Source organism: Streptomyces sp. NPDC001599, assembly GCF_042893535.1.
Lineage (GTDB): Bacteria > Actinomycetota > Actinomycetes > Streptomycetales > Streptomycetaceae > Streptomyces.
Genome location: NZ_JBIAVA010000001.1, coordinates 735,409 through 850,751 on the forward strand (window position 1 = coordinate 735,409; position 115,343 = coordinate 850,751).

General features: G+C 71.7%; 95 protein-coding genes, 1 tRNA gene and 3 pseudogenes (1 of these 99 running past the window's edge). 56 read left to right on the plus strand and 43 right to left on the minus strand.

The window, feature by feature from the left end:
* Positions 1 to 205: 205 nt before the first annotated feature.
* Positions 206 to 1,189, minus strand: a pseudogene (locus tag ACFYZ3_RS03355) (ADP-ribosylglycohydrolase family protein); the annotation flags it as partial.
* Positions 1,190 to 1,423: 234 nt separating this feature from the next.
* Here ACFYZ3_RS03355 and ACFYZ3_RS03360 point away from each other — a divergent pair.
* The 3 genes from ACFYZ3_RS03360 (at position 1,424) to ACFYZ3_RS03370 (ending at position 8,597) form a co-directional block, all read left to right on the plus strand.
* Positions 1,424 to 2,155 (plus strand): VIT1/CCC1 transporter family protein, encoded by a 732-nt coding sequence (locus ACFYZ3_RS03360; protein ID WP_388513677.1) that lies wholly within the window; start codon positions 1,424 to 1,426, stop codon positions 2,153 to 2,155.
* 384 nt (positions 2,156 to 2,539) lie between these two features.
* Complete coding sequence (gene gltB / locus ACFYZ3_RS03365) at positions 2,540 to 7,141, plus strand: glutamate synthase large subunit (protein ID WP_388513679.1); 4,602 nt, start codon at positions 2,540 to 2,542, stop codon at positions 7,139 to 7,141.
* Positions 7,134 to 8,597: a glutamate synthase subunit beta gene (locus ACFYZ3_RS03370; RefSeq protein WP_388513680.1), complete on the plus strand. Its 1,464-nt coding sequence runs from the start codon at positions 7,134 to 7,136 to the stop codon at positions 8,595 to 8,597. The genes gltB and ACFYZ3_RS03370 overlap by 8 nt, the downstream gene beginning before the upstream one ends.
* Before the next feature lie 183 nt (positions 8,598 to 8,780).
* On the opposite strand, the gene ACFYZ3_RS03375 is transcribed toward ACFYZ3_RS03370, so the two are convergent.
* Both ACFYZ3_RS03375 and ACFYZ3_RS03380 read right to left on the minus strand, forming a co-directional pair.
* A complete protein-coding gene (locus ACFYZ3_RS03375; protein WP_388513681.1) occupies positions 8,781 to 9,701 on the minus strand; it encodes a chitosanase in 921 nt (306 codons plus the stop codon).
* Between the two features lie 14 nt (positions 9,702 to 9,715).
* Positions 9,716 to 10,651, minus strand: a complete 936-nt coding sequence (locus tag ACFYZ3_RS03380) for a rhomboid family intramembrane serine protease (protein ID WP_388513682.1) — start codon at positions 10,649 to 10,651, stop codon at positions 9,716 to 9,718.
* A gap of 156 nt (positions 10,652 to 10,807) precedes the next feature.
* Here ACFYZ3_RS03380 and ACFYZ3_RS03385 point away from each other — a divergent pair, with 156 nt between their 5' ends.
* On the plus strand, positions 10,808 to 11,533 hold the full coding sequence (locus tag ACFYZ3_RS03385) for a vWA domain-containing protein (RefSeq protein ID WP_388513683.1): 726 nt from the start codon (positions 10,808 to 10,810) through the stop codon (positions 11,531 to 11,533).
* 19 nt (positions 11,534 to 11,552) lie between these two features.
* Here the strand turns inward: ACFYZ3_RS03385 and ACFYZ3_RS03390 are convergent, their stop codons facing one another.
* A complete protein-coding gene (locus tag ACFYZ3_RS03390; protein ID WP_388513684.1) occupies positions 11,553 to 12,182 on the minus strand; it encodes an SIMPL domain-containing protein in 630 nt (209 codons plus the stop codon).
* Between the two features lie 40 nt (positions 12,183 to 12,222).
* Positions 12,223 to 13,122 carry a hypothetical protein gene (locus tag ACFYZ3_RS03395; protein ID WP_388513685.1) on the minus strand — a complete coding sequence of 300 codons (900 nt, stop codon included), beginning with the start codon at positions 13,120 to 13,122 and terminating at the stop codon, positions 12,223 to 12,225.
* Positions 13,123 to 13,256: 134 nt separating this feature from the next.
* On the opposite strand from ACFYZ3_RS03395, the gene ACFYZ3_RS03400 reads away from it, so the two are divergent.
* The 5 genes and pseudogenes from ACFYZ3_RS03400 (at position 13,257) to ACFYZ3_RS03420 (ending at position 19,363) form a co-directional block, all read left to right on the plus strand.
* A complete protein-coding gene (locus ACFYZ3_RS03400; RefSeq protein WP_388513687.1) occupies positions 13,257 to 13,607 on the plus strand; it encodes a chorismate mutase in 351 nt (116 codons plus the stop codon).
* Positions 13,608 to 13,750: 143 nt separating this feature from the next.
* The gene (gene pepN, locus ACFYZ3_RS03405) at positions 13,751 to 16,249 is read left to right on the plus strand and encodes an aminopeptidase N (RefSeq protein WP_388513688.1); all 2,499 of its coding nucleotides are present in this window, start codon (positions 13,751 to 13,753) and stop codon (positions 16,247 to 16,249) included.
* Between the two features lie 171 nt (positions 16,250 to 16,420).
* Positions 16,421 to 17,377 (plus strand): annotated as a pseudogene (locus ACFYZ3_RS03410) (pyridoxal phosphate-dependent decarboxylase family protein); the annotation flags it as partial.
* A gap of 187 nt (positions 17,378 to 17,564) precedes the next feature.
* A pseudogene (locus tag ACFYZ3_RS03415) lies at positions 17,565 to 17,954 on the plus strand (aspartate aminotransferase family protein); the annotation flags it as partial.
* On the plus strand, positions 17,951 to 19,363 hold the full coding sequence (locus ACFYZ3_RS03420; protein WP_388513983.1) for a lysine N(6)-hydroxylase/L-ornithine N(5)-oxygenase family protein: 1,413 nt from the start codon (positions 17,951 to 17,953) through the stop codon (positions 19,361 to 19,363). The pseudogene ACFYZ3_RS03415 and the gene ACFYZ3_RS03420, both read left to right, overlap by 4 nt.
* A 29-nt stretch (positions 19,364 to 19,392) precedes the next feature.
* Here ACFYZ3_RS03420 and ACFYZ3_RS03425 read toward each other — a convergent pair whose 3' ends face one another.
* Complete coding sequence (locus ACFYZ3_RS03425; protein ID WP_388513690.1) at positions 19,393 to 21,201, minus strand: bifunctional metallophosphatase/5'-nucleotidase; 1,809 nt, start codon at positions 21,199 to 21,201, stop codon at positions 19,393 to 19,395.
* Between the two features lie 214 nt (positions 21,202 to 21,415).
* On the opposite strand from ACFYZ3_RS03425, the gene pyk reads away from it, so the two are divergent.
* Complete coding sequence (pyk, locus tag ACFYZ3_RS03430) at positions 21,416 to 22,846, plus strand: pyruvate kinase (RefSeq protein WP_388513691.1); 1,431 nt, start codon at positions 21,416 to 21,418, stop codon at positions 22,844 to 22,846.
* A gap of 49 nt (positions 22,847 to 22,895) precedes the next feature.
* On the opposite strand, the gene ACFYZ3_RS03435 is transcribed toward pyk, so the two are convergent.
* A tRNA-Leu gene (locus ACFYZ3_RS03435) sits at positions 22,896 to 22,969 on the minus strand.
* A gap of 101 nt (positions 22,970 to 23,070) precedes the next feature.
* Here ACFYZ3_RS03435 and ACFYZ3_RS03440 point away from each other — a divergent pair.
* Positions 23,071 to 23,727: an ANTAR domain-containing response regulator gene (locus ACFYZ3_RS03440; RefSeq protein ID WP_104635570.1), complete on the plus strand. Its 657-nt coding sequence runs from the start codon at positions 23,071 to 23,073 to the stop codon at positions 23,725 to 23,727.
* Between the two features lie 79 nt (positions 23,728 to 23,806).
* On the opposite strand, the gene ACFYZ3_RS03445 is transcribed toward ACFYZ3_RS03440, so the two are convergent.
* The 9 genes from ACFYZ3_RS03445 to ACFYZ3_RS03485 form a co-directional block, all read right to left on the minus strand.
* Positions 23,807 to 24,523: an ABC transporter ATP-binding protein gene (locus tag ACFYZ3_RS03445; protein WP_328559893.1), complete on the minus strand. Its 717-nt coding sequence runs from the start codon at positions 24,521 to 24,523 to the stop codon at positions 23,807 to 23,809.
* Positions 24,520 to 25,449, minus strand: a complete 930-nt coding sequence (locus ACFYZ3_RS03450) for an ABC transporter ATP-binding protein (RefSeq protein WP_361007599.1) — start codon at positions 25,447 to 25,449, stop codon at positions 24,520 to 24,522. The genes ACFYZ3_RS03445 and ACFYZ3_RS03450 overlap by 4 nt, the downstream gene beginning before the upstream one ends.
* Before the next feature lie 5 nt (positions 25,450 to 25,454).
* On the minus strand, positions 25,455 to 27,281 hold the full coding sequence (locus ACFYZ3_RS03455; RefSeq protein ID WP_388513694.1) for a branched-chain amino acid ABC transporter permease: 1,827 nt from the start codon (positions 27,279 to 27,281) through the stop codon (positions 25,455 to 25,457).
* 5 nt (positions 27,282 to 27,286) lie between these two features.
* Positions 27,287 to 28,219 carry a branched-chain amino acid ABC transporter permease gene (locus tag ACFYZ3_RS03460; RefSeq protein WP_003976808.1) on the minus strand — a complete coding sequence of 311 codons (933 nt, stop codon included), beginning with the start codon at positions 28,217 to 28,219 and terminating at the stop codon, positions 27,287 to 27,289.
* A gap of 114 nt (positions 28,220 to 28,333) precedes the next feature.
* Entirely contained in the window at positions 28,334 to 29,569 is a 1,236-nt protein-coding gene (locus tag ACFYZ3_RS03465; protein WP_388513696.1) for a branched-chain amino acid ABC transporter substrate-binding protein, read from the minus strand.
* A gap of 287 nt (positions 29,570 to 29,856) precedes the next feature.
* Positions 29,857 to 30,453: a Tat pathway signal sequence domain protein gene (locus ACFYZ3_RS03470; RefSeq protein WP_388513984.1), complete on the minus strand. Its 597-nt coding sequence runs from the start codon at positions 30,451 to 30,453 to the stop codon at positions 29,857 to 29,859.
* On the minus strand, positions 30,450 to 30,926 hold the full coding sequence (locus ACFYZ3_RS03475; protein WP_388513698.1) for a hypothetical protein: 477 nt from the start codon (positions 30,924 to 30,926) through the stop codon (positions 30,450 to 30,452). The genes ACFYZ3_RS03470 and ACFYZ3_RS03475 overlap by 4 nt, the downstream gene beginning before the upstream one ends.
* Before the next feature lie 197 nt (positions 30,927 to 31,123).
* On the minus strand, positions 31,124 to 31,612 hold the full coding sequence (locus ACFYZ3_RS03480; RefSeq protein ID WP_388513699.1) for a PaaI family thioesterase: 489 nt from the start codon (positions 31,610 to 31,612) through the stop codon (positions 31,124 to 31,126).
* A gap of 95 nt (positions 31,613 to 31,707) precedes the next feature.
* The gene (locus tag ACFYZ3_RS03485) at positions 31,708 to 33,987 is read right to left on the minus strand and encodes an FdhF/YdeP family oxidoreductase (protein WP_388513700.1); all 2,280 of its coding nucleotides are present in this window, start codon (positions 33,985 to 33,987) and stop codon (positions 31,708 to 31,710) included.
* A 211-nt stretch (positions 33,988 to 34,198) separates the two neighbouring features.
* On the opposite strand from ACFYZ3_RS03485, the gene polA reads away from it, so the two are divergent.
* The 3 genes from polA to ACFYZ3_RS03500 all read left to right on the plus strand — a co-directional run bounded on the left by polA (position 34,199) and on the right by ACFYZ3_RS03500 (position 39,702).
* On the plus strand, positions 34,199 to 36,922 hold the full coding sequence (gene polA / locus ACFYZ3_RS03490) for a DNA polymerase I (RefSeq protein WP_388513702.1): 2,724 nt from the start codon (positions 34,199 to 34,201) through the stop codon (positions 36,920 to 36,922).
* 303 nt (positions 36,923 to 37,225) lie between these two features.
* The gene (locus ACFYZ3_RS03495) at positions 37,226 to 37,594 is read left to right on the plus strand and encodes a hypothetical protein (RefSeq protein ID WP_388513703.1); all 369 of its coding nucleotides are present in this window, start codon (positions 37,226 to 37,228) and stop codon (positions 37,592 to 37,594) included.
* Positions 37,595 to 37,896: 302 nt separating this feature from the next.
* Positions 37,897 to 39,702, plus strand: coding sequence for a lytic transglycosylase domain-containing protein (locus ACFYZ3_RS03500; protein WP_388513704.1), 1,806 nt, complete (start codon positions 37,897 to 37,899; stop codon positions 39,700 to 39,702).
* 51 nt (positions 39,703 to 39,753) lie between these two features.
* Here the strand turns inward: ACFYZ3_RS03500 and ACFYZ3_RS03505 are convergent, their stop codons facing one another.
* Positions 39,754 to 42,771: an ATP-dependent helicase C-terminal domain-containing protein gene (locus ACFYZ3_RS03505; protein WP_388513705.1), complete on the minus strand. Its 3,018-nt coding sequence runs from the start codon at positions 42,769 to 42,771 to the stop codon at positions 39,754 to 39,756.
* A gap of 66 nt (positions 42,772 to 42,837) precedes the next feature.
* The gene (locus tag ACFYZ3_RS03510) at positions 42,838 to 43,650 is read right to left on the minus strand and encodes a class I SAM-dependent methyltransferase (protein WP_388513985.1); all 813 of its coding nucleotides are present in this window, start codon (positions 43,648 to 43,650) and stop codon (positions 42,838 to 42,840) included.
* 375 nt (positions 43,651 to 44,025) lie between these two features.
* Here ACFYZ3_RS03510 and rpsA point away from each other — a divergent pair, with 375 nt between their 5' ends.
* From rpsA to ACFYZ3_RS03530, 4 genes are all read left to right on the plus strand, one after another.
* Positions 44,026 to 45,537, plus strand: coding sequence for a 30S ribosomal protein S1 (rpsA, locus tag ACFYZ3_RS03515; RefSeq protein WP_109031901.1), 1,512 nt, complete (start codon positions 44,026 to 44,028; stop codon positions 45,535 to 45,537).
* 160 nt (positions 45,538 to 45,697) lie between these two features.
* Entirely contained in the window at positions 45,698 to 46,636 is a 939-nt protein-coding gene (locus ACFYZ3_RS03520) for a PAC2 family protein (RefSeq protein WP_388513706.1), read from the plus strand.
* A gap of 32 nt (positions 46,637 to 46,668) precedes the next feature.
* Positions 46,669 to 47,271, plus strand: a complete 603-nt coding sequence (gene coaE / locus ACFYZ3_RS03525; protein WP_388513708.1) for a dephospho-CoA kinase — start codon at positions 46,669 to 46,671, stop codon at positions 47,269 to 47,271.
* Positions 47,272 to 47,320: 49 nt separating this feature from the next.
* Positions 47,321 to 47,701, plus strand: coding sequence for a tetratricopeptide repeat protein (locus tag ACFYZ3_RS03530; RefSeq protein WP_388513709.1), 381 nt, complete (start codon positions 47,321 to 47,323; stop codon positions 47,699 to 47,701).
* A 56-nt stretch (positions 47,702 to 47,757) separates the two neighbouring features.
* On the opposite strand, the gene ACFYZ3_RS03535 is transcribed toward ACFYZ3_RS03530, so the two are convergent.
* A complete protein-coding gene (locus ACFYZ3_RS03535) occupies positions 47,758 to 48,015 on the minus strand; it encodes a DUF6343 family protein (RefSeq protein WP_388513710.1) in 258 nt (85 codons plus the stop codon).
* A 171-nt stretch (positions 48,016 to 48,186) separates the two neighbouring features.
* Between ACFYZ3_RS03535 and ACFYZ3_RS03540 the strand changes: the two genes are divergently transcribed.
* Positions 48,187 to 48,873: a class I SAM-dependent methyltransferase gene (locus tag ACFYZ3_RS03540; RefSeq protein ID WP_388513712.1), complete on the plus strand. Its 687-nt coding sequence runs from the start codon at positions 48,187 to 48,189 to the stop codon at positions 48,871 to 48,873.
* Between the two features lie 139 nt (positions 48,874 to 49,012).
* Positions 49,013 to 49,456 (plus strand): DoxX family protein, encoded by a 444-nt coding sequence (locus ACFYZ3_RS03545; protein WP_388513713.1) that lies wholly within the window; start codon positions 49,013 to 49,015, stop codon positions 49,454 to 49,456.
* Positions 49,457 to 49,505: 49 nt separating this feature from the next.
* Here the strand turns inward: ACFYZ3_RS03545 and ACFYZ3_RS03550 are convergent, their stop codons facing one another.
* Positions 49,506 to 50,045: an RNA-binding S4 domain-containing protein gene (locus ACFYZ3_RS03550; RefSeq protein WP_388513714.1), complete on the minus strand. Its 540-nt coding sequence runs from the start codon at positions 50,043 to 50,045 to the stop codon at positions 49,506 to 49,508.
* 133 nt (positions 50,046 to 50,178) lie between these two features.
* Here ACFYZ3_RS03550 and ACFYZ3_RS03555 point away from each other — a divergent pair, with 133 nt between their 5' ends.
* Positions 50,179 to 50,892, plus strand: coding sequence for a uracil-DNA glycosylase (locus ACFYZ3_RS03555; protein WP_388513716.1), 714 nt, complete (start codon positions 50,179 to 50,181; stop codon positions 50,890 to 50,892).
* Between the two features lie 56 nt (positions 50,893 to 50,948).
* Positions 50,949 to 51,920, plus strand: coding sequence for a prolyl aminopeptidase (pip, locus tag ACFYZ3_RS03560; protein WP_388513717.1), 972 nt, complete (start codon positions 50,949 to 50,951; stop codon positions 51,918 to 51,920).
* Positions 51,921 to 51,929: 9 nt separating this feature from the next.
* Here the strand turns inward: pip and ACFYZ3_RS03565 are convergent, their stop codons facing one another.
* Together ACFYZ3_RS03565 and ACFYZ3_RS03570 are read right to left on the minus strand one after the other, a co-directional pair.
* The gene (locus ACFYZ3_RS03565; protein ID WP_388513718.1) at positions 51,930 to 52,442 is read right to left on the minus strand and encodes a GNAT family N-acetyltransferase; all 513 of its coding nucleotides are present in this window, start codon (positions 52,440 to 52,442) and stop codon (positions 51,930 to 51,932) included.
* A complete protein-coding gene (locus tag ACFYZ3_RS03570; protein ID WP_109031910.1) occupies positions 52,439 to 52,852 on the minus strand; it encodes a RidA family protein in 414 nt (137 codons plus the stop codon). The genes ACFYZ3_RS03565 and ACFYZ3_RS03570 overlap by 4 nt, the downstream gene beginning before the upstream one ends.
* A gap of 154 nt (positions 52,853 to 53,006) precedes the next feature.
* Between ACFYZ3_RS03570 and ACFYZ3_RS03575 the strand changes: the two genes are divergently transcribed.
* The 5 genes from ACFYZ3_RS03575 (at position 53,007) to ACFYZ3_RS03595 (ending at position 58,441) form a co-directional block, all read left to right on the plus strand.
* Entirely contained in the window at positions 53,007 to 53,789 is a 783-nt protein-coding gene (locus tag ACFYZ3_RS03575; RefSeq protein WP_388513719.1) for a nucleotidyltransferase domain-containing protein, read from the plus strand.
* A gap of 180 nt (positions 53,790 to 53,969) precedes the next feature.
* Positions 53,970 to 55,826: an FUSC family protein gene (locus ACFYZ3_RS03580; RefSeq protein ID WP_388513720.1), complete on the plus strand. Its 1,857-nt coding sequence runs from the start codon at positions 53,970 to 53,972 to the stop codon at positions 55,824 to 55,826.
* A complete protein-coding gene (locus ACFYZ3_RS03585; RefSeq protein WP_388513722.1) occupies positions 55,826 to 57,232 on the plus strand; it encodes an amidohydrolase in 1,407 nt (468 codons plus the stop codon). The genes ACFYZ3_RS03580 and ACFYZ3_RS03585 overlap by 1 nt, the downstream gene beginning before the upstream one ends.
* Before the next feature lie 181 nt (positions 57,233 to 57,413).
* Positions 57,414 to 58,103 carry a DUF899 domain-containing protein gene (locus tag ACFYZ3_RS03590; RefSeq protein ID WP_388513723.1) on the plus strand — a complete coding sequence of 230 codons (690 nt, stop codon included), beginning with the start codon at positions 57,414 to 57,416 and terminating at the stop codon, positions 58,101 to 58,103.
* A 155-nt stretch (positions 58,104 to 58,258) separates the two neighbouring features.
* Entirely contained in the window at positions 58,259 to 58,441 is a 183-nt protein-coding gene (locus tag ACFYZ3_RS03595) for a hypothetical protein (RefSeq protein WP_388513724.1), read from the plus strand.
* An 18-nt stretch (positions 58,442 to 58,459) separates the two neighbouring features.
* Here ACFYZ3_RS03595 and ACFYZ3_RS03600 read toward each other — a convergent pair whose 3' ends face one another.
* Both ACFYZ3_RS03600 and ACFYZ3_RS03605 read right to left on the minus strand, forming a co-directional pair.
* Positions 58,460 to 58,900 (minus strand): hypothetical protein, encoded by a 441-nt coding sequence (locus tag ACFYZ3_RS03600; RefSeq protein ID WP_388513725.1) that lies wholly within the window; start codon positions 58,898 to 58,900, stop codon positions 58,460 to 58,462.
* Entirely contained in the window at positions 58,891 to 59,586 is a 696-nt protein-coding gene (locus ACFYZ3_RS03605; protein ID WP_388513726.1) for an ATP-binding protein, read from the minus strand. The genes ACFYZ3_RS03600 and ACFYZ3_RS03605 overlap by 10 nt, the downstream gene beginning before the upstream one ends.
* 282 nt (positions 59,587 to 59,868) lie before the next feature.
* On the opposite strand from ACFYZ3_RS03605, the gene ACFYZ3_RS03610 reads away from it, so the two are divergent.
* Positions 59,869 to 60,729, plus strand: a complete 861-nt coding sequence (locus tag ACFYZ3_RS03610; RefSeq protein ID WP_356362879.1) for a helix-turn-helix transcriptional regulator — start codon at positions 59,869 to 59,871, stop codon at positions 60,727 to 60,729.
* Positions 60,730 to 61,005 carry a DUF397 domain-containing protein gene (locus ACFYZ3_RS03615; RefSeq protein ID WP_361007647.1) on the plus strand — a complete coding sequence of 92 codons (276 nt, stop codon included), beginning with the start codon at positions 60,730 to 60,732 and terminating at the stop codon, positions 61,003 to 61,005.
* Positions 61,006 to 61,096: 91 nt separating this feature from the next.
* On the opposite strand, the gene ACFYZ3_RS03620 is transcribed toward ACFYZ3_RS03615, so the two are convergent.
* Positions 61,097 to 62,587, minus strand: a complete 1,491-nt coding sequence (locus ACFYZ3_RS03620; protein ID WP_388513728.1) for a glutamate synthase subunit beta — start codon at positions 62,585 to 62,587, stop codon at positions 61,097 to 61,099.
* Between the two features lie 159 nt (positions 62,588 to 62,746).
* Positions 62,747 to 63,223, minus strand: coding sequence for a DUF1772 domain-containing protein (locus tag ACFYZ3_RS03625; protein WP_388513729.1), 477 nt, complete (start codon positions 63,221 to 63,223; stop codon positions 62,747 to 62,749).
* A gap of 214 nt (positions 63,224 to 63,437) precedes the next feature.
* Between ACFYZ3_RS03625 and ACFYZ3_RS03630 the strand changes: the two genes are divergently transcribed.
* Positions 63,438 to 64,070 carry a uridine kinase gene (locus tag ACFYZ3_RS03630; RefSeq protein WP_388513730.1) on the plus strand — a complete coding sequence of 211 codons (633 nt, stop codon included), beginning with the start codon at positions 63,438 to 63,440 and terminating at the stop codon, positions 64,068 to 64,070.
* 18 nt (positions 64,071 to 64,088) lie between these two features.
* Here ACFYZ3_RS03630 and ACFYZ3_RS03635 read toward each other — a convergent pair whose 3' ends face one another.
* Complete coding sequence (locus tag ACFYZ3_RS03635) at positions 64,089 to 65,216, minus strand: magnesium and cobalt transport protein CorA (protein WP_388513732.1); 1,128 nt, start codon at positions 65,214 to 65,216, stop codon at positions 64,089 to 64,091.
* 242 nt (positions 65,217 to 65,458) lie between these two features.
* Between ACFYZ3_RS03635 and ACFYZ3_RS03640 the strand changes: the two genes are divergently transcribed.
* On the plus strand, positions 65,459 to 66,253 hold the full coding sequence (locus ACFYZ3_RS03640; protein ID WP_388513733.1) for a methyltransferase: 795 nt from the start codon (positions 65,459 to 65,461) through the stop codon (positions 66,251 to 66,253).
* 13 nt (positions 66,254 to 66,266) lie between these two features.
* On the opposite strand, the gene ACFYZ3_RS03645 is transcribed toward ACFYZ3_RS03640, so the two are convergent.
* Positions 66,267 to 67,202, minus strand: coding sequence for a carbohydrate kinase family protein (locus ACFYZ3_RS03645; protein ID WP_388513734.1), 936 nt, complete (start codon positions 67,200 to 67,202; stop codon positions 66,267 to 66,269).
* On the minus strand, positions 67,199 to 68,107 hold the full coding sequence (locus ACFYZ3_RS03650) for a pseudouridine-5'-phosphate glycosidase (RefSeq protein WP_388513735.1): 909 nt from the start codon (positions 68,105 to 68,107) through the stop codon (positions 67,199 to 67,201). Before ACFYZ3_RS03650 ends, ACFYZ3_RS03645 begins: the two co-directional genes overlap by 4 nt.
* Positions 68,108 to 68,244: 137 nt before the next feature.
* Here ACFYZ3_RS03650 and ACFYZ3_RS03655 point away from each other — a divergent pair, with 137 nt between their 5' ends.
* A complete protein-coding gene (locus ACFYZ3_RS03655) occupies positions 68,245 to 68,673 on the plus strand; it encodes a VOC family protein (protein ID WP_388513737.1) in 429 nt (142 codons plus the stop codon).
* A 24-nt stretch (positions 68,674 to 68,697) separates the two neighbouring features.
* Here ACFYZ3_RS03655 and ACFYZ3_RS03660 read toward each other — a convergent pair whose 3' ends face one another.
* Both ACFYZ3_RS03660 and ACFYZ3_RS03665 read right to left on the minus strand, forming a co-directional pair.
* Positions 68,698 to 69,252 carry a methylated-DNA--[protein]-cysteine S-methyltransferase gene (locus ACFYZ3_RS03660; protein WP_388513738.1) on the minus strand — a complete coding sequence of 185 codons (555 nt, stop codon included), beginning with the start codon at positions 69,250 to 69,252 and terminating at the stop codon, positions 68,698 to 68,700.
* 37 nt (positions 69,253 to 69,289) lie between these two features.
* On the minus strand, positions 69,290 to 70,159 hold the full coding sequence (locus tag ACFYZ3_RS03665) for a glycerophosphodiester phosphodiesterase (protein WP_388513740.1): 870 nt from the start codon (positions 70,157 to 70,159) through the stop codon (positions 69,290 to 69,292).
* Between the two features lie 290 nt (positions 70,160 to 70,449).
* On the opposite strand from ACFYZ3_RS03665, the gene ACFYZ3_RS03670 reads away from it, so the two are divergent.
* The 7 genes from ACFYZ3_RS03670 (at position 70,450) to aroQ (ending at position 79,416) form a co-directional block, all read left to right on the plus strand.
* Positions 70,450 to 71,328 carry an MHYT domain-containing protein gene (locus ACFYZ3_RS03670; protein ID WP_388513741.1) on the plus strand — a complete coding sequence of 293 codons (879 nt, stop codon included), beginning with the start codon at positions 70,450 to 70,452 and terminating at the stop codon, positions 71,326 to 71,328.
* 40 nt (positions 71,329 to 71,368) lie between these two features.
* Positions 71,369 to 73,507 (plus strand): excinuclease ABC subunit UvrB, encoded by a 2,139-nt coding sequence (gene uvrB / locus ACFYZ3_RS03675; RefSeq protein ID WP_388513742.1) that lies wholly within the window; start codon positions 71,369 to 71,371, stop codon positions 73,505 to 73,507.
* Positions 73,508 to 73,648: 141 nt separating this feature from the next.
* Positions 73,649 to 74,227, plus strand: a complete 579-nt coding sequence (locus tag ACFYZ3_RS03680; protein WP_388513743.1) for a TerD family protein — start codon at positions 73,649 to 73,651, stop codon at positions 74,225 to 74,227.
* A gap of 124 nt (positions 74,228 to 74,351) precedes the next feature.
* On the plus strand, positions 74,352 to 76,364 hold the full coding sequence (locus ACFYZ3_RS03685; protein ID WP_388513745.1) for a TerD family protein: 2,013 nt from the start codon (positions 74,352 to 74,354) through the stop codon (positions 76,362 to 76,364).
* A 252-nt stretch (positions 76,365 to 76,616) separates the two neighbouring features.
* Positions 76,617 to 77,618 (plus strand): TerC/Alx family metal homeostasis membrane protein, encoded by a 1,002-nt coding sequence (locus ACFYZ3_RS03690; protein WP_388513746.1) that lies wholly within the window; start codon positions 76,617 to 76,619, stop codon positions 77,616 to 77,618.
* A 134-nt stretch (positions 77,619 to 77,752) separates the two neighbouring features.
* Complete coding sequence (locus tag ACFYZ3_RS03695) at positions 77,753 to 78,853, plus strand: ionic transporter y4hA (protein ID WP_361007676.1); 1,101 nt, start codon at positions 77,753 to 77,755, stop codon at positions 78,851 to 78,853.
* An 89-nt stretch (positions 78,854 to 78,942) separates the two neighbouring features.
* Positions 78,943 to 79,416, plus strand: coding sequence for a type II 3-dehydroquinate dehydratase (gene aroQ, locus ACFYZ3_RS03700; RefSeq protein ID WP_003976858.1), 474 nt, complete (start codon positions 78,943 to 78,945; stop codon positions 79,414 to 79,416).
* Positions 79,417 to 79,626: 210 nt separating this feature from the next.
* Here aroQ and ACFYZ3_RS03705 read toward each other — a convergent pair whose 3' ends face one another.
* Both ACFYZ3_RS03705 and ACFYZ3_RS03710 read right to left on the minus strand, forming a co-directional pair.
* Positions 79,627 to 80,283: an MBL fold metallo-hydrolase gene (locus tag ACFYZ3_RS03705; protein ID WP_388513747.1), complete on the minus strand. Its 657-nt coding sequence runs from the start codon at positions 80,281 to 80,283 to the stop codon at positions 79,627 to 79,629.
* 60 nt (positions 80,284 to 80,343) lie between these two features.
* A complete protein-coding gene (locus tag ACFYZ3_RS03710; protein ID WP_388513749.1) occupies positions 80,344 to 81,030 on the minus strand; it encodes a maleylpyruvate isomerase family mycothiol-dependent enzyme in 687 nt (228 codons plus the stop codon).
* Positions 81,031 to 81,253: 223 nt separating this feature from the next.
* Here ACFYZ3_RS03710 and uvrA point away from each other — a divergent pair, with 223 nt between their 5' ends.
* Positions 81,254 to 84,310, plus strand: coding sequence for an excinuclease ABC subunit UvrA (gene uvrA / locus ACFYZ3_RS03715; RefSeq protein WP_361007683.1), 3,057 nt, complete (start codon positions 81,254 to 81,256; stop codon positions 84,308 to 84,310).
* Between the two features lie 62 nt (positions 84,311 to 84,372).
* On the opposite strand, the gene ACFYZ3_RS03720 is transcribed toward uvrA, so the two are convergent.
* Complete coding sequence (locus tag ACFYZ3_RS03720; RefSeq protein ID WP_361007685.1) at positions 84,373 to 85,281, minus strand: carbohydrate kinase; 909 nt, start codon at positions 85,279 to 85,281, stop codon at positions 84,373 to 84,375.
* Positions 85,262 to 86,383, minus strand: coding sequence for a LacI family DNA-binding transcriptional regulator (locus ACFYZ3_RS03725; protein ID WP_388513752.1), 1,122 nt, complete (start codon positions 86,381 to 86,383; stop codon positions 85,262 to 85,264). Before ACFYZ3_RS03725 ends, ACFYZ3_RS03720 begins: the two co-directional genes overlap by 20 nt.
* 239 nt (positions 86,384 to 86,622) lie before the next feature.
* On the opposite strand from ACFYZ3_RS03725, the gene ACFYZ3_RS03730 reads away from it, so the two are divergent.
* Positions 86,623 to 87,048, plus strand: coding sequence for a Rieske (2Fe-2S) protein (locus ACFYZ3_RS03730; RefSeq protein ID WP_361007689.1), 426 nt, complete (start codon positions 86,623 to 86,625; stop codon positions 87,046 to 87,048).
* A 17-nt stretch (positions 87,049 to 87,065) separates the two neighbouring features.
* Here the strand turns inward: ACFYZ3_RS03730 and ACFYZ3_RS03735 are convergent, their stop codons facing one another.
* A complete protein-coding gene (locus tag ACFYZ3_RS03735) occupies positions 87,066 to 88,016 on the minus strand; it encodes a hypothetical protein (RefSeq protein ID WP_361007691.1) in 951 nt (316 codons plus the stop codon).
* Between the two features lie 352 nt (positions 88,017 to 88,368).
* On the opposite strand from ACFYZ3_RS03735, the gene uvrC reads away from it, so the two are divergent.
* From uvrC to pgi, 11 genes are all read left to right on the plus strand, one after another.
* The gene (gene uvrC / locus ACFYZ3_RS03740; protein WP_388513754.1) at positions 88,369 to 90,498 is read left to right on the plus strand and encodes an excinuclease ABC subunit UvrC; all 2,130 of its coding nucleotides are present in this window, start codon (positions 88,369 to 88,371) and stop codon (positions 90,496 to 90,498) included.
* Positions 90,495 to 91,457 (plus strand): RNase adapter RapZ, encoded by a 963-nt coding sequence (rapZ, locus tag ACFYZ3_RS03745; protein WP_388513756.1) that lies wholly within the window; start codon positions 90,495 to 90,497, stop codon positions 91,455 to 91,457. Before uvrC ends, rapZ begins: the two co-directional genes overlap by 4 nt.
* 7 nt (positions 91,458 to 91,464) lie before the next feature.
* Positions 91,465 to 92,556 carry a uridine diphosphate-N-acetylglucosamine-binding protein YvcK gene (gene yvcK, locus ACFYZ3_RS03750; protein WP_388513757.1) on the plus strand — a complete coding sequence of 364 codons (1,092 nt, stop codon included), beginning with the start codon at positions 91,465 to 91,467 and terminating at the stop codon, positions 92,554 to 92,556.
* On the plus strand, positions 92,547 to 93,539 hold the full coding sequence (gene whiA, locus ACFYZ3_RS03755) for a DNA-binding protein WhiA (protein WP_059300230.1): 993 nt from the start codon (positions 92,547 to 92,549) through the stop codon (positions 93,537 to 93,539). Before yvcK ends, whiA begins: the two co-directional genes overlap by 10 nt.
* Before the next feature lie 196 nt (positions 93,540 to 93,735).
* Positions 93,736 to 96,717, plus strand: a complete 2,982-nt coding sequence (locus ACFYZ3_RS03760; RefSeq protein WP_388513759.1) for a M14 family zinc carboxypeptidase — start codon at positions 93,736 to 93,738, stop codon at positions 96,715 to 96,717.
* A gap of 227 nt (positions 96,718 to 96,944) precedes the next feature.
* On the plus strand, positions 96,945 to 97,955 hold the full coding sequence (gene gap, locus ACFYZ3_RS03765) for a type I glyceraldehyde-3-phosphate dehydrogenase (RefSeq protein ID WP_388513760.1): 1,011 nt from the start codon (positions 96,945 to 96,947) through the stop codon (positions 97,953 to 97,955).
* A gap of 134 nt (positions 97,956 to 98,089) precedes the next feature.
* The gene (locus tag ACFYZ3_RS03770) at positions 98,090 to 99,301 is read left to right on the plus strand and encodes a phosphoglycerate kinase (protein WP_388513761.1); all 1,212 of its coding nucleotides are present in this window, start codon (positions 98,090 to 98,092) and stop codon (positions 99,299 to 99,301) included.
* A 5-nt stretch (positions 99,302 to 99,306) separates the two neighbouring features.
* Positions 99,307 to 100,083, plus strand: coding sequence for a triose-phosphate isomerase (gene tpiA, locus ACFYZ3_RS03775; RefSeq protein WP_388513762.1), 777 nt, complete (start codon positions 99,307 to 99,309; stop codon positions 100,081 to 100,083).
* Positions 100,084 to 100,218: 135 nt separating this feature from the next.
* Positions 100,219 to 100,455 (plus strand): preprotein translocase subunit SecG, encoded by a 237-nt coding sequence (gene secG, locus ACFYZ3_RS03780; protein ID WP_388513763.1) that lies wholly within the window; start codon positions 100,219 to 100,221, stop codon positions 100,453 to 100,455.
* A gap of 213 nt (positions 100,456 to 100,668) precedes the next feature.
* Positions 100,669 to 101,004 (plus strand): RNA polymerase-binding protein RbpA, encoded by a 336-nt coding sequence (locus ACFYZ3_RS03785; RefSeq protein WP_003976875.1) that lies wholly within the window; start codon positions 100,669 to 100,671, stop codon positions 101,002 to 101,004.
* A gap of 340 nt (positions 101,005 to 101,344) precedes the next feature.
* On the plus strand, positions 101,345 to 103,000 hold the full coding sequence (gene pgi, locus ACFYZ3_RS03790; protein ID WP_388513764.1) for a glucose-6-phosphate isomerase: 1,656 nt from the start codon (positions 101,345 to 101,347) through the stop codon (positions 102,998 to 103,000).
* 127 nt (positions 103,001 to 103,127) lie between these two features.
* Here pgi and pgl read toward each other — a convergent pair whose 3' ends face one another.
* From pgl to tkt, 5 genes are read right to left on the minus strand one after another with little or no spacing between them, the layout of a single operon-like run.
* Positions 103,128 to 103,913 (minus strand): 6-phosphogluconolactonase, encoded by a 786-nt coding sequence (pgl, locus tag ACFYZ3_RS03795; RefSeq protein WP_388513766.1) that lies wholly within the window; start codon positions 103,911 to 103,913, stop codon positions 103,128 to 103,130.
* Positions 103,910 to 104,965, minus strand: coding sequence for a glucose-6-phosphate dehydrogenase assembly protein OpcA (gene opcA / locus ACFYZ3_RS03800; protein WP_388513767.1), 1,056 nt, complete (start codon positions 104,963 to 104,965; stop codon positions 103,910 to 103,912). The genes pgl and opcA overlap by 4 nt, the downstream gene beginning before the upstream one ends.
* A complete protein-coding gene (gene zwf, locus ACFYZ3_RS03805) occupies positions 104,962 to 106,485 on the minus strand; it encodes a glucose-6-phosphate dehydrogenase (RefSeq protein ID WP_361007708.1) in 1,524 nt (507 codons plus the stop codon). The genes opcA and zwf overlap by 4 nt, the downstream gene beginning before the upstream one ends.
* 3 nt (positions 106,486 to 106,488) lie before the next feature.
* Entirely contained in the window at positions 106,489 to 107,607 is a 1,119-nt protein-coding gene (gene tal / locus ACFYZ3_RS03810) for a transaldolase (protein ID WP_388513769.1), read from the minus strand.
* Positions 107,608 to 107,640: 33 nt separating this feature from the next.
* Positions 107,641 to 109,728 (minus strand): transketolase, encoded by a 2,088-nt coding sequence (gene tkt, locus ACFYZ3_RS03815; protein ID WP_388513770.1) that lies wholly within the window; start codon positions 109,726 to 109,728, stop codon positions 107,641 to 107,643.
* 368 nt (positions 109,729 to 110,096) lie between these two features.
* Here tkt and ACFYZ3_RS03820 point away from each other — a divergent pair, with 368 nt between their 5' ends.
* From ACFYZ3_RS03820 to ACFYZ3_RS03835, 4 genes are all read left to right on the plus strand, one after another.
* A complete protein-coding gene (locus ACFYZ3_RS03820) occupies positions 110,097 to 111,050 on the plus strand; it encodes a heme o synthase (RefSeq protein WP_361007714.1) in 954 nt (317 codons plus the stop codon).
* 97 nt (positions 111,051 to 111,147) lie between these two features.
* The gene (locus ACFYZ3_RS03825; RefSeq protein WP_388513772.1) at positions 111,148 to 111,516 is read left to right on the plus strand and encodes a hypothetical protein; all 369 of its coding nucleotides are present in this window, start codon (positions 111,148 to 111,150) and stop codon (positions 111,514 to 111,516) included.
* A gap of 82 nt (positions 111,517 to 111,598) precedes the next feature.
* A complete protein-coding gene (locus ACFYZ3_RS03830; RefSeq protein WP_388513773.1) occupies positions 111,599 to 112,705 on the plus strand; it encodes an amidohydrolase family protein in 1,107 nt (368 codons plus the stop codon).
* Between the two features lie 108 nt (positions 112,706 to 112,813).
* Positions 112,814 to 113,557 carry a nucleotidyltransferase gene (locus tag ACFYZ3_RS03835; protein ID WP_388513775.1) on the plus strand — a complete coding sequence of 248 codons (744 nt, stop codon included), beginning with the start codon at positions 112,814 to 112,816 and terminating at the stop codon, positions 113,555 to 113,557.
* Here the strand turns inward: ACFYZ3_RS03835 and ACFYZ3_RS03840 are convergent.
* A complete protein-coding gene (locus ACFYZ3_RS03840; protein ID WP_388513777.1) occupies positions 113,512 to 114,582 on the minus strand; it encodes a heme A synthase in 1,071 nt (356 codons plus the stop codon). The two genes, ACFYZ3_RS03835 and ACFYZ3_RS03840, sit on opposite strands and share 46 nt — an antisense overlap.
* Positions 114,583 to 114,588: 6 nt before the next feature.
* Positions 114,589 to 115,343 carry the 3' portion of an ABC transporter permease gene (locus tag ACFYZ3_RS03845; protein WP_388513778.1) on the minus strand. The gene runs 55 nt beyond the window's last position, so only the last 755 of its 810 coding nucleotides appear in the window; its start codon lies off the right edge, out of view; it ends in the stop codon at positions 114,589 to 114,591.

A 115,343-nucleotide genomic window follows, 5' to 3' on the forward strand; every position in this document is an offset into this window, starting at 1 on the left:
CTCGTTCCGCGTCCGGCGGTGCCGGTGCCTGTGCCGTGGCCGTGGCCGTGTTCGACGGCGTTGGCACCGCGGACGGTGGCAGGGCTTCCGTGCCCGGCCGTACCCGGTCCGGGTCGGACGGCAACCGCCCCGGGCACCGGGCGAACCGCTCCGGGGCCGCCTGCGCCCGCTCCGAGTCCGGCGGAGCCGGTCGGGCCGCCCGGGTGAGCAGGTCCGCCACCTCCAGTACGTGGTGTCCGGCCATCGTCGGCAGGCAGGAGCCGCGGGCCGGGCCGATGGCGGCGGCCCAGTCGGCCGGGATGGCGTGGACGCCCCGGGTCGCGCCGGCCAGGGCGCCGGCCACCGCGGCGGTGGTGTCGGCGTCGCGGCCCATGTTGACGGCTGTCAGCACGGCGTCCGTGAAGTCGCCGTCGGCCGCCGCGTACGCGCCGAAGGCGAGGGCGACCGCCTCGGGGGCCAGGTCGGTCCACGGGTAGCCGCCGATGACCACCGCGGAACGCACCGCGCGTTCGCCGCGGTGGGCCGCCGTCAGCGCGCGGCGCAGACAGCGCGCCGTCCAGGAGTCGTCAGGGACGACGGCCAGGGCGGAGGCCACCACCGCGACGGTCGACGCCCCGGCCATCGCCGCCGCGACACCCGCCGCCACCGCCTGGCCGCCGTAGATGCCCTCGCCCTCGTGGCTGACCGAGCCGTCGATCGCCGCCAGCCGGGCCGCCTCGGCGGGACGCCCGGCCGCGAACACGCCGTGCGGCGCGGCCCGCATGGCCAGTCCGTCGCTCCAGGCGTGCCGGTGCTGGGCGGAGATCGGGGCGGCCAGACCACGGCGCAGGTTCTCCAGGGTGCCGCGTTCGCTGAAGCCCGCGCCCCGGAACGGGCCCTCCTCCCGGTCCGCGATCCACTCGTGCCACGCCGCCTCCACGTGGGCCTGGGTGAGCGCGCTGCCGTGGCGGGCCAGCAGCAGGCCCGAGAAGATCGCGTACTCCGTGTCGTCGGTACCGGCGGGCCGGTCGGCCACGTACCCCGTGATGCGGCCCCAGCGGGCGCGGATCTCGGAGGGCTTCATGTTCTCGGCCGGCGCTCCGAGGGCGTCCCCGACGGCCAGTCCGAGCAGTGCGCCCCGGGCCCGGTAGCGGAGCCCGACGGCGTCCTCGGTCGCGGGGGCCGGGGGAATGCAGGCGGTGGATGCCATGCGGCCTCTCCTCTCCCTCCGCACATCTGTCCCCGGTGCGGTGCGCACCGCAGCCGAACCGGGGCCCGTGTCACCCGGTCGACATATGAGCGGCCAAGATCACGGATGAGTGAGAAGAGGTAAAACCGCAGGTAAGCCCAGCCTTTCCTTGCTGGCGGGACGGAAATGATGGGCGTAGATTTGTTGTCGTTAAAAAGTGGAACGAGTCCAAACTAGCTTCCTGGGGGAACCCGCATGGCCATCATCGAGACCGAGGCGGCGCTGCACGAGGCGCACCGCGACAACCACACCCACCGCGACGTGAACGGCGGCTGGCTGCGCCCCGCCGTCTTCGGCGCGATGGACGGACTGGTCTCCAACCTCGCCCTCATGACCGGTGTCGCCGGCGGCACGGCGAGCCAGCAGACCGTGGTGATCAGCGGGCTCGCCGGACTGGCCGCCGGCGCCTTCTCCATGGCCGCGGGCGAGTACACCTCCGTCGCCTCCCAGCGTGAGCTGGTCGAGGCCGAGCTGGACGTGGAGCGCCGCGAGCTGCGCAAGCACCCGGCGGACGAGGAGGCCGAGCTGGCCGCGCTCTACGAGGCGCGCGGCGTCGAGCCGGAGCTCGCCCGCGAGGTGGCCCGCCAGCTGTCCAGCGACCCCGAGCAGGCGCTGGAGATACACGCCCGCGAGGAGCTGGGCATCGACCCCTCCGACCTGCCCTCGCCGACGGTCGCGGCCGTGTCCTCGTTCGGGTCCTTCGCGCTGGGCGCCATGCTCCCCGTCCTGCCGTTCCTGCTCGGCGCCAGTGCGCTGTGGCCCGCGGTGCTGCTCGCGCTGGCCGGACTGTTCCTGTGCGGCGCGGTGGTCGCCAAGGTCACGGCCCGCAGCTGGTGGTACAGCGGCCTGCGGCAGCTCGCCCTCGGCGGCGCGGCGGCCGGTGTGACGTATCTCCTGGGCAGCCTGTTCGGAACGGCCGTAGGATAGTCCGGCTCGAACTTATGCGACGGGCCGCATAAGTAGCCGTTACTCGCTGGTTTCGAGTGCGTAATCTCCGGGCATGAGCCGTAAGCGCTGCGGGCAATGAGGCCTGCCGTGCACGCGCGGAGTGGGCGACGACGCCCCTTCCGCTCCCTCGGACCGACGGACACCGATCTGTTCGCCCCGGTCTCCATAGCCTCCACCGCAGGTGCGGAACCCCCACCGCACCCCGCCGGTGTCCGCATGCTGGAACGGATTGTCCCGTTTACCGAGAACCAATCCATCATGTAACCTGCACCAAATTTTTCAGCCACTGATGCACCCACCGCAGAGGGCCAACGTCGTCCCTCGGCACTTGCCACATGCCAGATGACGACGACGGGAGAGCCGATGCGTACGCCGCGCCAGCCGTCCCAGCACTCCGAGAGTGGCCAGAACTGGTCCTTCATGGATGCTCGCCCTGCCGCGCAGGGTATGTACGACCCCCGCAACGAACACGACGCGTGCGGCGTCGGTTTCGTCGCCACCCTCACCGGCGAGGCGTCCCACACCCTGGTCGACCAGGCGCTCACCGTGCTGCGCAACCTGGAACACCGCGGCGCCACCGGCTCCGAGCCCGACTCGGGCGACGGCGCCGGCATCCTCTCCCAGGTGCCCGACGCGTTCTTCCGCGAGGTGGCCGGATTCGAGCTGCCGGAGGCCGGGGCGTACGCCGTAGGCATCGCCTTCCTGCCGGTCGACGGCACCGAGGACGCCGTCTCGCGCATCGAGACGATCGCCCACGAGGAGGGCCTCACCGTCCTCGGCTGGCGCGAGGTCCCGGTCGCCCCGCAGATGCTGGGCGCCACCGCCCGCTCCACCATGCCGGTCTTCCGCCAGATCTTCGTGAGCGACGGCGCCTCGCGGGGCATCGCCCTGGACCGCCACGCCTTCGCGCTGCGCAAGCGCGCCGAGCGCGAGGCCGGTGTCTACTTCCCGTCGCTGTCCGCGCGGACCATCGTCTACAAGGGCATGCTGACCACCGGCCAGCTGGAGCCGTTCTTCCCGGACCTGTCCGACCGCCGCTTCGCCTCCGCGATCGCGCTCGTGCACTCCCGGTTCTCCACCAACACCTTCCCGTCCTGGCCGCTCGCCCACCCGTACCGCTTCGTCGCGCACAACGGCGAGATCAACACGGTCAAGGGCAACCGCAACTGGATGCGCGCCCGCGAGTCCCAGCTGGCCTCGAACCTGTTCGGCTCGTCCGCGGACCTGGAGCGGATCTTCCCGATCTGTACGCCGGACGCCTCGGACTCCGCCTCCTTCGACGAGGTCCTGGAACTGCTCCACCTCGGTGGGCGCTCACTGCCGCACTCCGTGCTGATGATGATCCCGGAGGCGTGGGAGAACCACGCCTCCATGGACGCGGACCGGCGCGCCTTCTACCAGTTCCACTCCACGATGATGGAGCCCTGGGACGGTCCCGCCTGCGTCACCTTCACCGACGGCACCCAGGTCGGCGCGGTCCTCGACCGCAACGGTCTGCGCCCCGGCCGCTACTGGGTCACCGACGACGGCCTCGTCGTCCTCGGCTCCGAGGTCGGCGTCCTCGACATCGACCCCGCCAAGGTCGTCCGCAAGGGCCGCCTCCAGCCCGGCCGCATGTTCCTGGTGGACACCGCCGAGCACCGCATCATCGAGGACGACGAGATCAAGGCCCAGCTCGCCGGCGAGCAGCCGTACGGCGAGTGGATGGAGGCCGGCGAGATCGAGCTGTCCGACCTGCCCGAGCGCGAGCACATCGTGCACACCCACGCCTCGGTCACCCGCCGCCAGCAGACCTTCGGGTACACCGAGGAGGAGCTGCGCGTCATCCTCGCGCCGATGGCCAAGGCGGGTGCCGAGCCGATCGGCTCCATGGGCACCGACTCGCCGATCGCCGCGCTCTCCGAGCGCCCCCGGCTGCTCTTCGACTACTTCACCCAGCTCTTCGCCCAGGTCACCAACCCGCCCCTGGACGCCATCCGCGAGGAACTGGTCACCTCGCTGCGCTCCTCGCTCGGCCCCCAGGGCAACCTGCTGGACCCGACGGCCGCCTCGTGCCGCAGCGTCCTGCTGCCCTTCCCGGTGATCGACAACGACGAGCTGGCCAAGCTCATCCACATCAACGCCGACGGCGACATGCCCGGCTTCAAGGCCGCGACCCTCTCCGGCCTCTACCGGGTGCACGGCGGCGGCGACGCGCTGGCCGCGCGCATCGAGGAGATCTGCGCCGAGGCCGACGCCGCCATCGAGAACGGCGCCCGGCTGATTGTCCTGTCCGACCGCCACTCGGACGCCGAGCACGCGCCGATCCCCTCGCTGCTGCTCACCGCGGCCGTCCACCACCACCTCATCGGCACCAAGCAGCGCACCCAGGTGGGCCTGCTGGTCGAGGCCGGCGACGTCCGCGAGGTCCACCACGTCGCCCTGCTCATCGGCTTCGGCGCCGCCGCGGTCAACCCGTACCTCGCGATGGAGTCCGTCGAGGACCTGGTCCGGGCCGGCACCTTCCTCCAGACCGACGACGGCGAGCCCGAGCAGGCCATCCGCAACCTGATCTACGCCCTCGGCAAGGGCGTCCTCAAGGTCATGTCCAAGATGGGCATCTCCACCGTCGCCTCCTACCGCGGCGCCCAGGTCTTCGAGGCCGTCGGCCTGGACGAGGAGTTCGTCGCCAAGTACTTCAACGGCACCGCCACCAAGATCGGCGGCGTCGGCATCGACGTCGTCGCCAAGGAGGTCGCCGCCCGCCACGCCAAGGCGTACCCGGCCAGCGGCATCGCGCCGGCCCACCGCACCCTGGACATCGGCGGCGAGTACCAGTGGCGCCGCGAGGGCGAGCCGCACCTGTTCGACCCCGAGACGGTCTTCCGCCTCCAGCACTCCACGCGCTCCGGCACGTACGAGATCTTCAAGAAGTACACCGAGCGCGTGAACGAGCAGTCCGAGCGGCTGATGACGCTGCGCGGCCTGTTCGGCTTCAGGTCGGACCGGCAGCCGATTCCGCTCGACGAGGTCGAGCCCGTCTCCGAGATCGTCAAGCGCTTCTCCACCGGCGCCATGTCGTACGGCTCCATCTCGCAGGAGGCGCACGAGACCCTCGCCATCGCCATGAACCAGCTGGGCGGCAAGTCCAACACCGGTGAGGGCGGCGAGGACCCGGAGCGCCTGTACGACCCGGCGCGACGGTCCAGCATCAAGCAGGTCGCCTCCGGCCGCTTCGGCGTCACCTCCGAGTACCTGGTCAACGCCGACGACATCCAGATCAAGATGGCCCAGGGCGCCAAGCCCGGCGAGGGCGGCCAGCTGCCCGGCCACAAGGTGTACCCCTGGGTCGCCAAGACCCGGCACTCCACCCCCGGTGTCGGCCTGATCTCCCCGCCGCCGCACCACGACATCTACTCCATCGAGGACCTGGCCCAGCTGATCCACGACCTGAAGAACGCCAACCCCCAGGCGCGGATTCACGTCAAGCTGGTCTCCGAGGTCGGCGTCGGCACCGTCGCGGCGGGCGTGTCCAAGGCCCACGCGGACGTGGTGCTCATCTCCGGCCACGACGGCGGCACCGGCGCCTCCCCGCTCACGTCGCTCAAGCACGCGGGCGGCCCCTGGGAGCTGGGCCTCGCCGAGACCCAGCAGACCCTGCTGCTCAACGGCCTGCGCGACCGCATCGTCGTCCAGACCGACGGCCAGCTCAAGACCGGCCGCGACGTCGTCATCGCCGCGCTGCTCGGCGCCGAGGAGTTCGGTTTCGCCACCGCTCCGCTCGTCGTCTCCGGCTGCGTCATGATGCGCGTCTGCCACCTGGACACCTGCCCGGTCGGCATCGCCACCCAGAACCCGGTCCTCAGGGAGCGGTTCTCCGGGAAGGCCGAGTACATCGTCAACTTCTTCCGGTTCATCGCCGAAGAGGTCCGCGAGATCCTCGCCGAGCTGGGCTTCCGCTCCATCGAGGAGGCCGTCGGCCACGCCGAGACCCTCGACGTGACCCGCGCGGTCGACCACTGGAAGGCGCAGGGCCTGAACCTGGAGCCGCTGTTCCACGTGCCCGCGCTGGCCGAGGGCGCGGTGCGCCACCAGGCCGTCGGCCAGGACCACGGCCTGGAGAAGGCGCTCGACAACCAGCTGATCAAGCTCGCCTCCGACGCGCTGGCCGCCGCGGACGCCGGCCAGGCCGCCCCGGTGCGCGCCCAGGTCGCCATCCGCAACATCAACCGCACGGTCGGCACCATGCTCGGCCACGAGGTCACCAAGAAGTTCGGCGGCGGCGGGCTGCCCGACGACACCGTGGACATCACCTTCACCGGTTCCGCAGGGCAGTCCTTCGGCGCCTTCGTGCCGCGCGGCATCACCCTGCGCCTGGAGGGCGACGCCAACGACTACGTCGGCAAGGGCCTGTCCGGCGGCCGGATCGTCGTCCGCCCCGACCGGGGCGCCGACCACCTCGCCGAGTACTCCACCATCGCCGGCAACACCATCGGCTACGGCGCCACCGGCGGCGAGATGTTCCTGCGCGGCAAGGTCGGCGAGCGCTTCTGCGTCCGCAACTCCGGCGCGCTGGTCGTCTCCGAGGGCGTCGGCGACCACGGCTGCGAGTACATGACCGGCGGCCACGCGGTCGTCCTCGGCGAGACCGGGCGCAACTTCGCGGCCGGCATGTCCGGCGGCATCGCCTACGTCGTCGACCTCGACCGCGACAACGTCAACGTCGGAAACCTCGACGCGGTCCGGGCCCTGGACGACGCCGACCGGGAGTGGCTGCACGACGTGGTGCGCCGCCACGCGGAGGAGACCGGATCCACGGTCGCCCAGAAGCTGCTCGCCGACTGGACCGTCGCCGTGGAGCGCTTCAGCAAGATCATCCCCAGCACGTACCAGGCAGTGCTCGCCGCCAAGGACGCCGCCGAGCGAGCCGGTCTCTCCGAGACCGAGACCACCGAGAAGATGATGGAGGCGGCGACCAATGGCTGATCCCAAGGGCTTTCTGAACCACGGACGCGAGGTCGCCAGGACCCGCCCCGTCGACGAGCGCGTCAAGGACTGGAACGAGGTCTACGTCCCCGGCTCCCTGCTGCCGATCATCAGCAAGCAGGCCAGCCGGTGCATGGACTGCGGCATCCCGTTCTGCCACAACGGCTGCCCGCTCGGGAACCTGATCCCCGAGTGGAACGACTACGCCTACCGCGAGGACTGGTCGGCGGCGTCCGAGCGCCTGCACGCCACCAACAACTTCCCGGAGTTCACCGGCCGCCTGTGCCCGGCCCCGTGCGAGTCGGCGTGCGTGCTCGGCATCAACCAGCCGCCGGTCACCATCAAGAACGTCGAGGTCTCCATCATCGACAAGGCGTGGGAGACCGGGGACGTCGCCCCGCGCATCCCCGAGCGCCTGTCCGGCAAGACCGTCGCCGTCATCGGCTCGGGCCCGGCGGGCCTGGCCGCCGCCCAGCAGCTCACCCGGGCCGGTCACACCGTCGCCGTCTACGAGCGCGCGGACCGCGTCGGAGGCCTCCTCCGGTACGGCATCCCCGAGTTCAAGATGGAGAAGCGGCACATCAACCGGCGCATAGAGCAGATGCGCGCCGAGGGCACCCGCTTCCGCACCGGCGTCGAGATCGGCCGCGACCTCAAGGCGACCGACCTGAAGAAGCGCTACGACGCCGTCGTCATCGCCGCCGGCTCCACCACCGCCCGCGACCTGCCGGTCCCCGGCCGCGAGCTGAACGGCATCCACCAGGCGATGGAGTACCTGCCGCTGGCCAACAAGGTCCAGGAGGGCGACTACGTGGCGCCCCCGATCACGGCCGAGGGCAAGCACGTCGTCGTCATCGGCGGCGGCGACACCGGCGCCGACTGCGTGGGCACCGCCCACCGCCAGGGCGCGGCCTCCGTCACCCAGCTGGAGATCATGCCCCGGCCGGGCGAGGAGCGGGACGCGGTGCGCCAGCCGTGGCCGACCTTCCCGATGCTGTACAAGGTCACCAGCGCCCACGAGGAGGGCGGCGAGCGGGTCTACGCCGTCTCCACGACCCACTTCGAGGGCGACGAGGACGGCAACGTCCAGTGGCTGCACATGAGCGAGGTCGAGTTCGTCGACGGGAAGCTCACGTCGAAGCCGGGCACCGAGCGGAAGATCCCGGCCCAGCTGGTCACCCTCGCCATGGGCTTCACCGGCACCGACAAGGAGAACGGTCTCGTCGACCAGTTCGGCCTGGAGCTCGACGCACGGGGTAACATCGCCCGGGACGCCGACTTCCAGACCAATGTGCCGGGTGTGTTCGTCGCCGGTGACGCCGGCCGCGGCCAGTCGCTCATCGTCTGGGCGATCGCCGAGGGCCGCTCGGCCGCGCGCGGCGCCGACCGCTTCCTGACCGGGGCCAGCGAACTGCCGGCCCCGATCCGCCCGACCGACCGCGCCCTCGCGGTCTGACGGACGGGACAACCGCCCCGACGGACGGGACAACCGCCCCGACGGACGGGACAACCGCCCCGACGGGCGGACAACCGTCCTGACGGGCGGAACAACCGAAGAACGTCCCGCACAAAGGCGTGCGGAACACTGATGGCGCCTGCCCCGTCCCCGACCGGACCAAGGGCAGGCGCTGTCGCATGCTCAGGGCACCCGGTAGGTGTCCCCGTACATCTCCCACACCAGCGGCGTGGCCAGCTTCAGGTTCCCGGCCGTCAGGAACCGGCGCTGGGCCGTGTCGACGCGGGAGGTGTCGATGCCCGGGCGCTTGGCCCGCATGGCCTGCTTCCGGACGTCCAGGAAGGTGTCCAGGTAGGCCTTCTCGGAGCCGCCCTGCCCCGGTGTTTTCGCCTCGGCCATGGCCCGCTCGCGCAGCCCGTAGAAGCCCTCGGCGTCGGTGTCGGGGCCGTGGAAGACCATCGCGTCGTAGTAGACGAACTGGCCGAGCGTGCCCAGACCGTCCAGCTTGGCCAGGCGCACCGCCGGTTCGAAGTAGACCCGGTCGCGCTCCTCCTCCTGGGCCTCGCGGAACGCCGGGACCTCGGCCTCCGCCTTCCAGGCCGCCGTGAAGCCCGGATCCAGGCCCTCGTGCGAGTCGCTGCCGTCCACCTCGCGCAGGGCGGGCAGGTACGTCGCCAGGCCGTTGTCCGGGTGGGCCTCGGTGTAGCGCTCGACCAGCATGAGCAGGTCGTGGGTGCCGGTGCAGAAACCGATGATGCCCGCGGTGTACCCGTCGCCGTCCCCGACGTCCTCGATGCTGCCGTAGGCGGTGCGCCACTTCGTGGTCGAGTTCTCGGCGCTGGACACCAGCTGCTGGGCCAGCTCCTTCTTGGCCGGGGCCGCGAGCCCCGGCGGCAGGTCCGCGATGAGCGCGTCGTCCGCCTCCCGCTCCTTCTCGGCCCGGTCCTTGGCGTCGTCGCGGGTCGAGCGGGCGGTGGCCGAGGACGACGAGGAGGCGGCGGCCGCGGTGTCCGCCGGGTCCGCCGAGTCGTCCGGCACGGCGAAGTACACGCCCGCGGCGATCACGGGAAGCGCCCCGAGGAGCAGCACTCCGGCACGTTTCATTGGGGGGACACCTCTCATAGGGGAACACTTCCGCCGGTCAGTTCCGACACCTTCACCACCGCCGTCACCGCCAGCAGCACCACCAGCGCGGCACCCGCCCCGGCCTGCACCGCCACCCGGCGCCCGTCCCGGGGCGCGTAGGCGAACGCCAGGGCCAGCGCGCCGCCGACCAGCAGGCCGCCGAGATGACCCTGCCACGAGGTGAACCAGGCGGAGACCACCAGCCACAGCAGCAGCCCGGCCATGAAGCGGTTGACCCGTCCCGTGTCGGCGCCCAGCCGGCGGTGCAGCACGTAGTACGCGGCCCCCACGCCGAAGATCGCGCCCGACGCGCCGACCGAGGCCTGCCCCGGGTCGGTGAGGACCAGCTCCAGGACGGAACCGCCGAGCGCCGACAGCAGGTACAGGACGGCGAAACGGAACCGGCCGAGCATCAGCTCCACCACCCGCCCCAACTGCCACAGCACGATCATGTTCACCGTGATGTGCAGGATCCCGAACGTGCCATCGAAGGGCGACTGGTGCAGGAACGCGCCGGTGAGCATCCGCTCCCACTCGCCCCCGGCGACACCTTCGACCCGCAGGGGCCCGGAGGTCAGGAACACGCCGTCGCCGGCCAGTGGGGTGCCGTCCGGAGCGACCAGCCGCGAACCCACCATGGCGAACCGGTCCACCAGCCCCGGCCGCGCCACCTCCGCAACATACGCCAGCACGTTCAGCGCGAACAGCACGTACGTCACCACGGGCGTCACCGAGATCCGGCCCCCGACGAGGGTCCGCGCCTGCCGTACCGACCGCGCCCCCTCCTTCACGCACTCCGGACACTGGTGGCCGACGGGCGCCTCGCGCATGCAGTCGGGGCAGATGTACCGCTCGCAGCGGGTGCAGCGGACGTGGCACTCCACCGCGGGATGGCGGTAGCACGTGGTGGCGGTGGACTCGGGCTCCACGGGGGCCGGCTCCTCGGGACGGGCGGACGGTGAGCCGGTGGGGGACGGCGGCGAACAAAATAGCGAATGCCGGTGGACCGGCCGGGAGGCGGGGTGCGCCGTGCCGTACCCTCGGCACCCGTACGACGCACGGCAGGGATGACAGGGGGAGTCCGCATGGCCGCGATCAGTCTCACCAAGGTGCGGGAGACGGCGCCCGCGCTGGTCGACCTGTACAAGACCGCCGCGGTGTCGCTCACCAAGCACGGCATGGAGGGGACCCGGGCCGCGGTCTACCTCGTCGTCGACTACTCCGGCTCGATGAAGCCGTACTACAAGGACGGCAGCGTGCAGGCGCTCGCCGACCGGGTGCTGAGCCTGTCCGCCCACCTCGACGACGACGGCACCGTGCCGGTGGTGTTCTTCTCCACCGACGTCGACGCCGTCACCGAGATCGCGCTCGCCGACCACCAGGGCCGGATAGAGCGGATCGTGGCCGGTCTCGGGCACATGGGCAAGACCAGCTACCACCTGGCCATGGACGCCGTCATCGACCACTACCTGGACAGCGGCGCCCGCCACCCCGCCCTGGTCGTCTTCCAGACCGACGGCGGTCCGATCAACCGGCTCGCCGCCGAGCGCTACCTGTGCAAGGCGGCGCCGCTGCCGCTGTTCTGGCAGTTCGTCGGCTTCGGCGACCCGGACAGCCGCCAGTTCGAGTACCTGCGCAAGCTGGACGAACTGGCGGTGCCCGGCAAGCGGGTGATCGACAACGCCGGGTTCTTCCACGCGGGCCGCGACCCGCGCAAGGTGACCGACGCCGACCTGTACGACCGGCTGGTGGGCGAGTTCCCCCAGTGGCTGACGGCCGCACGCGCCCAGGGGATCGTGCGGCCCTCCTGAAGGCGCCCGAGCGCGGCGGTCAGTGCCGCAGGGAGAAGCCCAGCACGACCCGGGCGGACACCTCCACCGCGCCCGGGGCCAGCGCGCCGGGCGGGCCGCCGCCCGCGGAGGCACGGAACGCGGCGACGGGCTCCGACTCCACGTCCTGGATGTGCAGTACCGGCCCCAGCCGCGCGTCCGCCGCCTCCGCGTACACCTGGGCCTTGCGCCGGGCCGCGGCCACGGCCCTGCGCCGTGCCTCGTCGAGCAGCGCCGGCCTGTCGCGTACGTCGAACTCCACGCCGTCGATCCGGTGCGCGCCCGCGTCGACCACGTCCGCGATCAGCCGCTCGAGGTCGTCCAGCGCCCCGGTCTCCACCGAGTACGAGGCCTGGCACCGGTACCCGAGCAGTCTCCGGCCACGGGCGTGACCGTCGTACTCCGAGCTGAGGCCCAGCCGGGAGCCCGACACCGAGGCGTCCGGCACGCCGTACCCCCGCAGCACCTCCCGCAGCCGGGCCACGGCCTCCCCGGCCCGCTGGAAGGCCTGCTGCGGCGACGGTTCCAGCACGTCCACCGCCGGCCGCACCCGAGCCAGTGACGGCTCGGCCCGCACCGTGCCCGAGCCGAACACGCTGATGCCCCACGGTTCTTCGATGGCCTGTGTCATAAGGGCATTGAAGCAGCGGCCCCGCACCGCGCGCCGCGACTTACGTGTCGCACTCCAGGACCGTCCGGCACAGCCCGCACCGTGCCCGGACCCGTCCCCGCACCGGCACCCTGATCCGCTGGTGGCAGGTCGGGCAGGGGAACGACACCCGGAGCTGTCCGGGCGGCTGAGCGGTGAAGGAGTAGGGGTCGCCGGTCGCCGCCGCCCCGGCGGCGTGCGGGTCCTGCGCGTGCCGGCGGTCCCGGGCGTAGCGGCGGCGGCCCGCCCAGCCGGCCGCGGTCAGCGGCGGCTGCTGCTCGTCCCGGCGCGCCCGGGCCAGGCCCTTGCCGTACGCCGTGTAGGCCTGCGGACTCGTGAACCACACCGACGGGTCCTCGCCGAACACCAGCGCCCGCTTGGCCAGGACGTATCCGAACTCCTCCGGGGTCAGGTACCCCAGCTTCTGCGAGGTCGCCGCGTCCTCCCGGTAGGCGTCGAGGAGCAGCCAGCCGGCGCCCAGGTACGTCGTCGCCGTGTCGGTGAGGATCTCGTTGTCCCGGGTGGAGGGGAAGGACAGGTCGAGGCGGTGCAGGTAGACGTGCATCACCTCGTGCGCGAGGGCCGCGCCGATGTCCCGGCGATGGGTGCGGAAGCGGTCGTTCAGCTCGATGAAGTACTCCGGGCCCGCCGTGAGTTCCACGTTCGCCGCGTGGGTCATCTCGCGGAAGGAGACGATCATGCGGGCATCCGGCAGCCGGTAGTGCCGCACCAGCTCGTGGGCCACCCGCTGCGCGCCCAGGTACAGGTCGTCCGTGTCGCAGAACGCCACGTCCACCGGGGCCACACTGGCCGAGAACGTCCGGACGGTGTCGTACGACAGCCGCCGGTACAGCGCCGTGACCGCCTCCCGCACCGTCTCCAGGTGCGGGAACCCGTGCTCGACCGGTCCGCCGTTCGCCACGTCCGACCCCCAAGACGCCTGAACCCTGCCTCCTGAACCCTGCCCCCACTGTACGAGCAGTACGAGGACCGTACGGCGTTCAGCGCCTGAGACGGTCTGCGACGGCCGGGCCGCCGCCCGTAGGGTGTGCGCCCATGACCACCAGCAACACCGGTACCGGTGCCGTCGAACCCGCCGTCCGCGAGGAGCTGGCCCGGCTGCGGGACAGCATCGACAACATCGACGCGGCCGTCGTCCACATGCTCGCCGAGCGCTTCAAGTGCACCCAGCAGGTCGGCCACCTCAAGGCCCGCCACCGGCTGCCGCCCGCCGATCCGGCCCGTGAGGCCCAGCAGATCGCCCGGCTGCGCACCCTCGCCGAGAGCGCCAAGCTCGACCCGGCGTTCGCCGAGAAGTTCCTGAACTTCATCGTCGCCGAGGTGATCCACCACCACGAGCGCATCGCGGAGAGCAACGCCGCCGGCGGCGCACCGGCCACCGACTGAGACCGGGTGCGCCCCCGCCCCCGGCGTGCTCCCCCCGGGGGCGCACGCCGGGGGAGTGCGACGGCCGGCGCGGCGGACCGGACATACGGCGCGTACCGAACCGCCTCTGTGCCCTGCCCACCGCATCAGGCAGCATGTCGTGCATGTCCGTACTGACGCGCGACGAAGCGCAGACCCGTTCCCGGCTCCTCGACGTCCACCACTACGCGATCGACCTCGATCTGACCCTTGGGGACGAGACCTTCGGCTCCCGGACCGTGATCCGGTTCACCGTCCGCGGCGACACGGACAGCACGGACACGTTCGTCGAGGTCAAGCCCGCGGAGCTGCGCGCCGTCACCCTGGACGGAGAACCCCTGGACCCGGCCGCGCTCGACGGGAACCGGCTGGCGCTGAAGAACCTCGCGCCCGGCGAGCACGAGCTGCGCGTCGACGCCGCCATGCGGTACTCCCGCACCGGCGAGGGCATGCACCGCTTCACCGACCCCAGCGACGGCGAGACCTACGTCTACACCCAGCTCTTCCTGGACGACGTCCAGCGCGTCTACGCCGCCTTCGACCAGCCCGACCTCAAGGCCGTCTTCGACCTCGCCGTGACCGCTCCCGAGGGCTGGACCGTCCTCGCCAACGGCGTCACCGAGCACACCGGCGACGGCCGCTGGAAGGCCGCCACCACCCCGCTGATCTCCACCTACCTCGTCGCCGTCGCCGCCGGGCCCTGGCACTCCGTGCGCACCGAACACCGCGGCCTGCCCTTCGGCATCCACTGCCGCCGCTCGCTCGCCCCCCACCTGGACACCGACGCCGACGAACTCCTCGACGTCACCCGCGCCTGCTTCGACCGCTACCACGAGAAGTTCGACGAGCCCTACCCCTTCGACTCCTACGACCAGGCGTTCGTCCCCGAGTTCAACGCCGGCGCCATGGAGAACCCCGGCCTGGTCACCTTCCGCGACGAGTTCGTCTTCCGGTCCGCCGTCACCGACACCCAGCGCCAGACCCGCGCCATGGTCATCGCCCACGAGATGGCCCACATGTGGTTCGGCGACCTCGTCACGCTGCGCTGGTGGGACGACATCTGGCTGAACGAGTCCTTCGCCGAGTACATGGGTTACCAGACCACCGCCGAGGCCACCCGCTTCACGGACACCTGGACCGACTTCGGCGTCACCCGCAAGGCCTGGGGCTACGACGCCGACCAGCGCCCCTCCACCCACCCCGTCGCCCCCGAGAACGTCCCGGACACCGCTTCCGCGCTGCTCAACTTCGACGGCATCTCCTACGCCAAGGGCGCCTCCGCCCTGCGCCAGCTCGTCGCCTGGCTCGGCGAGAAGGACTTCCTGGCCGGCATCAACATCCACATCGAGCGGCACAAGTTCGCCAACGCCTCCCTCGCCGACTTCATCGACTCCCTGGCCGCCGCCACCGACCGCGACGTGCACGCCTGGGCCGACGCCTGGCTGCGCACCACCGGCGTCGACGTCCTCGTCCCGAGCGTCAGCGGCGACAACGGCAGCCGCGCCCTCACCGTCCGGCGCACCGGCGAACGCCCCCACCGCATCGCCGTCGGCCTCTACGACCAGGACCCGGGGGACGAGGGCCGCCTCACCCCGCGCGAACGCCTCGACATCGACGTCCCCCAGGCCGAGCCCCGGCCCATCGGCAAGCTCCCCGCCCTGGTCGTGCTCAACGACGGCGACCTGAGCTACGCCAAGATCCGCTTCGACGCCGACTCCTTCCGGACCCTCCGCGAGAGCCTGTCCCGCCTGCCCGACCCGCTCACCCGGGCCGTCGTCTGGAACGCCCTCAGGGACGCCGTCCGGGACGGCGAACTCCCCGCCGCCACCTACCTCGACATCGCCCGCGCCCACCTCCCGCACGAGACCGACCTCGCGCTCGTCGACGGCGTCCTCGCCTTCGCCGCCGGCCAGATCGCCGACCGCTACGCCACCCCAGAGCAGCGGCCCGCCGCCCTGCACACCCTCGCCGAGCTGTGCCGCGACCTCATCCGCCGCACCGAGGACGGCGACCACCCCGGGCTGCGCCTGATCGCCGTACGGCACCGCATCGCGACGGCCGCCCACCCCGACACCATCGCCGCCTGGCTCGCCGACGGCACCGTGCCCGGCGGCCCCGAACTCGACCCCGAGCTGCGCTGGCGCATCCTCACCCGGCTCGCCGTCCTCGGCGCCACCGACGAGGCCGCCATCGCCGCCGAGCTGGCCGGCGACCCGAGCGCCACCGGCCAGGAGGGCGCCGCCCGCTGCCGCGCCGCGCTGCCGGACGCCGAGGCCAAGGCCCGCGCCTGGGAGGCCATGTTCGCCACCGACGACTTGTCCAACTACCTGTTCACCGCCACCGCCCAGGGCTTCTGGCAGCCCGAACAGACCGACCTCGTACGGGAGTACGTACCGCGCTACTACACCGAGGCCGTCGCGCTCGCCGCCCGCCGCGGCCCCGCCATGGCCGACGCCGCCGGCCGCTGGGCCTTCCCCGCCCACGCCGTCGACGCCGACACCCTGCGCCTGGGCCGGGAGTGCCTCGCCGACGCCGATCCGATCCCCGCCCTGCGCCGCAAGCTCACCGACCAGCTCGACGACCTGGCGCGCGCACTGCGGGTACGGGAGGCGAACAAGGACTGACCCGGCCACGGCCGGTCCCCCCCCCCCGCACGGCGCGGCGGGACCGGCCGCGTCCCCGGTCGAGAGCCGCCGGGATACCCCTTTCGGGTTGTGATCACTGAGCTGTCCGGGCGTACACGCCCCCGCACGTGGAAGCTGGAACCCCAGCTCCCCGTGCCCGGAGGACAGCTCATGGGCATGCCGCCCCTCGCCTCGGGCCCGCACGGCACCGACGCCCTGCGGCCCCTGCTCGACACCCTGCGCGCCGGCACGGCCGCACGCGGCGGCCCGCTGCCCGCGGGCGGCCCCGGCGCCGTCGCCGCCCGGGTGGCCGAGGCGGCCGGTGAGATCCTGCCCGGCCGGGGCGATCCCGAGGCGCTCCGCGTCCTGGTCACCGCGCTCGCCGAGGGCGCCGCAGACCCCGCCCACCCCTTGTGCGCCGCCCACCTGCACGCACCGCCGCTCGCCGTCGCGGCCGCCGCCGACCTCGCCGCGAGCGTCCTCAACCCCTCCCTCGACTCCTGGGACCAGGCGCCCGCCGCCTCCGCGCTGGAAGCCCTCGTCACCCGCGCCCTCGCCCGCGAGACCGTCGCCGCCGACGCCCTCGTCACCACCGGAGGCACCGAGTCCAACCAGCTCGCCGTCCTGCTCGCCCGCGAGCGGCACGGCGCGGGCCTGCGGCTGGTCCACGGCGCCGGTGCCCACCACTCGCTGCCCCGCGCCGCCTGGCTGCTCGGCCTGCCCGAGCCCGTCGTCGTCCCCGCCCCCGCCGGCACCCTCGACCCCGCCGCCCTGGACGAGGCCCTCACCCAGGTCCCCGGCCCGCACCTGGTCGCCGCCACCGCGGGCACCACCGACGCCGGACTCATCGACCCGCTGCCCGAGATCGCCGCCCGCTGCGCCGCCCACGGCGCCCGCCTGCACGTCGACGCCGCCTACGGCGCGGGCCTCCTCTTCAGCGACCGGCACCGCGCCCGGCTCGCGGGACTGGAGGCCGCCGACACCGTCGCCCTGGACCTGCACAAGCTCGGCTGGCAGCCGATCCCCGCCGGACTCCTCACGGTCACCGACGCCGACGACCTCACCGCCCTCCACCACCGCGCCGACTACCTCAACGCCGACGACGACACCGACGCGGGCCTGCCCGACCCAGGGCCTGCCCGGCGGATCATGCCGCAGACGCGGGGTCTGGCACGCACATCTGCGGCGTTGTCGTCGGTTGCCGACGCTCCGCGTCGACGCCCTCCTCCGCCTTGCAGCTGCACGCACCAGACCCCGCTCTCCGGCGCTGACCGGGTACTGCCGATTTCCTGCGACCTGCTCCGCCGGGCAGGCCCTCCTCGGGCGCTCCCCGCGCACCAGCCGCCGCCCCGACGTCCTGAAGACCGCCGTCACCCTCAAGACCCTGGGGCGCGCCGGACTGGGCGCCCTCGTCGACGCGGTCTGCGCGCTCGCCCAGGACTTCGCCGCGCTGGTCGAGACCCACCCCGGGTTCGAACTGCACGCCCCGCCCACCATCAGCACGGTCCTGTTCCGGCCCGCCGCGGCGGGAGACGACGCCGTGGCAGCCGTACGACGCACGCTGCTCACCACCGGCCGCGCCGTCCTCGGCCGGGCCCGCGCCGACGGCCGGCTCTGGCTCAAGGCGACCCTCCTGAACCCCCACACCCGCCCAGACGACCTCGCAGCGCTCCTGACGCTCGTGGAAGGACACGTCCCGCGATGAACACCCCGGCACACCACACCACCGACGCCCCCCGCGACCTCGTCGGCATCGGCATCGGCCCCTTCAACCTCTCCCTCGCGGCCCTCGCCGACCCCCTCACCGGCCTCGACGCCGTCTTCTACGACCAGCGCCCCGACTTCCGCTGGCACCCCGGCCTGCTCATCGACGGCGCTCGCGTCCAGGTGCCCTTCCTCGCCGACCTGGTCACCCTCGTCGACCCGGCGAGCCCCTGGACCTTCCTCAACCACCTCAGGGCCAGGGAACGCCTCTTCCCCTTCTACTTCGCCGAGCGCTTCCACATCGAGCGCGCCGAGTACGACGCCTACTGCCGCTGGGTCGCCGAGAGACTGCCCGCCCTCCACTTCCACCACCAGGTCGACGCGGTGCGCTGGAACCCCGAACGCGACCTCTTCGAGGTCGACTACACCCAACTGGACGCCGACGGGGAGGCCGAGGCCCTCGGGCGCACCCACACCAGGAACCTCGTCCTCGGCGTCGGCACCGAACCGCACGTCCCCGACCCGCTCAGACCCCTCGTCGAGGACCCCGCCGTCCCCGTCGTCCACGCCGCCGACTACCTCCGCCACCGCGACACGCTCCTGGCCGCCGGACACGTCACCGTCATCGGCACCGGCCAGTCCGGCGCGGAGGTCTTCCTCGACCTGCTCCGCCACCGTCCCGCCGGACGGGAGCGGCTGCACTGGCTCGGCCGCACCGGGGCCCTCGCGCCCATGGAGTACTCCAAGCTCGGCCTGGAGCACTTCACCCCCGACTACACCCGCTACTTCCACGGCCTGGCCGAACCGGTCCGCGACCGCCTCGTCGCCGCCCAGTGGCAGCTGCACAAGGGCATCGACGCCGACACCACCGCCGCCATCCACGACGAGCTGTACCGGCGCACCCTCGACGGCGGCTGGCCCGACACCACGCTCACCCCCGGCGTCCACGTCCGCACCGCCGGACGCCTCGCCGCCACCCAGGTCGAACTCCACCTGGAGCACGAGCAGCAGAGGACCCGCTCGCGCCTCACCACCGACGCCGTCGTCCTCGCCACCGGCCACCGCGAACGCCCCCTGGGCCGCCTCCTCGCCGGTCTCGACCCCTACATGCGGCGCGACAGCTCCGAACGCCCCCGCGTCGACGACCGCCACCGCCTCGTCCTCGACCCCTGCGTCACGGGCTCCGTCTACGTCCAGAACGCCGAGACGCACACCCACGGGGTCGGCACGCCCGACCTGGGCCTCGCCGCCTGGCGCAGCGCGACCATCCTCAACGACCTCACCGGGCGGGAGCCGTACCCGCTGCCCGCCCGTACCGCCTTCACCACCTTCGGCCTGGACGGCGGCCTGCCCCAGATCCCGTCGGCGCGCCACCACCGGGCACTCACCCCCCTGATGGACGGGATCTAGGGATCCAGGGCCGCCTCGGGCCCCGTGCGTCAGAACACGGGTACGCCGTCGCGCGTCAGCGACCAGTCCGCGGACGCGAAGTCCTTCGGGTCCAGCACACCCTTCGCGGTCGCCCACTCGGCGATCCGGGTGCGGATCTCCGTCGACTCCGACCACAGCTCCTTGGCCGCCGCCACGTGCGGGAAGGCGCCGCCGCCGTTGGCCCGGTAGTTGTTCACGGCCAGCACGAACTGCTGGGCGTCGTCCAGCGGGGCACCGCCGTAGGTCAGGTTCCTGATCCGTGAACCGGCCGCCTGCGCCACGTCGATCTCGTACTTCAGCCCCGACACGTAGTCGTAGTTGTAGTCCGGGCGGCCGTTCGCGTTGGTCAGCTTGTCCATGTCCACCGGCGCACCGGCGGCCGTCCGCACGTAGTACTCCGCCGAGTACTCCAGGTACGCCCGCAGCTGCGCGCCCGTCAGCAGCTTCGCGACCAGCGTGTTGTCGTACACGTACAGGCTCGACAGGTCCCGGATCGTCACGTCGCCGGCCGGGATCTCGGAGGTCCGCGAGAAGGGCGACGCCTGCGCGAGGACCGGCAGCGCGGCGTACTCCGTGCCCGCCAGCGCCGCCTTGACCACGTCCTCCTGCACCTTGGTGATCAGGTCGATGATCGGGGCGTCCTTGTACCGCGCCTCGACCGTCGTCAGCGTCTCGGTGGCGGTGCCCACCACCTGGTTGACGTAGGCCACGACCTTCTCGTGCTCGTCCGCCAGCAGCTTCGTGATCCTCGGGTCGTCCTCGACCGCGTTGGAGTTGCGCAGCGACGCCTTCACCGACTCGACGTGCCAGCGGCCCCGCTCGAAGACCAGCTCGAAGTCGAACAGGGTGAGCCGCTCGGCGAAGCACAGCGGCTCCGACAGCACGACCGTCTTCCCGGTCTCCTCGTTGACGACCTTCAGCTCGGCGATCTCCTCGTGCGCGTGCCCGACCAGGATCGCGTCGATGCCCGGGACCTGCCGGGCCACGTTGGCCGCCGCGTTCTCGACGTAGGGGACCTGGTCGCCGTAGGAGGAGGTGCCCGAGGAGCCCGAGTGCGCCGAGACGACCACGACGTCCGCGCCCATCGAACGCAGCTTCGGCACCCACTTGGCCGCCTGCTCCTCGAGCCCCGGGAAGGCCAGCTTGCCCTGCACGTACGCCTTGTCCCAGATCGCGATGCCCGGGTTGGTCAGCCCCAGCACCGCCACCTTCACCGGCGGCGCGCCCTTCACCCGGAACGTCTTCATGAAGTACGGCGGGAAGGCGGGCTTCAGGGTCTTGGCGTCCACCGCGTTCGCGCCGAGCAGCGGGAAGTCGCACTGCTCCTCGAACCTGCGCAGCGTCTCGATGCCGTAGTTGAACTCGTGGTTGCCGAGCGCCACCGCGTCGTAGCCGATGGCGTTCATCGCCTGCGCCATCGGGTGCACCGGCCCGCCCTCGGCGGTGATCGGGTCGACCTTCGCGTAGTAGTACGTCAGCGGGGTGCCCTGGATGGTGTCGCCCGCGTCCACCAGCAGGGTGTTGCGGCGGCCCTTCTCCTCGCGGACCTGGTTCACCAGGGTGGAGATCCGGCCGAGGCCCTGGGCGTTGCCCGCCGCGTCCGTGTACTCGGCGTCCTTGAAGTAGTCCCAGTTGAAGACGTGTCCGTGCAGGTCGGTGGTGCCGAGCACGGTGAGCGCGTACCGCTTGGGCTTGCGGCCGCCCCGGTGCGCGGGGGCCGCGGCCTCGGCCGCCGGAGCCGCCGCCGCCCCGGCCAGGGCGACCCCCGCCCCCGTGACGGCGGACCTGCTCAGGAACTTCCGGCGGTTCAACGGCATGACTGACTCTCCTTGGAGACCCTTGCAGACAGTGGCAACGCGCGTAGATTCTGTCCTGAACATGCCTCCTGTCAAGAGGTGGCGGACCATCCGAATGCTCATCGGAGCGGCAGCGCGCACAATTCAACACTTGTCAATAACCCTTTACTCAAAGGTTGTTGAGTGGTCATGCGTGGCCAATTCGCTACCCGGCAGTAAGTCATAGGCTCGACTCATGCGCCGAGCAAAGATCGTCTGCACTCTTGGGCCCGCCACCGACTCGTACGACCAGATCAAGGACCTGGTCGACGCCGGAATGGACATCGCCCGCTTCAATTTCAGCCACGGCACCCACGCCGAACACGAAGAGCGCTATCACCGTGTCCGCAAGGCGTCCGACGAGACCGGCCGCAGCGTCGGCACCCTCGCCGACCTTCAGGGTCCGAAGATCCGCCTCGGCCACTTCGGTGAAGGACCCGTACTCCTTGAACGCGGCGACAGCTTCACCATCACCGTCGAGGAGGGCGTCGAGGGCGACCGCCACATCTGCGGCACCACCTACGCGGGCCTGGCCGAGGACGTCACCCCCGGCGAGCGCGTCCTCGTCGACGACGGCAAGGTCTGCCTGGAGGTGACCGGGGTCGAGGGGACCCGGGTGCGGACACGGGTGATCGAGGGCGGCATGGTCTCCGACCACAAGGGCCTCAACCTGCCGGGCGTCGCGGTGTCCGTGCCCGCCCTGTCGAAGAAGGACGAGGACGACCTGCGCTGGGCGCTGCGGGCCGGCTTCGACGTGGTCGCGCTCTCCTTCGTGCGCAGCGGACGCGACGTCCTCGACGTGCACCGCATCATGGACGAGGAGGGCCGCCGCCTCCCCGTCATCGCCAAGGTCGAGAAGCCGCAGGCCGTGGAGAACATCGAGGACATCGTCGCGGCCTTCGACGGGATCATGGTCGCCCGGGGCGACCTCGGCGTCGAGATGCCCCTGGAACAGGTGCCGATCGTCCAGAAGCGCGCCGTCAAGCTGGCCAAGCGCAACGCCAAACCGGTCATCGTCGCCACCCAGATGCTCGACTCGATGATCGACAACGCCCGCCCCACCCGCGCGGAGGCCTCCGACGTCGCCAACGCGGTCATCGACGGCACCGACGCGGTGATGCTCTCCGGCGAGACCAGCGTGGGCAAGCACGCCACCGACACGGTGCGCACGATGGCCCGGATCGTCGAAGCGGCCGAGGAGGACATCCTCGCCAAGGGACTCCCCCCGCTGACCGAACGGAACAAGCCCCGCACCCAGGGCGGTGCGGTCGCCCGCGCCGCCGCCGAGATGGGCGACTTCCTCGGCGCCAAGTTCCTGGTCGCCTTCACCCAGTCCGGCGACACCGTCCGCCGCCTGTCCCGCTACCGCTCGCCCATCCCGCTGCTCGCCTTCACCCCGGAACCGGCGACCCGCTCGCAACTGAGCCTGACCTGGGGCGTGGAGACCTTCCTGGGGCCGCACGTGGACTCCACGGACGCGATGGTCGACCAGGTGGACGAACTGCTCACCAGGTACGGCCGCTGCGAGAAGGGCGACGTCGTGGTCATCACGGCCGGCTCACCGCCGGGGGTGTCCGGCACGACGAACCTGGTACGGGTGCACCACATCGGGGAGGACGACCGCTGAACGGGTGTCCCCGCAGGTGCATCGGGATGCCTTCGAAAGGAAGGGAAAGTGCCCCGGGTGGGACTCGAACCCACACTGAATGCCTTTTGAGGGCATCGTCTCTGCCGATTGGACTACCGGAGCCTCTTCGAACCGAAGGTCAGTGTAGCCCCTCGGTGACTCAAACATACAGGAGCTAGGTAGGCTCTTGTCAGCAGTACCCCTGCCCCGAACGAGGAGCCCACGTGACCGCCCCCGAGTCGCCCCAGCCCGTAGACGTGCCCGACGACGACCAGTCGCACGTTCCTCCGCTGACGACCCGCGTCGTCATCGCCGAGGACGAGGCGCTCATCCGGCTGGACCTCAAAGAGATGCTGGAGGAGGAGGGGTACTCCGTCGTCGGTGAGGCCGGTGACGGGGAGCAGGCCGTGGAGCTGGCCCGCGAGCACCGGCCCGACCTGGTGATCCTCGACGTCAAGATGCCCAAGCTCGACGGCATCTCCGCGGCCGAGAAGATCGCCGAGGAGTCCATCGCGCCGGTCCTGATGCTGACCGCCTTCTCGCAGCGCGACCTGGTGGAGCGGGCCCGGGACGCCGGGGCCATGGCGTACCTCGTGAAGCCGTTCAGCAAGAGCGACGTCGTGCCGGCGATCGAGATGGCCGTCTCGCGGTTCACCGAGCTGAAGGCGCTGGAGAAGGAGGTCGCCGACCTCAGCCTCCGCCTGGAGACCCGCAAGCTGGTGGACCGCGCCAAGTCGGTGCTCCAGACGGAGTACGGCCTGACCGAGCCGGCCGCCTTCCGGTGGATCCAGAAGACCTCCATGGACCGGCGGATGTCGATGCAGCAGGTGGCCGAGGCGGTCATCCAGGACGCCGAGGAGAAGAAGGCGTCCAAGGGCTGAGTCCCCGACGTACGACTGAGGCCCGCGTTCCCCGGTGTGGGGGCGCGGGCCTCGGCCGTACGGTGCTCCGCGGCGGCCGTCAGTCCTCGCCCAGGTAGGCCTTGCGGACCGACTCGTCGTGCAGCAGGTCCTGGCCGCTGCCGGACAGGACGATGTTGCCGACCTCCATGACGTGGCCGTGGTCGGCCAGGGACAGGGCGGCCTGGGCGTTCTGCTCGACGAGCAGGATGGTGGTGCCCTCGGACTTCAGCTCGGCGATCGTCGCCATGATCTTCTGCATCATGATCGGCGAGAGACCCATGGAGGGCTCGTCGAGCATGAGCAGCTTGGGCTGCGACATCAGGGCACGGCCCATGGCGAGCATCTGCTGCTCACCGCCGGACAGGGTGCCCGCGGCCTGCTTGCGGCGTTCACCGAGGATCGGGAAGAGGTCGTAGGCGCGCTGGATGTCCTTCTCGATGCCCGGCCGGTCGCTGCGCAGGAAGGCGCCGAGACGCAGGTTGTCCTCGATCGTCATGCGCGGGAAGATGTGCCGCCCCTCGGGCGAGTGGGCGAGACCCAGCGAGACGATCTGGTGCGCGGGGACCTTCTTGAGCGACTTGCCACCGAATTTGATCTGGCCGCCGACCGGCTTCAGCAGCCCCGACAGGGTGCGCAGCGTCGTGGTCTTGCCGGCGCCGTTGGTGCCGATGAGGGTGACCACCTCGCCGGCGTCGACCTTGAAGGAGATGCCCTTGACGGCCTCGATCTTGCCGTAGGCGACGCGGAGGTCCTCGACCTCGAGCAGTGCGGTCATCGGTCGTTCTCCTTGCCGGCCGCGGTGTCCGTGGTGGTGTCGGCCCGGGTGGCCTCGGCCTGGGCGGCTTCGGCGGCCTCCACCTCGGCCGCCTCCGCGGCGCCGGGGTCGTCGGCGAGGGGTTCGCCGAGGTATGCGGCGACGACGCGTTCGTCGCCCTGCACCGTGGCGCTGTCGCCCTCGACGAGCTTCTCGCCCTGGACGAGTACGGCGACGCGGTCGCAGAGGTTGAAGATGAACCGCATGTCGTGCTCGATGACGAGGACGGCGATGCCCTGGTCGCGGATGGCGAAGACCAACTCCTCGGTGGCCCGCGTCTCCTGGGGGTTCATACCGGCCGTCGGCTCGTCCAGGAGCAGCAGCCCCGGCTCGCTGGCCAGCGCGCGGGCGATCTCCAGCTTGCGCTGCTCGCCGTAGGGCAGATTGCGGGCGAGGTGGTCGGCCTTGGGCGCGAGGCCCACGAACTCCAGCAGTTCCATGGCGCGTTCCCGGGACGCCTTCTCCGCCCGGTGGAAGCCGGGCCCGCGCAGCACGGCCGACCAGAAGCCCTCCTTGGTCCGGGTGTGCCGGCCGACGAGCACGTTCTCCAGGACCGTCATGTTGGCGAACAGCCGGATGTTCTGGAAGGTACGGGCGATGCCGGCGGCGGTCACCTTGAAGGACTTGGCCGGCAGGACCTGGTCCTTGTAGCGGACCTCGCCCTCGGTCGGGATGTAGAGGCCGGTCAGGCAGTTGAAGAAGGTGGTCTTGCCGGCGCCGTTGGGGCCGATCAGGCCGACGATCTCGCCGCTGTTCACGGTGAGGTCGACGCCGTTCACGGCGGTCAGTCCGCCGAAGCGCATCGTGACACCGCGCGCGTCGAGGATGGTGGTGCCGGGGGCGGGGGCGCCCGGTGCGGTGTCCTTGGTGGTGGTGTCGGTGGTCATGGTGGTCAGGCCCCTGTCTTGCTCAGGACTGCGGGCGCTTCGTCCTCTTCGTGGAACTCCAGCTTGCGGCGCCGGTTGGCGATGAGGCCCTCCGGGCGGAAGCGCATCAGCAGGACGAGCGCGAGCCCGAAGGCGAGGAGCTGGTAGTCGTCGAGGAACTGGAGCTTGTTGGGAATCAGGAAGAGCAGCGCCGCACCGATGAGCGGGCCGGCGATGGTGCCCATGCCGCCGAGCACGACCGCGGCGAGCAGGAAGGCCGAGTTGGGCGGCGTGGTGCCGGCGAACAGGTACTGCTCGGGGGTGACGGTGTAGGTGACGTGCGCCTGGACGGTGCCGGCCAGTCCGGCCAGCGAGGCGCCGACGGCGAACGCGATGAGCTTGACGCGGAAGCCGTTGATGCCCATGGCGAGCGCTGCGGTCTCGTCCTCGCGGATGGCGACCCAGGCGCGGCCGATGCGGGAGTCGCCGCTGCGCCGGAAGACGAGGACGACGACGGCCGTGATGATGAGCATCAGCAGGAAGTAGTTGGCGAACCGGCCGAGGGTGAAGCCGCCGATGTCGTGCGCGACCCCGAGGTCGAAGCCGAGGATCTTGAGGTCGGGGATGGACGAGATGCCGTTGGAGCCGTTGGTGACGTCCGGCCCCGAGGTGCCGTCCAGGTTGTTGGCGGTGATCCGGAAGATCTCACCGAAACCGAGGGTCACGATGGCGAGGTAGTCGCCGCGCAGCCGCAGCGTGGGCGCGCCGATCAGGACGCCGAACACCAGGGAGGCGGCCGCGCCGACCAGGACCGCGGCCCAGAAGGGCAGGTGCAGGTCGAAGGGCGAGCTGGGGGAGCCGGAGACCATGGAGGCGGCGTAGGCGCCGACACCGAGGAAGGCCACGTAGCCGAGGTCGAGCAGGCCGGCGAGGCCGACGACGATGTTCAGGCCGAGCGCCACCGTGGCGAAGATCAGGATGTACACGCCGAGTGTGGCGTACTGGTCGTCGGACTGCGTGAAGGGGAAGCAGGCCGCCGCGATGAAGCCGCCGCAGACGGTGATGTTCTGGTGCCGTGCGGTGATCTCGGTGGCGTGGCTGATCAGCCCGGACCGGTGGAGGGCGGCGAAGCCGAAACCGGTGACGATCAGGAAGCCGATGAACAGTTCGTCGTACTCGGTGCCGATGCCGTAGGTGAAGACCAGCAGGGCCACGGCGAGGATCGCGACGATGACGAGGATCTCGACGTAGGAGGGGAGCGCACGCACGGGCCGCGGCTCTTTCGAGGCGAAGGCCGCCCGGACGGTCTGCCACCGCTGCGAGCTGCTGTGCTTGAACTGGTCCCAGCCGGTGTCGTCGGGGTCGAAGGGGTCGGGCTCGGGGCGCTCGAAGGGCAGCGCGAGGGCGCCCAGGAACGCGACGAGGGTGACGGCCGCGGCGATGTAGCCGCCGGGTTCGAGGTTGACGAGGCCGCCGAGCTTGGTGCTGATCGCGAGGACCGTGTACCAGGTGGTGGCGAAGGCGGCGAGCGCGGCGAACTTGAGCGCGGCGTCGGCACTGGCGGGCGCGAGCCAGCCGAGCCCCTTGACGCCGTACGACGCGAGGCCGAACAGGGTGGTGAGGGCGCCGGCGATCAGCACCAGGACCTGGAGGCCGCCGGGGTAGCCGTAGACGGTGAGGTCGCCGGGGAACTCGGCGGTCCAGGTCCAGGCGAGGAAGGTGGAGACGACGGTGAGGACGCCGCCGCCGGTGGCGAGGGCACGGCCGAGGTTCGCGGGTATGCCGATGAGGCCGGAGGGTTCGCCCGGTACGGGGGCGCCGGTGTTCTTCGGCGCGGTGGTCTGTGTGGTCATCGGTGTCACGCCCTGTCCGCAACGCGTTCGCCGAGCAGGCCCTGTGGCCTGAACAACAGCACGAGGATGAGGAGGATGAAGGCCCAGACGTCCGCCCAGGACTGGCTGCCGAACTTGTCCAGGCCGGGGATGTCGGCGATGTAGGCGGTGGCCAGGGTCTCGGCGACGCCGAGGACGACACCGCCGATCATGGCGCCGTAGATGTTGCCGATGCCGCCGAGGACGGCCGCCGTGAAGGCCTTGAGACCGAGGATGAAGCCCATCTTGAACTCGATCTGGCCGTACCTGAGGCCGTAGGCGACGCCGCCGACGGCGGCGAAGACGGCACCGAGGGCGAAGGCGATCACGATGATGCGGTCCGTGTTGACACCCATCAGCTTGGCGGTGTCCGGGTCCTGCGCGGTGGCCTGCATACCCCGTCCGGTGCGGGTGCGCATCACGAAGAAGCCGAGGATGGCCATGCTCACCGGGGCGACGACGAACAGGAAGATGTCGCCGGTCTGAAGGGTGACGTTGCCGATGTGGAAGGGCCCGCCGTCGATCTGCGGGAAGGGCCGCGCGGACTTCGCGTCCGGGTACCAGGCCCACACCGCCTGCTGCAGGGCGAGGGAGAGGCCGATCGCGGTGATGAGGGGCGCGAGCCGGGGTGCGCCGCGCAGGGGGCGATAGGCGAACCGTTCCGCCCCGACGGCGACGGTGGTGGAGACGATCACCGCGCCGATGAGCATCAGGGGCAGGGCGATCAGCATGGAGGTGCCGTCGGGCAGGATGTACATGTAGACCGTGAGTGCGCCGAAGGCGCCGGTCATGAAGATCTCGCCGTGGGCGAAGTTGATGAGCTGGACGATGCCGTAGACCATTGTGTAGCCGATGGCGACGAGCCCGTACATGGATCCCAGTAGCAGGCCGTTGACCAGCTGCTGCGGCAGTTCGTTCACCGCATGTCCTCCGAGACATTCGGACGTTCGACGGATGGTGTGGCCGGATGCGAGTCCGCGCGGGGCGCCAGTGGAACAGCGCCCCGCGCGGCTCGTGGGCAGTGGTGCGGTCGGTCAGCCGGTGTAGGTACCGGACTTGACGGACTTGAAGGCTCCGTTCTCGACGGAGTAGACGGTGAGCTGCTTGTTGGTCGCGTCACCGAACTCGTCGAAGGAGACCTTGCCGGTCACACCGTCGAAGGAGACGTTCTGCATGGCCTCGGTGACCTTGGCGCGGGCGTCGTCGGGAAGCTTCCCGCCGTTGTCCTCGACGACCTTCTTGACGGCCTCGATGATCGCCCAGGCGGAGTCGTAGGAGTAGCCGCCGTAGGCCGCGAAGTCCTCCTTGTAGCCCTCCGTCTTGTAGTCGGCCACGAACTTCTTGGCCGAGGGGAGCTCCTCGACGGGCGCGCCGACCGAGGTGGCGAGGTCGCCGTTGGCGGCGGCACCGGCCAGCTTGATGAAGGTGTCGTCCTTGATGCCGTCGCCGCCGACCAGCGGAATCTTGGCACCGGCCTCCTTGATCTGCTTGCTCAGCGGACCGGCCTGCGGGTATTCACCGCCGTAGTAGACGACGTCGGCGCCGGAGTTCTTCACCTTGGTGGCGACCGAGGAGAAGTCCTTGGTGTCCGGGTTGATGTGCTCCGTGCCGACCACCTGGCCGCCGAGCTTCTTGAACTCGTCGGTGAAGGTGCCGGCGAGGCCCGCGCCGTAGGTCTTCTTGTCGTCGATGACGAAGACCTTCTTCTTCTTGGCGTCGTTGTAGACGTACTGCGCGGCGAACGGGCCCTGAATGGCGTCCGTGGTCGCGGTGCGGAAGTACGACTTGTACTGGCGGACCTTCTTGGTGCGCCAGTCCGGGCCCTGGGTGAGGGAGGGGCCGGTGTTGGCCGGGGAGACCTCGACCAGCTTGGCGGTGTCGAAGACCTTCTGCATGGACTCGCCGACCGACGAGTTCAGCGGGCCGACGACGCCGAGGACGTCCTTGTTGGCGACGAAGCTGCTGGCGTTCTGCTGGCCGACGGAGGGCTGGCCCTGGTCGTCGAGCGCTTCGACCTTGAAGGTGACGCCCTCGACGGTCTTGTTCTTGTTGGCCGTCTTGGCCGCGAGGTCCGCCGAGTTCTTGATGCCGAGGCCGAGCGCGGACAGGTCGCCGGTCAGCGGGGCGTCGACACCGATGACGACGGTGGTGCCACCGCCGCCGTTGCCGGAGTCCGAGCCGCCGTCGTCGTCGCGCGAGCCGCAGGCGGTGAGGGTGAGCGCTCCCGCCGCCAGAGCGGCGGTGATGGCGATGAGCGAACGTTGACGCACGATCAGTCCTTTCCCTGGCACGGCCGCTTCCCCGTGGAGGCGGTCGAGTCGAGCGCGGGGCCGAAATGACAATCCGACGGCGCGGTGACTGGCCGTGACTCTAAGCGTGTGTGGGGAAGGTGGAGGAGGGTCTGACTGAGGCTGTGACTCTCTTGTTATGACACCGGGTATTGCAGAGCGGTACTGGCTGGGAAGAAGGGCTGAATTCAGGCCGATTCGCCCTGTCCGCATGCTGAGAACCCGCAGGACGGAACGGACCGGTTCAGGCGTCTGGGGCGTTTTGGTGATTACCTCGAATCGTTGCTGCAGGCGACCTCAAGGGCCCGGGAGAGGTCCTGCGCATAGCGCGATCCCAGGATGAAACTGTGGGCTTCTATTGCGCGCACATTACGCAGCGTTACATCCAGGAAAGGGAGTCCGGGATTCCGGGGCGCTTTTTCACATTCCGTCACCCGTAGCGTGACAATGATCTTGCGGGCGGAATGCGAATTTGTCTGGAAAGGTGCCGCGGGGGAGGTGGTCACCGCGAGCCCGTCGTAGGGCTGGGTCAGCCGCGTCACGGTGACGGGCGGCCCGCTGCGCACGCTCAGCAGCACCGTGAAGCTGTAGCCGGCGGCCCGGGTCCCGGGCGAGCCGGTCACCGGGGCCACGTAGACCAGGTCCACCGCCTGGGACGGGTAGGGCGGCGGGGGAGCGGGGCGCGGCTGCGGGCGGCTCGCGTACAGGTAGCCGCCGCCCGACAGGACGACGAGGGCGGCGGCGGAGACGAGGACGGTGCGGCGGTGGCGGTCGTAGCGCAGGGCCAGGGGGCCGCGCGGGCGGGGCTGCGGGACGTCCCGGACGTGGGTGTCCTCGCCCGGCTCGACCGGTCCGACGCCGCTCATCGCTGCCACGGGCCTACGCTCGGACCGCCGTCGCGGTACCGCTCGGCACATGTCCGGCGCACCTGGCGGTCGATCAACTCTCCTGCGGCGCGGGCGCCTTGCTCTCGCTTCGCGGCCCGTGCCGCGGCCACGACCTCCCGCAGGATGTCGTACTGCCGGTTGGACAGCCCCATCGACTGATAGTCGCCGTACGGCACGCCGCCGTCCAGTGTCTCGCGCGCCCAGTACCCGACGGCGCTCACGCACAACTCGGCGCCCGACAAGGGGCGTGGGGAACCGGACGACGCGCCGGACGCGGACGAGGGGGACGTGCTGAGCGCCGTACCGGCAGAACCGCCCGCCCGGTCGTCGGGGTCGCCGCCGCACCCGGCGGCGAAGACGCCGATCAGCAGCGCGAGAGCCAGGGACCGGGCCAGGACCCGGGCCCGATGCGGAGTCAGGGCCGCGGGAATCCGTACGCCCCCTCCGGGCACGGCCCGCCCCCGCACGACACGGCGCCGAAGCGCCGCCGCCCCCGGCCGAGAGCCCCCTCCCCGTCCCATGCCCCGACGCTAGAGCGCCCGGCGGCAGGGGGCAATGCCCGTGGCCGGGGCGGAGGGTGCCGAAGGCGCCTCGGACTCGCGTGTCGTATCCCGCGGCCGCGTCTGCGGCACGATCCGCCGGACAGGCCTCAGCCGGCCGTGGCGGTCCGGGCTCCGTCGCCGGGGTTCACGTCCCGCAGCAGGCAGGTCAGCCGGGCGGTGCACACCCGGCGGTCCTGCTCGTCGCTGATCACGACCTCGTACGTCGCCGTCGACCGGCCGCGGTGCACCGGCGTCGCCACCCCGGTGACCAGACCGGAGCGGGCCCCGCGGTGATGGGTGCAGTTCAGGTCGACACCGACGGCGATCTTGGAGGAGCCCCCGTGCAGCATCGAGCCGACCGACCCGAGCGTCTCGGCCAGCACGGCCGAGGCACCCCCGTGCAGCAGCCCGTACGGCTGGGTGTTGCCCTCCACCGGCATGGTGCCGACGACCCGGTCCGCCGACGCCTCGACGATCTGGACACCCATGCGAGTCCCCAGATGTCCGGCGGAGAACAGCGCCGGCAGATCGACGCCGAGCGCGGCGTACTCGTCGATGACCTCCTGCGGGAACTGCACCTGCTGCTGCTCGCCCATGGGCCGGCTCCGTTTCGTCGATCCGTCTGTGTGCCCGCCGGCCGGCCGCTCGCTCGGAGGCGCCGGCCGGCTGCTTCGCTTCGCTGAGCAAACGCTCAGTCGGTCGCCGATTGTTCCAGACGGACGACCACGGACTTGCTGGCCGGGGTGTTGCTGGTGTCCGCGGTGGCGTCCAGCGGCACCAGCACGTTGGTCTCCGGGTAGTACGCCGCCGCGCAGCCCCGGGCCGTCGGATAGTGCACGACGCGGAAACCGGGCGCCCGCCGCTCCACCCCGTCCCGCCACTCGCTCACCAGGTCGACGTACGAGCCGTCCTCGACGCCCAGCTTGCGGGCGTCCTCCGGGTTGACCAGGACGACGCGACGGCCGTTCCTGATCCCCCGGTAACGGTCGTCCAGGCCGTAGATCGTGGTGTTGTACTGGTCGTGCGAGCGCAGCGTCTGGAGCAGCAGCCGCCCCTCGGGCAGCTCGGGGAACTCGACCGGCGCGGCGGTGAAGTTGGCCTTCCCGGTGGCCGTCGGGAAGCGGCGCTCGTCGCGCGGGGCGTGCGGCAGGGCGAAGCCCCCGGGGTGCGCCACGCGCGCGTTGAAGTCCTCGAAGCCCGGCACGACCCGCCCGATGCGGTCGCGGATCGTGGCGTAGTCCTTCTCGAACTCCTCCCACGGCGTGCGGCTCCCCTCGCCCAGCACCCGCCGCGCCAGCCGGCACACGATCGCGGGCTCGGACAGCAGCTGCCCGCTCGCCGGCTCCAGGCGGCCGCGCGAGGCGTGCACCATGCCCATGGAGTCCTCGACGGTCACGAACTGCTCGCCGCCGCCCTGGAGGTCACGCTCGGTGCGGCCCAGGGTCGGCAGGATGAGCGCCCGCGCGCCCGTGACCGCGTGCGAGCGGTTCAGCTTCGTCGACACGTGCACGGTGAGCCGGGCGCGGCGCATGGCCGCCTCGGTGACCTCCGTGTCGGGGGAGGCGGAGACGAAGTTGCCGCCCATGGCGAAGAAGACCTTCGCCTCGCCGTCGCGCAGCGCGCGGATCGCCCGCACGACGTCGTACCCGTGCTCGCGCGGCGGGGCGAAGCCGAACTCCTTCTCCAGGGCGTCCAGGAAGGCGGGCGCGGGCCGCTCGAAGATGCCCATCGTGCGGTCGCCCTGCACGTTGGAGTGGCCGCGCACCGGGCACACGCCCGCTCCCGGGCGGCCGATGTTGCCGCGCAGCAGCAGGAAGTTCACCACCTCGCGGATCGTGGGCACCGAGTGCTTGTGCTGGGTCAGGCCCATCGCCCAGCACACGATGGTGCGCTCCGAGGCGAGCACCATGCGCAGCGCTTCTTCGATCTCCGCGCGCGTGAGACCGGTCGCCGCGAGCGTGTCGTCCCAGTCGGCGGCGCGGGCGGCCGCCGCGAACTCGTCGTAGCCGTGCGTGTGTTCCTCGACGAAGGCCTCGTCGACCGCGCCCCGAGTCTCGAGGATCAGCTTGTTCAGGAGCCGGAACAGCGCCTGGTCGCCGCCGAGGCGGATCTGGAGGAACAGGTCGGTCAGCGAGGCGCCCGCGGTGAGCCCCTTGGGGGTCTGCGGGTTCTTGAAGCGCTCCAGACCCGCCTCGGGCAGCGGGTTGACGCTGATGATCCGCGCGCCGTTCGCCTTCGCCTTCTCCAGGGCCGAGAGCATCCGCGGGTGGTTGGTGCCCGGGTTCTGGCCCGCCACGATGATCAGGTCGGACTTGTAGAGGTCCTCCAGCAGGACGCTGCCCTTGCCGACGCCGATCGTCTCGGACAGGGCCGAGCCGGACGACTCGTGGCACATGTTGGAGCAGTCCGGCAGGTTGTTGGTGCCCAGCTCGCGCGCGAAGAGCTGGTAGAGGAACGCCGCCTCGTTGCTGGTGCGCCCCGAGGTGTAGAAGACGGCCTCGTCGGGCGAGTCCAGGGCGGCGATCTCCTCGGCGACGATGCCGAAGGCGCGCTCCCAGGTGACCGGCTCGTAGTGCTCGCCGCCCTCCGGCAGGTACACCGGGTGCGTCAGCCGGCCCTGCTGGCCCAGCCAGTAGCCGCTGCGGGTGGCGAGGTCGGCGACGGGGTGCGCGGCGAAGAACTCCGGGGTGACCCGGCGCAGGGTGGCCTCCTCGGCCACGGCCTTCGCGCCGTTCTCGCAGAACTCCGCCTTGTGCCGGTGCTCGCCCTCCGGCCAGGCGCAGCCCGGGCAGTCGAAGCCGTCCTTCTGATTGACGCGCAGGAGCGTCAGCGCCGTCCGCTTCACTCCCATCTGCCGCTGCGCGACCCGCAGGGTGTGGCCGATGGCCGGGATGCCCGCCGCCGCGTGCTGGGGCTCCGACACCTGCGGCGCGTCCTGAACCGGATCACCCTTGGGCGGCTTGCTCGCCATCGCGCGCTCCTTCGCTTACGCGTTGTGAAGTACGTCTCCGATCCTCGCACGCCCCGGTGACACCGAGGCCGTCCGGGAGGGGGCGGAGGTGGTGGGCGAAGGTTGCGGAACCTGCGGGGCCGGCGCCGCGCGCCCGGCGCGGACGGCGTGGGACGTGGCGGAACGGTGAGGGCGGAGCCGAGTGTCAGTGGCACGTGGCAGGATCGGTGTCGTGGCGAAGAAAGCATCGAAGAAGACCGACAGCACCTCCGGTGACCGACCGCGGCTGATGCTCATGGACGGGCACTCGCTGGCGTACCGCGCGTTCTTCGCGCTGCCCGCGGAGAACTTCACGACCGCGACCGGCCAGCCGACCAACGCGATCTACGGTTTCGCGTCGATGCTGGCCAACACCCTGCGTGACGAGGCGCCCACGCACTTCGCGGTGGCGTTCGACGTCTCCCGCAAGACCTGGCGGTCCGAGGAGTTCACCGAGTACAAGGCGAACCGCTCCAAGACCCCGGACGAGTTCAAGGGGCAGGTGGAGCTGATCGGTGAGCTGCTCGACTCCATGCACGTGCCCCGGTTCGCCGTCGAGGGCTTCGAGGCGGACGACGTCATCGCCACCCTCGCCACCCAGGCCGAGGCCGAGGGCTTCGACGTGCTGATCGTCACCGGCGACCGCGACTCCTTCCAGCTGGTCAGCGAACACACCACGGTCCTCTATCCGACCAAGGGCGTCTCCGAGCTGACCCGCTTCACGCCGGAGAAGGTCTTCGAGAAGTACGGGCTGACCCCCGCCCAGTACCCCGACTTCGCTGCGCTGCGCGGCGACCCGTCCGACAACCTGCCGGGCATCCCGGGCGTCGGCGAGAAGACCGCCGCGAAGTGGATCAACCAGTTCGGATCGTTCGCGGAGCTGGTCGAGCGCGTCGACGAGGTCAAGGGCAAGGCCGGGCAGAACCTGCGCGACCACCTGGAGTCCGTGAAGCTCAACCGCCGGCTCACCGAGCTGGAGCGGCGGGTCGAGCTGCCGAGGACCGTCACCGACCTGGAGCGGACGGCGTACGACCGCAAGGGCGTCGCGGTGATCCTGGACACCCTGGAGATCCGCAATCCTTCGCTGCGCGAGCGGCTGTACGCCGTCGACCCGGGCGCCGAGGAGGCCGAGGCCACGCCGGTGGTCGCGGACGGCGTGGAGCTGGACGGCACGGTGCTGGGCACGGGCGAGCTGGCCGGCTGGCTCGCCGAGCACGGCACGCAGCCGCTCGGGGTGGCCACGGTCGACACCTGGGCCCTGGGCACCGGCTCGGTGGCCGAGGTCGCGCTCGCCGCGTCCGACGGGAAGGCCGCCTGGTTCGACCCGACGGAGATCGACGAGGCCGACGAGACGGCGTTCCGCTCCTGGCTCGCCGACCCGGACCGGCCGAAGGTCCTCCACAACGCCAAGGGCGCGATGCGCGTCTTCGCCGAGCACGGCTGGAGCGTCGCCGGCGTGGGCATGGACACCGCGCTGGCCGCCTACCTGGTCAAGCCGGGCCGCCGCTCCTTCGACCTGGACGCGCTGTCCCTGGAGTACCTGCACCGCGAGCTGGCCCCCGCCGCCGCGGCCGACGGACAGCTCGCCTTCGGCGCGGACGAGGGCGCCGAGGCCGAGGTGCTGATGGTGCAGGCCCGCGCCATCCTCGACCTGGGCGAGGCCTTCGAGAGCCGCCTGGCGGACGTCGGCGCCGCCGACCTGCTGCGCGACATGGAGCTGCCCACGTCCGCGCTGCTCGCCCGCATGGAGCGGCACGGCATCGCGGCCGACCGCGAGCACCTCCAGGCCATGGAGCAGATGTTCGCGGGCGCCGTGCAGCAGGCGGTCAAGGAGGCCCACGCCGCTGCCGGACGCGAGTTCAACCTGGGCTCGCCCAAGCAGCTCCAGGAGGTCCTCTTCGGCGAGCTGAACCTGCCGAAGACCAAGAAGACCAAGACCGGCTACACCACCGACGCCGACGCCCTGGCCTGGCTCGCCGCCCAGACGGACAACGAGCTGCCGGTGATCATGCTCCGTCACCGCGAGCAGGCCAAGCTGCGCGTCACGGTGGAGGGCCTGATCAAGACGATCGCCGCGGACGGCCGCATCCACACCACGTTCAACCAGACGGTCGCCGCGACCGGCCGCCTCTCGTCCACCGACCCGAACCTCCAGAACATCCCGGTCCGCACCGACGAGGGCCGCGCCATCCGCCGCGGCTTCGTGGTCGGCGAGGGATTCGAGTCCCTGATGACGGCCGACTACAGCCAGATCGAGCTGCGCGTGATGGCCCACCTGTCGGAGGACGCGGGCCTGACCGAGGCGTTCACGTCCGGCGAGGACCTGCACACCACCGCGGCGGCCCAGGTCTTCTCCGTCGAGCAGTCGGCCGTGGACGCGGAGATGCGCCGCAAGATCAAGGCCATGTCCTACGGACTCGCGTACGGGCTGTCCGCCTTCGGTCTCTCCCAGCAGCTGAACATCGAGGCGGCCGAGGCCCGCGGCCTGATGGACGCCTACTTCGAGCGCTTCGGCGGCGTCCGCGACTACCTGCGCCGGGTCGTCGACGAGGCACGGGCCACGGGCTACACGGCGACCCTCTTCGGCCGCCGCCGCTACCTCCCCGACCTCAACAGCGACAACCGCCAGCGCCGCGAGGCGGCCGAGCGCATGGCCCTGAACGCGCCGATCCAGGGCACCGCGGCCGACATCGTCAAGATCGCCATGCTCAACGTGGACAGGGCGCTGCGCGAGGCCGACCTCAAGTCCCGCATGCTCCTCCAGGTCCACGACGAAATCGTCCTGGAGATCGCTCCGGGCGAGCGCGCCGCGGCGGAGGAACTGGTCCGCCGCGAAATGGCCAACGCCGTGCAGCTCAGCGTCCCCCTGGGCGTCTCGGTGGGCGCGGGCCCGGACTGGGAGTCGGCAGCGCACTAGCCGCCCCCGGCCCCCGCTGCGGGCAGTCGCCGCGCCCCGCCCCCCCGCTGCGGGCAGTCGTGCCGCTGGGGCGGCACGGGTGGGCGCAGCGGCACCCCGTCGGCGCCGGGCTGCGCCCCCGCCCCGCCCACGCCGGCCGGCCCGTCGGCGCCGGGTTGCGCCCCCCGCCTCGGCGCCGCGAGCCGCCCCACCCCGTCGGCGCCGGGCCGGGCGGCGCCGGCGGGACCCGTGTTCCACCGCCCCCGTCACTCCGGTGGCCCCCGAGGAAACGCCCCCGCCCCGGTCTCCCGTGAGGATGCGGGCATGGGTATACGCATGCTCCACCACCGGACGACACCGGCACGGGCACGCACCGACGGACCCGCCCGCGTGCCACTCCTCCCGGTCCCGGTCTTCGCACCGGGCGCAAGTACCGGCCGCATCCCCACCACCGTCACGACGGTCCTGCACCGCACCGCGACGGACCTCCGCCGCAGGCTCGCCCACCGGGCCCCCGCGACCGCCGCCCCGCACGGAACTCCCGCCTGGCAGCTCTGGGCCGACCTGGCCCGCGGTTACCTCGCGCTGGCCCTCTCCCTGCTGCCTCGGCCCCGACCCGCCCACACCTTCACCGTCTTCGTCGCGCCCGCCGACACCCCCGGCGCCCGACCCGGCGGTCCGGCCCCCTACTGACGGCGGCTCCGGACGGCACGCCTGCCGTATTGACCGAGGGCGAACGGCAACAGAACGTCTCATATGGCCAAGTGGTGAATGTCGGGCAGGAACGGGTGCCCGTGCAAAGAAAGTTGCCGTAGGGTCGCCTGCGGCACCGTACTGGTCGAACAGACGACCACGGTGCTCGGAGGACGGCGGTGCAACCGTCCGCGCCGGTCGCTCGTCACAACAGGGCGGATACAACGGGTACGACCGGCCAGCACGACAGCAGAAAACGGACGGAGACGGACGCGCGGGCGTCCAGGGGAGGGGTTCACTCTATGGCGGCGCATTTCGACAGGAGGCTCCGCAAGGCGGCGCTCACCACCACCGTGGCGGCGGTCGCGGTCGCGGCCCTGTCCGCGTCCCAGGCCCCCGACGTCACGGCCGACGGCAACGGCAGACAGACCACCGCCGACAACGCGCCGACGTCCGACACGCCCTCCCAGGACAGCGCCACCGGCAACTCGCCCTACTACACCGACCTGCCGCCGCTCAACAGCCCCAGCCCCGCCCCGACCACAGGCACCCCCTCCTCCCCGGGCTCGCCCGAGGCAGGCATTCCCGCGACCGTGCTCGACGCCTACAAGAAGGCCGAGTCGGAACTGCGCCGATCCAAGCCCGGCTGCAACCTGCCGTGGCAACTCCTCGCCGCGATCGGCAAAGTGGAGTCCGGTCAGGCGCGCGGTGGGCGCGTCGACGCCTACGGCACCACCATCGGCCGCATCATCGGCCCGCAACTCGACGGCAACGGCTTCGCGCTCATCAAGGACACCGACAACGGCGTCTACGACGGCAACAGCAGCTACGACAACGCCGTCGGCCCCATGCAGTTCATCCCTTCCACCTGGGCGTGGGCGGGCCGCGACGGCAACGGCGACGGCAAGGAAGACCCCAACAACGTCTATGACGCCGCGCTCGCCGCCGGCCACTACCTGTGCCGCTTCGACTGGGACCTGTCCGACCAGGACGACCTCGACAGCGCGATCCTCAGCTACAACAACTCGCAGGACTACCTGCGCACGGTCCTGTCGTGGCTGGAGCACTACCGCAAGGGCACCCACGAGATCCCGGACGGCACCGGCAGCCTCCCGGTCGGCCGCAGCGACGACCCCCCCACCGGCATCGGCACCGGCACCGGTTCCCCGGGACGCGGCACGGGTGCGAGCAGCCGACCCCAAACCCCCGGCACGGCGACGCCCGGTCCGGGAGGGAGCCCGAACAAGCCGCCGACGTCGGGCAGGCCCACCGATCCCGGAGGCCCCAGCACCAGCCCCTCAACGCCGCCCACGGACCCGGCGCCGCCGACCGAGACCCCCACGCCCACCGACACCGTTCACCACCTGGAGAACGCCGGCGCCACGGGGTTCAGCGCGATCGCGGGCGACACGTTCGCCAAGAAGATCAGCACCCGCGCCGAGACCAAGGCCGGAGAGGCCGTCGGAAAGGTGCGCATCCGCTTCACCGTCCTGGGCGACACGGACGCCACCTTCACCGGCGGTGAGAAGGTCGCCGCGGTCACCACCGACGCCTCCGGCGTGGCCGTCGCGCCCGCGCTGGTGGCGGGCGAGCAGACCGGCGGGTTCACCGTCCGGGCCACCGTCATCGGCCGTACCGTCCCGGGTCTCGACTACAAGGCCACCGTCACCGAGCGCGTCGCCGACGCCCTCACCAGCACCGGCGAGACCGAGCTGACGTGCACGCCGGGCGGCGAGTTCGCCGACCCGATCGAGGTGAAGGCCACGCTCAAGGGCGCGGTCGCGGACAAGGTCGCCGTCACCGCGACCCTCATCAAGTCCAAGGACGACCCGGCCGAGAACGACAAGGGCCCCTACTTCAAGGACGCCGACGGCAAGGCCGTCCGTACGCTGACCGGCCGGAAGACCGACGCCAAGGGCCTGCTGGAGCTGCCGAAGCTGTACGCCGACGACGCGGAGGGGACGTACATCCTGCGCCTCACCACGCCGGGCGGCGCCGCGCTCGACATCACCCTGAAGGTGGCCAAGGCGGCCGACCCGACGCCGGACCCGTCGACCGGTCCGTCGACGGCCCCCTCCACCGAGCCGTCGACCGAACCTGAGGCGTAGGCACCGTGACTGTCGGCCCGGCGAGGCGCTCCCCGCCCCGCCGGGCCGCGGTCACTTGCCGAGCCGGGCCTTCGTGTACCGGGTCGGCTCCGCCGTGGCCGGGTCCTCGGGCCACGGATGCTTCGGATACCGGCCGCGCAGCTCCGCCCGTACGCCGGTGTAGCCGTCCTTCCAGAACGAGGCCAGGTCGGCGGTGACCGCGGCGGGACGGCCGGCGGGGGACAGGAGATGCACGAGGAGCGGCACCCCGGCGATCCCGGGCGACTGCTGGAGCCCGAACATCTCCTGCAACTTCACGGCGAGTACGGGCTGTTCGGGGTCGCCGTAGTCGATCCGGATCCTGGACCCACTGGGGACGAGGATCCGCTCGGGGGCCAGCTCGTCGAGCCGCGCCGCCTCACCCGAAGCCCAGGGCAGCAAGCGCGTCAGCGCCTGCCCGGCGTCGATCCGCCCCAGGTCGGCCCGCCGCCGGGCGCGGCTCAGCTCGGGCTCCAGCCACTCGTCCGCGCGCGCGAGCAGCGCGTCGTCGGTGACGTCCGGCCAGGGCTCGCCCAGGTGCCGCCGCAGAAACGCGAGCCGCTTGCGCAGCAGGTCGGCGTCGGCCGAACGCCGCAGCAGCCCCAGCCCCTCCCGCCGCAGCCCCTCCAGCAGGGCGCCCCGCACGAGCACGGGGTCGGCGTCGGAGAGGGGCCGCACCGCGAGTTCCACCGCCCCGAGCCGTTCGACCCGCCGGGCCACCACGTCGCCGTCGGCCCAGTGCACCTCGTCGCGCTCCGTCAGCAGCGCCCCCGCCGCGAGCCGGGCCGTCTCCTCGTCCACGGCCGCGCCGAGCTGCACGCGCGCGTGCCCCCTTCCCACGGGCCGGTCCGCCACGGCGACGGCGATCCAGGGCGCCCCGCGCAGTGCCGACGCCTGCGGAAGTTCCGCCCGGGTGCCGGAGACCATCAGATACGAACCGCCGTCCTTCCTGGCCACCCGCTCCGGAAACGCCAACGCGGCAACGAGCCCGGCGAGAACGTCCTCACCAACCCGCTCCCCCCGCCCGCTGACACCACCCTCCCCGACGCCCCGCCGGCTGTCGCCCTCTTCGACGGCGCCCCTGTGTCCCCGTCCGCTGTCGGCACCTTCCGCGGCGGCGCGCTGTCCCCGCCGGCTGTCGCGCCCCTCGACGGCGACCCGCTGTCCCTGGCCGCTGTCGTCGTCTTGCGAGGTGGCGCGCTGTCCCCGCCGGCTGTCGCGCCCCTCGACGGCGACCCGCTGTCCCTGGCCGCTGTCGTCGTCTTGCGAGGTGGCGCCCTGGCCCCGCCGGCCGTCGCCACCCTCGACGGCGACCCGCTGTCCCTGCCCGCCGGCGGCACCTTCCGCGGTGGTGCGCTGTCCCCGCCGGCCGTCGCGTCCGTCCCCGGTGGCGCGCCGGCCCCGCCCACCGTCGCTGCCCTCCAAGGCGGCTCGCAGCCGCCGTACCTCTGCCCGCCACCGTGCTCCGTACGCGTCCCCTCCACGCCGGGCCGCCCGCAGTACGGACCCGAGATCGTCCCCGTACTCCCGCGGCGCCTCCTCGCTCAGCAGACCCACCACCTCGGCCACCACCTCTGCCGCACCGCTCCTGATGCCGCCCGCCCCGGAGGCCCCGGACTCGGTGGCGGCCGGTCGTGCGGTGCCGCCGTCGGCGTGTCGCGGCGCCGAGGTCGCCGTCGGCGAGGCGGCGCGGGGCGCAACCCCCGCACCGAGCTCCGCCGCGTCCAGGAGTGCCCGGCCCAGCCGGGGGTGCAGGCCGAGGCGGGACAGGCGTACACCTCGCTCCGTCGCCCGCCCCGCGGAGTCCACGGCACCGACCGCCTCCAGCACCGACCGGGCGGCCGCCATCGCGCCGCCGGGCGGTGGGTCGAGCAGCGCCAGACCGGACGCGTCCGGATCGCCCCAGCAGGCGGCCTGGAGCGCGAACGCCGTCAGGTCGGCCACCTTGATCTCCGGCGCCGGGAACCGCGGCAGACGGGCGTCCTCCGCCTCCGCCCAGCAGCGGTACACCACCCCGGGCGCCTCGCGTCCCGCCCGGCCCGCCCGCTGCCGCGCCGCCGCCCGCGAGGCCCGTACCGTCGTCAGCGCGCTCAGCCCGCGCGCGTGGTCCACCCTCGGCTCCCGCGCCAGCCCCGCGTCCACGACCACCCGCACACCCGGCACCGTCAGCGAGGACTCGGCCACCGAGGTCGCCAGCACCACCCTGCGCCGCGCCCCGGGCGCCAGCACCGCGTCCTGCACGGCAGCGGGCGCCCGCCCGTGCACCTGAAGCACATCGACGTCCGCCAGTGACCCGAGCCGACCGGCGACGCGGGAGATCTCGCCCACCCCCGGCAGGAAGCACAGGACATCCCCGTCCCGCTCGGCCAGCGCCCGCCGCACCACCGAGGCCACGTGGTCGAGCAGCGCCGGGTCCACCCGCATCCCGTGCGGCGGGCGCACGGGACGCACCGGCGGCGCCCACACGGCCTCGACGGGATACGACACGCCCTGCGCCTCGACGACCGGCGCGCCGCCCAGCAGCCGGGACCAGCCCTCCGCGTCGGTCGTGGCCGACGCGGCCACCAGCCGCAGCTCGGGCCGCAGGGCCTGCCGTACGTCCCACAGGAACGCCGCCGACGTGTCCGCGTCCAGATGCCGCTCGTGGCACTCGTCCAGCACCACCACGTCGACGCCCGTCAGCTCCTGGTCCCGCTGGAGCCGCTGCAACAGCACGCCCGTCGTGACGACCTCCACGCGCGCGTGGCGCCCCACGACCCTCTCTCCGCGCACGGTGTACCCGACACTCGCACCCGGCTTCTCACCCAGCAGCCACGCCATACGCCGGGCCGCCGCCCGCGCGGCGATCCGCCGCGGCTCGGCCACGACCACGCGCCGCGCGGGATCCCCCTCCCCGCCCAGCAGCCCGGCCAGCGCCAGCGGCACCAGCGTCGTCTTGCCGGTGCCGGGCGGCGCGACCAGCACCGCCGTGCCGTGCCCCTCCAGGGCGTCGTGCAGCGCGGGCAGGGCGCCGCGCACGGGCAGCGCGTCCAGGGCGTCGTAACGGATCACGCCCCCAGTGTCGTACGTCCGCGAAAGCGCCCTCCACGCGCGCGGGCACCCGCCTCCCGGTACGGCTCAGTCGCGCTCGCAGACGAAGATCGCCGTCCCCGGGATCAGATGCCCGCGCAGCGGCGACCAGCCGCCCCACTCCGAGGTGTTCCAGTCCGGCCACTCCGGCTCCACCAGGTCCACCAGCCGGAACCCGGACGTCGCCACGTCCCGCACCCGGTCACCGAGCGTCCTGTGGTGCTCGACGTACACCGCGAGGCCCTCGTCGTCCTGCTCGACGTACGGCGTCCGGTCGAAGTACGAGGCGGAGACCGACAACCCCTCGGGGCCCGGCTCGTCCGGGAACGCCCAGCGCAGCGGGTGCGTGACCGAGAAGACGAAGCGGCCGCCCGGTCGCAGCACCCGGTGCACCTCCCGCAGCACCAGCCGCGGGTCGGCGACGAACGGCAGCGCCCCGTACGCCGAGCACGCCAGGTCGAACGAGCCGTCCGCGAAGGGCAGCACCGACGCGTCGGCACACACCAGGGGGAACGAGACACCGATGCGCAGGGCGTGCTGGAGCTGGCGGTGGGAGAGGTCGAGGGCCACCGGACGGGCGCCCTGGGCGGTCAGCCAGCGCGAGCACTGGGCCGCGCCGGCGCCGATCTCCAGGACGTCCTTGCCCTTCAGGTCCTCCGGCGGGCCGAGCAGCTCGGCCTCCACCTCGTCCAGGCCCTCGGGACACCACACGAAGCGGTCGTCCCCGAGGAAGGTGCCGTGCTCGGTCTGGTACTCGTCCGCGTTCCGGTCCCACCAGCCGCGGTTGGCGCGGGAACTCTCCGTGACACCGGCGGCGCGCCGGGTGGCCTCGGGTTCGGATGCTTCGACTCCCTCTTGGATGACCGGCTCCCTCGTACTAGTCTGCGGGCTCTTCCGTGCCGCCCGCCCCTCGTGTCACGCAAGAGGCATCCAGGGGTCCATGTGGCCTCGGGAGACGGCTTTTGTGCCGGGTATGCGACGATCCGCCCCGGGTGTGCGGCTTCGCGCATTGACCCTGCCCGGCTGCCCCCGTATGCTACAAGTTGCGCTGCGGGCCTGCGCACCTCAGACGTAGCAGGTCGCGCTCGCATCTGTTGTATGTCCCCTCGGTTCTCGAGGCGTCACCAGTGGATTTAGGTGACGCTTCCTTGGCTGTCCGGCTTCTGCAGAGCGAAACGGGCTCCCGGCGTAAGCAGTACCTACGACTTCAATGTCCGTACCGGAGCCCTTTCCCACATGACGAGCAGCACCGAGACCACCGCCACCACCCCGCAGGTTGCGGTCAACGACATCGGTAACGAGGAAGCCTTCCTCGCCGCGATCGACGAGACGATCAAGTACTTCAACGACGGCGACATCGTCGACGGCGTCATCGTGAAGGTCGACCGGGACGAGGTCCTGCTCGACATCGGTTACAAGACCGAAGGTGTCATCCCGAGCCGCGAGCTCTCGATCAAGCACGACGTCGACCCCAACGAGGTCGTCGCCGTCGGTGACGAGATCGAGGCCCTTGTTCTCCAGAAGGAGGACAAGGAAGGCCGCCTGATCCTCTCGAAGAAGCGTGCCCAGTACGAGCGGGCCTGGGGCACCATCGAGAAGATCAAGGAAGAGGACGGCATCGTCACCGGTACCGTCATCGAGGTCGTCAAGGGTGGTCTCATCCTCGACATCGGCCTCCGCGGCTTCCTTCCGGCCTCCCTGGTCGAGATGCGCCGCGTCCGCGACCTCCAGCCCTACGTGGGCAAGGAGCTCGAGGCGAAGATCATCGAGCTGGACAAGAACCGCAACAACGTGGTTCTGTCCCGCCGTGCCTGGCTGGAGCAGACCCAGTCCGAGGTCCGCCAGACGTTCCTCACGACCCTCCAGAAGGGTCAGGTCCGTTCCGGCGTCGTCTCCTCGATCGTCAACTTCGGTGCCTTCGTGGACCTGGGTGGCGTCGACGGTCTGGTCCACGTCTCCGAGCTGTCCTGGAAGCACATCGACCACCCGTCCGAGGTTGTCGAGGTCGGCCAGGAGGTCACCGTCGAGGTCCTCGACGTCGACATGGACCGCGAGCGTGTCTCCCTGTCGCTGAAGGCGACCCAGGAAGACCCGTGGCAGCAGTTCGCCCGCACCCACCAGATCGGCCAGGTCGTGCCCGGCAAGGTCACGAAGCTGGTTCCGTTCGGTGCGTTCGTCCGCGTGGACGAGGGCATCGAGGGTCTGGTCCACATCTCCGAGCTGGCCGAGCGCCACGTGGAGATCCCGGAGCAGGTCGTCCAGGTCAACGACGAGATCTTCGTCAAGGTCATCGACATCGACCTCGAGCGCCGCCGCATCAGCCTCTCGCTGAAGCAGGCCAACGAGGCCTTCGGTGCCGACCCGTCCACGGTCGAGTTCGACCCGACCCTGTACGGCATGGCCGCGTCCTACGACGACCAGGGCAACTACATCTACCCCGAGGGCTTCGACCCCGAGACCAACGACTGGCTCGAGGGCTACGAGACCCAGCGCGAGGCCTGGGAGACGCAGTACGCCGAGGCCCAGCAGCGCTTCGAGCAGCACCAGGCGCAGGTCATCAAGTCCCGCGAGGCGGACGAGAAGGCCGCTGCCGAGGGTGTCGACACCGCGGGTGCGGCTCAGGCCGCGTCCGGTGGCGGTGGCGGCGGCGGCTCGTACTCCTCCGAGGGCGGCGACAACTCCGGCGCCCTGGCGTCGGACGAGGCGCTGGCCGCGCTGCGCGAGAAGCTGGCCGGCGGCCAGAGCTGAAGCTCTGCGCACCCGGCCGCTGACACACAGCGGTCGAAGCACAGCGGTTGACCGAGGGGCCGCACCTTTCGAGGTGCGGCCCCTTCGGTTTTTCCCTCCGGGAATGCCGCACCCCGCAAGGGTGTTGTGACATACGAACACGAGGAGGGGAGCGGTCACTGTGCTTGATCCGCAGGATTTGTACGCCTGGGAGCCGAAGGGCCTTGCCGTCGTCGACATGGCACTCGCCCAGGAGTCGGCCGGACTGGTCATGCTGTACCACTTCGACGGATACATCGACGCCGGGGAGACCGGCGACCAGATCGTCGACCAGGTGCTCGATTCGCTGCCCCACCAGGTCGTAGCCCGTTTCGACCACGACCGGCTCGTGGACTACCGGGCCCGTCGGCCGCTGCTGACCTTCAAGCGGGACACCTGGACGGACTACGAGGAACCCACCATCGAGGTGCGGCTCGTCCAGGACGCCACCGGGGCGCCCTTCCTGTTCCTGTCCGGCCCCGAGCCGGACGTGGAGTGGGAGCGCTTCGCCGCGGCCGTGGGGCAGATCGTGGAGCGCCTGGGCGTCCGCCTGGCGGTGAGCTTCCACGGCATTCCCATGGGCGTCCCGCACACCCGGCCCGTCGGCATCACCCCGCACGGCAGCCGCACCGATCTCGTGCCGGGCCATCGCAGCCCCTTCGAGGAGGCGCAGGTCCCCGGCAGCGCGGAGGCGCTCGTCGAGTACCGGCTCGCGCAGGCCGGCCACGACGTGCTCGGCGTCGCCGCGCACGTCCCGCACTACGTCGCCCGCTCCGCGTACCCGGACGCGGCGCTGACCGTCCTGGAGGCGATCACCGCGGCGACCGGCCTGGTCCTGCCGGGCATCGCGCACTCCCTGCGCACGGACGCCCACCGCACCCAGACGGAGATCGACCGGCAGATCCAGGAGGGCGACGAGGAGCTCATCGCCCTCGTCCAGGGCCTAGAGCACCAGTACGACGCGGCCGCCGGTGCCGAGACCCGGGGCAACATGCTCGCCGAACCCGTCGAGATCCCCTCCGCCGACGAAATCGGCCGCGAGTTCGAACGGTTCCTCGCCGAGCGGGAGGGCGACGGCTGACGCCGTGACCGGCACCCTCTAAGCTTCCGCTCATGCTGAGGGTTGGCCTGACCGGCGGGATCGGCGCCGGCAAGAGCGAGGTGTCACGGCTCCTCGTCGAGCACGGTGCCGTACTGATCGACTCCGACAGGATCGCGCGCGAGGTCGTCGCCCCCGGAACAGCGGGGCTCGCCGCGGTCGTGGAGGCGTTCGGCGAGGACGTCCTCGCCGAGGACGGCAGCCTGGACCGGCCGAAGCTCGGCTCGATCGTGTTCGCCGACCCCGAGAAGCTGGCCGTCCTGAACGGCATCGTGCACCCGCTGGTCCGCGAGCGCTCCAGTGCCCTCGAAGAGGCCGCCGCCGAGGACGCCGTCGTCGTCCACGACGTCCCCCTGCTCACGGAGAACGGTCTCGCGCCGCTGTACGACCTCGTGGTCGTCGTGGACGCCGCCCCCGCCACCCAGCTCGACCGGCTGGTGCGGCTGCGCGGCATGACCGAGCAGGACGCACGGGCCCGCATGGCCGCCCAGGCGACGCGCGAGCAGCGCCGGGAGATCGCGGACGTGGTCGTCGACAACGACGTACCGCTTCAGGAGCTGCGGCGGCGCGTCAAGGAGGTCTGGGACGAACTGGCGCGCGGGGCACACACGGAATAGCGGGTCCGGCGCGTGCGTTGATCCCTTCCAGCGAGGGAAGGACTCAGCCGTGCCCGAGACAAGCGGTCCGACCGGACGTACTCCGGAGACGGATGTCATCGACTTCCGTGCCGCCGAGCAACTGCTCGCGGCGCGGGATCCGCGCGGCGCGGTGAAACTGCTCGACGCTGTCATCGGCGCCCATCCCGAGAACACGGCGGCACGGCTGCTGCGCGCGCGTGCCTTCTTCGCGGCGGCGCAACTGCGTCCGGCCGAGCTGGAGTTCACCATCGTCCTGGAGCGCGAGCCGGACAACGCGTTCGCGCACTTCGCGCTCGCCCGCACCTACGAGCGCCGGGGCTGCCCCGGCCAGGCCCGGCGCCACTTCCGGCTGGCGGCGGCCCTGGACCCGAACCCGGAGTACCTGCAGCAGGCGCGCTTCGACTCGTAACGGCGGACTCCTGGCGGTCGGCTCTTGCGGTCGGCTCCTGGGGGCACCGCCCGGTGTCAGCGCCTCGGTGGCAGGTACGGCGGGATGTTCCGGCCCGGCTGGTAGTGCGGGCCCTGGCGGAGGTGCCGCAGGATCACGGCCAGGTCGGCCGTGACGACGAGCCACAGCACCCCGCAGGCGAGCGCCCAGCCGAAGTGCCCCGTGAGCGCGAAGACGGCCGTGCCGAAGACCGCCCAGACCAGCCCCCACAGGCTCAGCCAGAACCGCGCCCGCAGGGCACTGCGCGCGGTGGCCGGTTCACTGCCCGTACGCATGGGTTCACCACTCCTGTATCGAACGTACTGCGGCGCACGCCGAGGGGGAAACGAGGCGCATCGTCGGACCGACCGCACCACGTGGCGGGCCGCGTTCACTCGGTCGGGTGAACCGAGGGTGAGGGGGAACGGGTGTGCGGGAGCGGCCGTTGGACGGGTATGGAGCTGAGCATGCGAGAGGGACACCAGGGGACGGGACCCGGAGCCATCACCCCGGACGGCTGTGCGGTCGAGCTCTATTCGAGGCTGCCGGTCGGAGCCGAGCCGGACATCGTCGCCGCCGCCGTGCCCGAGGGCGCGCGGATACTCGAGCTGGGCAGCGGGGTGGGGCGGATGACGCACCCCCTGCTGGAGAGGGGGTTCGGGGTCACCGCGGTGGACGAGTCCGCGGAGATGCTGGAGCGCGTGCGCGGGGCACGCACCATATGCGGCCCGATCGATGACCTCGACCTCGGCGAGCGCTTCGACGCCGTGATGCTGGCGTCGTTCCTCGTGCACACCGGGGACGTGGAGGTGCGGCGGGGCCTGCTGCGTACCTGCGCCCGGCACGTGGCGGAGGACGGTTGTGTGCTGATCCAGCGGGAGGGGGCGGATTACCACACGAATCTGCCGCGTGAGCGGGTGGACCCCAGCGGCTTCACCGTCCGCATCCTGTCGGCGGACCCGGTGGGCGACGGCGTCAACTCGGTCCGGGCGGAGTACGAGTTCCCGGACGCGGTCTGGACCCAGACCTTCCAGGCCCGGCCGCTGACCAGGGAGCAGTTCGAGGAGGCACTCGGGGAGGCGGGACTCGCGGTGGACCGGTATCTCACCGACGACGAGACGTGGGTGAGGGCCGTGCCCGTGCGGCAGGGGTGACGGCAAGGGCAGGCCCGGCCGGCGCGGCCAGCCCGGCAAGGGTGAAGGGGCGTCGGGGCTCGGTCCGGCGATGAGTTCCGGGGCGGCGGGCGGTCTGAATGCCGACAGCAGCACGGACCGCTCGGCTCAGGAGACCGCCATGACCGAAACCACCGCTTCCCCCGCTCCCGCCCCCACCGTCCCGGCCCGCGGCCGCGGCCTCCGGGTCGCCCTGCGCGTCGTGCAGGTGCTCCTCGCGTTGTTCTTCGCCGTCGCGAGCGCCCTGCCCAAGCTGATCGCGCACTCCTCGGCGGCCGACACCTTCGCCGAGATGGGCTGGGGCGACGCGGGCATGTACGCGATCGGTGTGCTCGAGCTGGCGGGAGCGGTCGCCCTGCTCGTCCCAGTGCTGCAGTCGGTGGCGGCGACGGCGCTGAGCGCGCTGATGGTGGGCGCGTTCGTCGTCCAGCTCACCTACTTCGACGGTGCGAACGCGGCGACACCACTGATCCTGATGGTGCCGCTCCTGATCGTCGCCCGGGCCCGCCGCGGGCACAACGAGGAGCTGCGCCGACTGCTGCGCGCCCGGGTCCGACGCGGCTGACCGGGCGTGACCCGAGCACGTGACCGGGCGTGACCCGAGCACGGACCGCTCAGGGCCCGGTCCCCGCGTCCCTCCGGGAGTTGCTCAGGCTCTCCAGACCGCGCAGCCGGTCCATCTCGCGGCGGTCGCGCTTGGTCGGGCGGCCTGCGCCGCGGTCCCGGATGCCGGCCGGGGCGACGGCCTCGCGGGGCGGGGGCGGCGGCGAGTTGTCGACGTAGCACTGGACGGCGACCGGGGCACCGACGCGCTTGCGGATCAGCCGCTTCACGACGACGACCCGTTCCCGGCCCTCCTGCCGCAGGCGTACCTCGTCGCCGACGCGGAGCGAGTACGCGGGCTTCACCCGCTCGCCGTTCACCCGGACATGGCCGCCGCGGCAGGCGGTCGCGCCCAGGGAGCGGGTCTTGATCAGGCGGACGGCCCAGATCCAGCTGTCCACGCGGACGCTCTCGCCGTTCTGCGGCCCGGCCGCCTCGGCGGCGGCGATCGCCGCCACCGTCTTCGGGTCCGGTGTCCCGGCCGCGGCAGCGGCGCCGTCCTGCGGGGCGGCCACCGGGCCGCTCCCGCCTTCGTCATGCTCGGAAGCCATGGTTCGACCCTAACCGCCCGGCGCGGCGCAGCGGGCCGCAATTCCGGCGGCCGAAGACGGCCCCCATGGACGGGAGAGCACCCGGGGGGCTCGCGCGTCCCGCCCGTGCCCGAGAGGGTCTTACGGTGGAGGCATGGACACCGGTGGCCTCTGCGTACTCGACCAGCGCATCGCGGGGTGCCGGGCCTGCCCGCGGCTGGTCGAGTGGCGGGAAGAGGTGGCCCGTACCAAACGGGCCGCCTTCGCCGACTGGACGTACTGGGGGCGACCCGTGCCCGGCTTCGGCCCGCCGGACGCGCGGCTGCTGATCGTCGGCCTGGCGCCCGCGGCGCACGGCGGCAACCGCACCGGCCGGATGTTCACCGGCGACCGCTCCGGCGACGTGCTGTACCAGGCGCTGTACGACGTGGGCCTCGCCTCGCAGCCCACCGCGGTCCACGTGGACGACGGGCTGGAACTGTACGGCGTGCGTGTCACCTCGCCCGTGCACTGCGCCCCGCCAGCGAACAAGCCCACCCCCGCCGAACGGGACACCTGCCGTTCCTGGCTCGTCCGGGAGCTGGGGCTGCTGCGGCCGACGCTGCGGGCGGTGGTCGTCCTCGGGGCCTTCGGCTGGCAGGCGGCGCTGCCCGCGTTCGCCGGTGCGGGCTGGACCGTACCCCGCCCCCGTCCGGCCTTCGCACACGGCGCGCAGGTGACCCTGGACGCCGCCGACGGGCCGGACCTGCACCTCTTCGGCTGCTTCCACGTCAGCCAGCGCAACACCTTCACCGGCCGGCTCACCCCCGAGATGCTGCGTGACGTGCTGCGCACGGCGGCGGACACGGCGGGTCTGCCCACCCCGTGAGGCTCGCCCCGGAAAAGGGGATGATCGCCCGAGGCAGCCCCCGCTACGGTGCTCCGATGGGCCTGTATCCGGAGATCGAACCGTACGACCACGGCATGCTCGACGTCGGGGACGGCAACCACGTGTACTGGGAGACCTGCGGGAACCCGCACGGCAAGCCCGCGGTGGTGCTGCACGGCGGACCCGGCAGCCGGGCGAGTCCGGGGCACCGGCGCTACTTCGACCCCGCCGCCTACCGGATCGTCCTCCTCGACCAGCGCGGCGCCGGACGTTCGCTGCCCCGCGCGAGCGCCCCCGACACGGACATGAGCGTCAACACGACCGCCCACCTCATGGCGGACCTGGAGCGGCTGCGGGCCCACCTGGGCATCGAGCGCTGGCTGGTGTGGGGCGTGTCCTGGGGCTCGGTCCTGGGCCTGCGGTACGCGCAGACGCACCCCGGCGTGGTGACCGAGCTGGTGCTGACCGGGGTCGCCACCGGCTCCAACGCCGAAGTGGACCTCCTGACGCGAGGGTTGGGGAAGATCTTCCCCGAGGCCCACGAGCGGTTCCTCGCCGAACTGCCCCCGGACACCCGCGACGGGAACCTGGCCGCCGCCTGCAACCGCCTGCTGGAGTCCCCGGACCAGGCGGTCCGCGAGCGGGCCGCGCGCGCCTGGACCGACTGGGAGACGGCGACCATCCCCGCGCCGCCCGGCTCGGTCGCCCGCTACCAGGACCCGGACTTCCGCATGGGCTTCGCCCGCACCGTCACGCACTACTGGGGCAACGACCACTTCCTCGGCGACGGCAACGACGAGGGCGTGGTCCTCAGGGACGCGCACCTGCTGAAGGGCATCCCCGGCACCCTCGTCCAGGGCAGCCTCGACTTCGGCAACCTCCTCGGCATCGTCTGGCGGCTCCACCACGCCTGGCCCGACAGCGACCTGGTGATCGTGGACGAGGCCGGACACGACGCCGGGGCGGTCGGCGACGAGGCACTGCTGGCGGCGACGGACAAGTACGCCCGCGGTGGCACCGCGGAATGACGGACAGCCCTAGGCGGACCGAGCCCGCCACTCGTAGCGCAGGTCCGGCTCCCGTTCCTCGTTCCGGTCGCCGTCCGTCCACTCCACGGCCCGGAACCCGTGCCGCTCGTAGAAGCGCCGCGCGGGCGCGTTGACCTGGAAGGTCCACAGCGACAGCCCGTCCGCCCGGCGCTCCTTGGCCAGGGCGACGAACCGGTCCCCGATCCCGCGGCCGCGCAGCTCGGGGGAGAGGTACAGCTGCGACAGCTCCTCGCCCTCGAGCACCATCACACCGGCCACCGCGCCGTCGGCCCTCTCCGCCACCCAGGTCTCGTGGCGCTCCACCACGTGCCGGAAGTACGCACGGACCTCGGAGTCGGAGCGAGGCCGGACCACGGTCGGCAGCGCGGCGGCGAAGGAGCGCAGCCACACGTCGGCCGCCGCCCGCGCGTCGACGGCCCGGGCGCGCCGCAGCACGACCGCCCCGGCACCCGCGTCGGTACCCCCACCGGCACCCGCGTCGGCTTCCGCCCCCCGGTTCACGGTCGGCCGCTCTCCGGCACGACCGCGGTCGCGGTGATCTCCACCAGCTGCCCCGGGTAGCCGAGGCAGCTCACCCCGAGCAGCGTCGAGGAGTGCGGACCGGTGCTGAGCCCGGACGCCTCGACCACGTCCCAGACGGCGGACAGCGCGGCGGTCTCGGCGCTCACGACGTACACATCGGTCGACAGCACGTGCTCCAGCCCGCTCCCGACCGCACGCAGCTGCTCGGTGAGGTTCGCGAGCACCTGCTCGGCCTGACGGACCGGATCGCCCTCGCCGACCAGCTTCCCCTCCGCGTCGAGCGGGACGGAACCGGCGAGGAACGCGAGCCTGGTCCCGGCCTCGACGACGGAGGCGTGGGAGTAGACGGGCGGCGGGAAGAGGCCGGGCACGGTGACGCGCTGGATCACGTGGACTCCTGGAAGACGGGCGGGCAACCTCCCGATCGTCCGTTCTCCGACCGCGCCGCGCACCCGAATTTCGCTCGCGGCCCGCAGGCCGGCCGCCTAGGCTGCCCGGCGTCGGCCCGCCCCCGGCCCACCCCACCGTCAGGAGCCCCCGCCAGTGCCCACGCCCACCCTCACGGACCAGGCCTTCCTCGACACCACGGCCGACCGGCTCGCCGCCCTGCCCGCGGTCCGCGCGGTCACCCTCGGCGGCTCCCGGGCACAGGGCACGCACGGACCGGACAGCGACTGGGACCTGGCCGTCTACTACCGGGGCGCCTTCGACCCGGAGGACCTGCGCGCCGTCGGGTGGCCGGGAGAGGTCTCGGAGCTCGGCGCCTGGGGCGGCGGAGTCTTCAACGGGGGCGCCTGGCTGACGATCGACGGGCGCCGGGTCGACGTGCACTACCGCGACCTCGACGTGGTGGAGCACGAGATGGCGGAGGCGGAGGCGGGCCGCTTCGGCGTCGAGCCGCTGATGTTCCACCTGGCGGGCATCCCGACCTACCTCGTGGTCGCCGAGCTGGCGATCAACGAGGTGCTGCGCGGCGACCCGCCCCGCCCCGCCGCCTACCCGGAGGCCCTGCGCACCACCGCGCCCGAACGCTGGTACGGCGCGGCCACCGCCACCCTCGCCTACGCCAAGGCCGGCCACGCCCCCAAGGGAGCCCTCACCCAGGTCGCCGGCGCGCTCGCCCTCGCCACGACCCAGACGGCCCACGCGGTGCTGGCGGCGCGGGGGGAGTGGGTGACGAACGAGAAGGGCCTGGTCCAGCGGGCCGGGCTGGACGGGATCGACGCCCTGCTGGCGGAGGCGGCCCCTCGGCCCGAGGCCCTGGAGCAGTCCGTGACACGGGCCGAGACACTGCTGCGCGAGGCCATGGAGGCCGTCGGCCACTGAGCGCACCACGGGTCCGGCGTGGGTGCGGCGTGGCGCTCGACGGCCGTCATCCGCCCGAAACAGGCCCGTTTCCGCGGCTTCGAAAACCCGTCGTACGCTTGACAGCGCACCGCCCAGCCCGGCCACCGTCGCCCGAAGGCTCACCACCGCCTCGCCCGGACGACAGGAGCCCCGCACCCCGTGTTCCGCACCGCCGCCCACGCGCTCCCGCCCTGGCTCGGCCACGCCCTGAACACCCAGCGCGGCCCCGTGCCCTGGAACGCGGTGGTCCGCGGCGCGCTGGCCGGCGGGCCGCTGCTGATCGCCGCCCTGGCCGCCGGGCGGGCCTCCCTCGGAGTCGTCGCCGCGATCGCCGCCATGCTGGCCGGCATCAACGACCGGCCGGGCAGTCGCCGTACCTCCGTGCGGCGGATCGGCGTACCCGCGCTCGCGGGGGCGCTCGGGCTGCTCGTCGGGACGTACGCCGGGCAGCACCTCGGGGCCGTGGCGCTGACCCTGGTGTTGACCGGGCTCGGACTGGTCGCCGGGTGCGTCAGCGCGGTCGGGCCCGTGGCCTCCGGGACGGGGACGCAGCTGCTGGTCACCGCGGCCGTGGGTGCCGGGATGCCGCTGCCCGACCCCGGGTGGCGGAGCGCCCTCGCCTTCCTCGCCGGTGCCGGATGGCTGCTCCTGCTGCGGCTGGTCCTGCCCACACCCGCCTCTCTCACCGGCGACCTCCGTCTCGGCTTCCGCTTCGACGGGGAGCGGGCGGCCGTCGCCGACGTCTACGAGGCCGTCGCCGCGCTCCTCGACGCGGTCGGCACGGACCACGCCGTGGCCCGACGGGCCGCGCTCACCGCCGCCCTCGACCACGCGCAGGACGCGCTCGCCGGACCCCGGCTGCGGCGCCGCGCCTCCACCGCCGCGGAACGGCGACTGCACGCCCAGTACGCCGCCGCGCTGCCCCTCGGCGAGGCCGCGACCGCCCTCGCGTGGGCGGAGCAGGCGGTGCCCGCGCGGGCCGGCGAAGGCCCCCGGCGGCTCGCCGCGGCCGTCCGCCGCAACACCCACGCCGGGCCGCTGCCCGCCCCCAGCCGGACCGATCCCGCCCTGCGCGCCCTGGACGACGCCCTGCTGCACGCGGCGCAGGCCTTCGACCGGGGCAAGGGCCCCGACCTGCACGTCCGGAGGCGATCAGCCGGCTCGGTGGCGCGGGCGGTGCTCGGCGCGGGCGGGCGGGAGTACGGGCTGCGGGTCGGACTGTGCTTCGGCGCCAGTGCCGCCGTCGCCCAGGCCTTGCACCACGGTCACTGGCACGGCTCCCACCAGCACTGGTACTGGCTGCCCGCCACCGCGGTCTTCCTCGTCAAGCCCGACCTCGGCCCGCTGGTGTCGCGGGTGCTGTGCCGGGCGGCCGGGACGGTGCTCGGCGCGCTGCTGTTCGCCGGGTTCGCGGCCGTGCTGCCCCGGCCCGAGGGGCTGGTCGTCCTCGTCGCGGTCTGCGGTGCCCTGGTGCCGGTCGCCGCGCGGCACTTCGCCGCCCAGACCACCGTCGTCACCGTTCTCGTCCTCGCCCTGGTCATGGTCGGCGGCGAACCGCAGGCCTCCGCCGGCCGCATCGGGGAGACGCTGCTGGCCTGCGCGATCGTGCTGGTGGCCGGGCACCTGCCGATGCCGGGGCAGCGGGGCGCCGGCATCCGGGCGGGTGTCGACGCCGCCGACGCGGCCGCGCACGCCTACCTCGCGCACGTACTGAGCGAGTCCGACGACCGTGCCGCCCGGTGGACGCTGCGCCGGGAGGCCTACCGCACGCTCGCCGAGGCCCGCGCCGCCATCGCCCGTGCCGCCGCCGAACTGCCCGCCCTCGCCCGGCACTCCGAGGGCACCGACGAGGTCGCGGCGGTCCTCGAACGGCTCGTCGACACCACCACCGCCTGCGCCGTGCACCTCGACGACACCGGGCGGCTCACACCCCGGCACACCGAACGGCTCGCCGCGCTGCGGGACGAACTCGCCGAGCGGCGCGGACGCGTGGGACGGCACCGTACGTTGGCGTGATGACGCCTTCTTCACCCGAGCCCGCCGGGCCTGCCGAGTCCGTGGAGTCCGCGGAGTCCGCCGAGTCTGCCGATCTCGTCATCACCGGCTGCACCGTCCTCGTGCACGACGAGCAGGAACGGATCGACTTCGAGCAGGACGCGGCCGTGGTCGTCCGCGACGGGGTCGTCGAGTCCGTGACGACCGCCGCGGCGGGGGCCGCCGTGCCCGCCGCCGACCGCATCGACGCACGCGGTCAGGTCGCCCTCCCCGGGCTGATCAACTGCCACACGCACGCCCCCATGGTCGCCCTGCGCGGACTCGCCGAGGACCTGCCCACCGAGGAGTGGTTCAACGACGTCGTCTGGCCCGTCGAGTCCAACCTCACGGTGCGGGACGTGACCCTGGGCGCCCGGCTGGCCTGCGCCGAGATGATCCGCGCGGGCGTCACGACCTTCGCGGACAGCTACTTCCACATGGACGCCGTGGCCGCGGTCGTCGACCGGTGCGGGATGCGGGCGCAGCTCGGGCAGGCGTACTTCTCCTCGCAGGGACCCGAGGGTCTGGCGGCGTCACTGGAGTTCGCGCTGCGCCGCCGCGGCTCCGCCGCCGGCCGGATCACCACCGCACTCGCCCCGCACGCCCCCTACACGGTGGTCGACGCCGACCTCGCCGCGACCGCGGAACTAGCCCGCGAGCACGGCCTGTCCGTGCACATCCACGCCGCCGAGAACCGCGACCAGACCGACACGAGCCTCGCCCGGCACGGGGTCACTCCCATCGGGGTACTGGAACGCACCGGAGTACTCGACACCGACGTGCTCATCGCCCACGGCACCGGCATCACCGAGGACGACCTGCCGCTCCTCGCGCGCGCGGGCGGCCGTACCGCGGTGGCGACCGCGCCCCGCGGCTACCTCAAGTTCGCCTGGCCCGGCACCACACCGGTGCGCGCGCTGCGTGACATCGGCGTCTCGGTGGGGCTCGCCACGGACGGTGCCGCGTCCAACAACTCCCTCGACGTGTGGGAGTCGATGGCGCTCACGTCCCTGATCCAGAAGTCCACCGAGGGCGACCCGCGCTGGCTGACCTCCCGCCAGGCCCTCCACCACGCCACCGTGCAGAGCGCCCGGGCGGTCGGCCTCGGGGACGCCGTGGGCCGCATCGCGCCGGGGCGGCGGGCCGACCTCATCCTCGTCGACCTCACCGGCCCGCACACCCAGCCCGTGCACGACCTCGCCGCCACCCTGGTGCACAGCGCGCGCTCCGCCGACGTGCGCACGACCATCGTCGACGGACGCGTCCTCATGCGGGACCGCGAACTGCTCACCGTGGACGTGCCCGAGGTGGTCCGGGAACTGGGGGAGCGGCTGCCCGCCCTGACCGACCGCGGGCACGGCCGGCGCATCCAGGAGTACGACACCTGAAAGGCCTGTTCAGAGACTGTTCAGCGACCTGTCGAAAAGAATCTTGCCGGGCAGCGATGAGTTCCGCTCCGCCCTTCGGTCACCACCGGGACGGCCCGACCGGGTCGGACCGTCGGCCGTCGGCCGTCGGACGGAACACGACGCACGACGCAGGAAGCACGTCGCACAGGAGGCTGGAGCCATGTCACTGCCCGAGATCGTCACCCGCGCGGACTGGCGCGCGGCGCGCGAGGCGTTACTGGCCAAGGAGAAGGCGGCCACCCGCGCGCGTGACGCCCTCAACGCCGAGCGGCGCGGGCTGCCCATGGTGGAGGTCGACAAGGAGTACGTGTTCGAGGGCGGCGACGGCAAGGCCACCCTGCTCGACCTCTTCGAGGGCCGGGAGCAGCTCGTCGTCTACCACTTCATGTTCGCGCCCGAGTGGGACGCAGGCTGCCGCAGCTGCTCGGCGTTCCTGGACCAGATCGGCCACCTCGCGCACCTCAGGGCCCGCGGTACGTCCTTCGCGGCCGTCTCCCGGGCGCCGTATCCGAGGATCCTGCCGTTCAAGGCGCGGATGGGCTGGACACTGCCCTGGTACTCGTCGTACGTCAGCGACTTCAACACCGACTTCGAGGCGACCCTGGAGCACGAGGGCGAGCTGGTCGAGCGGCCGGGGCTCAGCTGCTTCCTGCGGGACCGCGAGCGGGTCTTCCACACCTACTCGACGTACGAACGCGGCCTCGACGGGCTCGGTTCCACCACCAGCCTGCTCGACCTGACCGCGCTCGGTCGGCGGGAGCCGTGGGAGAGACCCGAGGGGCGCGCGTCGGCTCTCGGTGCGCCCGCGGGCAGTGGGAGAGTGCGCTATCACGACGAGTACGAGGACTGAGACGCTCGGTGGCGAAAGCGGCCGGACGGCTGAGGCCCGGCTCACACTTTGCGGTGAACGGGTGTCAACTATGTCTCAGTACCATCACCGGGCGAGGCGTTCGCTCCATGGTTGGCGTTTAACTCTACGAGTACAGCGCTACATGGAGGTGCGGAGTGAACGGGCGAACGGTGCTCGAACGCTTTCCCGCCGGTGGACCGCGGGGATCCTGGCCGGCGGAGGAGTTCGCACAGGCGCGGCGTCTGGAAGGTATGCCCGCCGAGGTCGTGATGGACCTCGCGACGGACATGTTCCTGGTCGTCGTGCGCGGCGACACCGCGGGTGACGCGGCGGCCTGACGCGCCGCCGCCCGGCTCCTACGCGCTCACCGTCCGCGACCAGGTGGGCGTCGTGTTCGTCAGCCGGCACAGGGCCAGGTACAGCGGGATCGGCGGCGTGTAGGGAACCGTGCCGTCCGAGCGGTGGAGGAGGGCGGGCAGGCTCGTGGAGCCCGGTACGACCGCACCGGTCGCGTAACGCGCCGGGGCGGGCCACTCCAGCGCGTAGTCGGAGTCGGACGGAACGATCCACCACCAGTGCGTCTCATCGGCGTAGACGCACCCCACGCGCGGCAGCCGGGGCAGCACCTGCTGGCCGAGGCGGGCGGGAACCGCCACCGCGTCGCAGCCCAGCGGCGCCGTCATACCGTCCGGCACGGGCAGTCTCCGAGGTGTTCCGGCGGTGTGCCGTCCGCGCTGGAGGCGGACCATCGTGTCCAGACCGAGAGGTCGGACGCCGGACGCAGCCCTCATAGCCATTCGGTCCCCGTTCCACGGACTGTTTCCCGGCCCTTGCGGATCTCTGCGGTCCCCCGGGCCTCGCGCGGCCGGAGGTCTTCCCGACCGCGGGACTCGGCCTCGCCCTCGTCCGCCGTGTCATCCGTGGGGGCGGGCTTCGGGCGGGCGCCCCAGCCCAGGTCGTTGCGGGGCTCCGAGGGGTCGCGGGTTTCGTCGGCCTTGCGCGGCAGCTCTGCCCAGACCAGCAGGCCGGGACCGTGCTCGTGGGCGCCCCAGGCCTCGCACAGGGCGTCGACGAGGATCAGGCCCCTGCCGTGCTCGTCCTCGGGCTGCTGATCGGCCGAGGGGTGGGGCTGGCCCGGGGCGCAGCCCTCGTCGCGCACGGCTATGCGGACCAGGTCGTCGGCGTCGTGCAGCTCGCACACTATGTGTCTGCTCGCCGTGTGCACGATCGCGTTGGTCACCAGTTCGGAGACCACCAGGGCCGCGGTGTCACAGGTGTCCTCGCACACTGCCCAGCCGCTCAGCCGGGCCCGTGTCAGGCGTCTGGCCTGTGAGGGAGAACCCGGATGAGCGGCCAGCTCGAAACGGAACCGGCGCTCGGCGGCGGCGGCTCCCGAAGCGCCGGCTCCCATGGCGGCACCGAGGCCCAGGGAGCCCGCGGCGGCGTCTGTTCCTAAGGGCGCGGACGGAATCACGCTTGCCACTATCGCCCCGCCGTGAACACTTGGCAAGTGTCACTCTGAAAAATGCAGAGTGCTGTGTGACGTTCTGGACGGTCGTGGCACACTGCTCGCAACAGCACGTCGAGCGGCGCCACTTCAGGTCGTCGAAGGCCTCGCCAGGCTTTCGAACAGACCTTCGAATGGCGCCGCCGGGCTGTCCGCACCAGGACACGCCGGGCCTCGCCGAGGCTGTCCGTACAGAAAACAGGGACGCAAGGACTCTGGCACGCAGGGAATCTTTCGGGACTCTTCAGGAGGTGGGCGGTGAGCGAGCCGCGGTCCGCGCCGACGGTCGGCCAGGTCGTACTCGGCCGGCGCCTGCTGGACCTGCGGGAACGTGCCGGTCTCAAACGCGAGGAAGCCGCCCGCATCCTGCGCGTCGCTCCGGCCACGGTCCGCCGCATGGAGATGGCCGAGGTCGCCCTCAAGATCCCGTACCTTCAGCTCCTGCTGAAGGCCTACGGCGTCGGCGACGAGGAGGCCGAAGCCTTCGTCCAGCTGGCCGAGGACGCCAACAAACCGGGGTGGTGGCAGCGCTTCCACGACATCCTCCCCGGCTGGTTCTCGCTGTACGTCAGCCTGGAGGGCGCGGCCTCCCTGATCCGCGCCTACGAGCCCCACTTCGTCCCCGGGGTGCTGCAGACCGAGGACTACGCACGCGGCGTGCTGCGCTCGGGCGCCATCGGGCAGACCCGGCCCGACGACATCGAGCGCCACGTCGACCTGCGCATGCAACGCCAGGAACTGCTCACCCGTAAGGACGCACCCCGGCTGTGGGTCGTGATGGACGAAACTGCGCTGCGCCGCCCCGTCGGGGGGCCGGAGGTGATGCGTGCCCAGATCGACCGGCTGCTCGAGGCCACGAAGCTGCCCAATGTGACGCTGCAGATCGCTCCGTTCTCGAGCGGGCCGCACCCCGGCACGTACGGGCCCTTCGTGCTGTTCCGATTCGCCATGCCGGAACTGCCGGACATGGTCTACAGCGAGTACCTGACCGGCGCCGTCTATCTCGACGCGCGTGCCGAGGTGGCGACCCACCTCGAGGTCATGGACCGCATGGCGGCGCAGGCCGCCACGGCACATCGCACGAAGGAGATCCTCCGGGATCTCCGCAAGGAGCTGTGAATGAATCGCATCAAGCCCCAGCGCTCGCCACTCAACCGCACCGAGCGGATCTACAACGGCATGCCCGCCCGTGACCTCGGCAGCGAGGGCTGGCACAAGCCGTGGAGCGGAGGCAACGGAGGCAACTGCCTGGAGGCCATGAAGCTCGCCGACGGCCGGATCGCGGTGCGGCAGTCCACCGACCCGGACGGGCCGGCACTGATCTACACCTCGGCCGAGATGACAGCCTTCATCGAGGGAGCGAAGGCGGGAGAGGCGGACTTCCTTCTGTCCTGAAACGTGCACCCCCTTTGATTGTTGTTTTTAAGCTGTTTGGCACTGAGTTTTGATCACCGATCCGATCGCGCCCCGCACGGATGCACCCCGGTCAGGCCGTCATCGGCCGGTCGTACGGGCCGACCGGGGCCGGCAGCCGGGTGCTGCCGCCGGACAGGTGGCGGTCGACGGCCGCCGCCACCGCCCGCCCCTCCGCGATCGCCCAGACGACGAGTGACTGCCCGCGCGCCGCGTCCCCGGCGGCGAACACCCCGGGGACATTGGTCGCGAAGCCCCGGTCCCGGGCGATCGTGCCACGGGGCTCCATCTCCAGTCCCAGCCCGTCGACGAGCCCGTCCCGCCGGTCGGGCCCCGAGAAACCGAGGGCAAGGAGCACCAGGTCCGCGGGGAGCGACCGCTCGCTGCCGGGCAGCGGACGGCGCCCGGCGTCCACCCCGACCAGGTGCAGCGCACGCACGTGCCCACGCCCGTCGCCGGTGAAGCGGAGCGTGGACGCCGCGAACAGCCGCGCGTCCGCGTCCGCCGCCGGCGCGGACCGCAGGTCGCGTGCCTCCTCGTGCGCCGCCGACAGCCGGTACAGGCGCGGATAGGTCGGCCAGGGATCGGCCTGCTCGTCGCGCTCCGCACCCGGCTGCGCGTAGATGTCCAGCTGCGTCACGGACGCGGCCCGCTCCCGCACCGCCGTACCGAGACAGTCCGCGCCCGTGTCGCCACCACCGACGATGACCACGTGCCGCCCGGCGGCGGACAGCGGGGAGCGCTCGAGGTCGCCCTCACGCACCCGGTTGGCCAGCGGCAGGTACTCCATCGCCTGATGCACCCCCGCCAGCTCCCGGCCGGGCACGGTCAGCTCGCGCCACGCCGTCGCCCCGGTGGCGATCACCACCGCGTCGTAGCGAGCCCGCAGCCCGGCGGCGTCCACGTCCCGTCCGACCGCCGTCGACGTGCGGAACCTCGTCCCCTCCGCCCGCATCTGGCCGACGCGCCGCTCCAGGTGCCGCTTCTCCATCTTGAACTCGGGGATCCCGTACCGCAGCAGCCCGCCGATCCGGTCGTCCCGCTCGTACACCGCGACCGTGTGCCCGGCCCGGGTCAACTGCTGCGCCGCCGCGAGACCCGTCGGTCCCGAACCGATCACCGCCACCGTCCTCCCGGACAGCCGCTCCGGCGGCCGGGGCGGGACGAAGCCCTCCTCCCAGGCCACGTCCGCGATCGCGCACTCGACGTTCTTGATGGTGACGGCGGGCTGGTTGATGGCGAGCACACAGCCCGCCTCGCACGGCGCCGGGCACAACCGGCCGGTGAACTCCGGGAAGTTGTTCGTGGCGTGCAGCCGCTCGCTCGCCGCCCGCCAGTCCGACCGGGAGACCAGGTCGTTCCACTCCGGGATCAGATTGCCCAGAGGACAGGCCTCGTGGCAGAAGGGGACGCCGCAGTCCATGCACCGGTCGGCCTGCCGGCCGACGATCGGCAGCAGCGCTCCCGGGACGTACACCTCGTCCCAGTCCCGGACCCGCTCTCCGGCAGGTCTGCGGGGCCACTCCTCGCGGGGCGTCGTCAGGAAACCCTTGGGATCGGCCATGGCCGTCTTCCTTGCGTGCGCGGTGGCTGGCCGTGCGCCGGGGGGCGGCGCTCTCGCGCTCCACGATACGACCGGTCCGCTCAGCGCGCAGAGCGCCGGACGGCCCTTCGCCCGGGCCGGACCGCGCCCGGTCGGTGCACAGCCCGTGCCGCGGCCGGCTCAGGCGAGGGCCAGCACGTACGCCACCGCCGCGGCGGCCGAGGCAACCGCACGCACGTGGTTCCAGGCCGTCCACTCGCGCACATAGGCCGGCCAGCGCTCGGCCGCCTCCGCGGAGCCCGGCTCCAGCCGGAGCAGCGCGGCGTTGCGCGGTACGTTGGCCGCCGCGGTCGCCCCGAACGACCCGGCCAGGTACAGCCCGCTGCCCAGCAGCTCCACCGCGGCCTCCTTCGGCCACAGCACCAGCGTGACCACGGCGATCACCGCGGTCAGCACCACCGTCCCGAGGAACACGGACATGAAGGCCGGCCGCACCGCGGCCGTGTTGATCGCGTTCATCGCGGCGACCCCCTGGGCGGGCGGCAGCGCGGCGAGCCCCCGCATGACGAAGGTGGAGAAGGCACAGAAGACACCAGCGGTCACACCGGTCCCGAGCACGCCCAGCACCGTCAGTACGAAGTACGGTCCCTCGCCCATGTCGCGTCAACTCCCACCCGTCGAGTAACTGTCGGTCCGGTGCACGCCCTCCCGGCGCCACCGCCCGCCGATCGCCCCAAGTCAACCGCCGCACCGGCACGGTGACCATGGCCCAGCGCCGCGGGCCCATGCGCGAGCGTCCAGGAGGGCGAGGCGCTGTCCGGCGCGGCAACCGACGTGTCGACCGACACGGAAGCTGACGCATGATGGGCGGGTGCGACTGGAAGCGATCACCTGGGACCGGCTCGGCGACCGGCTCGCCGAGCGACTGCTCGACCTGGAGCCCACCGACGGCGGTGCCTGGACGCGCGTCGCCCTCGACGGCGCGCCCGCCGCCCGCCCCGGCGACCTCGCCGAACGGGTCGGTGAGGCGCTGCGCGTGCGCGGACGCCCCTCCCTCGTCGTCGGAACGGAGGGCTTCCTGCGACCCGCCTCGCTCCGTCTGGAGTACGGCCACCAGGACGCCGAGTCCTACTACAACGGCTGGTACGACACCGGTGCCCTGTGGCGCGAGGTCTTCGATCCCGTCGGTCCCGGCGGCGACGGGCGGGTCCTGCCCGATCTGTGGGACCCGGTCACCGACCGGGCCACCCGCAGCCCCTACGCCCAACTCCCTCCCGGCGGTGCGCTGCTGCTCCACGGTCCCTTTCTGCTCCGTCACTGGTTCCCCCTCGATCTGAGCGTCCATCTCGTCCTCACCCCGGGCGCCCTGCGTCGCCGCACCCCCGAGACCGAGCAGTGGACCCTGCCCGCCTTCGAGCGCTACGACGAGGAGACCGACCCGTCGGGCACCGCCGACGTCCTGGTGCGCGCCGACGATCCACGGCATCCCGCCTGGAGCGGCTGACCCGGCGCGGCCGGCCCCTCAGAGCCAGCCGTTGCGCCGGAAGCCCCGGTGCAGCGCCAGGCAGCCGACGGCTATCACGCCGATGACCAGGCCGTAGCCGTACCGCCAGCCCAGTTCCGGCATGTGGTCGAAGTTCATGCCGTACACGCCGCAGACCATCGTGGGCACGGCGACGATGGCGGCCCAGGCCGTGATCTTCCGCATGTCCTCGTTCTGCGCGACCGTCACGCGGGCCAGGTGTGCCTGGAGGATGGAGTTGAGGAGTTCGTCGAACGCCGCGATCTGCTCGGTGGCCCGCAGCAGATGATCGGCGACGTCGCGGAAGTAGGCCTGTATCTCCGGCTCGACCACCCGGAACGGGCGGGTGGCCAGCTCCTCCAGCGGCCGGCCGAGCGGCACCACGGCCCGCCGCAGCTCCAGGAGTTCACGCTTGAGCTGGTAGATGCGCCCCGGGTCGACCCGCGCGCCGTTCTCCGCGAACACCTCCGTCTCGACATGGTCGACGTCCTCCTGGACCGACTCGATGACGCTCAGGAAGTCGTCCACCACATGGTCCGCGATCGCGTGCAGTACCGCCGACGGTCCCTTGGCGAGCTGGGCCGGATCGGACTCCAGTCCTTCCCGCAGCGGCCCCAGCGAGCCGTGCCGCCCGTGCCGCACGGTGATCACGAAGTCCGGCCCGGCGAACACCATGATCTCGCCGGTGCTCACCACCTCGCTCGTCGCCGTCAGTTCCTCGTGCTCCACGTAGCAGACCGTCTTGAACACGGCGAAGAGCGTGTCTCCGTACCGCTCCACCTTGGGCCGCTGGTGGGCTTCGATCGCGTCCTCGACCGCCAGCGGATGCAACTCGAAGAGCTCCGCGACACCCGCGAACTCCTGGTCCGTCGGCTCGTGCAGACCGAGCCACACGAAACCCGCCCCACGCCTGCGCATCCGCGCCACGACATCGACCGGATCGCCGGCCTCGGGCATGCGGACACCGTCCCGGTAGGTCACGCAGTTCACCACCGAGGAGCCCAGCGGGGAACGGGCGGGGTGGCTCAGGTCCACCCGCGGCCGTCGCCGGGCCAGCCGTGCCACCTTCCGCAGGCCGCCGACCCTGTCCAGCCCCGTGACCTTCCGCAGATTGCCCGCCATGGTCATCCGAATCTCCCCGCGTGGGTCCCCTCGCGCTGTGCTTCCCGCGCCTTGGCAGGCCAGTTTGCCAGGCCGGCGGACACGGCGAACGGGCCTGTGGAAACGGGGGATTCCGCTTTGTTCCCGCCTGTGGACGGACCGCTCGGGCCCGAACGCCTCGTCCCGGACCGCCCGGCCGTCGCGGAGGGAGCCCGCGTGCCGGAGCGTCGCCCCCTTCGGGCAAGCGGGACAACTGGGATGATCGCAGCATGACGCGAACCGACGGATACCTCCTCGACAACGGGCAGTCCGAGGCGGCGGAGCGCTTCGACGCCTTCGCCACGCTCTTCGACCCCACGACGTTCCGGCACCTGGAGGCACTCGGCGTCGGCCCCGGCTGGCGCTGCTGGGAGGTCGGAGCCGGAGGCACCTCCGTGGTGTCGTGGCTGGCCAAGCGGGTGGGGCCGACCGGCAGGGTCCTCGCGACGGACATCGACACCTCGCGGGTCGCCCCGGCCGGCCGGCCGCCGGTCGAGGTGCGCGTGCACGACGTGGGGGCGGAGGAACCGCCCGGGGAGGGCTTCGACCTGGTCCACGCCCGACTCGTCCTCGTCCATGTCCCCGACCGGGACAGGGCGTTGCGGTCGATGATCAAGGCCCTGCGTCCCGGTGGCCGCCTCCTGGTCGAGGACGCCGACCCGGCCCTCCAGCCCCTGCTCTGCCCCGACGAGCACGGACCCGAGCAGGAGCTGGCGAACCGGCTCCGCCACGGCTTCCGCCAACTGCTGTCCGGTCGCGGCGCCGACCTCTCCTACGGCCGCCGACTGCCCCGGCTGCTCCGGGAGGCGGGACTGCGCAGAGTCGAGGCCGACGCCTACTTCCCGGTCACCTCGGCCGCGTGCGCCGCGCTGGAGTCCGCGACGGTACGACAGATCCGTGACCAGCTGGTGGCCGCCCAGGTGGCCACCCACGACGACATCGACCGCCACCTCGCGAACGTCGCGGCCGGCGGCATGGACCTCGCGACGGCGCCGATGATCTCGGCGTGGGGACGCAAGGGGTGACCCCTGAGCCCCGCTAACCGCCGCCCGGTCCCCGGCCGGCCGCTCGTGGCGGTCTCCCGCCCACCCGTTCGACCGCCCGTGCGCCCGCCCGGCACCCGGCGGCCGTGGCCTCCTCGGCCTCCGCGCCCGTGAGCAGTGCGGCGAGGAACGCTCCGGTGAAGGCGTCACCGGCGCCCGTGCTGTCCCGCGCTGCCGCCGTGACCGCGGCGACCCGTGCGCCCACGGTGCCGGACCGCGCCACCAGGGCCCCCTTCGCACCCTGCTTGACGATCACCAGCGGTACGTGCCGGCTGAGCTTCGCCGCAGCGTCCGCCACGTCGGGCAGGCCGGTGAGCAGACACGCCTCGTCACGACTGGGCAGCAGCACGTCCACGCCCTCGACCAGGCCGAGGAAACGGTCGACGCCCAGCGCGGTGAGGAACCCGGCCGACGCCGGGTCCAGACTGACCGGCACCCCACGCGCGCGGGCCGCCGCCAGGGCGACCGACACCAGGGCGCGGCCCGGCTCCGAGAAGAGGAGGTAGCCCGAGAGATGCAGCCGGCCCACGCCGTCGAGCAGTGTGTCCGACCAGTCGCCGGGCCCGATCCGCAACGCCGCCCCGCTGTCCGTGAGGAATGTCCGCTCGGCCGAGTCGGCGGTGTCGACCAGGCAGATCACCGTCCCCGTGGGCGCCGCCGAGTCGACGACGAGGAGCGGACGCACCCCGCAGGCCGTCAGCTCCCGTTCGTGCCACGCGGACGCGTCGGTGCCCACCCGGCCCAGCAGCCGCACGTCTCCGCACCCCTCGTACGCGGCCCAGCAGGCCACGTTGGCGCCCGCCCCGCCGGGCAGCCGCCGCACCGCGGCGGCGGTGTCCGTGCCGGGCGCCAGCGGTCCCCGATGCCGGGCGACGATGTCGGTGACCACGTCCCCGACGACCAGCAGCGCACCGGCCGGGGCCGGGCTCATGCCCCGGTCCAGGCCGCCGCGATCCGGGCGGCCAGCCGCACGTTCCCCCGTACCGCCGCCAGGTTGGCGTTCAGCGAGGCGCCGTCGGTGAGCCGCACCAGGCGTTCGAGGAGGAACGGCGTGACCGCCTGGCCCATGACACCCTCCGCCTCGCAGGCGTCCAGCGCGTCGGCGAGCACGCGCGCGTGGAGAGCGGGATCGAGCTGCTCCTCCTCGGGAACGGGGTTGGCGACGACGAGCGCGGACCGGGGCCCGTCCAGCGCGTCCTGCGCCCGCATGACCGCCGCCACCTGCCCCGGGTCGTCCAGCGTCCAGTCCACCGGATGCCCCGAGTCGGACAGGTAGAAGCCGGGGAAGCGGTCCGTCCCGTAACCGGCCACCGCGACCCCCAGCGTCTCCAGCCGCTGCAGGGTCGCCGGTACGTCCAGGATGGACTTCACGCCCGCGCAGACCACCGTGATCCGGGTGCGGGCCAGCAGGCCCAGGTCGGCCGACTCGTCCTGCGTCACCGTCCACTCCCGGTGGACGCCGCCCAGCCCTCCGGTCGCGAACACCCGTACGCCCGCGAGGTCCGCCAGCAGGGCGGTCGCCGACACGGTGGTCGCCCCGCTTGCGCCGGAGGCCACCGCGAGCGGCAGGTCCCGGTGTCCCAGCTTGCGGATGCCGTCCTCGTTGGCGACCCGTTCCAGCTGCTCCTTGTCCAGACCGACATGCGGCCGGCCGTCCAGCACGGCGATCGTCGCCGGTACGGCGCCCTCCCGCCGCACCGCCTCCTCCAGCTCCCGCGCCACCAGCAGATTGCGCGGGCGGGGCAAGCCGTGCGCGATGATCGTGGACTCCAGGGCCACCACGGGGCGACGCGCGTCCAGCGCCTCCCGTACCTCTTCCGACACCAGCAGCGTCACGCGCCTGCCTCCTGTCCGACGGTTCTCCCTCAGCTCCGGTCTCCCTCATCCCTGGCGGGTGCGGGACCGGGCCAAACCCCGACGGCGCCGGAACGGGCCCCTTGCGGCCCCCGGAGCCGACCATGAGCCTGGGAGCCATGACGGACAACACGACACGTCTCGACCACATCGTCCTCTGGGTGCGCGACCCGGTCGCCGCGGCCGGCTTCTACGAGAAGAACCTGGGCCTCGAGCCCCTGCGGCTCACCGAGTACGCCGCCGGGACCGTGAGCTTCCCTTCCGTGCGCCTGACCGACGAGACCATCCTCGACCTCGCACCGCACGCCATGGCCGACCGCATGCGCATGGTCCCCGGCGCCGAGGCAAGTGCCGGCCATCCCGTCAACCACATCTGCGTGGCCCTGTCCCCGCACGACTTCGACGCCCTGCGGGCCCGTCTGGAGGAGCAGTCCGTCCCGGTCTCGGACCTCTCGTACGACTCCTACGGCGCCCGCGGCATGGCCAGGCGGAGCTTCTACTTCGGCGACCCGGACGGCAACATCATCGAGGCCCGGCACTACGAGTAGCACCGCCCGGCCGCTGTCCGCCCCTCAGAACAGCGGCTCGGGCAGCACACCCTCCAGCGCGAGCAGCCGCCGCTTGGTGTCCACGCCGCCGCCGAATCCACCGATGCCGCCGTCGCTCTCCACGACCCGGTGGCACGGCACGACGACCGGCAGCGGATTGGCCCCCATGGCCATGCCCACCGCCTGAGCGGCACCCGGCTGGCCCACCCGGCCGGCCAGGTCGCCGTAGCCGACGACCGAGCCGTAGGGGACGCCGGACGCCAGCTCCCGCAGCACCTGCCGGTTGAAGCCCGAGATCAGCGACCAGTCCAACGGCAGCTCGAAGTCGCGCCTCCGGCCCGCGAAGTACGCCTCGACCTGGCGTATCGCCTCGGCCAGCAGCGGGGAGCCGGGCGCCTCGACGGGCTCCGTGCCCAGCCGGGCCGCGAGCCTGTCGAGCGCCCGGCCACGTGTGGCGTCGGTGGCGTGGAACACGACGTTGACGAGACCGTCGGGGGTGGCGGCGAGCAGCAGCGGACCTATGTCGGTGCCGACGACGGTCCACACGACCCGCTGCTCGTACTGCCCGTGGCTGTCCATGTGCCCACGGTACGGCCCGCCACTGACAACGCCCGGGTCAGTCCACGGCGTCCCGCACCACGTCGGGCTTGTTGGTGATGATGCCGTCGACGTCGTACCCGGCGACCCGGCGCGCGGTGTCGGCGTCGTTCACCGTCCAGGTGAGGACCTCCAGCGGCCTGCCGTGCGGCCCGGTGAACGCGTGGACCGCGGACACGTAGCTCAGGGAGAGGGAGCCGTACGACGGGTTGATCTGGTCGGCGAACTCCGCGTACGCCGGCAGCTCCGACACGGCCGGGGTGCCGAGGAACCCGGTCTTGACGGCAGGCTTGAGGTCGTGGACCGTCCGGATGCTGTCGGCGTCGAAGCTCTGCACGACCAGCCGTCCCGCCACGTGCCGCCGGTCGAGCCAGCCCTCGTTGGCGAGGACCTTGAGGGTCTGCCGCTCGATGCCCGGGTACAGCCCCGGGCTCTTCAGCTCCAGCAGCAGCTTCTGGTGGTTGTGCTCCACGCGGTGCACGTACTGCTCCAGTGTCGGCACGCGCGCGCCCGCGTACTCTGACCCGAACCAGCTCCCCGCGTCCAGCCGCGCGATCTCGGCGGCGGTGAAGTCCTTCACCTTCCAGGGCGAGCGGTCGGGGAAGACCTCCTCCACGTCGGTCGTACGTTCCAGGCTCTCGTCGTGGAGGACGACCAGTTCGCCGTCCCGGGTGCGCTGGACGTCGTTCTCCACCCAGCGGATGCCCAGCTCGGCCGCCCGGTCGACGGCGGCCAGGGTGTTCTCCGGCGCATACCCGGAAGCACCCCGGTGGGCCACGACCGTGGGCCCGTCGTCCCCCGCCTCGTCCGCTCGCGCGTGCGAGAGCGGAGCCGTGAGGGCGACTCCCAGAAGGGCGGTGGTCGTGACGGCTACTGCGCGCACGTGCATGCGTACTCCTCGCGTCGAACGATCACGGACAGCACCACTGTGACATCAGAGAGTCAACGAAAGAGGGGCGCGGAGTGGCCACAGGCTGAATGGAGTTGCTCAACTACGCTCACGGGGGCGGCACAACTGGGGCGAGACCGTGATTCTTTGCCGGAGAATCGTTCGACCATTCCGGTGGACGCCATACTCTCTGCCTCGACCCTGAATCGTTCGCGCGGTCCTGGGAGGGGGCGCACATCAGGAGAATCCGGGACACCACCGGGGCGTAAGAAGGCGGAAGGGCAGCCGCAATGCACAGCACGGTCCACGGATTCAGCTACGGACTCGTCACACCGCTGGTGGCCTACCTCATGGCCTGTCTCGGCGGCGCCCTCGGTCTGCGCTGCACCGCCAGGGCCGTGCTGGTCAGCCGCTCCTGGCGCCCCGGCTGGCTCGCCCTCGGCTCGGCGGCGATCGGCTCCGGCATCTGGACCATGCACTTCGTCGCGATGATGGGCTTCACGATCGAGCACACCCCGATCCGCTACGACTGGCTGATGACCTTCGCCAGCCTGGCCGTCGCCGTCGTCATGGTGGGTGTCGGGATCTTCATCGTCGGCTACCGGGGCGCGCGCGGGACCGCCCTGTTCACCGGCGGCACCGTCACCGGCCTGGGCATCGCCTCGATGCACTACCTGGGAATGGCCGGTATGCACCTCGACGGACAGCTGACGTACAACACGTTCACCGTCGCCGTGTCCGTCGTCATAGCCATGGCCGCCGCCACCGCCGCCCTGTGGGCGGCCGGACAGGTGCGGGGCTTCCTGTGGAGTGTGGGCGCGGCCCTGATCATGGGACTGGCCGTCACCGGCATGCACTACACGGGAATGGCCGCGGTCGAGGTCCACCTCAGCGGCACGGCCGAGCCCTCCGTCGGCGGATCGTCCGCCGAACTGCTCGCCCCCATGCTCATCGGTCCCCTCGCCTTCCTCCTCCTCGCCGGCGTCGTCGTCATGTTCGACCCGCTGATGGTGATGGGAAGGCCCGCCGTGGTCCCCGCCGAGCGGAAGCCGGGCATCCCCGCCCACACCGAGGCCCCGCGCACGATCCGCCACCCGGCACACCACCTCGCGCGCCGCACCCGCCGTCCCCTCGTCCACCGGCGCTCACGCACCCCGCAGAACCGCTGACCGGGACCCGTTGTCAGTGCGGGGTCGTACGGTGGAACCCATGCGGCCCGTTTCCCAGATCGAACGCACGGTGGCGCCCTTCGAGGTCGTCAGCCCCTACCAGCCGAGCGGCGACCAGCCGACGGCCATCGCCGAGCTGGCCCGGCGCGTCCAGGCAGGCGAGAAGGACGTCGTCCTGCTCGGCGCGACCGGCACCGGCAAGTCCGCCACCACCGCGTGGATGATCGAAAAGCTCCAGCGTCCCACCCTGGTGATGGCGCCGAACAAGACCCTGGCCGCCCAGCTGGCCAACGAGTTCCGCGAGCTGCTGCCCAACAACGCCGTCGAGTACTTCGTCTCGTACTACGACTACTACCAGCCCGAGGCCTACGTCCCCCAGTCGGACACCTACATCGAGAAGGACTCCTCGATCAACGAGGAGGTGGAGCGCCTGCGCCACTCCGCCACCAACTCACTGCTCACCCGCCGTGACGTCGTCGTGGTCGCCTCCGTGTCCTGCATCTACGGCCTCGGCACCCCGCAGGAGTACGTGGACCGCATGGTCCCGCTGCGGGTCGGCGAGGAGCACGACCGGGACGAGCTGCTGCGCCGCTTCGTCGACATCCAGTACACGCGCAACGACATGGCCTTCGCGCGCGGCACCTTCCGGGTGCGCGGCGACACCATCGAGATCTTCCCGGTCTACGAGGAGCTGGCCGTCCGCATCGAGATGTTCGGCGACGAGATCGAGGCCCTGTCCACCCTCCACCCGGTCACCGGCGAGATCATCAGCGACGACCAGCAGCTGTACGTCTTCCCGGCCTCCCACTACGTCGCCGGACCCGAGCGCCTGGAGCGTGCGGTCAACGACATCGAGAAGGAGCTGGCCGAGCGCCTGACCGAGCTGGAGAAGCAGGGCAAGCTTCTGGAGGCCCAGCGGTTGCGGATGCGCACCACGTACGACATCGAGATGCTCCGCCAGATCGGCTCCTGCTCCGGCGTGGAGAACTACTCGATGCACTTCGACGGCCGCTCACCCGGCTCCCCGCCGAACACCCTGCTCGACTACTTCCCGGACGACTTCCTGCTCGTCATCGACGAGTCGCACGTCACCGTGCCGCAGATCGGCGCCATGTACGAGGGCGACGCCTCCCGCAAGCGGACCCTGGTCGACCACGGCTTCCGGCTGCCCTCCGCCCTCGACAACCGCCCGCTGAAGTGGGAGGAGTTCCAGGAGCGCATCGGCCAGACCGTCTACCTGTCGGCGACCCCGGGCGCCTACGAGCTCTCCCGTTCGGACGGCGCCGTCGAGCAGATCATCCGCCCCACCGGCCTGGTCGACCCGGAGGTCGTCGTCAAGCCCACCGAGGGCCAGATCGACGACCTGGTGCACGAGATCCGCACGCGGACCGAGAAGGACGAACGCGTCCTGGTCACCACCCTCACCAAGAAGATGGCCGAGGACCTCACCGACTATTTCGTGGAGCTCGGCATCCAGGTCCGCTACCTCCACAGCGACGTCGACACGCTGCGCCGGGTCGAGCTGCTGCGCGAGCTGCGCGCGGGCGAGTACGACGTCCTGGTCGGCATCAACCTGCTGCGCGAGGGCCTCGACCTGCCCGAGGTGTCCCTGGTGGCGATCCTCGACGCCGACAAGGAGGGCTTCCTGCGTTCCGGCACCTCCCTCATCCAGACCATCGGCCGCGCGGCGCGCAACGTCTCGGGCCAGGTCCACATGTACGCGGACAAGATCACTCCGGCGATGGAGAAGGCCATCGACGAGACCAACCGCCGCCGCGAGAAGCAGGTCGCGTTCAACAAGGCCAACGGCGTCGATCCGCAGCCGCTCCGCAAGAAGATCAACGACATCGTGGCGCAGATCGCCCGCGAGGACGTCGACACCGAACAGCTCCTCGGCTCTGGCTACCGCCAGACGAAGGAGGGCAAGGGTGCCAAGGCCCCCGTGCCGGCGCTGGGCGGTCAGGCGACGGGCGGAGCCAAGGCGGCCAGGGGCAGAGCCAAGGAGACGCCGGTGACCGACCGTCCCGCGGCGGAGCTGGCCGAGCAGATCGAGGACCTCACCACCCGGATGCGTGCGGCCGCGGCCGACCTCCAGTTCGAGATCGCGGCCCGGCTGCGCGACGAGGTCTCCGAAATGAAGAAGGAACTGCGCCAGATGAGGGAGGCGGGCCTGGCCTGACGGCCCGCCCGGGCACGCTCTGTGTTGCAAGACCGACACAAAGCGCGGACCGGGGTGGGGCACTGTCAGTGCCCCTGCGTAGGGTTCTGGTCAACCGCGGAGACCGCGGCAACAGGGGACAGTTCGAGAGGGGATCAGCGCGTGACCGTCAACATGACCAAGGGTCAGGCCATCAGTCTGCAGAAGAGCGACGGCGGCAGCCTGACGTCGGTGCGGATGGGTCTCGGCTGGCAGGCGGCTCCCCGGCGCGGCCTGTTCGGTTCGCGCACCCGGGAGATCGACCTGGACGCCTCCGCGGTCCTCTTCGCGGACAAGCAGCCGGTCGACGTCGTCTTCTTCCGTCACCTGGTGAGTGACGACGGCTCGGTGCGCCACACCGGGGACAACCTCGTCGGCGGTGTCGGCCAGGGCGGCGACGACGAGGCGATCCTCGTCGACCTGCAGCGCGTTCCGGTCCACATCGACCAGATCGTCTTCACGGTGAACTCCTTCACCGGCCAGACCTTCCAGGAGGTGCAGAACGCCTTCTGCCGCCTGGTCGACGAGACCAACGGCCAGGAACTCGCCCGCTACACGCTGGCCGGCGGCGGAGCCTACACGGCCCAGATCATGGCCAAGGTGAACCGCGCGGGCCAGGGCTGGGCGATGACCGCCATCGGCACCCCGGCCAACGGCCGCACCTTCCAGGACCTGATGCCGGCGATCCTGCCGGTCCTGTAGCAGCCGGCCTGCGGCAGTCCGGCCCGCAGCAGTCCGACACGAACCGGCCGGTCCCCCGTGCGGGACCGGCCAGACCCGCACGACGCCTTGCGGGTGACAGACGAACGACACAGGGGGAAAGGCGATGACGGCCGAGCTGACGCGGGGACAGAACCACCCGCTTACCCGGGCTCGTCTCGAGATCCGGGTCTCGGCCGGTACGCCGGTCGTGGCCGGGGCCACACTCGGCGACGAGAACGGCACCATCCACGGCGTCGAACGGGTGGTCCACCCCGGTGCGCCCACCCTGCCGGGCCTGGAGGTCTCCCGGCAGGCCGCCGCCGACCACCGTCTCGCGGTGGACCTGGACGCAGTGCCGGACGCCGTGCACCGCGTCAGCGTGCTGCTCGCCCTGCCCACCGGCGGGCAGGGCCCGGCCAGGTTCGGGGCCGTCGCCGCCCCCTTCGTCGCCGTCACGGACCTCGACGGCGACGAGGTCGCCAGCTACACCATCACCGGCCTGGAAGCCGAGTCCGCCGTCGTCGCCCTGGAGCTCTACCGGCGCCAGGGCGCCTGGAAGGTGCGCGCCGTCGGCCAGGGCTACGCGGGCGGCCTCGCCGAGCTTCTCGCCGACCAGAAGCTGTCCCAGGCCCACCAGCTCGCGGCGAGCATCCACGAGGCGGTGGCGAGCGGACTGGCCCGTTCGATACCGGCCCCGCCGGCCGCGGCCCCGGCGCACCGTCCGGACCACGGCACCGCGCCCGGGACCGGCCCCGGTGGTCCCGTCCCGCCGGCGTCCCCGTACGACCCCCAGGGAGCTCCCGCTCCCGGCCCACAGGCGCCCGGGGCGCCGGGACGCCCCGGGGGACAGCAGCCGTACCCGGGCGGCCCGGGGGAGCCCGCCACTGGCCAGCCGTCCGCGCCCGCCGCGGGCGCCCCGATCGACTACAGCCACCCGCGTCGGCAGAACGCGGCGCCGCCCCCGCCCCCGCCTGCCGCACCCCCGGCCGAACCGGGTCGGCCGGCCCGGCCCGTCGCCGGTGACGCCACCGGCTGGTCCATGGAGGAGCGGCTCTACAACCAGGTGTGGGGCATGTTCGAGGACCTGGCCCGCACCACGGCCGCCTACCGCAGCGCCGTCGACTTCGCCGACTCCCGCATGGAGAAGGAGCTCGACCAGGTCCTGTCCGACCCCCGCAGCCGGATCGGCGGCCAGGCAGACGCAGCCCGGGAAGCGGCGCGCGCCCGGCACGGCCAGCTGGTGTCCCAGGCCCGGGAGGTCCTGGACCGGGACGTCGCCCAGCTCGTCGCCGAGGCCGAGGTCGTCGAGCCCGCGCTGCCGACGGCCTTCGCCCGCTGGGACAACCCCGTCTGGCACGCCTACCGCGTTCCCATGGAGATCCCGATGGCCCTGCGGCTGGGCGATCTCCATCTGCCGGAGGCCGACCGCATCCGCATCCCGATGCTGATCCGGCTGCCGCTCGAGCGCGGTCTGTGGATCGACAGCGGGCGCTCCGCCTCGCTCGACGGGTCGTTCGCCGACTCCCACGAGATGCGGCGCCTGGGCCTGGAGACGGCCGTCTCCCACGCGGCTCGGCTGCTCGCCGTCTACCCGGCGGGCGAGTTCACCGTGCACGTCATCGACCCGGCCGGGTCCGGGGCGCAGGCGCTGGCGCCGCTGGCCCAGAGCGGGGTGCTCGCCGCGCCGCCCGCCCAGGGCGCCGCCGGTGCGGCGGACGTTCTGGCCCGTCTCACCCAGCGCGTCGACCTGGTCCAGATGGCGTTGCGCGGAGGTGCGCCCGACGCGCTCCCGCCCGGCCTCGACACCTCGCAGCAGCTGCTGATCGTCAACGACTTCCCGCACGGCTTCGACGACCGCGCCGTCAACCAGCTGCGCTACCTCGCCGACGAGGGGCCGGCCGTCGGCGTCCACCTGATGATGGTCGCCGATCGAGAGGAGTCCGCCGGGTTCGGACCGCTGCTCGACCCGCTGTGGCGCTCGCTGCTGCGGCTGACCCCGGTGGCCGACGACCACCTCGCCGACCCGTGGGTCGGGCATGCCTGGACGTACGAGCCCTCGCTCGTGCCGCCCGGCAGCCAGGTGCTCCAGCAGGTGCTCGCCCAGGTCGCCGCCGCCCGCCGTTCGTGGGATCGCTGACCGGCTCCGAGCTGGGCTTTTGAGCTTTATTTGCAAATCTCTTTACCTTCCCTTGGGGATTGGGGTACTGTCGTCCGTACGGAGGGGAGTACTCCCTGTCTGTGCGGCGTACCCGTCAATACGGATCAGGCCAGATCCCGGGGCGTCGGCCCGTGGTTCCGGGCGCATCACGCGTCCCGGGCACCTGGGTGGAAGAGACCTCCGGCAGCGACGACGCTGACATCTGCCGTGTGACGTACTGCCGGAGGCGTAGTGGAAGTTTCGGTGACCTTGTGGGTCCTGACCATCGTGGGCCTTGCCGCCCTCATCGCGGTCGATTTCTTCATCGGCCGCAAACCGCACGACGTATCGATCAAGGAAGCGGGTATCTGGACCGGCGTCTGGATCGCCCTGGCGGGCCTGTTCGGGCTCGGCCTGCTCCTCTTCAGTGGCGGTGAGCCCGCCGGCGAGTTCTTCGCGGGCTTCATCACCGAGAAGTCGCTGAGCGTGGACAACCTCTTCGTCTTCGTCCTGATCATGGCGAAGTTCGCGGTGCCCTCGCAGTACCAGCAGCGGGTCCTGCTCATCGGTGTCCTCATAGCCCTGGTCCTCAGGGCCATCTTCATCGCCGCGGGTGCCGCGATCCTGGCCAGCTTCGCCTGGGTCTTCTACATCTTCGGTGCCTTCCTCATCTACACCGCCTGGAAGCTCATCCAGGAGGCCCGGGCCGACGAGGAGGACGAGGAGTTCGAGGAGAACAAGCTCCTCAAGGCCGCCGAGCGCCGCTTCGGCGTCGCCGACCGATACCACGGCACCAAGCTGTGGATCGAGGAGAACGGCAAGCGGATCATGACGCCGATGCTGGTCGTGATGCTCGCGATCGGCACCACCGACGTGCTCTTCGCGCTCGACTCCATCCCGGCGATCTTCGGTCTGACGCAGGACCCGTACATCGTGTTCACGGCCAACGCGTTCGCGCTGATGGGTCTGCGACAGCTGTACTTCCTCATCGGCGGTCTGCTGAAGAAGCTGGTCCACCTGTCCTACGGCCTGTCCGTGATCCTGGGCTTCATCGGCGTCAAGCTGGTGCTGCACGCCCTGCACGAGTCCGGCGTCCACGTCCCGGAGATCAGCATTCCGGTCTCGCTCGGCGTGATCTGCTCCGTGCTGATCGTCACCACGATCACCAGCCTCCGCGCCTCGAAGAAGCAGGCCGCGGCGGAAGCGGCGGCCGCCGGCGGCGACGACGCCCGGAAGGACAGCATCGAGGCCTGACCCACTCGGGCCCGGGAGCGGCGAACGGCGCGGAGCCGTTCGCCGCTCCTCCCGTGTGCGCCGGGCGTACTCGGCGGGCGAAGGCCCCCCGGGCCCGGAGTGCGGCGCCCGTCGCCCTCTGCGACGATCACCGCATGGCCACCGGTCCCAGGGCGCTCCTCGCACAGTGGACGACCATCACGCCCGTGATCGCGGTCGTACTGCTGGCACTCACCTGGGGCCGCTCGCTGCCCGGCGCGGTCGTCGCGCTGCTCACGATCGTCCTGGCGGCCTCCGTCCTGGCCGCCGTGCACCATGCCGAGGTGGTAGCCCACCGGGTGGGCGAGCCCTTCGGCTCCCTGGTCCTCGCCATCGCGGTCACGGTCATCGAGGTCGCGCTCATCGTGACCCTGATGGCGGACGGCGGCGACAAGAGCGCGACCCTGGCCCGGGACACGGTCTTCGCGGCGGTCATGATCACCTGCAACGGCGTCGTCGGACTCAGCCTCCTGGTCGCCTCCCTGCGACACGGGACCGCGGTGTTCAACCCGGAGGGCACCGGCGCCGCCCTCGCGACGGTGGCGACCCTGGCCACCCTCAGCCTGGTGCTGCCGACCTTCACCACCAGCGCGCCCGGCCCGGAGTTCTCCACCGTGCAGCTGACCTTCGCGGCACTGTCCTCGCTCGTCCTCTACGGCCTGTTCATCGCGACCCTGACCGTGCGGCACCGCGACTACTTCCTGCCCATCACCCGACAGGGCGAAGTGATCACCTTCGAGGAGCACGCCGACGCACCGTCCTCCCGTACGGCGCTGATCAGCCTCGGGATGCTGGGCCTGGCACTGATCGGGGTCGTCGGTCTGGCGAAAGGCGTGTCGCCGACCATCGAGGACGGGGTGGCGGCCGCCGGACTCCACCACGCCGTCGTCGGCGTCATCATCGCGCTGCTGGTCCTGCTCCCCGAGACCATCGCCGCGGTGCGTTCCGCGCGCCGCGACCGGGTCCAGACCAGTCTGAACCTGGCGCTCGGCTCCGCCATGGCCAGCATCGGACTGACCATTCCCGCGGTCGCCCTGGCCTCCGTGTGGCTCGCCGGGCCGCTGGTCCTCGGCCTCAGCTCCATCCACATGGTGCTGCTCGCCCTGACCGTGGTGGTGGCCTCCCTGACGGTCGTGCCGGGCCGGGCCACGCCCTTGCAGGGAGGCGTCCACCTGGTGCTGTTCGCGGCGTACCTGGAACTGGCCGTCAACCCGTAGGCCGAACGGTGCGCCGGCGCACCGTGATAGACCGGGGACCGAGCGGCGGTCGCGCAGGGACCGCCGCACCCCCACGGACCGGAGGAACCGTGCCCCGCAGCCTGGCCAACGCCCCGATCATGATCCTCAACGGCCCCAACCTGAACCTGCTCGGCCAGCGCCAGCCGGAGATCTACGGCTCCGACACCCTCGCCGACGTGGAGGCACTGTGTGTGAAGGCGGCGGCCGCGCACGGCGGCACGGTGGACTTCCGGCAGTCCAACCACGAGGGCGAACTGGTCGACTGGATCCACGAGGCCCGGCTGAACCACTGCGGGATCGTGATCAACCCCGCCGCGTACTCGCACACGTCCGTCGCCATCCTGGATGCGCTCAACACCTGCGACGGGCTGCCGGTGGTGGAGGTCCACATCTCCAACATCCACCAGCGTGAGCCGTTCCGGCACCACTCCTACGTCTCGCAGCGCGCCGACGGCGTCGTCGCGGGGTGCGGTGTGCAGGGGTACGTCTTCGGTGTGGAGCGGATCGCGGCCCTGGCCGGGGCGGGCTCGGCCAGGGCCTGAGGCGCCGGGGCCGCCGGCCGAGGGCGGGGATCGGGTGCCGGCGGCCCGTGCCGCCCAGGAGCCGTCGTTCCTGTGCGGGGCTGCCACCAGTCGACCGCGCCGCACCGGTGCGCGGGGAGCGGGTGCGGCCCGCGGGTGTGTGCGAACGCTTCACACGGGGCGCGTACGACGGGCGGGAGGGCGCGGGCGCGCACCTGACGCGCCCGCTCGTCACCAGCCCCGCGCCCGCCATTCCGGCAGGTGCGGCCGCTCCGCGCCGAGCGTCGTGTCGTTGCCGTGCCCGGGATAGACCCACGTCTCGTCCGGGAGCGTGTCGAAGACCTTGGTCTCCACGTCGTGAATGAGGCGGGCGAAGGCCTCCGGATCCTTGAAGGTGTTCCCCACGCCGCCCGGGAACAGGCAGTCCCCGGTGAACACGTGGGGATGCCCGTGCGGGTCGTCGTAGACCAGGACGACGGAGCCCGGTGTGTGGCCGACGATGTGGCGTGCGGTGAGCTCCACCTGCCCCACCCGGATCGTGTCGCCGTCGTCGACCAGGACGTCGGTCGGCACCGGGATGCCCTCGGCGTCGTGCCGGCCCGCGTGGGTGCGGGCGCCGGTGGCCGCGACGACCTCGGCGAGCGCCTGCCAGTGGTCGCCGTGGCGGTGGGTGGTGACGACCGACGCGATGCCGTCGTCACCGATCGTGCCGAGCAGGGTGTGCGCGTCGTTGGCGGCGTCGATCAGCAGTTGCTCGTCGGTGGCCCGGCAGCGCAGCAGATAGGCGTTGTTGTTCATCGGGCCGACCGCGACCTTGGTGATCATCAGGTCCTTGAGCTCGTGCACGTCGGCGGGCCCGCCGACCGTCACCTCTCCGCTGTACGTCATGACGGCCAGCCTAGCGCCGGGAGGCGGCCCGCAGGCTGCCTCCCGCCTGCCTTCCGGGGTCTACAGCGGAGGCAGCGCCGGCAGCGGGCCGCCCTCCACCGTGAGCGCGGAGCCCGCACGGCGGCCGGCGAGCCAGCCGAGCAGATCGGCCGGGGCGCCGGTGACGGTCACCTCGGGAGCGTCCGCCTCCCGTCCCGTGGTCCACGCGCGCGTGCCGTCCGTGAGCCGGGTCGGCGCCACCTCGGGGTGACCGGCGAACCGGGCGGCGAGGAAGTCGGTCTCCCGCCCGGTGAACTCCGCCGGTAGGTCCTCCAGCTCGTAGCCGATGCCCAGGTCCACGTGGTGCAGTTCCACCTCGGCCCACCGCCGGAACGGCACCCGGGAGGCCGAGTCCGTGATCCCGTTGCGCAGCTCCACGGTGCGCGACCAGTCCGCGGGTACGGCCGAGGCGTCCTGGAACCGGGCGGCGCTCTCGCGCACGTCCGCGAGCTGCGCGTCGAGCGGGCGCGGGGCGTCCCGCTCGATGTCGGCGTCCCGGGCCTCGCCGGAGACGTACATGGGGCGCCCTTCGAGGACGTTCACGAGTGCGTCGGCGTTGCGGGCGAGGTGGGCGAGGACGTGACCGCGACTCCAGCCGGGAAGCCGTGACGACTCCGTCACGGACGCGTTGTCCAGTTTCCCGACCGCGGTGAGCAGCCGATCGGTCGCGTCACGTACAGACGCCAGGTCATGAGCGTGATCCATCATGCTGCTGACCCTAGACCGCGCCACACCTTCGGGTGAAGGTTGTGGACGACCCCCGCAATTCGAATGCACGTGCTATAAGGTCGACTGCGGCGTCGGGCATGCTGGGAAGTCGGGGTTTGTTGACAACCGGTGAATCCGACCGGCGTTGTCAGTGGCTCCCCCTAGTCTGAGAAGGACGGGGGCCCCGCCCCTGTCACTTCTCTCAAGAAAGGTGCGGACCGGCGTGGCCGACCGTCTCATCGTCCGTGGCGCGCGCGAGCACAACCTGAAGAACGTCTCGCTCGACCTGCCTCGTGACTCGCTCATCGTCTTCACGGGCCTGTCCGGGTCGGGCAAGTCCTCCCTGGCCTTCGACACCATCTTCGCCGAGGGCCAGCGGCGCTACGTGGAGTCGCTCTCCTCCTACGCCCGGCAGTTCCTCGGCCAGATGGACAAGCCGGACGTCGACTTCATCGAGGGCCTCTCCCCGGCGGTCTCCATCGACCAGAAGTCGACCTCGCGCAACCCGCGCTCCACGGTCGGCACCATCACCGAGGTCTACGACTACCTGCGCCTGCTCTTCGCCCGCATCGGCAAGCCGCACTGCCCCGAGTGCGGCCGGCCGATCTCGCGCCAGTCGCCGCAGGCCATCGTGGACAAGGTCCTGGAGCTGCCGGAGGGCAGCCGCTTCCAGGTGCTGTCGCCGCTGGTGCGCGAGCGCAAGGGCGAGTTCGTCGACCTCTTCGCCGACCTCCAGACCAAGGGCTACTCCCGCGCGCGGGTGGACGGCGAGACCGTCCAGCTGTCCAACCCGCCCACGCTGAAGAAGCAGGAGAAGCACACCATCGAGGTGGTCGTCGACCGCCTCACGGTGAAGGACTCCGCCAAGCGGCGCCTGACCGACTCCGTGGAGACCGCGCTCGGCCTGTCCGGCGGCATGGTCGTGCTCGACTTCGTCGACCTCCCCGAGGACGACCCCGAGCGCGAGCGCATGTACTCGGAGCACCTGTACTGCCCGTACGACGACCTGTCCTTCGAGGAGCTGGAGCCCCGCTCCTTCTCCTTCAACTCGCCCTTCGGCGCCTGCCCCGACTGCTCCGGCATCGGCACGCGCATGGAGGTCGACCCCGAGCTGATCGTCCCGGACGAGGACAAGTCCCTCGACGAGGGCGCCATCCACCCCTGGTCGCACGGGCACACCAAGGACTACTTCGGCCGCCTCATCGGCGCCCTCGCCGACGCGCTCGGCTTCCGTACGGACATCCCCTTCGCGGGCCTGCCGCTGCGCGCCCGCAAGGCCCTGCTGTACGGCCACAAGACCCAGGTCGAGGTCCGCTACCGCAACCGGTACGGCCGCGAGCGCCGGTACACCACGGCCTTCGAGGGTGCCATCCCCTTCGTCAAGCGCCGGCACAGCGAGGCGGAGAGCGACGCCAGCCGCGAGCGCTTCGAGGGCTACATGCGCGAGGTGCCCTGCCCCACCTGTGAGGGCACCCGCCTGAAGCCCCTCGTCCTCGCGGTCACCGTCATGGGCAAGTCGATCGCCGAGGTCTCGGCGATGTCCATCAGCGACTGTGCGGACTTCCTGGGCGAGCTGACCCTGAACGCCCGGGACAAGAAGATCGCCGAGCGCGTGCTGAAGGAGGTCAACGAGCGGCTGCGGTTCCTGGTCGACGTCGGCCTGGACTACCTCTCGCTGAACCGCGCGGCGGGCACCCTCTCCGGCGGCGAGGCCCAGCGCATCCGGCTGGCCACCCAGATCGGCTCCGGACTCGTCGGCGTCCTGTACGTCCTCGACGAGCCGTCCATCGGCCTGCACCAGCGCGACAACCACCGGCTGATCGAGACCCTCGTCCGGCTCCGGGACATGGGCAACACCCTCATCGTCGTCGAGCACGACGAGGACACCATCAAGGTTGCCGACTGGATCGTCGACATCGGCCCCGGCGCGGGCGAGCACGGCGGCAAGGTGGTGCACAGCGGCTCCGTCAAGGAGCTGCTCGACAACGCCGAGTCGCAGACCGGCCTGTACCTGTCCGGCCGCAAGGCCATCCCGCTGCCCGACATCAGGCGCCCGCACGACCCCTCCCGGCGGCTGACCGTGCACGGCGCCCGGGAGAACAACCTCCAGGACATCGACGTCTCCTTCCCGCTGGGCGTCTTCACGGCCGTCACCGGCGTCTCGGGATCCGGCAAGTCGACGCTGGTCAACGACATCCTGTACACCCACCTGGCCCGCGAGCTGAACGGCGCGCGCAACGTCCCGGGCAGGCACACGCGCGTGGACGGCGACGACCTCGTCGACAAGGTCGTCCACGTCGACCAGTCGCCCATCGGCCGCACCCCGCGGTCGAACCCGGCGACGTACACCGGCGTCTTCGACCACGTCCGCAAGCTGTTCGCCGAGACGACCGAGGCGAAGGTCCGGGGCTACCTGCCCGGCCGCTTCTCCTTCAACGTCAAGGGCGGCCGCTGCGAGAACTGCGCGGGCGACGGCACGATCAAGATCGAGATGAACTTCCTGCCGGACGTCTACGTCCCGTGCGAGGTCTGCCACGGCGCCCGGTACAACCGGGAGACCCTGGAGGTCCACTACAAGGGCAAGTCCATCGCCGACGTGCTGAACATGCCGATCGAGGAGGCGACCGACTTCTTCGAGGCGGTCCCCGCCATCTCCCGGCACATGAAGACCCTCAAGGACGTCGGCCTCGGCTACGTCCGGCTCGGCCAGTCCGCGACCACCCTGTCCGGCGGCGAGGCGCAGCGCGTCAAGCTCGCCAGCGAGCTGCAGCGCCGCTCCACCGGGCGCACGGTCTACGTCCTGGACGAGCCGACCACCGGTCTGCACTTCGAGGACATCAGCAAGCTGCTGACGGTCCTCGGCGGCCTGGTCGACAAGGGCAACACGGTCATCGTCATCGAGCACAACCTCGATGTGATCAAGACCGCCGACTGGGTCGTGGACATGGGCCCCGAGGGTGGCGCCGGCGGTGGCCTGGTGGTCGCCGAGGGCACGCCCGAGCAGGTCGCGGGCGTTCCCGCCAGCCACACCGGCAAGTTCCTGCGGGACGTCCTGGGCGCCGACCGGGTCAGCGACGCGGCCCCCGTGGCCAGGCCGCGCAAGGCGGCGAAGACGGTCGCGACCAAGGCCACCGCCAAGAAGACCGCCACGAGGACGGTCACGGGCACGGCGGCCAAGAAGGCGACCGCCACCAAGACGGCCAAGACGACGGCCAAGGCGACGGCCAAGAAGGCCGCCAAGCCCGCCGCGAAGAAGACCACGCGGACGAGCAAGGCCTGAGTGCGGACGGCGGCGCCGGACCCACGGGTGAGAACCCCTGGGTCCGGCGCCGCCGCCGTCCGTCAGACGGCGACCTCATGGGCGTACGGCGGCTCCGCGCCCGCACGGGAACAGGTGACCGCCGCCGCGCGGGCGGCGAAGCCCAGCAGCCCGGCCCAGCCGTCCGGACCCAGGGCGGCCAGGTCCGCGTCGCCGAGAGCGTCCCGCGCCGCGAGGCCGTGCAGGAGCGCCGCGTTCACCGTGTCGCCCGCCCCGATCGTGTCCACCACCTCGACGCGCTCACCCGGCACCGTGTATTCGCTCCCGTCACGGGTGAAGGCCGTCAGTCCTGCACCGCCCCGGGTCACCACGACCGCGGCCGGTCCCGCCGCAAGCCATTCCCGGGGCGTCCCGCCGAGCCACTCGGCGTCCTCGGCGGACAGCTTCAGCAGTGACACCGACGGCAGCCAGCTCTTGAACCGGGCCCGGTAGGCGTCCGGGTCCGGGATCAGCCCGGCCCGGATGTTCGGGTCCAGCGCGGTGAACACACCCCGCGCGGCCGTCTCGCGCAACAGTGCCTCGTACGCGCTCGCGCCCGGCTCCAGTACCAGCGAACAGGTCCCGAAGGAGACGGCCCGGGTACCGGACGGCAGCGCGGCGGGCAGCGCGAACATCCGGTCGGCCGTCCCGTCCACGTAGAAGGAGTACGCGGCCGAGCCGTCCGCGTCGAGCGATGCCACGGCGAGGGTGGTCGGCTCGGTCCCGCGCTGCACCGGAGAGACGTCGACGCCGGTCTCGCGCAGCCGGTCGAGCAGGGCCTCGCCGAAGGCGTCGTACGACACCCGCGAGCAGAACGCGGCGGGGGAGCCGAGGCGGCCCAGCGCGACGGCCGTGTTGTACGGACCGCCGCCGAGCGCGGGCCGCAGCGCGGCGAGGGCGCCCGTGCCCTGCGGTACCAGGTCGATCAGTGCCTCACCGGCGACGACGATCACGGGAGGGTCCTTTCGTGGGCTTGGCGTGGGCTTCCCCGGAGGATCCGGAGACGTGCCCGGAATTCTCGGAGAGCGGTCCGGGCTGCTCGACGCAGCCGCACGAGCCGCGGTGGACAAAGGTGCACGGCAGTCGCAGGGTCCGCGCGGGCCGGTCCGGCGCGGCGAGGCGATCGAGGAGCAGGCGCACGGCCTGCGCCCCGATGTCCCTGCTGGGCTGGGCGACGGCGGTGAGCCGGGGGGAGAAGAGGTCTGCCCAGGCGAAGTCGTCGAAGCAGCACAGGGCGAGGTCACCGGGTACCGACAGGCCCCGGCCCCGCAGGGCGCGCAGGGCGCCGATGGTCATCGCGTTGTTGGCGGTGACCAGCGCGGTGGGCGGCACCGCCAGGGACAGCAGGTCCGCCGTGGCCCGTTCGCCGCCCGCCGCCTCGGAGTCGCCGTGGACCAGCAGCCGCTCGTCGAAGGGCAGCCCGGCGGCGGCGAGGCCGTGCCGGTACCCGGTGATCCGCTCGCGGGTCGTGCTGAGGCCCGGCCGGCCCGCGACCAGCCCGATCCGGCGGTGGCCCAGCCCCGCGAGATGGCCCACCAGTCCGGTCGTCGGCTCGGCGCCCTCGGCGCCGACCTGGTCGAAGAGCGGGGCGTTCTCGCCCTCCGGAACGTCCACGATCCGATCGAGGAACACGGCCGGCACCCGGTGGCGGGTGAGGTAGGCGACGAGCTCCCGGGGTTCGGCGGAGGGCGCGACGATCATGCCGTCCACCCGTCGCTCGTGCAGCAGCCGGACGACCTTGCGTTCGTGTCCGGGGTCGTCGTGCGGATCGGCGATGAGCAGGCTGTAACCGTGCTCCAGGGCGCCGGCCTCGACGCCCTGGAGGATCTCCGTGAAGTACGGGTTGCTGATGGCCGACACCGCGAGCCCGATGGAGCGGGTGCGGGAGGTCACCAGGGAGCGGGCGAGGGTGTTCGTGGTGTAGCCCAGTTCCTCGACGGCGTCCAGCACCGCCCGGCGGGTGTGCGGCAGCACCGGACGGGTGGCGTTGAGCACGTGCGAGACGGTCGCCACCGAGACCCCGGCACTCCGCGCCACATCGGCCATGGTCGCCACCGGCGTACCCCCTTCGCGTGCGGTCGCGCTGTTGTCGGACCGTACCCCATGGCCTCGGGTCGCGTAAACGCTTGCGCAAGCGCTTACGCGGTCTCCGGCGGTGACCTCGCCGGAGCCCCTCGCCCCCCGGGCCACCCGGGCCTCGGAACCGCCCGGGCCGCCGGATATCGTCGCCCTGCACCCGAACCCCGGCCCGCACCCGAACCCCGGCCCTGCCCACCCCGACCAGTGGAGATCCCATGCCCGGCCGTCCCGCCCCGAGCCGCCGTACCGTCCTGCGTTCGGCGGCCGCCACGCCCGTCGCCGGGCTCGGCCTGGCCGCCTGCTCCCCGGGCGACGACGGCGCCGCACCGGCCAGGCCGACCGCGCCCGTGGACCTCGGCGCGGACGGAGACGTCGCCAAGGGCGCGACGAAGCTCTTCCCGGACGGGAACGTGGTGGTCAGCCGGGCCGCGGACGGCTCCCTGAAGGCGTTCAGCACGGTGTGCACGCACGCGGGGTGCCCCATCAAGAAGCTGGAGGGGACCAAGCTCGTCTGCAACTGCCACGGCAGCGAGTTCGACGCCCGTACCGGCGAGGTGCTGCACGCCCCCGCGACCGCGCCGCTCATCGAACTGCCGGTCGAGGTCGAGCAGGGCCGGATCGTCGCGAGCCCGGGGACCTGACCGGGACGGGCCGCGCTCTACTCCCAGTCCCAGCCGATCCCCAGCATCCCCGACCTGACCCGCGGCTCCACGAGGTGCACCGAATGGTGCTGCCCGCTGAGCACCAGCTCCTGCCGGCCGCCGCGCGGTGCCGCCGGAGAGTGCTGCGTGAAGCGGTGGCAGCGCGCCGGAAGCGCCGCGGCGTCGAACCGCACCTGGAGCGCGTACTGCCCGCCCGCCGTACCGAACCCGCGGACGTACTCGCGCGACACACCGGCCGTGGCGTCCTCGACGCCGTAGCGGAAGAGATGGGTGTCGCCGGTCCCCAGCCGCGTGTCGAAGAGCAGCTCGGCGACGAGCACACCGGTCTCCTGGTGGGTGCGGACACGGCCCGTGCGGCAGTTCTCCAGCGCGTGGACGGTCATCCGCGCGGGAACGCATCCCGGATCGCCGTAGTGGACCGCGACGAAGCGGTCCACGCCGTCGCGGTGGGCACGGACGATGAGGTGCGACTCGCGTCCCGCCAGCTCACGGCGGGGGCCGATCCGGATCCGTTCGTGGTGCCCCAGGGTGTGCACCCCGCCGTCCGGCGACGGGTGTCCCAGTTCGGTCAGCAGCTGGTCCAGGACGCCCGACGCCGCCAGGTGGGCGCGGTAGGAGCGGCCCGCGGGCCGTCGCTCCGCGGGCTCCTCGTCGGCCTCGGCGAGCAGGCGTATCAGCGACTCCTCGGGCAACTGGAGTATCTCCTCCAGAGCCCGCACCGCCCGCAGGGACTCCGGACGCTGCGGACGGCGGGCGCCCTGCTGCCAGTAGCTCAGACTCGTGACGCCCACCTTCACCCCGTGGCGCGACAGATGGTGCTGCACACGCTGCAGCGGCAGTCCGCGGGCGGCGATCGCGGCCCGCAGGGCGACGTGGAAGGGACCACCGCGCAGGGCCGAGTCGAGTTGCGCGGTGGCGACGTCCGCGTGCTGTGTGGCGTGCGGCATGCAGGGGCCCTTCTGTGAAGTTCACGGCGGCTGGTCAGGCCGTCGACACGGATCGACCGGGGCCGCCCGCCCCCGTCCGCGGCGCAGAGGTCTTCACATCCGTACGCCGCGCTTCAGGGCCCCGAGTCCCCCCGCATTGAAGCGTGTTGACCTAGTCCCGACAACACCTGGCGCCCGACCGCCACCCGCTCCTGGCCGAGAACGCACGGGCCCGCAGCCCCGGGGGCCACCCGCAGTGACCGACCGGCCCCGCACCGTCTTCCCCGGCCTCTCCCGCCGGCTGTCCACAGGGGCCCGGCCCGTCGTCCACAGGCCCGCCGGAGTGTCGGTCCGCGCCAGTAGGGTGTGAGTCATGGCCGACCCCTCCAGCTACCGCCCCAGGCCGGGAGAGATCCCGGACTCCCCGGGGGTGTACAGGTTCCGTGACGAGCACCGCCGGGTGATCTACGTCGGAAAGGCGAAGAGCCTGCGCCAGCGCCTGGCGAACTACTTCCAGGACCTGGCGCACCTGCACCCGCGCACCCGCACCATGGTCACGACGGCCGCGTCCGTGGAATGGACGGTGGTGTCCACGGAGGTCGAGGCGCTTCAGCTGGAGTACTCCTGGATCAAGGAGTACGACCCCCGGTTCAACGTCAAGTACCGCGACGACAAGAGCTACCCGTACCTCGCTGTGACGATGAACGAGGAGTTCCCGCGCGTCCAGGTGATGCGCGGCCAGAAGAAGAAGGGCGTGCGCTACTTCGGGCCGTACGGGCACGCCTGGGCGATCCGCGACACCGTCGACCTCCTGCTGCGCGTCTTCCCGGTGCGCACCTGCTCCGCGGGCGTCTTCAAGAACGCCGCCCGCACCGGCCGCCCCTGCCTGCTCGGATACATCGGCAAGTGCTCGGCACCCTGCGTCGGCCGCATCACTCCCGACGACCACTGGGACCTGGCCGACGAGTTCTGCGACTTCATGGCCGGCCGCACCGGTACCTACCTGCGCCGCCTGGAGCGGCAGATGGCCGAGGCGGCCGAGGAGATGGAGTACGAGCGGGCGGCGCGCCTGCGGGACGACATCGGAGCCCTCAAGAAGGCGATGGAGAAGAGCGCGGTCGTCCTCGCCGACGCCACCGACGCCGACCTGATCGCGGTCGCCGAGGACGAGCTGGAGGCGGCCGTCCAGATCTTCCACGTGCGCGGCGGACGCGTGCGCGGTCAGCGCGGCTGGGTCACCGACAAGGTGGAGGAGATCACCACCGGCGCCCTCGTCGAGCACGCCCTCCAGCAGCTGTACGGCGAGGAGAGCGGGGACGCGGTCCCCAAGGAGGTCCTGGTCCCCGCCCTGCCCGACCCGGTCGAGCCCGTCCAGCAGTGGCTGACCGAGCGCCGCGGGTCGGGAGTGTCGCTGCGCATCCCGCAGCGCGGCGACAAGAAGGCGCTGATGGAGACCGTCCAGCGCAATGCCCAGCAGGCCCTCGTCCTGCACAAGACCAAGCGCGCCTCCGACCTGACGACGCGCTCGCGCGCGCTGGAGGAGATCGCCGGGGCCCTCGACCTGGACAGTGCCCCGCTGCGGATCGAGTGCTACGACATCTCGCACCTCCAGGGCGACGACGTCGTGGCCTCCATGGTCGTCTTCGAGGACGGGCTGGCCCGGAAGAGCGAATACCGGCGGTTCCAGATCAAGGGCTTCGAGGGACAGGACGACGTCCGTTCCATGCACGAGGTCATCACCCGCCGCTTCCGCCGCTATCTCGCCGAGAAGGAGAAGACCGGCGAGTGGGCGGACGGCGAGGGACTGACCGACGGCGCCCGGCACCCGAACGGCGACGCCGCCCCGGACGACGGCGCGGCACTCACGGACGGGCAGGAGCTCACGGACGGCCCCGCGCTCAAGGACGACGACGGCCGGCCCAAGCGCTTCGCCTACCCGCCGCAGCTCGTCGTCGTCGACGGAGGTCAGCCGCAGGTCGCGGCTGCCCAGCGGGCGCTGGACGAGCTGGGCATCGACGACATCGCCGTGTGCGGTCTCGCCAAGCGCCTGGAGGAGGTCTGGCTGCCCCGCGAGGACGACCCGGTCGTCCTGCCCCGCACCAGCGAGGGCCTCTACCTGCTGCAGCGGGTCCGCGACGAGGCCCACCGCTTCGCGATCACCTACCAGCGCGCCAAGCGCGCCAAACGCTTCCGCGCCGGCCCGCTGGACGACGTGCCCGGCCTGGGGGAGACCCGCAAGCAGGCGCTGATCAAGCACTTCGGTTCGGTGAAGAAGCTGCGGTCGGCGACGATCGACCAGATCTGCGAGGTGCCCGGCATAGGCCGCAAGACGGCCGAGACGGTCGCCGTGGCCCTCGCCCGGGCCACCCCGGCCGCGCCCGCCGTGAACACGGCGACCGGAGAGATCATGGATGACGACGGGGCACCCGAGACGACGGCGGATGCCCCGGGGGAGCCCGTGTCCGCGGGCACCCCGGACGAACGACGGGGGCAGGAGAGATGACCGAGCACGAGGCACAGCCCGCAGCGCAGCGAGAACAGACGCAGGACGACGGAGCACAGGTGAGTACGGGCAAGGAAACGGCCGGGGCGCACGAGGCGGCCATCCCCGAGCTGGTGATCATTTCCGGCATGTCCGGAGCCGGCCGCTCGACGGCCGCCAAGTGTCTGGAGGACCTGGGCTGGTTCGTCGTCGACAACCTCCCGCCCGCACTGATCCCCACCATGGTGGAGCTCGGCGCCCGCTCCCAGGGCAACGTGGCCCGCATCGCGGTGGTCGTCGACGTCCGCGGCCGGCGCTTCTTCGACAATCTGCGCGAGTCCCTCGCGGACCTCGACGCCCGCGGCGTCACCCGCCGGATCGTCTTCCTGGAGTCCTCCGACGACGCCCTGGTGCGCCGCTTCGAGTCGGTGCGCCGCCCGCACCCCCTCCAGGGCGACGGCCGCATCGTCGACGGCATCGCCGCCGAGCGCGAGCTCCTGCGCGAGCTGCGCGGCGACGCCGACCTGGTGATCGACACCTCCAGCCTCAACGTGCACGAGCTGCGCGCCAAGATGGACGCCCAGTTCGCCGGCGACCAGGAGCCCGAGCTGCGGGCCACGGTGATGTCCTTCGGCTTCAAGTACGGCCTCCCGGTCGACGCCGACCTGGTCGTCGACATGCGCTTCCTGCCCAACCCGCACTGGGTCCCGGAGCTGCGCCCCTTCACCGGCCTCAACGAGGAGGTGTCGAGCTACGTCCTCAACCAGCCCGGAGCCAAGGAGTTCCTCGACCGCTATGCCGAGCTGCTCCAGCTGATCGCCGCGGGCTACCGTCGGGAGGGCAAGCGCTATGTGACCGTCGCCGTCGGCTGCACCGGCGGCAAGCACCGGTCCGTGGCCATGTCGGAGAAGCTCGCCGCCCGGCTCGCCGCCGAGGGCGTGGAGACGGTGGTCGTCCACCGGGACATGGGACGGGAATGACAGGGGAATGACAGGACGTACTCCGCGGCTGAGCCGGCTGCGCCGGGTGGTGCCCGAGGGGCGCGGCGGCAGACCCGCCGATGCCCGCGCCGCCCGGCCCGAACAGGCGCGCGGCGGCAAGCCGCGCCGCCGGGGCGCCCAGCCCAAGGTCGTCGCCCTCGGCGGCGGCATGGGCCTGTCCGCCTCGCTCGCCGCGCTGCGCCGGATCACCGGCGACCTCACCGCCGTCGTCACCGTCGCCGACGACGGCGGCTCCAGCGGGCGGCTCCGTGACGAGCTGGGCGTCCTGCCGCCCGGCGACCTGCGCAAGGCTCTGGCCGCGCTGTGCGGCGACGACGACTGGGGCCAGACCTGGGCCCGCGTCATCCAGCACCGCTTCCAGTCCCAGGGCGACCTGCACGAACACGCGGTCGGCAATCTGCTGATCGTCGCCCTGTGGGAGCAGCTCGGCGACCACGTCCAGGCCCTTGACCTGGTGGGCAAGCTGCTCGGCGCGCACGGTCGGGTGCTGCCCATGTCCGCCGTCCCGCTGGAGCTCCAGGCCCTGGTCAGGGGCCACGACCCGGGGCGGCCCGACGAGGTGGACACCGTACGGGGGCAGGCGACCGTGGCGCTCACGCCCGGCGAGGTGCAGTCCGTGCACCTGGTGCCCAGCGACCCGCCGGCCGTCCCGGAGGCGGTCGACGCCGTCCTGGACGCCGACTGGGTGGTGCTGGGCCCCGGCTCCTGGTTCTCCTCGGTCATCCCGCACCTGCTCGTGCCGGATCTGCTCGACGCGCTGGTCGAGACGAAGGCGCGCCGGGTGCTCTCGCTGAACCTCGCCCCCCAGCCCGGAGAAACTGAGGGCTTCTCCCCGCAGCGTCATTTGGAGGTTTTGGGACGACACGCCCCTAAACTCGCCCTGGACGTGGTGCTGGCCGACGAGGCCGCCGTGCCCGACCGTGACTCGCTCACCGACGCCGCGAAACGGTTCGGTGCCGCGGTCGAGCTGGCTCCGGTCGCCCGGACCGACGGGACCCCGAGGCACGACCCGGAGCTGCTGGCCGCCGCGTACGACCGTATTTTTCGGATGCATGGAAGGATCGGCCCATGGCGATGACGGCAGCGGTGAAGAGCGAGATCTCCCAGCTCCCCGTCACCCGGACCTGCTGCAGAAAGGCGGAGGTCTCCGCCGTCCTGCGGTTCGCCGGCGGCCTCCACCTGGTGAGCGGACGCATCGTGATCGAGGCGGAGCTGGACACCGGGAACGCGGCGCGACGGCTCAAGCGGGACATCCTGGAGATCTTCGGGCACAGCTCGGAGCTGATCGTGATGGCGCCGGGCGGGCTGCGCCGCGGTTCGCGTTTCGTGGTCCGGGTGGTCGCGGGCGGTGACCAGCTGGCCCGGCAGACCGGGCTGGTGGACGGCCGGGGCCGCCCGATCCGGGGCCTGCCGCCGCAGGTGGTCTCGGGGGCCACCTGCGACGCCGAGGCGGCCTGGCGCGGGGCCTTCCTGGCGCACGGCTCGCTCACCGAGCCCGGCCGCTCCTCCTCCCTGGAGGTGACCTGCCCGGGTCCCGAGGCGGCGCTCGCCCTGGTCGGCGCCGCGCGCCGGCTGTCGATCCCGGCCAAGGCCCGCGAGGTGCGCGGCGTGGACCGGGTCGTGGTCCGCGACGGAGACGCGATCGGCGCGCTGCTCACCCGGCTCGGCGCGCACGACTCGGTGCTGGCCTGGGAGGAGCGCAGGCTGCGGCGCGAGGTCCGCGCCACCGCCAACCGGCTCGCCAACTTCGACGACGCCAACCTGCGCCGCTCCGCCCGCGCGGCCGTCGCCGCCGGTGCCCGGGTGCAGCGCGCCCTGGAGATCCTCGCCGACGACGTGCCCGAGCACCTCGCCGCGGCGGGTCGGCTGCGCATGGAGCACAAGCAGGCCTCCCTGGAGGAGCTGGGCGCCCTCGCCGACCCGCCGCTGACCAAGGACGCCGTCGCCGGACGCATCCGCCGCCTGCTGGCCATGGCCGACAAGCGGGCCTCTGACCTCGGCATCGCCGGTACGGACGCCAACCTCGGCGAGGAGGAGATGGCCGACAACCTCGTCGGCTGACCGGACGTCCCCGTGGCCCCGAGCCGTACGGAACGAGGGCAACGAGCCGGTGCCGGCGCCCACTTGGGTGACCGGCACCGGCTTTCGCGTGTCCTTGCCGCACTCTTGACTCGATCATGAGCTGTCATGAGCCTGGCATCTGTTCGCTGCTGTGGCGAACCCAGGCCTGTCGGACAGGCCCCATCTAGGGGGGTTCATGAGACGAAGAGCGAGATCGATCCTCGCTGTCGGCGCGCTCCTGATCGGCGGAGCGAGCTTCGCGCCCATCGCCCAGGCACAACCCGCGGACCCGGGGACCCCGGACGCGAACGAAGTGAAGGTCTTCCGCGCCGACGTCACCAAGGAGCAGGTGCCCCTGCTGCTGGCCACCGGCCAGGACGGCCACGAACTCGGCGAGCAGGTACCCGACCGGGGAACCGCCGCCGTGGAGCTGTACCTCACCGAGAAGCAGGCCGGCACGCTGGAGAAACAGGGCGTCGACCTCACCGAGCACACCCTGTCCACCCAGGCCGAGAAGCGGGTCGAGAGCGCCGCCGACGGCGTCTTCCGCCCGTACAGCGGCAGCGGCGGCCTGCGCGAGGAGATCCTGCGGACCGCCCGGGAGAACCCCGGTCTCACCAAGGTCGTCTCCATCGGGAAGACCGTGAACGGCCAGGACATCCTGGCGCTCAAGCTCACCAAGCACGCGAAGAAGTCGAAGGACGGCTCCAAGCCGTCCGTCCTCTACATGTCCAACCAGCACGCGCGCGAGTGGATCACCCCGGAGATGACCCGGCGGCTGATGCACCACTACCTGGACAACTACAAGAAGGACCGGCGGATCAGGAAGATCGTCGACTCCACCGAGCTGTGGTTCGTCCTGTCGGCCAACCCCGACGGCTACGACTACACCTTCGAGAGCACCGACAACCGCCTCTGGCGCAAGAACCTGCGCGACGTCAACGGCGACGGCACCATCAGCACCGGCGACGGCGTCGACCTCAACCGCAACTTCGCCTACAAGTGGGGCTACGACGACGAGGGCTCGTCCCCCAACCCCACCAGCGAGACCTACCGCGGCGCGAGCCCCGGCTCCGAGCCCGAGACCAAGGCGCTGGACGCCTTCCAGAAGCGGATCGGCTTCACGTACGGCATCAACTACCACTCCGCCGCCGAACTGCTCCTCTACGGCGTCGGCTGGCAGGTGGCCACCAACACCCCGGACGACGTCCTCTACAAGGCGCTGGCCGGCACCCCCGACAACTCGGCGATCCCCGGCTACCACCCGCAGGTCTCCTCGGAGCTGTACACCACCAACGGCGAGGCCGACGGGCACGCGGCCAACGTCAACGGCATGGCGATGTTCACCCCGGAGATGTCCACCTGCAAGACGGCCTCCGACGTGGACCCCGACGACCAGTGGAACGCGCGCGACTGCCAGTCCGGCTTCAACTTCCCCGACGACGAGAAGCTGATCCAGCAGGAGTTCGCCAAGAACGTCCCGTTCGCGCTCTCCGTCGCCGAGACCGCCGCGCACCCCGACCGGCCGTCCTCCTCGGTCGGCCTGGACGCCGCCGACTTCACCCCCGCCCCCTTCACCACCTCCTACGCGCGCGGCGCCGACCAGGAGGTCTCCGTCGTCGTCCGCAAGTCCGTGCGCGACAAGGAGCTGAAGTACCGCGTCAACGGCGGACGCACGCACGACGCGACGCTGCGGCCCTGGCGGGGCGGCGAGACGTACGGCGGTGAGGACAACCTCTACTTCGACGAGTACCGGGCCAAGGTCAGGGGCGCCGACCCCGGCGACCGCGTCGAGGTCTGGTTCACCGGCGAGACACCGCGCGGAAGCCATGACCGGCACGGCGGCCACGGCAAGCGCACCGAGAGCGAGCACTTCACCTACACGGTCGCCGAGCGGCCCCGCGCCGACGTCCTCGTCGTCGCCGAGGAGGGCGCGAAGGCCACGCAGACCCAGACGTACGTGGACGCCCTCAAGGCCAACGGCCACCGCGCCGCCGTCTGGGACGTCGCCGCCCAGGGCGCTCCCGACGCACTCGGCGTCCTCGGTCACTTCGGCACCGTCGTCCACTACACGGGCGCCGCGGTGCCCGGCAACGCCACCCAGCTCCAGCTGCGCGCCTTCCTCAACGAGGGCGGCAAGCTGATCGAGGCCGGCGAGCAGGCCGGCGGCGACGTCGACCTCGGCGGCGGCACCCTCTCCGACGACTTCAGCCAGTACTACCTGGGCGCCTACACCCGCACCGCCACCTCGGGCGCCACCGGGTTCACCGGCTCCGGCAAGCTCGACAAGGCCGACGGCACCCTCGGCGACGCCCCCGGCAACCCGCTGGACGCCGCCGGAACCTACAGCGTGACCTCCGACGAGCTGGACCCCGGCACCTACCCGCAGTTCGCGAGCGCGGGTGCCGGGAAGTTCGCCGGGACGGTGAACCCGTACGGGCCCTACGCGGGGGAGTGGATGGCCGCCGCCGTCCACACCGACGACGGCTACAAGCGCCTCACCCGCACCGTCGACCTCACCGGCGTCACCGCCTCCGAGCGCCCCACGCTCCGCACCCAGCTGCTGTGGGACACCGAGCGCGGCTACGACCATGCTTTGGTCGAGGCGCACACCACCGGCGCCGACGACTGGACCACGCTGCCCGAGGCGAACGGCGCCACGGGCACGGCCGTGCCCGCCGAGTGCGAGGCCGGGTTCTACCTGGCCGGGCACCCCTGGCTGGCGCACTACCTGACCCTGTCCGACGAGGGCTGCACCGCGACCGGCACCACCGGGCAGTGGAACAGCCTCACCGGCTCCTCCGGCGGCTGGAAGCAGGTCGAGTTCGACCTGAGCGCCTACGCCGGGAAGTCCGTGGAGCTCTCCATCGCCTACGTCACCGACCCCGGCAGCGGCGGCCGCGGAGTCCTCGCCGACGAGGCCTCCCTGGTCGTCGGGGGCACGGCGACGCAGACCGAGGGCTTCGAGACCTCGCTGGGCGCCTGGCAGGTCTCCGGCCCGCCCGCGGGCAGTCCCGCCGTCCTGAAGGACTGGACCCGCACCGGGACCCTGTTCCAGACCTACGGCGCGATCACCACGGACGACACCGTGCTGCTCGGCTTCGGCCTGGAGCACCTCGCCGAACCGGCCGCCCGCGCGGCACTGGTCCGGCAGGCGCTGCGTGCCCTGGACGAGTGAATACCGGCGTGCGGGGGACTGACCCGGTGTAACCAAATCGGGTGATCGGTCCCCGTCGCCCGGGGCGGTCCGTACCCCTACTGGCGGGTACGGACCGCCCTGCCGGGTATGGGGCGTCTCGATGTCACCCCCGACGCCGTAGGGAGGTAGGGTCGGAGGTGGTCGGGGACATCCCAAATACAGCTCGCCGGCACATCGGGCCGGCGTACCAACGAGGAGATCGGTTCGTGACGATCCGCGTAGGCATCAACGGCTTTGGCCGCATCGGTCGTAACTACTTCCGCGCGCTGCTGGAGCAGGGTGCGGACATCGAGATCGTGGCTGTCAACGACCTGGGTGACACCGCGACCACCGCCCATCTGCTGAAGTACGACACCATCCTCGGCCGCCTCAAGGCGGAGGTCTCGCACACCGAGGACACCATCACCGTCGACGGCAAGACCATCAAGGTCCTGTCCGAGCGCAACCCGGCCGACATCCCGTGGGGTGAGCTGGGCGTCGACATCGTGATCGAGTCGACCGGCATCTTCACGAAGAAGGCCGACGCGGAGAAGCACATCGCCGGTGGCGCGAAGAAGGTCCTCATCTCGGCTCCGGCCAAGGACGAGGACATCACCGTCGTGATGGGCGTCAACCAGGACAAGTACGACCCGGCGAACCACCACGTCATCTCCAACGCCTCCTGCACCACCAACTGCGTGGCGCCGATGGCCAAGGTCCTCGACGAGAACTTCGGCATCGTCAAGGGCCTGATGACGACGGTCCACGCGTACACGAACGACCAGCGCATCCTGGACTTCCCGCACAAGGACCTGCGCCGCGCCCGTGCCGCCGCGGAGAACATCATCCCGACCACCACGGGTGCCGCCAAGGCCACCGCGCTGGTCCTGCCGCAGCTCAAGGGCAAGCTCGACGGCATCGCGATGCGCGTCCCGGTCCCGACCGGCTCGGCCACCGACCTGGTCGTGGAGCTCCAGCGCGAGGTCACCAAGGACGAGGTCAACGCCGCGTTCAAGAAGGCCGCCGACGACGGCGACCTCAAGGGCTTCCTGTTCTACACCGAGGACCCGATCGTCTCCTCGGACATCGTCGGTGACGCCGCCTCCTGCACCTTCGACTCGTCCATGACCATGGTCCAGGACGGCAAGTCGGTGAAGATCCTCGGCTGGTACGACAACGAGTGGGGCTACTCCAACCGCCTCGTCGACCTCACGGTCTTCGTCGGCAACCAGCTCTGATCGACTTCAGCAAGGCACCTCGATGCGGTAGCAGGGCTCGGACAGCGCAAGGTCGCGCTGCCCGGGCCCTGCGTCGCGTCCGCCGCCACCAGCCCTCGTAGGATCACGAGCGATCCGAGAACCCAGGAGCCCTCTTGAAGACGATCGACGAACTGCTCTCCGAAGGCGTCGCGGGCAAGCGCGTCTTCGTCCGCGCCGACCTGAACGTCCCGCTGGACGGCACCACCATCACCGACGACGGCCGCATCCGCGCGGTAGTGCCCACCGTCAAGGCGCTGGCCGACGCGGGCGCCCGCGTGATCGTCGCCTCGCACCTGGGCCGCCCCAAGGGCGCCCCGGACCCCGCCTTCTCCCTCGCCCCGGCCGCCGCCCGCCTCGGTGAGCTGCTCGGCGCCGACGTCGCCTTCGCCGAGGACACGGTCGGCACCTCCGCCGAGGCCGCCGTCTCCGGCCTCGCCGACGGCGGTGTCGCCGTCATCGAGAACCTGCGCTTCAACGCGGGCGAGACCAGCAAGGACGACGCCGAGCGCGCCGCCTTCGCCGACAGGCTGGCCGGCCTCGCGGACGTCTACGTCGGCGACGGCTTCGGCGCGGTGCACCGGAAGCACGCCTCGGTCTTCGACCTGCCGAAGCGGCTGCCGCACTACGCCGGGTACCTCATCGCCACCGAGGTCGGCGTCCTCAAGAAGCTCACCGACGAGGTGAAGCGCCCGTACGTGGTCGCCCTCGGCGGTGCCAAGGTCTCCGACAAGCTCGCCGTCATCGACCAGCTGCTCGGCAAGGCCGACCGGCTGCTCATCGGCGGCGGCATGGCGTACACCTTCCTCAAGGCCAAGGGGTACGAGGTCGGCATCTCGCTGCTCCAGGAGGACCAGATCCCGGCGGTCCAGGAGTACATCGAGCGCGCCGAGAAGAACGGCGTCGAGCTGGTCCTGCCCGTCGACGTCCTGGTCGCGCCCGAGTTCCCCGACCTCAAGACGAAGGCCCCGGCCAACCCCACCACCGTCGCCGCGGACGCCATCCCGGCCGACCAGGAGGGTCTGGACATCGGTCCCGAGACCCGCAAGCTGTACGCATCGAAGCTCGCCGACGCCGGCACCGTCTTCTGGAACGGTCCCATGGGCGTCTTCGAGCACCCCGACTACGCCGAGGGCACCAAAGCGGTCGCCCAGGCCCTCGTCGACGCCCCGGGCTTCACCGTCGTCGGCGGCGGCGACTCCGCCGCGGCCGTGCGCACGCTCGGCTTCGACGAGAACGCATTCGGCCACATCTCGACCGGCGGCGGCGCCTCCCTCGAATACCTCGAGGGCAAGACGCTCCCCGGCCTCGCCGCACTGGAGGACTGACCCCGATGACCACCCGCACGCCGCTGATGGCGGGCAACTGGAAGATGAACCTCAACCACCTCGAGGCCATCGCCCACGTCCAGAAGCTCGCCTTCGCCCTCGCGGACAAGGACTACGACGCCGTCGAGGTCTCCGTCCTCGCCCCCTTCACCGACCTGCGCTCCGTGCAGACCCTGGTCGACGGGGACAAGCTCAAGATCAAGTACGGTGCCCAGGACATCTCCGCGCACGACGGCGGCGCCTACACCGGCGAGATCTCGGGCCCGATGCTGGCCAAGCTGAAGTGCACGTACGTGGCCGTCGGCCACTCCGAGCGCCGGCAGTACCACGCCGAGACCGACGAGATCGTGAACGCCAAGGTCAAGGCCGCCTACAAGCACGGTCTGACCCCGATCCTGTGCGTCGGCGAGGAGCTGGACGTCCGCGAGGCGGGCAACCACGTCGAGCACACCCTCGCCCAGGTCGAGGGCGGCCTGAAGGACCTCCCGGCCGAGCAGGCCGAGACCGTCGTGATCGCCTACGAGCCCGTGTGGGCCATCGGCACCGGCAAGGTCTGCGGCTCCGACGACGCCCAGGAGGTCTGCGCGGCGATCCGCGGCAAGCTCGCCGAGCTGTACTCCCAGGAGCTGGCCGACAAGGTCCGCATCCAGTACGGCGGCTCCGTCAAGTCCGGCAACGTCGCCGAGATCATGGCGAAGCCCGACATCGACGGCGCCCTGGTCGGCGGCGCCTCGCTGGACTCGGACGAGTTCGTCAAGATCGTCCGCTTCCGCGACCAGTAGCCGGCGCACGGTCGAGAGGCAGATCGACCAGTGAGTATGCGCTAGCGGCGATACGTCGTACCCTTGCGGGGGCATGGTGGCCTGCTGTCACCGTGCCCCCGTCGTCCATCCGAATCCGAGGAAGTTGGTCCAGCCGTGGTTTTGGGGTTCTCGATCGCCCTGATCGTCTTCAGCGGGCTGCTGATGCTGCTGGTGCTGATGCACAAGGGGAAGGGCGGCGGCCTCTCCGACATGTTCGGTGGCGGCATGCAGTCCTCCGTCGGTGGCTCTTCGGTCGCCGAGCGCAACCTCGACCGGATCACCGTCGTGGTCGGTCTGTGCTGGTTCGTGTGCATCATGGTGCTCGGCCTGCTCATGAAGGCCAACAACTGAGGGGTCCCGTCGCCCCGTCACACACTTGTGCACGTAAAGCCCCATGTCCGGTACGCGCCTCGGCGCGCCGCCTATCATGGGGCTTGCGTCTGTGCAGTGGAGCTTGTAACTCCAAATACTGGACGCGCGTTGGGCCTTACGTAGACTGAGGCGCTCGCAGCGAAGCGAAACGCCGACTCGCTTTGCGGCACCATCACGCAGGGAGTTACGACCGTGGCAAGTGGCAACGCGATCCGGGGAAGCCGGGTCGGGGCGGGGCCGATGGGCGAGGCCGAGCGTGGCGAGTCAGCGCCGCGTCTGCGCATCTCCTTCTGGTGCTCCAACGGACACGAGACACAGCCGAGCTTCGCGAGCGACGCCCAGGTCCCGGAGACCTGGGACTGCCCGCGCTGCGGCTTCCCCGCCGGACAGGACCGGGACAACCCCCCGGACCCGCCGCGCACCGAGCCCTACAAGACCCACCTCGCGTACGTGCGCGAACGCCGCAGCGACGCGGACGGCGAGGCGATCCTCGCCGAGGCACTCGCCAAACTGCGCGGCGAGATCTAGGGCCTGTCCGGCGGATCATGCCGCAGACGCGGGGTCTGGCACGCACATCTGCCGCGTTGTCGTCACTCTCCCCCACTCTCGGCTTCGCTCGAGCGGGAGGGGCCCCCACCGCTCCGCGTCGACTCCCTCCTCCGCCTTGCAGCTGCACGCGCCAGACCCCGCTCACCGGCGTCGATGAGATACCGCTTCTTTCCTGCGACCTGATCCGCCGGACAGGCCCTAGCTCCGTACACCGTCGGTTTCCGTCTCCGTCGGTCGCCTTCACTCCTGATCACTTAGGTTGGAACAGCTGTACAGCCGGGACAGCTGGGACACCCAAGGAAGAAGGCTGACGTCCGACATGAACGCAGACGGCCGTACCAGGCTCCACCAGACGCCCGAATGGGCCGCGCTGGTCAAGCACCGCGAGCAGCTCGGCGAGGTGCGGCTGCGCGAGCTGTTCGCCGCCGACCCGGGGCGCGGCACCGGCTGGACGCTGCGCGTGGGAGACCTGCACGTCGACTACTCGAAGCACCTGGTCACCGACGAGACGCTGGCCCTGCTCCAGGAGCTGGCCGCCGCCACCGACGTGTTCGGGCTGCGCGACGCCATGTTCCGCGGTGAGCGCATCAACATCACCGAGGACCGGGCGGTGCTGCACACCGCGCTTCGGGCGCCGCGGGACGCGGTGATCGAGGTCGACGGCGAGAACGTCGTCCCCAAGGTGCACGCCGTGCTCGACAAGATGGCCGGCTTCGCCGACCGGGTCCGCTCCGGCGAGTGGACCGGTCACACCGGCAGGCGCATCCGCAACGTCGTCAACATCGGTATCGGCGGCTCCGACCTCGGCCCGGCGATGGCGTACGAGGCGCTGCGGGCCTTCACCGACCGCTCGCTCACCCTCCGCTTCGTGTCCAACGTGGACGGCGCCGACCTGCACGAGGCGGTCCGGGACCTGGACCCGGCGGAGACGCTGTTCATCATCGCCTCCAAGACGTTCACCACCATCGAGACGATCACCAACGCCACCTCGGCCCGCTCCTGGCTGCTGGACGGCCTCGGGGGCGACGAGAAGGCGGTCGCGAAGCACTTCGTGGCGCTGTCGACGAACGCCGGGAAGGTCGCGGACTTCGGCATCGACACGGCCAACATGTTCGAGTTCTGGGACTGGGTCGGCGGCCGGTACTCCTTCGACTCGGCCATCGGGCTGTCGCTGATGATCGCCATCGGCCCGGACCGGTTCCGGGAGATGCTCGACGGCTTCCACCTCGTCGACGAGCACTTCCGCACGGCGCCCGCCGAGACCAACGTGCCTTTGCTGATGGGTCTGTTGGGAGTCTGGTACGGCAGCTTCCTGGGCGCGCAGTCGCACGCGGTGCTGCCGTACTCGCACTATCTGTCGAAGTTCACCGCGTATCTCCAGCAGTTGGACATGGAGTCCAACGGCAAGTCCGTCGACCGGGACGGCAACCCGGTTCAGTGGCAGACGGGACCGGTGGTGTGGGGCACGCCGGGCACCAACGGGCAGCACGCGTACTACCAGTTGATCCACCAGGGTACGAAGCTGATCCCGGCGGACTTCATCGGTTTCGCGCGGCCGGTGGGCGAGCTGAGCCAGGAGCTGAAGGCCCAGCACGACCTGCTGATGGCCAACTTCTTCGCACAGACCCAGGCCCTCGCCTTCGGCAAGACCCCGGACGAGGTGCGTGCCGAGGGGGTGCCGGAGGAGCTGGTCCCGCACAAGACGTTCCGCGGCGACCATCCGACGACGACGATCCTGGCCGCCGAGCTGACCCCCTCCGTCCTCGGCCAGCTCATCGCGCTGTACGAGCACAAGGTGTTCGTGCAGGGCGCGGTCTGGAGCATCGACTCCTTCGACCAGTGGGGCGTCGAACTCGGCAAGGTGCTCGCCAAGCGCGTCGAACCCGCCCTCACCGAGGGCGCGGACGTGCCCGGCCTCGACCCGTCCACGGCCGCGCTGGTCGCCGCCTACCGGGAGTTGCGCGGGCGGGTGTGAGCGTGCCGAAGGGGCGGCGGGAGGTTTTTCGCCCCCGCCGCCCCTTCCCGTTCCCGACCCTGGGGGCTGCGCCCCCAGACCCCCTTTCGGCCTGGACGGCCTCGTCCTCAAGCGCCGGACGGGCTGATTAGGCCGACGCCGGTGGGTAGAGGGATCTCGGCAGTTGTGATGCCGCCGCCGAGTCCAGGAGCCACAGGGTGCGGGCGCGACCCCGGGCGCCCGCTGCCGGGGCCTGGATCTCGCCCGCGCCCGACAGGGCCATCGCCACCGCGTTCGCCTTGTCCTCGCCCGCCGCGAGCAGCCACACCTCACGGGCGGCGCGGATCGCGGGCAGGGTCAGGGAGATGCGGAGGGGCGGCGGCTTGGGGGAGCCGTGGACGCCGATCACCGTGCGCTCCGTCTCCCGGACTCCCGGGTGCTCGGGGAAGAGCGACGCCACATGGGTGTCCGGGCCGACGCCGAGGAGCAGGACGTCGAAGGACGGCACCGCGGCGTGGTTCTCGGGGACGGAGGCCGTGGCCAGTTCCTGCGCGTAGGCCGCCGCTGCCGCCTCCACGTCGGAGCCGTAAGGGCCGTCGGAGGCCGCCATCGCGTGCACCCGCTTCGGGTCCAGCGGCACCGCGTCGAGGAGTGCCTGGTGCGCCTGGGTGACATTGCGCTCCGGGTCGCCCTCCGGCAGGAACCGCTCGTCGCCCCACCACAGGTCGAGGCGGCTCCAGTCGATGGCGTCCCGGGCCGGGGAGCCGGCCAGCGCCGCGAGCAGGCCGTTGCCGTTGCGGCCGCCGGTGAGGACCACGGACGCGCTGCCCCGGGAGGCCTGCGCGTCCACGATCTTCGTGATCAGGCGGGCCGCCGCGGCCTCGGCCATCAGCTCCTTGTCACGGTGCACGACCAGCTGCGGGGTGTCGCTCATTTCGCCGCCGCCTTCCTCACCGGTGTCTTCTCCTGCGCCGCGTCCTTCGCGGGAGCCTTCGCGACCGCCCCGACGGGAGCGGCGACCGCGCGGGCGCCTTTGCCGTCGCCCGCGTCCCCTTTGGCCGGCGCGTTCAGCCGGTCCACGCCGTACCGCAGCGCCGAGGCGTACGTGTCGTCCGGGTCCAGGCGGCGCAGCTCCTCCGCGATCAGCTCGGCCGTCTCGCGGCGCTTGAGCGCCACCGCGCGACCGGGCTGGCCTTGAATGGAGAGGTTCGCCAGCGAGCCGTCGGCCCGGTCCAGGACGACGGGACCGCAGTCGGTGTCCATGCGGACCGCGGTCAGACCCGGGCCGCTCGACACCGTGCGCTTCACCGGCACGTCCAGCCGGTCGGCGAGCCACATCGCGAGCAGCTCACAGCTGGGGTTGAACTCCTCGCCCTCCACCTCGACCGACTGCACCTCGCAGTCGACCTGGTCCAGGGCCGCGGCCAGCATCGAGCGCCAGGGCGTGATGCGGGTCCACGACAGGTCGGTGTCTCCCGGCGCGTAGGCGTCGGCACGGGCCACCAGCTCCCGTATCGGCTCCTCGCAGGCGTAGGTGTCGGTGACCCGGCGCTGCGCGAGGGCGCCCAGCGGGTCCTTCGCCGGGTCCAGCGGCGCGTTCACCGGCCACCAGACCACGACCGGCGCGTCCGGCAGCAGCAGCGGCAGGACCACCGACTGGGCGTGGTCGACGACGTCGCCGTACAGCCGCAGCACGATCGTCTCGCCGGTGCCCGCGTCGGCACCGAGGCGGACCTCGGCGTCCAGCCGGGACCGGGTGCGGTCCCGGGGCGAGCGCGAGACCCGCTTGATGACGAGGAGCGTGCGTGAGGGGTGCTCGTGCGCGGCGTCGCTCGCGGCCTTCAGCGCGTCGTACGCGTTCTCCTCGTCGGTGACGATGACCAGGGTGAGCACCATGCCGATGGCCGGGGTGCCGATCGCCCGGCGGCCGAGCACCAGCGCCTTGTTGATCTTGCTGGCCGTGGTGTCCGTCAGGTCGGTCTTCATGGCCGGCGCCAGCTCCGTCCGTCTCGTTCCAGCATGTCGTCGGCCTCGACGGGGCCCCAGGTGCCGGCCGGATACTGCGCCGGGGTGCCGTGCTCGTCCCAGTACTCCTCGATCGGGTCGAGGATCTTCCAGGACAGCTCGACCTCCTCCGTGCGCGGGAAGAGGTTGGCGTCGCCCAGCAGGACGTCCAGGATCAGGCGCTCGTACGCCTCGGGGCTGGACTCGGTGAAGGACTCGCCGTAGGCGAAGTCCATCGACACGTCCCGGATCTCCATCGACGTGCCCGGCACCTTGGAACCGAAGCGGACGGTGACGCCCTCGTCGGGCTGCACGCGGATGACGATCGCGTTCGAGCCCAGCTCCTCGGTGGCCGTCGTGTCGAAGGGGGAGTGCGGGGCCCGCTGGAAGACGACCGCGATCTCCGTGACCCGGCGGCCCAGGCGCTTGCCGGTGCGCAGGTAGAAGGGGACGCCCGCCCAGCGGCGGTTGTCGATGCCCACCTTGATCGCGGCGTAGGTGTCGGTCTTCGACTTGGGGTCGATGCCGTCCTCTTCGAGGTAGCCGACGGCCTTGGCGCCGCCCTGCCACCCGGCCGCGTACTGGCCGCGCACGGTGTCCCGGCCCAGGTCCTTGGGAAGGCGGACCGCGCCGAGCACCTTGGTCTTCTCCGCCGCGAGTGCGTCCGCGTCGAAGGAGGCGGGCTCCTCCATCGCGGTCAGCGCGAGCAGCTGGAGGAGGTGGTTCTGGATGACGTCGCGGGCGGCGCCGATGCCGTCGTAGTAGCCGGCCCGGCCGCCGATGCCGATGTCCTCGGCCATCGTGATCTGGATGTGGTCGACGTAGGACCGGTTCCAGATCGGCTCGAACATCGTGTTGGCGAAGCGCAGCGCCAGGATGTTCTGGACGGTCTCCTTGCCCAGGTAGTGGTCGATGCGGAAGACCTGGTCGGAACCGAACACGTCGTGGACGATCGCGTTCAGCTCCTCGGCCGACCTCAGGTCGTGGCCGAACGGCTTCTCGATCACCGCCCGCCGCCAGGAGCCGCTCGACTGGTCGGCCAGTCCGTGCTTCTTCAGCTGCTGGATGACCACCGGGAAGGACTTCGGCGGCACCGACAGGTAGAAGGCGAAGTTGCCGCCCGTGCCCTGTGCCTTGTCCAGCTCCTCGATGGTGCCGCGCAGCCGCTCGAAGGCGTCGTCGTCGTCGAAGGTGCCCTGGACGAAGCGCATCCCCTGGATGAGCTGCTGCCAGACCTCCTCGCGGAACGGCGTGCGGGAGTGTTCCTTGACGGCGTCGTGCACGACCTGGGCGAAGTCCTCGTGCTCCCAGTCGCGGCGGGCGAACCCGACGAGCGAGAAGCCCGGCGGCAGCAGACCCCGGTTGGCGAGGTCGTACACGGCGGGCATGAGCTTCTTGCGGGACAGATCGCCGGTGACGCCGAAGATGACCAGACCCGACGGCCCCGCGATACGCGGGAGCCGTCGGTCTGCGGGGTCACGCAGCGGATTGCTGCTTGACAATTCTCAGCCCTTCGAGGGAGCGAGGCGCTTGAGCTCCGCCTCCGTGGACTTCAGCAGGTCGTTCCAGGCCGCCTCGAACTTCTCGACGCCCTCGTCCTCCAGGAGCTGGACCACCTCGTCGTAGGAGATCCCGAGCTTCTCGACCGCGTCGAGGTCCGCGCGGGCCCGCTCGTACGACCCGGCGACGGCGTCGCCGGTGATCTCGCCGTGGTCCTCGGTGGCGAACAGCGTCGCCTCCGGCATGGTGTTGACCGTGTTCGGCGCGACCAGGTCGGTGACGTACATGGTGTCGCTGTACGCCTTGTCCTTCACACCGGTCGACGCCCACAGCGGACGCTGCTTGTTGGCGCCGGCCTTCTCCAGGGCGGCCCAGCGGTCGGTGCCGAAGACCTCCTCGTACGCCTGGTAGGCGAGGCGCGCGTTGGCGACGGCGGCCTTGCCGCGCAGCGCCTTGGCCTCGTCGGTGCCGAGCGCGTCGATCCGCTTGTCGATCTCGGTGTCCACGCGGGACACGAAGAAGGACGCCACGGAGTGGATCTGCGACAGGTCCAGGCCGCGCTCCTTGGCCTTCTCCAGACCGGTCAGGAAGGCGTCCATGACCTTGCGGTAGCGCTCCAGGGAGAAGATCAGCGTGACGTTGACGCTGATGCCCAGGCCGATGGTCTCGGCGATGGCCGGCAGGCCCGCCTCGGTCGCCGGGATCTTGATGAAGGTGTTCGGCCGGTCCACCAGCCATGCCAGCTGCTTGGCCTCGGCCACCGTGGCGTGGGTGTTGTGCGCCAGGCGCGGGTCCACCTCGATGGAGACCCGGCCGTCCTTGCCGCCGGTGTTGTCGTAGACCGGGCGCAGGATGTCGGCGGCGTCGCGGACGTCCGCCGTGGTGATCATCCGGATGGCCTCTTCGACCGTGACTCCGCGGACGGCGAGGTCGGCGAGCTGCTGGTCGTAGCCGTCGCCCTGCGAGATCGCCTTCTGGAAGATCGACGGGTTGGTGGTGACGCCCACGACGTGCTGCTGGTCGATCAGCTCGGCGAGGTTGCCGGACGTGATCCGCTTGCGGGACAGGTCGTCCAGCCAGATCGCGACGCCTTCGTCGGAGAGGCGCTTGAGTGCGTCTGTCATGGAATATGCATCTCCTACTGTCGTATGTAAGCGTCAGCGCTGGGCCGCGGCGATCGATTCCCGGGCGGCGGTGGCCACGTTCTCGGCGGTGAAGCCGAACTCCTTGAAGAGCACCTTGGCGTCCGCCGAAGCACCGAAGTGCTCCAGGGAGACGATGCGGCCGGCGTCTCCCACGTACTTGTGCCAGGTGAGGCCGATCCCGGCCTCGACCGCGACCCGGGCCTTCACGGACGGGGGCAGGACGCTGTCCCGGTACCCCTGGTCCTGCTGCTCGAACCACTCCACGGACGGCATGGACACCACACGGGTCGGCACGCCGTCGGCCTGGAGCTGCTCGCGGGCCTCGACGGCGACGTGCACCTCGGAACCGGTCGCGATCAGGACCACCTGCGCCTCGCCGCCGTCGGCGTCGAAGAGCACGTAGCCGCCCTTGGCCGCGTCCTCGTTGGGCTCGTACGTCGGCACGCCCTGGCGGGTCAGCGCCAGACCGTGCGGCTGGCCCTTGCCGAACTCCTTCGTCCAGCGGCGCAGGATCTCCCGCCAGGCGATCGCCGTCTCGTTGGCGTCGGCCGGGCGGACCACGTTCAGGCCCGGGATGGCGCGCAGCGAGGCCAGGTGCTCGACCGGCTGGTGGGTCGGGCCGTCCTCGCCCAGGCCGATGGAGTCGTGCGTCCACACGTACGTCACCGGCAGGTGCATCAGCGCCGACAGCCGCACCGCGTTGCGCATGTAGTCGGAGAAGACCAGGAACGTTCCGCCGTAGATGCGGGTGTTGCCGTGCAGCGCGATGCCGTTCATCTCCGCGGCCATCGCGTGCTCGCGGATGCCGAAGTGGATGGTGCGGCCGTAGGGGTCGGCCTCCGGCAGCGGGTTGCCCGCGGGGAGGAAGGACGACGTCTTGTCGATCGTCGTGTTGTTCGAACCCGCGAGGTCGGCCGAGCCGCCCCACAGCTCCGGGATCACCGCGCCGAGCGCCTGGAGCACCTTGCCGGACGCCGCACGGGTCGCCAGGCCCTTGCCCGCCTCGAAGACCGGGATCTTCTCCTCCCAGCCCGTGGGCAGCTCGCCCTTGGCGACGCGGTCGTACTCGGCGGCGCGCTCCGGGTTGTTGTCCCGCCACTGCTGGAAGGACTTCTCCCACACCGCGCGGGCCGCCTGGCCCTTCTCCAGCGCCTTGCGGGTGTGCTCGATGACCTCGTCGGAGACCTCGAAGGACTTCTCCGGATCGAAGCCCAGCACCCGCTTGGTCGCCGCGACCTCGTCGTCGCCGAGCGCCGAGCCGTGCGCGGCCTCGGTGTTCTGCGCGTTCGGGGCGGGCCAGGCGATGATCGAGCGCATCGCGATGAAGGACGGCCGGTCGGTGACCTTCTTCGCCTCCTCGATCGCGTCGTAGATCGCGTTCGGGTCCAGGTCGCCGTCCGGCTTCGGGGCGACACGCTGGACGTGCCAGCCGTACGCCTCGTAGCGCTTGCAGGTGTCCTCGGAGACGGCCGTCTCGGTGTCGCCCTCGATGGAGATGTGGTTGTCGTCCCACAAAAGCACCAGGTTGCCGAGCTTCTGGTGCCCGGCCATCGACGAGGCCTCGGCGGAGATGCCCTCCTGGAGGCAGCCGTCACCGGCGATGCAGTAGACGAAGTGGTCGAACGGGGAGGTGCCCTCGGCGGCCTCCGGGTCGAACAGGCCGCGCTCGTAGCGGGCGGCCATCGCCATGCCCACCGCGTTGGCCACACCCTGGCCCAGCGGGCCGGTCGTGGTCTCCACACCCGTGGTGTGGCCGTACTCCGGGTGGCCGGGGGTCTTGGAGCCCCAGGTGCGGAAGGACTCCAGGTCCGCCAGCTGAAGGCCGAAGCCGGCCAGGTACAGCTGGGTGTAGAGGGTCAGGGACGAGTGACCCGCGGACAGCACGAAACGGTCGCGCCCGACCCAGTTCGCGTCGGCGGGGTCGTGCCGCATCACCTTCTGGAAGAGGGTGTAGGCGGCGGGCGCCAGGCTCATCGCCGTACCCGGATGGCCGTTGCCAACCTTCTGTACGGCATCGGCGGCCAGGACGCGGGCGGTGTCCACGGCCCGCTGGTCCAGTTCGGTCCACTCGAGGTCTGTGGTGGTCGGCTTGGTGCTCACCCTGAGTCAGGGCTCCTCTCCACATGTCGGTTGCCGGTGCACGAGCACCGGCTGCCGGCGCGTCCGTGAGTCGGCCGGCCATGGCCGAGCCTACCCCCGTAAGTACGTGCGTTTTTCCGATGGAAACCAGACTGCCGGGACTCGTGTGGATCCGCCTGTCGACTGGGCGAAACCGCATTCGGCAAGTGAATACGGAGCCGCTCATCTGACTGCTCAATCGACTCTCCGAACGCACGTCGGAGCGGCCTCGCCAACACGAGCCCACCCCCGCGAAGGCCGAGGTATGGGCAACGTCTAAAGTGGCGTGGTACGCGCGAGCCTTTACCGCCACTTCACACGGTCGGGCTTGCTGGGAGTCTCTGTCAGGGGTGTGCGTGACGGCCGTTGAATCCCGTCCTGCGGGGGTTATCGGGACGAGCCAGAGCCCGAGTCACCGGCCGTTCGGGGCCCGTGTCAAGGCGTTCGTGGCGCTGACCAAGCCGCGGATCATCGAGCTTCTGCTGATCACCACCGTTCCGGTGATGTTCCTCGCCGAACAGGGTGTTCCGAATCTGAAGCTGGTGCTGCTGACCTGCGTCGGCGGTTATCTGTCGGCCGGCGGCGCGAACGCGCTGAACATGTACATCGACCGCGACATCGACGCGCTGATGGACCGGACCTCGCAGCGCCCACTGGTGACCGGCATGGTCAGCCCGGTGGAATGCCTCGTCTTCGGCATCACCCTGGCGGTCGTCTCGACGCTGCTGTTCGGCCTCACGGTCAACTGGCTGTCGGCCTGGCTCTCGCTCGGCGCCCTCCTCTTCTACGTGGTCGTCTACACGATGATCCTCAAGCGCCGCACCTCGCAGAACATCGTCTGGGGCGGCATCGCGGGCTGTCTGCCGGTGCTGATCGGCTGGTCGGCCGTGACCAACTCGATGTCCTGGGCGCCGGTCATCCTCTTCGGGGTGATGTTCTTCTGGACGCCGCCGCACTACTGGCCGCTGTCCATGAAGGTCAAGGAGGACTACGCGCGCGTCGGCGTGCCGATGCTCCCGGTGATCGCCTCCAACAAGGTCGTCGCCCGGCAGATCGTCATCTACAGCTGGGTGATGGTCGTGGTGTCGCTGCTGCTGCAGCCGCTCGGCTACACCGGCTGGTTCTACACGGCGGTGGCCCTGGCCGCCGGCGGCATGTGGCTGTGGGAGGCGCACGGGCTGCAGAACCGCGCCAAGGCCGAGGTGACCGGCGGCAAGCTCAAGGAGATGCGGCTGTTCCACTGGTCCATCACCTACGTGTCGGTGCTGTTCCTGGCGATCGCGGTGGACCCCTTCCTGCGCTGAGCGCTTCTCGTGGAGCCGTCCGACGGGCGGGGAGCGTGGTCAAGGCCACGCACCCCGCCCGTCGCCGTTTGATCTACCCGTCGGTAGCATCCTGGTCATGGCAGACACGCAGCAGGTGGACACGGAGCAGTCCGGCGCGAAGGGCGGCTGGGCCGACCGGTGGGCCGCGTACGAGGTGACCCGGACGGCCGGGCGGATCGGCTCCTTCGCCAAGGCCCACGGCGGCGCCGAGGCCCAGGTGGCGTATCTCGGCGAGCGCGGCGCCCGGATCGTCCTCGTCGGCGCGGACGGCGCCTGGGGCGACCTGGTCGCGCGCACCCACGCGGGCGCGCTGAAGGCCGTCGAGCAGTCCGGCGTCACCGTCCACGAGGACTTCGACGGCGAGTTCGCGGCCAAGGTCACCACGGGCCGCTACGAGTGGTCGCGCATGGCCGGCATCCAGGTCGGGGGTCCGAGCAACACCTGAGGGCGGGTTCACCCGTTAGGACCGTAGGAAGCCGCACGGCGCACTCGTCGTGAGGTACACGGTCCCGTCACGGGGAGCCCGGATGATCGAAACGCCGTCCCTGGTGGACCAGTACTGCCACGGCGTCCTGAGAACGGAGCTGGGCCTCGGCACCTTCGAGGCCCAGCTGGCCCGCACCGAGGGCCCGCCCGCACCGGGCACCACCCTCTTCGACACCCAGACCGGCTTCGCGGTACGCCGCTGGTGCCCGCCCCTGCTCGGTCTGGAACCGCACTGCCCGCCCGCCCGCTACCTGGCCCGGCGCCGCGAACTGGGCGTCATGGAGGCGGACCGCAGGCTCCTGCGCGGCAGCGGCATCACCACCTACCTGGTCGACGCGGGACTGCCCGGAGACCTCACCGGCCCCACCGAGATGGCCACCGCCGCGGACGCCGACACGCGCGAGATCGTGCGCCTGGAGTTGCTCGCCGAGCAGGTCGCCGACACCTCGGGCACCGTCGAGTCCTTCCTCGCCAACCTCGCCGAGGCCGTGCACGGCGCCGCCGCGAACGCGGTCGCCTTCACCTCCGTCGCCGGGGTACGGCACGGTCTGGCCCTCGCCCCGGAGCCGCCGGGCCCCGGCGAGGTGCGCGGGGCCGCCGCCCGCTGGCTGACCGGGCGCGAGGTCGGCGGGGAGCTGAGCGACCCGGTCCTGCTGCGCCACCTGCTGTGGATCGCCGTCGCCTCCGGCCTGCCGCTCCAGCTGCACGCGGGCCTCGGCGAACCGGGCCTGCGCATCGACCGCACCGACCCGGTCCTGCTCACCGACTTCGTACGGGCCACCGCCGGACTCGGCACCGACCTGGTCCTGCTGCACGGCTACCCCTACCACCGCCACGCCGCCCACCTGGCCGGGGTCTTCCCGCACGTCTACGCCGACGCGGGCGCCGCCCTGGTGCGCACCGGCGCCCGGGCCGCGACGGTCCTCGCGGAGATCCTGGAGTTGGCCCCCTTCGGCAAGATCCTGTTCTCCAGCGGCGCCCAGGGCCTGCCCGAGCTGCACGTCGTCGCCGCCCGGCTCTTCCGCGAGGCCCTCGGCCGGGTGCTGGGCGCCTGGGTGGCCGAGGGGGCGTGGTCGCTCGGGGACGCCCAGCGGGTGGCGGGGATGATCGCCTCGGGGAACGCGGGGCGGGTGTACGGACTGGAGTGACGCGGGTGTACGGACTCGGGTGACGCGGGTGTACGGACTGGGGTGACGCGGGTGCACGGGCTGGAGTGATGGGTGTACACACAGGAGCGAGGCGGAGAGACTGGGCGCATGCCGACCGACGCCCTGCTCGACCGTTTCCTCACCGGCCTCACGCCCCTCGACCCCGTCGCGGTCTGGGCCCACGGTTCACTGGGCGCGGGCGACTACCAGGAGGGCCGCAGCGACCTGGACCTAATCGCGGTCCTGCCCCGACCGGCCACGGCACGCACGGCCTGGCGGCTCGGGCTGCTCCACGCCCGCCTGCGCGCCGAGCCCCTGGCCGGGCTGCTGCACTGCACCTACCTGTCGCCCGACACGGTCGCCGACCCCGACCAGCGGCATCTGACCTGGGCCCACCAGCAGCTCTTCAAACGGACGGTCACCCCGGTCACCCGGCGCGAACTGCACAGTTTCGGCCGCATCCTGCACGGCGAGTCGCCGGAGCAGCTGCTGCCGCCGGTGACGGACCCGGAACTGGACGCCTTCGTCGTCCGCGACCAGCGGGACTTCTGGCGTCCGCACGTGCGCAGGGCGGAGCTGTGGACGCAGGACGTCTGGGTCGACCTGGGCCTGATCACCTTCGCCCGCGCCACGGTCACGCTGCGCGAGGGCCGTCTGATCACCAAGCGGGAGGCCCTGGCGGAGCTGCCCGCCCTGGGCGCGCCCGGCGAGGTCGTCGAGGACATCGCCGAACGGCGCTACGGGAAGGGCCCGAGGCCCGCGGCCACGGCGGAGTGGACCGCCCGCCGCGCCGAGCTGACCCGGAGCTACCTGGGACCGGCGATGGACACGCTGGTGGCGTCGTACTCCTGAGCGGGCAGCCCCGGCACCGTCTCCCCGGCCCGCTCGCGCAGCGCCAGCAGCACCCGCAGCACCGCGATCCACACCAGGCACGAGCCGAACATGTGCAGGCCGACGAGGACCTCGGGCAGGTCGGTGAAGTACTGGACGTACCCGATGACCCCCTGGGCGAGCAGCACCAGGAACAGGTCTCGGGTGCGGGCCAGCGGGCCCTTGGGCGCGTCGACCGCCTTCAGCACGAACCACAGGGCGAACGTCAGCGTCACCACGATCCACGCCAGGACGGCGTGCGCCTTGCTGATCATCTCCCAGTCGACCGGCATGCGGGGCACGTCGCTCGAGTCGCCCGCGTGCGGTCCCGCGCCGGTGACCACGGTGCCGACCACGACCAGCAGCGCGGAGACGACGACCATCACCCACACCAGCTGCTGCACGGACTTGCCGACCAGCGGGCGCGGTGCCGTGTCGCCCTCCCGGGTGCGCTGCCACATCACCGTGGCCAGGGTCAGCAGCGCCGTCGTCGCCACGAAGTGCGCCGCGACCGTGTACGGGTTGAGGCCGACGAGCACGACGATGCCGCCGAGCACGGCGTTGCTCATCACGACCCAGAACTGCGCCCACCCCAGCAGGGTGAGGCTGCGCCGGTACGGCTTCTGCGAGCGGGCGGCGATGATCGCCCAGCCGACGGCGGCACACAGCACGTAGGTCAGCATGCGGTTGCCGAACTCGATGATGCCGTGGAAGCCCATCTCGCTCGTGGTGGTGAGCGAGTCGTCGGTGCACTTGGGCCAGGTCGGGCAGCCGAGACCCGAGCCGGTGAGCCGGACGGCGCCGCCGGTGACGACGATGACCACCGACATCACGAGGGGCGCGAGGGCCGCCCGCTGGACCGTCCGGGGATGCGGGGTCCAGCGTGCGGCGATGAAGGCGAGCGGGTTGCGCACGGCGGCTACGGCGTCGGCACGGGTCACGTTTGGCACGCCGTCCATCGTAGGCGCCCGCTTGTGCACGCTTTCACGAGGGTCGGTCCGTGGCATGTGTTCCTACTCCCAGCGGAAGAACTTCCCCGCGGCCGTGAGCCCCACGACCGCCCACACGGCGAGGATCCCCAGGTCGCCCCAGGGCATCGCGGCCCCGTGCTGGAGGACGTCCCGGAGTCCGTCCGAGAGGGCCGAGACGGGCAGCAGCCCCAGCACGTCCTGCGCCGCGTCCGGGAACTTGTCCAGCGGCACGATCACCCCGCCGCCCACGAGGAGCAGCAGGAAGACCAGGTTGGCGGCGGCCAGCGTGGCCTCCGCCTTCAGCGTGCCGGCCATCAGCAGACCCAGCCCGGAGAAGGCGGCGGTGCCGAGGAGCAGGAGCAGCAGCACGGCCGCCGGGTTGCCGTGCGGCGACCAGCCCAGTGCGAGGGCGATCACCGTCAGCAGCACGATCTGGAACACCTCGGTGACCAGGACCGATGCCGTCTTCGCGGTCATCAGGGCCCAGCGCGGCAGCGGGGAGGCGGCCAGCCGCTTCAGCACCCCGTACCGGCGCTCGAAGCCGGTGGCGATGGCCTGCCCGGTGAACGCCGTCGACATCACGGCCAGCGCGAGGATGCCCGGGGCGAGGAAGTCGACCGACTCCCCGGCTCCGGTGTCGATGATGTCCACGGAGCTGAACAGGACGAGCAGCAGCGTCGGGATGATCACCGTCAGCAGCAGCTGCTCGCCGTTGCGCAGCAGCATCCTGGTCTCGAGCACGGCCTGGGCCGCGATCATGCGCCCGAGCGGCGCGGCGCCGGGCCTGGGCGCGTACG

Coding starts and splice junctions, on each gene's coding strand:
- ACFYZ3_RS03535 (WP_388513710.1), bottom strand. CDS start 48,015: ATGCGTACGGGCAGTGAACCGGCCACCGCGCGCAGTGCCCTGCGGGCG.
- ACFYZ3_RS03360 (WP_388513677.1), top strand. CDS start 1,424: ATGGCCATCATCGAGACCGAGGCGGCGCTGCACGAGGCGCACCGCGAC.
- rapZ (WP_388513756.1), top strand. CDS start 90,495: ATGACCGAGCACGAGGCACAGCCCGCAGCGCAGCGAGAACAGACGCAG.
- ACFYZ3_RS03375 (WP_388513681.1), bottom strand. CDS start 9,701: ATGAAACGTGCCGGAGTGCTGCTCCTCGGGGCGCTTCCCGTGATCGCC.
- ACFYZ3_RS03645 (WP_388513734.1), bottom strand. CDS start 67,202: ATGAGCCCGGCCCCGGCCGGTGCGCTGCTGGTCGTCGGGGACGTGGTC.
- ACFYZ3_RS03450 (WP_361007599.1), bottom strand. CDS start 25,449: ATGACCACCGACACCACCACCAAGGACACCGCACCGGGCGCCCCCGCC.
- ACFYZ3_RS03730 (WP_361007689.1), top strand. CDS start 86,623: ATGCCCGGCCGTCCCGCCCCGAGCCGCCGTACCGTCCTGCGTTCGGCG.
- ACFYZ3_RS03500 (WP_388513704.1), top strand. CDS start 37,897: ATGGCGGCGCATTTCGACAGGAGGCTCCGCAAGGCGGCGCTCACCACC.
- ACFYZ3_RS03400 (WP_388513687.1), top strand. CDS start 13,257: ATGACCACCAGCAACACCGGTACCGGTGCCGTCGAACCCGCCGTCCGC.
- ACFYZ3_RS03390 (WP_388513684.1), bottom strand. CDS start 12,182: ATGACACAGGCCATCGAAGAACCGTGGGGCATCAGCGTGTTCGGCTCG.
- ACFYZ3_RS03615 (WP_361007647.1), top strand. CDS start 60,730: ATGAATCGCATCAAGCCCCAGCGCTCGCCACTCAACCGCACCGAGCGG.
- ACFYZ3_RS03655 (WP_388513737.1), top strand. CDS start 68,245: ATGACGGACAACACGACACGTCTCGACCACATCGTCCTCTGGGTGCGC.
- ACFYZ3_RS03695 (WP_361007676.1), top strand. CDS start 77,753: ATGGCCACCGGTCCCAGGGCGCTCCTCGCACAGTGGACGACCATCACG.
- ACFYZ3_RS03495 (WP_388513703.1), top strand. CDS start 37,226: ATGGGTATACGCATGCTCCACCACCGGACGACACCGGCACGGGCACGC.
- pyk (WP_388513691.1), top strand. CDS start 21,416: ATGCGCCGAGCAAAGATCGTCTGCACTCTTGGGCCCGCCACCGACTCG.
- coaE (WP_388513708.1), top strand. CDS start 46,669: ATGCTGAGGGTTGGCCTGACCGGCGGGATCGGCGCCGGCAAGAGCGAG.
- ACFYZ3_RS03385 (WP_388513683.1), top strand. CDS start 10,808: ATGGCCGCGATCAGTCTCACCAAGGTGCGGGAGACGGCGCCCGCGCTG.
- opcA (WP_388513767.1), bottom strand. CDS start 104,965: ATGAAGACCGACCTGACGGACACCACGGCCAGCAAGATCAACAAGGCG.
- rpsA (WP_109031901.1), top strand. CDS start 44,026: ATGACGAGCAGCACCGAGACCACCGCCACCACCCCGCAGGTTGCGGTC.
- ACFYZ3_RS03425 (WP_388513690.1), bottom strand. CDS start 21,201: ATGCCGTTGAACCGCCGGAAGTTCCTGAGCAGGTCCGCCGTCACGGGG.
- ACFYZ3_RS03760 (WP_388513759.1), top strand. CDS start 93,736: ATGAGACGAAGAGCGAGATCGATCCTCGCTGTCGGCGCGCTCCTGATC.
- ACFYZ3_RS03585 (WP_388513722.1), top strand. CDS start 55,826: ATGACGCCTTCTTCACCCGAGCCCGCCGGGCCTGCCGAGTCCGTGGAG.
- ACFYZ3_RS03455 (WP_388513694.1), bottom strand. CDS start 27,281: ATGACCACACAGACCACCGCGCCGAAGAACACCGGCGCCCCCGTACCG.
- tal (WP_388513769.1), bottom strand. CDS start 107,607: ATGACAGACGCACTCAAGCGCCTCTCCGACGAAGGCGTCGCGATCTGG.
- ACFYZ3_RS03545 (WP_388513713.1), top strand. CDS start 49,013: ATGACCGAAACCACCGCTTCCCCCGCTCCCGCCCCCACCGTCCCGGCC.
- ACFYZ3_RS03835 (WP_388513775.1), top strand. CDS start 112,814: ATGCCGACCGACGCCCTGCTCGACCGTTTCCTCACCGGCCTCACGCCC.
- ACFYZ3_RS03620 (WP_388513728.1), bottom strand. CDS start 62,587: ATGGCCGATCCCAAGGGTTTCCTGACGACGCCCCGCGAGGAGTGGCCC.
- ACFYZ3_RS03445 (WP_328559893.1), bottom strand. CDS start 24,523: ATGACCGCACTGCTCGAGGTCGAGGACCTCCGCGTCGCCTACGGCAAG.
- tpiA (WP_388513762.1), top strand. CDS start 99,307: ATGACCACCCGCACGCCGCTGATGGCGGGCAACTGGAAGATGAACCTC.
- ACFYZ3_RS03710 (WP_388513749.1), bottom strand. CDS start 81,030: ATGATGGATCACGCTCATGACCTGGCGTCTGTACGTGACGCGACCGAT.
- ACFYZ3_RS03480 (WP_388513699.1), bottom strand. CDS start 31,612: ATGGGCGAGCAGCAGCAGGTGCAGTTCCCGCAGGAGGTCATCGACGAG.
- ACFYZ3_RS03670 (WP_388513741.1), top strand. CDS start 70,450: ATGCACAGCACGGTCCACGGATTCAGCTACGGACTCGTCACACCGCTG.
- ACFYZ3_RS03590 (WP_388513723.1), top strand. CDS start 57,414: ATGTCACTGCCCGAGATCGTCACCCGCGCGGACTGGCGCGCGGCGCGC.
- pgl (WP_388513766.1), bottom strand. CDS start 103,913: ATGAGCGACACCCCGCAGCTGGTCGTGCACCGTGACAAGGAGCTGATG.
- gltB (WP_388513679.1), top strand. CDS start 2,540: ATGCGTACGCCGCGCCAGCCGTCCCAGCACTCCGAGAGTGGCCAGAAC.
- uvrB (WP_388513742.1), top strand. CDS start 71,369: ATGCGGCCCGTTTCCCAGATCGAACGCACGGTGGCGCCCTTCGAGGTC.
- ACFYZ3_RS03555 (WP_388513716.1), top strand. CDS start 50,179: ATGGACACCGGTGGCCTCTGCGTACTCGACCAGCGCATCGCGGGGTGC.
- ACFYZ3_RS03625 (WP_388513729.1), bottom strand. CDS start 63,223: ATGGGCGAGGGACCGTACTTCGTACTGACGGTGCTGGGCGTGCTCGGG.
- ACFYZ3_RS03600 (WP_388513725.1), bottom strand. CDS start 58,900: ATGGCTATGAGGGCTGCGTCCGGCGTCCGACCTCTCGGTCTGGACACG.
- whiA (WP_059300230.1), top strand. CDS start 92,547: ATGGCGATGACGGCAGCGGTGAAGAGCGAGATCTCCCAGCTCCCCGTC.
- ACFYZ3_RS03635 (WP_388513732.1), bottom strand. CDS start 65,216: ATGACCATGGCGGGCAATCTGCGGAAGGTCACGGGGCTGGACAGGGTC.
- ACFYZ3_RS03540 (WP_388513712.1), top strand. CDS start 48,187: ATGCGAGAGGGACACCAGGGGACGGGACCCGGAGCCATCACCCCGGAC.
- ACFYZ3_RS03705 (WP_388513747.1), bottom strand. CDS start 80,283: ATGACGTACAGCGGAGAGGTGACGGTCGGCGGGCCCGCCGACGTGCAC.
- ACFYZ3_RS03665 (WP_388513740.1), bottom strand. CDS start 70,159: ATGCACGTGCGCGCAGTAGCCGTCACGACCACCGCCCTTCTGGGAGTC.
- pgi (WP_388513764.1), top strand. CDS start 101,345: ATGAACGCAGACGGCCGTACCAGGCTCCACCAGACGCCCGAATGGGCC.
- ACFYZ3_RS03660 (WP_388513738.1), bottom strand. CDS start 69,252: ATGGACAGCCACGGGCAGTACGAGCAGCGGGTCGTGTGGACCGTCGTC.
- ACFYZ3_RS03640 (WP_388513733.1), top strand. CDS start 65,459: ATGACGCGAACCGACGGATACCTCCTCGACAACGGGCAGTCCGAGGCG.
- ACFYZ3_RS03830 (WP_388513773.1), top strand. CDS start 111,599: ATGATCGAAACGCCGTCCCTGGTGGACCAGTACTGCCACGGCGTCCTG.
- uvrC (WP_388513754.1), top strand. CDS start 88,369: ATGGCCGACCCCTCCAGCTACCGCCCCAGGCCGGGAGAGATCCCGGAC.
- pip (WP_388513717.1), top strand. CDS start 50,949: ATGGGCCTGTATCCGGAGATCGAACCGTACGACCACGGCATGCTCGAC.
- ACFYZ3_RS03550 (WP_388513714.1), bottom strand. CDS start 50,045: ATGGCTTCCGAGCATGACGAAGGCGGGAGCGGCCCGGTGGCCGCCCCG.
- ACFYZ3_RS03685 (WP_388513745.1), top strand. CDS start 74,352: ATGACGGCCGAGCTGACGCGGGGACAGAACCACCCGCTTACCCGGGCT.
- ACFYZ3_RS03470 (WP_388513984.1), bottom strand. CDS start 30,453: ATGAGCGGCGTCGGACCGGTCGAGCCGGGCGAGGACACCCACGTCCGG.
- ACFYZ3_RS03420 (WP_388513983.1), top strand. CDS start 17,951: ATGAACACCCCGGCACACCACACCACCGACGCCCCCCGCGACCTCGTC.
- yvcK (WP_388513757.1), top strand. CDS start 91,465: ATGACAGGACGTACTCCGCGGCTGAGCCGGCTGCGCCGGGTGGTGCCC.
- ACFYZ3_RS03370 (WP_388513680.1), top strand. CDS start 7,134: ATGGCTGATCCCAAGGGCTTTCTGAACCACGGACGCGAGGTCGCCAGG.
- ACFYZ3_RS03840 (WP_388513777.1), bottom strand. CDS start 114,582: ATGCCACGGACCGACCCTCGTGAAAGCGTGCACAAGCGGGCGCCTACG.
- ACFYZ3_RS03825 (WP_388513772.1), top strand. CDS start 111,148: ATGGCAGACACGCAGCAGGTGGACACGGAGCAGTCCGGCGCGAAGGGC.
- ACFYZ3_RS03735 (WP_361007691.1), bottom strand. CDS start 88,016: ATGCCGCACGCCACACAGCACGCGGACGTCGCCACCGCGCAACTCGAC.
- ACFYZ3_RS03485 (WP_388513700.1), bottom strand. CDS start 33,987: ATGGCGAGCAAGCCGCCCAAGGGTGATCCGGTTCAGGACGCGCCGCAG.
- pepN (WP_388513688.1), top strand. CDS start 13,751: ATGTCCGTACTGACGCGCGACGAAGCGCAGACCCGTTCCCGGCTCCTC.